Below are 113,135 nucleotides of genomic sequence, written 5' to 3' on the forward strand. Positions count from 1 at the left end.
ACGGACGTGACCGGTGCGATCGAGTTGCCAGAAGGCAAGGAAATGGTCATGCCAGGCGACAACGTGTCGATCACCGTCAAGCTGATCAACCCGATCGCCATGGAAGAAGGCCTGCGCTTCGCCATCCGTGAAGGCGGCAAGACCGTCGGCGCCGGCGTCGTGGCAAAGATCATTGCCTGATTTGCAAGGTTTGATGGAGGGGTATAGCTCAATTGGCAGAGCGTCGGTCTCCAAAACCGAAGGTTGTAGGTTCGATTCCTACTGCCCCTGCCACCTGATGGTTGATTCGTATCAGCGCTGAAGGTGGTTTGAAAAGTTAAAAAGCAAGCCCGCCGGGAGTCAAAACTCCAGGTGGGCTTAAGCGTCTGAAAAGGCGCCCGAAGATTGAACAGGAAATCCGCCAACCATGGCCACTTCTCAAGTTGAAACCGTCAGTACCAGCGCCGACAAGGCCAAGCTGGGCGCGGCCGTTGCTCTGGTGCTGGCTTCGTTGGCGGGGTTTTACCTGCTGGCCAAACAAGGTCAGGTGGTTCAGTGGGGCGCTCTGGTCCTCGGGCTGGCGGCGGCCGTGGCGGTGTTCCTGCTGTCCGAGCCGGGCAAACAATTCGTGGCTTTCGGCCGCGATTCCTGGCGTGAGGTCAGGAAGGTCGTCTGGCCTGCCCGCAGGGAAGCCATTCAAATGACAGCGTATGTGTTCGGTTTTGTGGTGATCATGGCGCTCTTTTTGTGGTTTACGGACAAGACGCTCGAGTGGGTGTTTTACGACCTGATCCTGGGATGGAAACGATAATGAGCGATCTGAACGGCACGGTAGTCAGCGAAGTGGCGGCGGGTACGTCCCTCACGCCGACGCCAGGCATGCAGTGGTATGTCGTCCATGCCTACTCCGGCATGGAAAAAGCGGTCGAGCGCAATATCGTCGAACGCATCAACCGCGCGGGCATGCAGTCCAAGTTCGGCCGTTTCCTGGTGCCCACCGAAGAAGTGGTTGAAATCAAGAACGGCCAGAAAAAGACGACGGAACGCCGCTTTTTCCCGGGCTACGTCCTGGTCGAAATGGTCATGGACGATGAAACCTGGCACCTGGTGAAACACACCAACAAGGTGACCGGTTTTGTCGGCGGCGCCAAGAACCGCCCGGCGCCCATCTCTGAAGAAGACGTCCAGAAGATCGTCAGCCAGATGCAGGTCGGCACCGAGAAGCCTCGCCACAAAGTGGAGTTCGAGGCAGGCGAATACGTGCGCGTCAAGGACGGCCCGTTCACCGACTTCAACGGTACGGTGGAAGAGGTCAACTACGACAAGAACAAGGTGCGTGTATCGGTCACGATTTTCGGCCGCGCCACGCCCGTGGAACTGGAATTCAGCCAGATCGAAAAAACGTAATTTCGGTCGGGCAAGTCATTTCGCGCCTTGCAACTCGGCGCGAAACGGTCCCCAGGGACTGTTTTTGAGTTGTGTAACCCCCGGGGAGCCCGGGCCTGCCTTGATGGCGGCGCCCAGGCGTTATGACCCGCAAGGAGAAAAGTATGGCGAAAAAAATCGTCGGCTTCATCAAGCTGCAAGTGCCAGCTGGTAAGGCCAACCCGTCCCCCCCGATCGGCCCCGCGCTCGGTCAGCGCGGCCTGAACATCATGGAATTCTGCAAGGCATTCAATGCGCAGACCCAAGGTGTCGAGCCAGGTCTGCCACTGCCTGTGGTGATCACGGCATTTGCCGACAAGAGCTTCACCTTCGTGATCAAGACGCCTCCTGCAGGCGTTCTGATCAAAAAGGCCATCAAGCTCGACAAGGGTTCGTCCACGCCGCACACGGTGAAGGTTGGCAAGATTTCCCGCGCACAGCTTGAAGAAATCGCCAAGACCAAAATGAAAGACATGACGGCTGCAGACCTCGACGCTGCAGTTCGCACGATTGCCGGTACGGCCCGTTCCATGGGCGTGTCGGTGGAGGGTGTTGTATGAGCAAGCTGACCAAACGCCAAAAAACCATAGGCGACAAGATCGACAGCAACAAGCTGTACGCGCTGCCCGAGGCCCTGGGCCTTGTGAAAGAGTTCGCCGTCGCCAAGTTCGATGAGTCCATCGACGTGGCTGTGCAGCTCGGCATCGACGCCAAGAAGTCCGACCAGGTCGTTCGCGGTGCGGTTGTTCTGCCTAACGGTACCGGCAAGACCAAGCGTGTGGCCGTGTTCGCACAAGGCGCCAAGGCTGAAGAGGCCAAGGCAGCCGGCGCGGACATCGTCGGCATGGACGATCTGGCTGCCGAAATCAAGGCCGGCAAGATGGACTTCGACGTGGTGATCGCTTCCCCCGATGCCATGCGCATCGTGGGTACCCTGGGCCAGGTGCTCGGCCCCCGCGGCCTGATGCCCAACCCCAAGGTTGGCACCGTGACGCCTGACGTCGCCACCGCCGTCAAGAACGCGAAAGCCGGCCAGGTCCAGTTCCGCGTCGACAAGGCCGGTATTGTGCACGGCACCATCGGCCGCCGCTCGTTCGACACGGCCAAGCTGCAGGGCAACCTGGCCGCGCTGATCGACGCGCTGCAAAAAGCCAAGCCGGCTTCGAGCAAGGGTGTGTATTTGAAGAAGGTTGCGGTTTCGTCGACGATGGGTGTGGGCGTTCGCGTCGACACGCAAACCATCGCAGCGTAATCGCGAAAATTTGGGCGGCCCCGCAAGGGTTGCCCGATGTGGTGGGCTGCCGGGGTTCGTTCCGGCAGGTCATCCAAGACCGTTGGCGCGGCAGGCTTTTGGGCTCGCCGCTTAATCGAAAGACAGCCAACGCAGATGGCGGTCCCGCTGCTTGAATGGTTTTGCAAAGAATCTGAAAACAGTTGGTCGCTGAACATGAGCGTGTTGAAGGGCTGAAGGCCGGCGCAAGCCGACCGGAACCCGACGGCACATTTTTAAGGAGTAGACCTTGAGTCTCAACCGCAGTGAGAAACAAGCCGTCATTGATGAAGTGACCGGCCTCGCCGCTAAAGCTCAAACGCTCGTGATGGCGGAATACCGTGGTATCACGGTCGCCGACATGACCCGTCTGCGCAGCCAAGCCCGCGACAAAGGCGTGACCCTGAGTGTTCTGAAGAACACCCTGGCTCGCCGTGCCGTGGCCGGTAGCGCATTCGAAGTCGTGTCCGACCAGATGACCGGTCCGCTGATCTACGGCTTTTCCACAGATGCAGTAGCTGCCGCGAAAGTGGTATCTGACTTCGCCAAGACCAACGACAAGCTGGTCATTCGCGGTGGTGCATTCGGTGGCAAATCCCTGGACGTGAACGGCGTGAAGCAACTGGCCAACATTCCTTCCAAGGAAGTGTTGCTGGCCCAGTTGTGTGGCTTGCTGATGTCGCCTATGTCGCGTACGGCCGTTGTGCTGGGCGCCCTGGCGGCCAAAAAGGGCGGCGGCGCAGCCGATGCCCCCGCAGCAGCTGAAGCTGTAGCAGCGTAATTACCCAACTTTTTTAGGAAATCAAAATGGCATTCGATAAAGACGCATTTCTGACCTCGCTGGATAGCATGACGGTCCTCGAACTCAACGACCTGGTGAAAGCCATCGAAGAGAAATTTGGTGTGAGCGCAGCCGCCATGGCTGCTCCCGCCGCTGGCGGCGGCGGTGGCGGCGGTGCCGCTGCTGCTGAAGAGAAGACCGACTTCAATGTCGTGCTGCTCGAAGCTGGTGCGAACAAGGTGTCGGTCATCAAGGCCGTGCGCGAAATCACCGGTCTGGGCCTGAAAGAAGCCAAGGACCTGGTGGACGGCGCTCCGAAGAACGTCAAGGAAGGCGCTCCCAAGGCCGACGCAGAAGCTGCGAAGAAGAAGCTCGAAGAAGCCGGCGCGAAAGTCGAACTCAAGTAATTCTTGGTGTTCGAGAAGGCTGGAAGACCGTAGTCGGGCTTCCAGCCTTTCGTGCTTCAAGGAGCACACTGAAAAGCAGGCTTCAACCGTCTTTTTTTCAGTGTTCTTCGAACCCTGACAGGCCTGCGGCCTGTCCCAGTGTTCTCCGAACCCTGGCGGGCCTGCAGCCCGCCCAGTGTTTTGTAGAAACACTGGAAAGCAGACTTAAACCGTCTGCTTTCCAGTGTTTTCTGACCCCGACTGCAGAAAACGCCTTGGTTCGGGTGACGTGCAATGCGTCACCGTCCGCCATGGTTGGTAGTGGCCAACCACCAAGCTGCCTGAATACGTGGTGTATTCGGGCACGAGAGTCGCCAGAGCCCATCAACGCGGAGAACTCATGGCCTATTCCTACACCGAACGTAAACGCATCCGCAAAAGCTTCGGCAACCGCGAAAGCGTGTTGACTGTTCCCTATTTGCTGCAAATGCAGAAAGACGCCTACACAGCGTTCCTGCAAGCCGACCGCGCCCCCCAGAAGCGCACCATCGAGGGCCTGCAGGCAGCGTTTGACAACGCATTCCCCATCGTCTCGCACAATGGTTTTGTCGAGATGAAGTTCATCGAGTACAACCTGGCCAAGCCCGCTTTCGACGTGCGCGAGTGCCAGACCCGTGGACTGACCTTCGCCTCCGCCGTGCGCGCCAAGGTGCAGCTGATCATTTATGACCGCGAATCATCCACGTCGCAGTCCAAGGTGGTCAAGGAAGTGAAAGAGCAGGAGGTCTACATGGGCGAAGTGCCCCTGATGACCGACAAAGGCTCCTTCGTGATCAACGGGACCGAACGCGTGATCGTGTCCCAGCTGCACCGCTCGCCCGGCGTGTTCTTCGAGCATGACAAGGGTAAAACCCACAGCTCGGGCAAGCTGCTGTTCTCGGCGCGCATCATCCCTTACCGCGGCTCCTGGCTCGACTTCGAGTTCGACCCGAAAGACGTGCTGTATTTCCGCGTCGACCGCCGCCGCAAGATGCCGGTCACCATCCTGCTCAAGGCCATCGGCCTGAACCCGGAATCCATCCTCGCGAACTTCTTCGTGTTCGACAACTTCCGCCTGATGGACAGCGGTGCGCAGATGGAATTCGTCGCCGAGCGCATGCGCGGTGAAGTCGCGCGCTTTGACATCACCGACAAGAACGGCAAGGTCGTGGTCGCGAAAGACAAGCGCATCACGGTTCGCCACACGCGTGAACTCGAGCAAAGCAACACCACCACCATCAGCGTGCCGGAAGACTTCCTGGTCGGCCGCGTGGTCGCCAAGAACATCGTTGACGCCGAGACCGGTGAAATCATCGCCAAGGCCAATGACGAACTGACCGAAGTGCTGCTCAAGAAGCTGCGCGCGGCCGGCGTGCAGGACCTGCAGGTGCTGTACACCAACGAACTCGACCAGGGCGCGTACATTTCGCAAACCCTGCGTGCCGATGAAACGGCCGACGAGTTCGCCGCACGCGTTGCCATCTACCGCATGATGCGCCCCGGCGAGCCGCCGACGGAAGACGCGGTGCAGGCCCTGTTCCAGCGCCTGTTCTACAACCCGGACACCTACGACCTCTCGCGCGTGGGCCGGATGAAGTTCAACGCCCGCGTCGGCCGCGACTCTTCCACCGGCCCGATGGTCATGACCAACGAGGACATCCTCGCCGTGGTCAAGATCCTGGTCGACCTGCGCAACGGCAACGGCGAAGTCGATGACATCGACCACCTCGGCAACCGCCGCGTGCGCTGCGTCGGCGAACTTGCCGAGAACCAGTACCGCACCGGCCTGGCACGTATCGAAAAAGCCGTGAAGGAGCGTCTGGGCCAGGCTGAGCAAGAGCCGCTGATGCCGCACGACCTGATCAACAGCAAGCCGATCTCCGCCGCCCTGAAGGAATTCTTCGGCGCATCGCAGCTGTCGCAGTTCATGGACCAGACCAACCCCCTGTCCGAGATCACCCACAAGCGCCGTGTTTCGGCCCTTGGCCCGGGCGGTTTGACCCGCGAACGCGCAGGTTTCGAAGTGCGCGACGTGCACGTGACCCATTACGGCCGCGTCTGCCCGATTGAAACGCCCGAAGGCCCGAACATCGGCCTGATCAACTCGCTGGCCCTGTACGCCCGCCTCAACGAGTACGGTTTCATCGAAACCCCGTACCGCCGTGTGGTGGACAGCAAGATCACCGACCAGATCGACTACCTGTCGGCCATCGAAGAAGGCAAGTACGTGATCGCCCAGGCGAATGCGGCGCTGGACGAATCCGGCAAGCTGACCGGCGACCTGGTGTCCGCCCGTGAAAACGGCGAATCCGTGCTGGTCGGCGCCGAGCGCATCCAGTACATGGACGTGTCGCCCGCGCAGATCGTCTCGGTCGCCGCTTCGCTGGTGCCGTTCCTCGAGCACGATGACGCCAACCGCGCGCTGATGGGCGCCAACATGCAGCGTCAGGCCGTGCCCGTTCTGCGCCCCGAAAAGGCCTTTGTCGGCACCGGTATCGAGCGCGTTTCCGCGGTCGACTCCGGCACCGTGGTGACGGCCAATCGCGGCGGCGTGGTCGACTATGTCGACGCGACCCGCATCGTGGTGCGCGTCAATGATGCGGAAGCCCTGGCCGGCGAAGTCGGCGTGGACATCTACAACCTGATCAAGTACCAGCGTTCCAACCAGAACACCAACATCCACCAGCGCCCCATCGTCAAGATGGGCGACAAGCTGGCCAAGGGTGATGTGATCGCCGACGGCGCATCGACCGACATCGGCGAACTGGCCCTGGGCCAGAACATGCTGGTGGCCTTTATGCCCTGGAACGGCTACAACTTCGAGGATTCGATCCTGATTTCCGAGCGCGTGGTGGCCGAAGACCGCTACACCTCGATTCACATCGAAGAACTCGTCGTGATGGCCCGTGACACCAAGCTGGGTTCCGAAGAAATCACGCGCGACATTCCGAACCTGTCCGAACAGCAACTCAACCGCCTTGACGAGTCCGGCATTATTTATGTCGGCGCCGAAGTCCAGCCGGGCGACACGCTGGTCGGCAAGGTCACGCCCAAGGGCGAGACCACGCTGACGCCGGAAGAAAAACTGCTGCGCGCCATCTTCGGCGAAAAAGCCAGCGACGTGAAAGACACCTCGCTGCGCGTGAGCCAGGGCTCGCAGGGCACCGTGATCGACGTGCAGGTCTTCACCCGTGAAGGCATTGTTCGCGACAAGCGCGCCCAGCAGATCATCGACGACGAACTCAAGCGCTTCCGCCTGGACCTGAACGACCAGTTGCGCATCGTCGAGGCCGACGCGTTCGACCGTATCGAAAAGCTGCTCGTCGGCAAGGTCGCCAACGGCGGCCCCAAGAAGCTCGCCAAGGGCAGCAAGATCGACAAGGCCTACCTGGCCGACGTCGAGAAGTACCACTGGTTCGATATCCGCCCCGCGGAAGACGAAGTGGCTTCGCAGCTGGAAAGCGTGAAGAACGCCATGGAGCAGACGCGCCACAGCTTCGACCTGGCTTTTGAAGAAAAGCGCAAGAAGCTCACGCAGGGCGACGAACTGCCGGCCGGCGTGCTCAAGATGGTCAAGGTCTACCTGGCCGTCAAGCGCCGCCTGCAACCCGGCGACAAGATGGCCGGCCGCCACGGCAACAAGGGTGTGGTGTCCAAGATCGTTCCGGTCGAAGACATGCCCTACATGGCCGACGGCACGCCGTGCGACATCGTGCTGAACCCGCTGGGCGTGCCTTCGCGCATGAACGTGGGCCAGGTGCTGGAAGTCCACCTGGGCTGGGCCGCCAAGGGCCTGGGCCAGCGTATCGGCGACATGCTGCAAGCCGAGGCCAAAGTGGCCGAGCTGCGCAAGTTCATGGAAACGCTGTACAACAAGTCGGGCCGTGGTGAAGACCTGGCCAAGCTGTCGGATACCGACGTGCTCGAGATGGCCGGCAACCTGGCCAGTGGCGTGCCCTTCGCAACGCCGGTGTTCGACGGCGCTTCTGAAGAAGACATCATGACCATGCTCAAGCTGGCCTACCCGGACGACATCGCCAAGGCCAAGGGCCTGACGGCGACGCGCACCCAGGCTCAGCTGTACGACGGCCGCACGGGCGACCAGTTCGAGCGCACCACGACGGTCGGCTATATGCACGTCCTGAAGCTGCACCACCTGGTGGACGACAAGATGCACGCCCGCTCGACCGGCCCCTACAGCCTGGTCACGCAGCAGCCCCTGGGCGGCAAGGCGCAGTTCGGTGGACAGCGTTTCGGCGAGATGGAGGTCTGGGCGCTGGAAGCCTATGGCGCCTCCTACACGCTGCAGGAAATGCTCACCGTCAAGTCCGACGACGTGCAGGGCCGTACCAAGGTCTACGAAAGCATCGTCAAGGGCGAGCACGCGATCACGGCGGGCATGCCCGAGTCGTTCAACGTGCTGGTCAAGGAAATTCGTTCGCTCGGTATCGACATCGAGCTGGAACGCAGCTAATTAACAGGAAAGAAAAGGATTTAACTCATGAAATCGTTACTCGACCTGTTCAAGCAATTCACGCCGGATGAGCATTTCGATGCCATCAAGATCGGCATGGCCTCGCCCGAGAAGATCCGTTCGTGGTCTTTCGGCGAAGTCAAGAAGCCTGAAACCATCAACTACCGCACCTTCAAGCCAGAGCGCGACGGTCTTTTTTGCGCCAAGATTTTTGGCCCCATCAAGGACTACGAATGCCTGTGCGGCAAGTACAAGCGCCTCAAGCACCGCGGTGTCATCTGCGAGAAGTGCGGCGTTGAAGTCACGCAGACCAAGGTCCGCCGCGAGCGCATGGGTCACATCGACCTGGCCGCTCCCTGCGCGCACATCTGGTTCCTGAAGTCGCTGCCGTCGCGTCTGGGCCTGGTGCTCGACATGACGCTGCGCGACATCGAACGCGTGCTCTACTTTGAAGCATACGTGGTGACCGATCCCGGCATGACCCCGCTGAAGAAATTCAGCATCATGTCGGAAGACGACTACGACGCCAAGCGCAAGGAATACGGCGACGAGTACACCGCCAAGATGGGCGCCGAAGGCATCAAGGACCTGCTCGAAGGGCTGGACCTGGACGTCGAAATCGACAAGCTGCGCAACGACCTGACCGGTTCCGAAATCAAGATCAAGAAAAACGCCAAGCGTTTGAAATTGATGGAAGCGTTCAAGAAGTCCGGCATCAAGCCGGGCTGGATGGTGCTCGACGTGCTGCCCGTGCTGCCGCCGGACCTGCGTCCGCTGGTGCCGCTGGACGGCGGCCGCTTTGCGACCTCCGACCTGAACGACCTGTACCGCCGCGTCATCAACCGCAACAGCCGGCTGCGCCGCCTGCTCGAACTGAAAGCCCCTGAAATCATCGCGCGCAACGAAAAGCGCATGCTGCAGGAAGCCGTTGATTCGCTGCTGGACAACGGCCGCCGCGGCAAGGCCATGACGGGCGCCAACAAGCGCGCGCTGAAGTCTCTCGCCGACATGATCAAGGGCAAGTCCGGCCGTTTCCGCCAGAATTTGCTGGGCAAACGCGTCGACTATTCCGGCCGTTCCGTGATCACCGTGGGCCCGACGCTCAAGCTGCACCAGTGCGGCCTGCCCAAGCTGATGGCGCTGGAGCTGTTCAAGCCTTTCATCTTCGCGCAGCTCGAGTCGCGCGGCATCGCCACGACCATCAAGGCGGCGAAAAAGGAAGTCGAATCCGGCACGCCGGTGGTGTGGGACATCCTGGAAGAGGTCATCAAGGAACACCCCGTGATGCTGAACCGTGCGCCCACGCTGCACCGCCTCGGCATCCAGGCCTTTGAGCCCATCCTGATCGAAGGCAAGGCTATCCAGTTGCACCCGCTGGTCTGCTCGGCCTTCAATGCCGACTTCGACGGCGACCAGATGGCCGTCCACGTACCGCTGTCGGTGGAAGCGCAGATGGAAGCCCGCACCCTGATGCTGGCTTCGAACAACATCCTGTTCCCCGCCAACGGCGAGCCCTCCATCGTTCCTTCGCAGGACGTCGTGCTGGGCCTGTACTACACGACCCGCGACCGTACCAACGGCAAGGGCGAAGGCCTGGTGTTCTCGGACACCGGCGAAGTCCGCCGCGCGTTCGACGCGGGTGAGCTCGACCTGAACGCCCGCATCAGCGTGCGCCTGACCGAGTACACCAAGGACAAGGCCACCGGCGAGTTCGTGCCCTCGACCAAGCTGTGGGAAACCACCGGCGGCCGCGCGCTGCTCTCCGAGATCCTGCCCAAGGGCCTGCCTTTCTCCAACATCAACAAGGCGTTGAAGAAGAAGGAAATCTCCAAGCTGATCAACGTGTCCTTCCGCAAGTGCGGCCTGAAAGAGACCGTGGTGTTCGCGGACAAGTTGCTGCAGTCGGGCTTCCGCCTGGCGACCAAGGCCGGCATCTCGATCTGCATTGACGACATGCTGATCCCCAAGGAAAAGCCCGCCATCATTGCGCGCGCCCAGAAGGAAGTCAAAGAGATCGAGCAGCAGTATGTCTCGGGCCTGGTGACCTCCGGCGAGCGTTACAACAAGGTGGTGGACATCTGGGGCAAGTCCGGCGACGAAGTGTCCAAGGTGATGATGTCCCAGCTCTCGAAAGAGAAGGTCATCGACCGCAACGGCAAGGAAGTCGAGCAGGAATCCTTCAATTCCATCTACATGATGGCCGACTCCGGCGCCCGCGGTTCCGCCGCGCAGATTCGCCAGGTGGCAGGTATGCGCGGCCTGATGGCCAAGCCTGACGGCTCCATCATCGAAACGCCGATCACCGCCAACTTCCGCGAAGGCCTGAACGTGCTGGAGTACTTCATCTCCACCCACGGCGCCCGTAAGGGCCTGGCCGACACTGCGCTGAAAACCGCGAACTCCGGCTACCTCACGCGCCGCCTGTGCGACGTGGTGCAGGATCTGGTCGTGACCGAAGAGGACTGCGGCACCCAGGAAGGCTCGCTCATGCGCGCCATCGTCGAGGGCGGTGAAGTCATCGAATCGCTGCGCGACCGTATCCTCGGCCGCACCTCGGTCGAAGACGTGCTGCACCCCGAGAACCGCTCGGTTCTGGTCAAGGCCGGCGTCATGCTGGACGAAGACCTGATCGAAGAACTCGAAGCAGCCGGCGTGGATGAAGTCAAGGTGCGCACCGCGCTGACTTGCGAAACCCGCTTCGGCCTGTGCGCCAAGTGCTACGGACGCGACTTGGGCCGCGGCGGCCTGATCAACATCGGCGAAGCGGTCGGTATCATCGCCGCCCAGTCGATCGGCGAGCCCGGCACCCAGCTGACAATGCGGACCTTCCACATCGGCGGCGCCGCATCGCGCGCAGCCATCGCTTCCAGCGTCGAGGCCAAGTCCAACGGTGTGATCGGTTTCAACGCACCGATGCGCTATGTGACCAACAGCAAGGGCGAGCTGGTCGTGATCGCCCGCTCCGGCGAAATCGTCATCCATGACGAGCACGGCCGCGAGCGCGAGCGCCACAAGGTGCCGTACGGTGCCACGTTGACCGTCAAGGCCGACCAGACCATCAAGGCCGGCGCCATCCTGGCCAACTGGGATCCGCTGACGCGCCCCATCATTACCGAGTTCGCCGGCAAGGTGGCCTTCGAGAATGTGGAAGAAGGCGTGACGGTGGCCAAGCAGGTCGACGATGTGACGGGCCTGTCCACCCTGGTGGTGATCGATCCGAAACGCCGCGGCGCCACCAAGGTGATCCGTCCGCAGGTCAAGCTGATCGACGCCTCCGGCCACGAAGTGAAGATCCCCGGCACCGACCACTCGGTGACCATCGGCTTCCAGGTGGGCGCGCTGGTCCAGGTGCGCGACGGCCAGGACGTGGGTCCCGGCGAAGTGCTGGCCCGTATCCCGATCGAAGGCCAGAAGACCCGCGACATTACCGGCGGTCTGCCGCGTGTGGCCGAGTTGTTCGAAGCCCGTACGCCGAAAGACAAGGGTACGCTGGCCGAGATGACCGGCACCGTGTCCTTCGGCAAGGAAACCAAGGGCAAGGTTCGCCTGCAGATCACCGATCCGGACGGCAAGGTCTGGGAAGACCTGGTGCCCAAGGAAAAGAACATCCTGGTGCACGAAGGCCAGGTGGTCAACAAGGGCGAATCGATTGTGGACGGCCCGGCCGACCCGCAAGACATCCTGCGCCTGCTGGGCATGGAAGAGCTGGCCCGCTACATCGTCGACGAGGTGCAGGACGTTTACCGCCTGCAGGGCGTGAAGATCAACGACAAGCACATCGAAGTGATTGTTCGCCAGATGCTGCGCCGCGTGGTCGTTGAAAACGTCGGCGATTCCAGCTACATCGCCGGCGAACAGGTCGAGCGCTCCGCCATGCTGGACACCAACGACGCCCTGCGCGCCGAAGGCAAGGTCCCGGCCACCTACAGCAACCTGCTGCTCGGTATCACCAAGGCTTCGCTGTCGACCGATTCGTTCATCTCTGCGGCTTCCTTCCAGGAAACCACCCGCGTGCTCACCGAGGCTGCCATCATGGGCAAGCGCGACGAGCTGCGCGGCCTGAAAGAGAACGTGATCGTCGGCCGCCTGATCCCTGCCGGTACCGGCATGGCCTACCACGAGGCACGCAAGGCCAAGGACCAGATGGACGACGCCGAGCGCCGCGCCATCGCCGAAGCCGAAGCCGCTGAGCTGGAGGCGATGCCCGCCGCAGCTGAAACCGCCGGCGACAGCCCCGCTGCTTCCGAGTAAGCCGGCTGGCAAGCTCGCGGCGCCCTGAAAAGCGCCCGGCCCCGCACCCTGCAAAGGGCGCGGGGCTTTTTTTTGGGCGCTTGCTGCATGGCCGCCACAGCGGGCTGGAGTCGCTTGCCGATCCGCCCCAAAAGCAGGTAACCTCGCGGCAACCGGCGGCGCAGCGCCCTCTGGGCTTGATCGGCCAGCCCATCCATTCGGCCGTCCGGCCCGCCGGTCCTTTTGCCGCTCGCAGCATTCATCGCATCAAGGAGTCCCATGTCCCTCAGTACGCTCGTTGCCATCGTCGTGTTTGCCCTGCTGGTCTTCTGGGCGGTGGGCGCCTACAACCGCTTGGTGCGCCACAAAAACATCATTGCCAACGCTTTCGGCCAGATCGACGTGCAGCTCAAGCGCCGCTACGACCTGATCCCCAACCTGGTGGAGGCCGCCAAGAAATACCTTCAACACGAGCAAAGCACGCTGGAGGCCGTGACACTGGCGCGCAACCAGGCGCGCAGCGCCAGCGACGCGGTGCGCAGCCGGCCGGCCAATGCCGCCGCGGTCACCGCATTGGCCGCCGCCGAACAGTCACTCGAAGGCAGCCTGGGCCGCCTCTTCGCCGTGGCCGAGGCCTACCCCGAGCTCAAGGCCGACCAGACGATTCGCGAACTCAGCGAAGAACTCACGAGCACCGAAAACAAGATCGGCTTCGCGCGCCAGGCCTATAACGACGCGGTGCTCGATTACAACAATGCGCAGGGGCAGTTCCCAGCCGTGCTGATTGCCCGCACCTTTGGCTTCGCACCCTCGGCCATGCTGCGGTCGACGGAGAACGCCGCCGAGCGCCAAGCCGTCCGAATCCAAATGTGAATGTAGCCCCCACGCTCCCCCACTGCGTGTGGGTCGCTGCCCCCCGAGGGGGCCGCAGCGCCTGCGGCCCGGCAAAGCCGGTTCCGCGGCCCCCGGCTGGCTCGGACCCTTCGGGGATTCTTTTAATGACATTGAGATATTAAAGTGAGGGGTCTCCTTGAGAAATACGAATGCGATTCTTTGAACGCCAGGAAACTGCCCGCGCGCAGACCCTGCGCCTGCTGCTCCTCTTCGGCCTGACGCTTGTTGCCTTGCTGCTGGCCGTGAATGGGGCGCTGGCACTGGCATGGCGGCTTGTTACGCCGGGCTTTAGCGGTTACCCGGGCTATTTCTTTAGCGTCAATACCTCGGTGACGCTGCTGTTCGTGCTGGGTGGCTGGTGGCTGGAGACTTCCGCCTTGAGCGGCGGCGGCGAGGTGCTGGCGCGCCGTGTCGGCGCGCGTGAGGCCTGGCCCGCCAGCCGGGAAGTTGAGCACAAGCTTTGCAACATCGTCGATGAACTGGCAATCGCCGCCAGCATGAAGCCGCCCATGGCGATGGTATTGCCGCGCGTTGATGTGATCAACGCCTTCGCCGCGGGCTGGGGTGAGGACGACGCGGTCGTCGCCGTCACGCAGGGCGCGCTCGACAAGCTCACGCGTGACGAACTCCAGGGCCTGGTGGCCCACGAACTGAGCCACCTGCGCGAGGGCGACACGCGCCTGAACATGCGGCTGGCGGGTATGGTGTTCGGGCTGGAGATGATATTCAACCTGGGCCGCAGCATGTGCAGCGCGGGCGAGAACGGCCAACGTTCTTTTCTTGCGCTTCCGGGCTTTCCCATTTTGATCACCGGTTCTCTCGGCTGGCTGGCAGGGCGCGCGCTCAAGGCGGCTATCTCGCGCCAGCGCGAGTTCCTGGCAGATGCGCGCGCAGTGCAGTTCACGCGCAGCCGCGAAGGCCTGGGCGGCGTGCTGCGCAAAGTGGCCGGCGAGGAAGAGCAGGGCATGGCACCCGCACGCAGCCTGCACCCGGCGGTGCAGCACATGCTGCTGGTCGATGGCAGCGACAGGGGGCGCTGGTTCGCCAGCCACCCACCGCTTGCGGAGCGCATCGTCCAGATTTACGGCAAACCCATGGCCGCACTTTCCACACAGGACCAACTGGCCACGCGGCCCGATGCGATTTTTTGACGTGGGCATCAACGCCACCCACAAGCTGGTGTTAAGCACATGCGCAATGATTCGAACACGCCGCATGGCGCCACGCACTGAATTACTGGATACTCCCAATAGGGTACCGGGGGCATCGCGTTAAATTGTCAACTCAGGATGCAACCGCAGTCGAACCCGCAGGAGAAAACTTCATGAGAATCCCACGACTCGCCGGGCTCACACTGCCCTTGCTCTGCCTGGCGCTCAGCCCGCTGGCCCAAGCGCAGACCCAAGAAGCGCTCTACACCAAAAGCCTGGCCGCCACCTGCGCCAACTGCCACGGCACCAACGGCAAGGTGGTGGAAGGCTCCCAGGTCACCTCGCTGGCCGGCCTGGACAAGGCCTACATCATTGCGCAGATGAACGCCTTCAAGACCGGCACGCGGCCTGCCACCGTGATGCACCAGATCAGCAAAGGCTTTAACGACGCGCAGATCGAATCGCTGGCCGGCTATTTTTCGGCTCAACAAAAGTGAGGGCACCGAGATGAATCGTCGTGAAACCATAAAAGGATCCGCTACTCTCGCCGCCCTTGCGGCAATAGCCGGAGTTGGGTGGCTGTTGCGTGATAAGCAAGTCATTCCTTCCAAAGCCAAGGTCGTGGTGATAGGCGGCGGCTACGGCGGCGCCACTGCCGCCAAATACGTGCGGCTGCTGTCAGACAACAAGATTGATGTGGTGCTGATCGAGCCTCAGGACGTGTTTATCTCCTGCCCCATTTCCAACCTCGTGCTCAGCGGCGGAAAACAGATCGGCGACCTCACCACGTCGTATTCAGGTTTGTCGCGCAACCACGGCATCACCGTGGTGAAGGACTACGCGAGCGCCATCGACACCGCGAAGAAAACCGTCACGCTGGCCCGCGGCGCCACCATCGCCTACGACAAATTGGTGGTCTCGCCCGGCGTGGAGCTGATGTTCGGCAGCATCGAAGGCCTCAAGGAGGCCAATGCCTCCGGCCAGGTGCTGCAGGCCTGGAAGGCCGGCGCCGAAACCCTGGCGTTGCGCCGCCAGCTTGAAGCCATGCCTGACGGCGGCGTCTATGCCATCACGATTCCCGAAGCGCCTTATCGCTGCCCGCCCGGCCCTTACGAGCGCGCCTCGGTGATCGCCGGTTACTTCAAGGCCGCCAAGCCGCGCAGCAAGGTGCTGATCCTCGATGCCAATCCCGATGTCACTTCCAAAGGCCCGCTGTTCAAAAAGGTCTGGGCCGAGCAGTACAAGGGCATCGTCGAGTACCGCGGCCAGCACAAGGCCACGGCGGTTGACGCCAAGGCCGGCATCATCAAATTCGACGTGCAGGACGACGTCAAGGCCCATGTGCTGAACGTGCTGCCATCGATGCGCGCCGGCACCATCGCCGTGCAGGCGGGCCTCAACAACCAGGCCAACAACCGCTGGTGCGGCGTCAACTACCTCACCTTTGAGTCCACCGCCGCCAAAGACGTGCATGTGCTGGGCGATTCCATCCAGGTGGCGCCGGCCATGCCCAAGAGCGGTCACATGGCCAACAACCACGGCAAGGTGGCCGCTGCCGCCATCGTGGCGCAACTCTCGGGCTGGGACGTCAACCCGGCGCCCATGCTGACCAACACCTGCTACAGCTTTGTCGACAACAAAAACGTCATCCACGTGGCCAGCGTGCATGAATACGTGGCCGCCGAAAAAACCTTCAAGGCCGTCGCCGGCTCGGGCGGCGTCAGCACTGGGCCGAGCGAGCTTGAGGGGGTTTACGCACTGAACTGGGCCAGCAATATCTGGGCGGATAGTCTCAGTTAGCCCCCACGCTCCCCCACTTCGTGTGGGTCGCTGCCCCCCGAGGGGGCCGCCCGCCTGCGGCCTGGCAAAGCCAGTTCCGCGGCTCATGCTGGCTTGAAGAGTTCGGTGGGCACAACGAGCGGTGATCTCCCTGCTGGTCTAATACGGGCTGGCCGTCCGTTCCGGGCGGTATCCGCGAGACAAATGCAAGACAACCCGACCCAAGTCCCCCTGTGGCGCCAGCTGCAAGGAGCCGCCTCCCTGCTGATGGCCGTGCGCGACGGCCGGTCCATGACCGCCGCACTTGAAGACGTTGATGCGGCATTGCGGCCGGGTGTCCAGGCCCTGGGTTTTCACACGCTGCGCTGGCTGGGCCGCGCCGAGGCCCTGCGCCAGCAGCTGGCCCACCGCCCGCCGCCGCCTGAGGCGGACGCCTTGCTGTGCGTGGCCCTGGCCTTGGCCTGGACGGAGGAGGGTGCGCCTTACACCTCCCACACCCTGGTCGACCAGGCTGTTGAAGCGGCCAAGCGCGGCGAGGCCACCCGGCACCAGGCCAGTTTTCTCAACGGCTGCCTGCGCCGCTTCCTGCGCGAACGCGACGAGCTGGTGGCGCGAACCGAAAAAAGCCCCCAAGCCGTGTGGAACCACCCGCAGTGGTGGATAGACCGGCTGCGCAAAGACCATCCCGGGCAGTGGCAGGCCATCCTGCAGGCCAACAACAGCCGCGCGCCGCTGGTCCTGCGCGTCAATGAACGCAAAACAACGCAGGCCGATTACCTGCTGGCGCTGGCAGCGGCCGGGATAGACGCTTCCCCTGTGGGCCGGCATGGCGTCGTTCTGGCCGTGGCGCGCCCGGTGCCTAGCCTGCCCGGTTTTGTCGAAGGGCATTTTGCGGTTCAGGATGCCGCCGCGCAGCTGGCGGCGCCCTTGCTGCTGCAGGAACTCGCGAAACCCGGTGAGGGCGGCACCCGGCTCCATATCCTCGACGCCTGCGCCGCCCCGGGCGGCAAAACCGCCCACCTGCTGGAACTGGCCGATTGCGAGGTGATGGCGCTGGAGATCGACGCCCGGCGTTGCGAGCGCATCGCGCAGAACCTGCTGCGCCTGGGCCTGCAGGCCGAAATCCGCGTGGGCGACGCCGGTAAACCCGACGGCTGGTGGGACGGCCGGCCGTATGACGGCATTCTTCTGGACGCGCCTTGCACTGCCTCCGGCATCGTGCGGCGCCACCCCGACGTGCGCTGGCTGCGGCGGCCGACTGACATTGCCCAGCTCGCTGCCATCCAGGCGAAGCTGCTCCAGGCGCTCTGGCCCCTGCTCAAACCCGGAGGGCGCCTGTTGTACTGCACTTGCTCGGTTTTCCGCGCGGAAGGGGATCAGCAGATGCAAACGTTTCTTGCGCACCACACCGACGCCCTATTAAAGCCCTCGCCAGGCCATTTACTCCCGCAAAGTGGCGTGGAAGCGACGGTCTTCCCGGACAATTTGATGCGTGAGCACGACGGTTTCTATTACGCACTCCTTGAAAAAAGCGGCCGCTGACTGCCGGCGGCCGGGGCATGCCGTCGTGCGCTGGCTGCTGGGCGCCTGCCTGTGCGTACTGCTGGCCTGGGCGTGCGCGCCGGCCTCGGCTACCGAGATCACGCAATTGCGCGTGGAGCGCGGCGAAGACGGGGTGCACCTGTCGGCCCTGGTCCGCTTTGACCTTCCGCCGGTGGTCGAAGACGCCCTGCTCAAGGGCATCCCGCTGTTTTTTGTGGCCGAGGCCGACATCTACCGCGACCGCTGGTACTGGACGGACCCGCGCGTTGCCAGCGCCACCCGCACCATACGCCTGGCCTACCAGCCCTTGACCCGCCGCTGGCGCGTCAATATTGCTTCGGGCCTCATTGCCAGCTCTTCCGGCCTGCGCGCCACCCTGAACCAGAACTACGAAACCCTGCCCGAGGCCCTGTCGGCCATCCAGCGCGTGGCCCGCTGGAAGATCGCGGACGCCGCCGATGTGGATCCTGACGCTTCCTACAAACTGGATTTCAGCTTCAGGCTGGACCTGTCCCAGTTGCCGCGCCCCTTCCAGATCGGCGTGGCCGGCCAGCGGGACTGGAATATCTCGGCGCAGGTCAAGGACCGGCTCCGCATGGAGCCCGCCGCGCCCCAGGCCGCCCCTGCGGCCCCCGGTACCGAGGCCACCAAGTGAACCTGCAGGTCAGCGGCGGCTCGCTCAAGAGCAGCAAGGCATTTCGCTGGACGGTCGGCGTCGGCATAGGCACCATCGTGGCGCTGGGCCTGGTGCTGATGTTTTTGTTGACGCAGGCCACCGGCAACCGCGAGCTGTACGAACGCAACTACGCGCTCCTGCTGGTGCTCAACATCGCCGTCGCCGGCTTGCTGCTGCTGGTGATCGGCTGGATCGTCGTGCGCCTGCTGCTGCGGTTGCGCCGCGGCCGTTTCGGCAGCCGGCTGCTGGTCAAGCTCGCGGCCATCTTCGCGTTGGTCGGCCTGGTGCCCGGCCTCATGATTTATGTGGTGTCCTACCAGTTCGTCTCGCGTTCCATCGAAAGCTGGTTCGACGTGGAGGTCGAGGGGGCCCTCGCCGCAGGCCTGAACCTGGGCCGCGCCACGCTGGACACGCTGGCCGCCGACCTCGGCAACAAGACACGGCAGGCCGCCACGCAAATCGCCGAAACGCCCGACGCCATGGCCGGCCTGGCCCTTGAGCGCCTGCGCGACCAGCTGCAGGCCAGCGACGTGGTGCTCTGGAGTTCCTCGGGCCAGGTGATCGCCAGCGCCGGTGACTCGCGCTTCCTGCTCAAACCCGAGCGCCCCTCGGTGCAGCAGCTGCGCAACGCGCGCACGCAGCGGGTCGTCACGCAGATCGAGGGCCTGGACGAGGTGGTGTCCGCCGGCAACGGTGAGTTGACGGCCGGCGCCGGCGGCCCTTCGTTCAACGCCGGCAACGCGCCGCGCGTCAAGGCCATCGCGGTGGTCAACAGCCCCAATGTGAACGTGCTCGGCGATGCGCGCTTTTTACAGGTCACCCAACTCCTGCCTGAAGGCCTGGTCGCCAATGCCGTTGCCGTCCAGGAAGCCAACCGTGAATACCAGGAGCGCGCGCTGGCGCGCGGCGGCCTGCGCAAGATGTACATCGGCACACTCACGCTCAGCCTGTTCCTTGCCGTCTTCGGCGCGGTGCTGCTGGCGGTGCTGCTGGGCAACCAGCTGGCCAAGCCGCTGCTGGTGCTGGCCGAGGGCGTGCGCCAGGTGGCCCAGGGCGACCTCACACCCAAGGCCGCGCTGCAAGGCAAGGACGAACTCGGCGGACTCACGCGCTCCTTTGCCGACATGACACAGCAGCTGTCGGACGCCCGCACGGCGGTGCAGCACAGCATGAGCCAGGTCGATGCCGCACGCGCCAACCTGCAGACCATCCTGGACAACCTCACGGCCGGCGTCATCGTGCTGGACGTGCGCGGCCGCATCCAGTCCAGCAACCCGGGCGCCACGCGCATCCTGCGCGCGCCGCTGGCGGCCTACCACGGCCAGTCGCTGGGGGAAGTGCCTGGGCTGGGCGAGTTCGCCAAGGATGTGCTGGCCCAGTTCGCCGATTACCTCAGCGATGCCGCGCCGCACGGATTGGAGCACTGGCAGCAGTCGTTTGAACTTAATGCGGCCATGCCCGGCGCGCCCGACAACGCCATCACGCTGATAGCTCGCGGCGCCGAGATGCCCGGCACCGAGGAGTTCCTTCTGGTCTTCGACGATATCTCTGAAATGGTCTCGGCCCAGCGCGCCCAGGCCTGGGGCGAGGTGGCGCGCAGGCTGGCGCACGAGATCAAGAACCCGCTCACGCCCATCCAGCTGTCGGCCGAGCGCCTGGAAATGAAGCTCACCGGCAAGGTCGGCGAGGCCGAGCAGTTGCTGCTCACCAAGTCCGTCAAGACCATCGTCGACCAGGTCGACGCGATGAAGCGGCTGGTCAACGAGTTCCGCGATTACGCCCGGCTGCCCGCCGCAGAACTCAAGCCGGTGGACCTCAATGCCCTGGTCGCCGACGTGATGCAGCTCTACCTGCACGACAGCCACAGCGACGGCCACGGCGGCCGGCGCAGCGATGCCGCCGCCGCGGTGCCCGTCGTGACCGACCTCGATCCCAAAGCCCCGCTGATCCAGGGCGATGCCCAGCAGTTGCGGCAAGTCATTCATAACCTGCTGCAAAATGCGCAGGACGCCCAGGAGGGCAAAGAGGGGGCGCGCGTCACCCTCAAGACCGAATACTCCGACGCTTCAAAGCGGGTGCGTTTCAGCGTGCGCGACAACGGCACCGGCTTTCCCGACCACATCCTCAAACGCGCCTTCGAGCCCTACGTCACCACCAAGATCAAGGGCACCGGATTGGGCCTGGCGGTGGTCAAAAAAATCGCCGACGAGCACGGCGCGCGCATCGATATTTCCAACCGCGTTGTGGACGGCGCGGTGCAAGGGGCGCAAGTGTCGTTATCATTTGCAGTTGTGGCTTAACAACACATTCAGTAACACTTCGATTTCAAGATCGCACGCATCGCAACAACAGGCAGGCAGCAATTCAATCATGGCAAATATTCTGGTGGTCGACGACGAGCTGGGCATACGCGACCTTCTCTCAGAAATTCTCAATGACGAAGGGCATCAGGTCGAGCTCGCCGAAAATGCGGCGCAGGCCCGCGCCGCGCGCGGCCGCTCCAGGCCCGACCTGGTGCTGCTGGACATCTGGATGCCCGACACCGACGGCGTGACCCTGCTCAAGGAGTGGTCCTCCAGCGGCCTGCTCAGCATGCCCGTCATCATGATGAGCGGCCACGCCACCATAGATACCGCCGTCGAGGCCACCAAGATCGGCGCCATGGCCTTTCTTGAAAAACCCATCACGCTGCAAAAGCTGCTCAAGGCCGTCGAACAGGGCCTGAGCAAAATCTCTCCGCGCAAGCCCGCCGCTTCCAGCAGCAACTCCTCGCTGCCCATGGCCGACCTCACGGTGGAAGCGGTGATGACCGGCGGCACCTTGCCGGCGCCCGTCGACCTCGGCCCCCAGGCCACCCAAAGCTTCCTGCTTGAGAAGCCCCTGCGCGATGCGCGCGACGAATTCGAGAAAGCGTATTTCGAATTCCACCTCGCCAAGGAAGGCGGCTCCATGACCCGCGTCGCGGAAAAAACCGGCCTGGAGCGCACCCACCTCTACCGCAAACTGAAGCAGCTGGGCGTCGACCTGACCCGTGGAAAACGCGGCATCTGACTTTCGGCCGCCCCCCAGCGGGGAGCCCTCTCAGGTGATATATAATCTAAGGCTCAGGCCCGGTAGCTCAGTCGGTAGAGCAGAGGATTGAAAATCCTTGTGTCGGTGGTTCGATTCCGCCCCAGGCCACCAAATTCCCATCTCAAGCGATTCCTGCAGCCCACAGCCCTTGCAAATCAAGGGCTTAGCCTAAAAGGCGGCTCAGACGGTCTCGCCAAATCCCACCAAATCAGCCAGTCCCGTATTTGCGGCTATGCACGTCTGTACCCCAGACTGTGCTTCAACAACAGCCATTTTCTGGGCGTCCCAATGGGAAGTCTCGACGACCTGACGATCCAAGCGCGCGAAGCCGCACGAGTTGGAACACGATCAAGGTCGCGCGAATTCACTTCTTTTTTCATGTCTGCAGATGCGCAGGGGGGCTACGGCAGGGCAGCTCTCGCAGCTGTGCGTCCTTCACTTCTGAAATCGACATCAGGCCGAGCAGGCCCAGGTCCCGCTGGACTTCGTCCGCGAGGATGCGAATCGCATGGCGCACGCCCTCTTCGCCGGCGACGGCCGCCGCATAGTTGAAGGGGCGCCCGACAAACACGAACCTGGCGCCCAGTGCGAGTGCCTTCAGGACATCCGTGCCGCGCCGGATGCCGCTGTCCATCATGACGGGGAAGTCGCCGCCCACGGCCCGGACGATTTCCGGAAGCACGCGCAGCGGTGAAACGGTCCCGTCAAGCTGGCGGCCGCCGTGGTTCGACACGATGAGGCCGTCGGCGCCCATGTCGCGCACTTTTCGTGCGTCCTCGAGGTTCATGATGCCCTTGATCACCAAGGTGCGCTTCCACTTGCGGCGGATCAGCGCCAGATGCTCCCAATCCAGGTGGTCCTTCGCCCCGAAGTCGCGCGCCACCCGCGACGAGAGGATGGGGGCGCCCCGGGTTGCGTACGAGTTCTCGAAGTGCGGCATCCCGTGGGTAACGAGCGTGCGCAGAAAGGTCGCTATCGTCCAGCGCGGGTGGGTGACTCCCTCCCACGCCAGGCGCAAGCCCGGCCGCAGCGGCGTGGAGAAACCTGCGCGGATGTTGTTTTCGCGGTTGGCGAGCACGGCGGTGTCCACCGTCAGCACCAGTGTCTTGACCCCGGCGCGGTCGACGCGATCGACCAGGGCTTCGATCTTCGCGGTTTCGCCGGGCAGGTAAGCCTGGAACCACGTCTCGGGGGCCGCGGCGATCACCTCTTCCAGCGGGATGAGTGAGGAGCCGCTCATGATCATCGGCACGCCTTCGGCCGCCGCGGCGCGGGCCTGCACCAGGTCGCCGCGGTACGCGCTGAGCGCGCTGATGCCCATGGGCGCGATGCCGAACGGTGATGCGTAGCGCCTCCCGAAAAGCTCGACTGCCTGGTTGCGGCCGGACACGTTGCGCAGCACCCGCGTGACGAAACCGAACTCCCGGAATGCCGCGCGGTTATCGTGCAGCGAGGCCGAGTCTTCCGCGCCGCCGGCGATGTATTCGAAGAGGGGGCGCGGCAGGTGGCGCCGGGCGGCTGTCTCAAAATCCCGCAAGGACAGGAATTTCCGCGAGCCCGGCGGCGCGGCGAAACGTGCGCCCGGCGACAGGCGCGTCACCGTCGGTGCAGTCCCGGAAGAGGCGAGTTGCGGCATGGGGAGACCAGCTGGCCTTATCCCGGAGCGCGCTGCCCCAGCACGGCCAGCACATTCTGCGCGGCGCCCACACCCATGTTGACGTACGCATCACCCGTCACGCCGCCGATGTGCGGGCTGAGGACGATGTTGGGCTGGCCATGGAAGGGGTGGGGCGCCGCCATGGGCTCCACTGCGAAGCTGTCCAGGCCGGCGGCCGCGACCTGGCCTGAACGCATGGCGTCCAGCAGCGCGGCTTCGTCGACCAGACCGCCGCGCGCGGTGTTCACCAGCAGCACGCCGCGTTTGCAGGCCTGCAGCGCGCGCGCGCTCACCATACCGCGGTTCTCGGGTGTCAGGGGGCAGTGCAACGAGATCGCGTCGGATTCTCGCCAGATCGTATCCAGATCCACCGCGCGTACGCAGGGCGGCAGGTTTTGCGCGAAGGGGTCGAAGCCGATCACCTTCATGCCCATGGCGTCGCAGATGCGCGCGAAGCGTTGGCCGATCGCACCCAGGCCTATCAGGCCGATGGTGCGGCCGTGCAGCTCGATGCTTTTGTGGGTGGCCTTGTCCCAATGTCCCGCGTGCATGCGTTCATTGAGTTGCACCACGGATTTGGCGCATGCCAGCAGCAAGGCGAGGGCCTGTTCGGCCACGGCCGCTGCGTTGGCTCCGGCGGCCGCCCGCACCTCGATGCCGCGCGCCTTGGCCGCATGTTGGTCGATGGTGTCGGTGCCGCTGCCGTGTTTGGAGATCACCCGCAGCGATGGCGCGGCGTCCATCACCGCCGCACCGACCTGGCCATAGCGCACGATGATCGCCACCGGGTCATGCACGCTGCACAGCGCGACGAGGTCCGCCTCCTGCGGTGTCTTGCCCGCATAGATGATCTCGAAATCCTGCAGCAACTCAAGCGCTTGCGGCGCCAGGTCCGCACCGGTGACGACAATGACGCGCCGGCTCACAGGACTACCCTCCGTCCTGCGGAGTGCGGGGCTATGAGCCCAGGGGCGGCCCGGCGGCTCACAGGCTTTCCCCTTCCTTCAGCACGCCGGCGGCGCGCAGCGCGCCCGCCAGCCAGGCCGCCGTGGTGTTCCCCGCCCTGACCGCCGCAATGCGGGCCGACTCGTCCGCGACCTTCTTGCGGGCCAGCGGCAACAGGGCTTCGACGCGCTCGCGCTGGATCACGACCACGCCGTCGGCATCCGCGACCACCAGGTCGCCGGACCGCACGGCCACATTGCCGATGGAGATGGGGTGGCCGATGCGGCCGGGCACGTTCTTGGTGGGGCCGTTGGGGTTGGTGCCGCGCGAGAACACCGGGTAGTCCATCTCGTCGATCTCGAGGCTGTCACGCACCGCGCCGTCGATCACCACGCCGGCGATACCACGCTGCCTGCATGCGGCCATCATGATCGTGCCCATGAGTGCCGCGGTCTGGTCACCCTTGCCGTCGATGACCAGCACGTCGCCGGGTTTCGCGAGGGCGATCGCCGCGTGGATCATCAGGTTGTCGCCGGGGCGCACGTCCACGGTCAGTGCCGGGCCGGCCAGCTTCATGCGCGGGCGCAGCGCCGCGATGCGGCCGTGCAGCGCCCCGCGGCGGCCGTTCACGTCGGCCAGGATCGCCGCCTGGTATTCGGATGCCTGTCGCACCAGCTCGGGAGCAACGCGCTCAAAGTCACGGATGATGTCTTGTGTCATGAATGTGTCCTGCAGAAAAAATAATTGAGCGGTATTCAGTGAGTGCGATGTGAAAGAGTTGCGCGCAGGGCCCGGCAGCCGCAATGGCCTCAGTCCGCCTTGGCGCCCGATTCCTTGACGAGCTTTCCCCAGCGGACGATGTCGTCACGGATCAGCCTGCCGAACTGCTCGGCCGAGCTGCCTTCGACATTGGCTCCCTGGTCGCGCAGCTTCTTCGCCAGCACGGGGTCCTTCAGCGCCTTGTTGATGTCGGCACTCAGTTTGGCGGCGACGTCCCTGGGCATGTTGGCGGGGCCGAGGATGCCGAACCAGGTCACGGCCTGGAAGTCCTTGTAGCCTGATTCGGACACCGTCGGTACTTGCGCCTGTTCGTCGGCGCGTTTGAGCGAGGTGACGGCGATCGCGCGCATCTTCCCGTTCCTGATGTGGCCGAGCAGCGTCGGAATCGACGAGACATGCAACTGCACCTGTCCGCTGATCACGTCGGTCGCGGCCTGCGACGCGCCTTTGTACGGTACATGCGTCAGCTTGATGCCCGCGGCCTTCTGAAAGGACTCGATCGCCAGGTGGGCCACCGTGCCGTTGCCGGAGGTGGCGTAGTTGAGCGAGCCGGGATTCTCCTTCGCGGCCTTCACCACGTCGGCGAGCGTGCGGTAGGGGGAATCCGCCCCCGTGGCGATCAGGAGAGGCGAGCTTGCCACCAGGCTGAGCGGGGTCAGGTCCTTGACGGGGTCGTACGGGAGCTTTGCATACAGCGTCGGGTTGATGGCCAGGTTGCTGGTCTGGCCCAGCACCAGCGTGTAGCCGTCCGCGGGCGCCTTGGCCGCCGCGTCGACGCCGAGGTTGCCGCCGGAGCCGGGCTTGTTGTCGATCACGAAGTTGTAGCCCGACCCCGCCATTTTGTTCGCCACTTCGCGGGCGATCAGGTCGGTGCCGCCGCCCGGCGTGAAGGGCACGATCAAACGGATGGGCTTGGTGGGCCAGGCCTGCGCATGAGCGGCGGGCGCGAGCAAAACGGTGGCAGCGAGGACGGCCGCGGCACGGCGGGAAAACTGCATGTCTTTGTCTCCTGGATCGTTGTGTTGGCCGCACGGGGCAGAACGTGCAGCTTTTGGCGAATTCTGGATTGACGTTGCACTCAATACAATGGCGTTTCGTACAGTGAACCATGGTGCAACATGCGCAACGCGATGACCAAGCCGCAGACTGAAGAAAAAGCCGAAGGCGTGATCGCCGTGCGGCGCGCCCTCTCGCTGATGGAGGCCTTCGAGGTGGGAGAGTCCACGCTCTCGCTGGCGGAAGTCAGCCGGCGCGCCGGCATGCACAAAACCACCGCCCTGCGGCTGGCCCGCACCCTGGCCCTGTCGCACTACATGGTGCAGACCGAAGACGGGCAGTGGCGACTGGGCCCGGCCGCCGGATGGCTGGGCGCGCGCTACCAGGCCGGCTTCGATGTGAACAACGTCGTCGAGCCGGCGCTGCACCAGCTGGTGAAGGACACCGGCGAAAGCGCCTCGTTCTACGTGCGCGAGGGCGGCATCCGCTCCTGCGTGGCGCGCGTGGAGGGGCCGCAATCGGTTCGGCACAACGTGCGCATCGGAGAGCGGCTTCCGCTCGACAAGGGCGCGCCCGGACGGGTGATCCTGGCTTTCAGCGGTGCGGCCGGTGAGCCCTACGAATCCATCCGCAAATGCGGCTACCACCTTTCCCTGGGCGAGCGCGAGGCCGAGGTGGCCAGTGTGGCTGCGCCCGTGTTCGGGCTCAACTGGCGGCTGCTGGGTTCGATGTGCATCTCGGGCCCGAGTTCGCGCCTCACCCGTGCAAAGCTTGAGAAGCACGCAAAGCTCGTGATCCAGGCGGCCAACCAGCTCTCTTACGCGCTGGCGGGGAGCCGGTCAGCGGCAACACCGGCCGCAGTCTCCCGCTGGCATCCTTGAAGCGGTTGAGGGAAGTTGCGCAGCTCAACGCGCTTCAGTTTCCCGCCTGGCCTCTCGCCATACCGCCGGTGTTGAACCCACTTCGCGCCGGAACACGGCGTTCAAATACTGCACCGAGCGAAAGCCCGAGGCCAGCGCGATCTCCGCGATGCCGGTGTCCGTGTGCGCCAGAAGCTCGAAGCAGTGTTCCAGCTTGCACTGCAGGATCAGGTCGTGCACGGAGCGCTTGAGGTCGCGGCGGAAGTACATCTCCAGCGATGAGCGCGACATGCCCATCATCTCGGCCACCTGCTCGGTCTTGATGCCCTGGCAGGCGTACTGGCGTATGTAATAGAGCGCCCGCATCACCGGCGCGCTGTGCTGTACATCGCGCGCGGTCGACGCCCGGCTGTGCACGTCCGCCGGCGGCACCACCACGCGCGCGCCGCGCACCGGCGAGCCGCTCAGCGCCTGGTGCAGCAGCTGCGCCGCGCGGCGGCCCATCTCGGCCGTGCCCTGGCTCACGGAGCTGAGCTCGATGCGCGTGAGGTGCTGCCCCAGCGTGTCGTTGTCGATGCCGATGATGGCCACTTCGTCGGGCACGGCGATGTTGGCGACGATGCAGGCCTGCAGCAGCTGGCGCGCGCGCGCGTCGGTGACGGAGACGATGCCTATCGGCTTGGGCAGGCTGTCCAGCCAGGCGATCAGCTTCTTGGTGGCGCTCCCCCAGGTGGGTGCGCTGGTGGCCAGGCCCCGGTGGATCTCGCCCGAAGCGCCGTTGCGCAGCAGCCAGTTTGAAAACGCCCTCTCGCGTTCCTGCGCCCAGCGGTTGAGCGGGGATTCCGGAAGGCTGTAGCAGGCGAACCGCGTCATGCCGGCCTCCACCAGGTGCTCGAGCGCGCGCGCCACCAGCAGCTGGTTGTCGGTGGCCACATAGGGGACCTGGCCCGGGTAGCTCGCGGGGTCCTCGTACGAGCCGCCGATGGCGACGACCGGCACATGGGCGCCCGTGAGCGCCCGCGCGACGGCGGGGTCGTCGTAGTCCGCGATGATGCCGTCGCCCTCCCACTCATGGATACCGTCCAGGCGAAAGCGGAAGTCTTCCTCCAGGAACAGGTCCCAGGCCACGCGCGTCTGCTTCACGTAGTCACCGATGCCGATGAGAATTTCGCGGTCGTAAACCTTGCTGGCGTGGAACAGCAGGGCCACACGCAGGACTGCGGGGCCGCTGGTCCCGTCGGGCCGGCGCATGGTCGGGCTTTTGCTCATGGAAGGCCGATCTTGGCACATCGCGCCAATTGCTGCGATGCAGAAAGAAATTTCATAAGCCGCGCTCGGCAATTTCGCAAGCTGGCGCGGCGACGCGGCCGCTAGCATCGCCACTCTGGTGATCGCGGTGCCAAGGGCGGCGCGCGAAGGCGTTCGGCGCTTCTTATTGGCGAAAAACGGAAACGGCCGCCAGGGCCATTCACGCGGAATCAACGCGCAAACGACGCGCAATCAACGAGGAACTCGATGACTGAGCAAACCCGCTACCCGAGTCTTAAAGGCAAGAGCGTGCTCATTTCCGGCGGCGCCACGGGGATAGGCGCGTCCCTGGTGGAGCACTTCGCCGGGCAGGGCGCCCTGGTGGGCTTTCTGGATATCGACACGGAAGGCGCCCGTGCTTTGCAGGCAAGGCTGGATCACGCGGGGCTGCGCAATATCCATTTCGAGGAATGCGACGTCACCGACATTCCCCGGCTGCGCACCGCCATCGGCGCGCTTCGCCAGCGCATCGGCCCCATCCAGGTGCTGGTGAACAACGCGGCCAACGACCAGCGCCACCTGATTGAAGAGACCACGCCGGAGTCATGGGATGCCGGCGTCGCAGTAAATCTGAAGCACTACTTTTTCGCTGCGCAAGAGGTTTTCAAAGACATGAAAACCCTGGGCGGCGGCTCCATCATCAACTTCGGTTCGGTCAGCTGGATGGTCAAGACGGGCGGCATGCCGGTGTACACCACCTGCAAGTCCGCAACCCAGGGACTCACCCGGAGCCTGGCGCGCGACTTCGGCCCCCATCGCATCCGCGTCAACACGGTGGTGCCTGGATGGGTCATGACCGAAAAGCAGATCCGGCTGTGGGTGACGCCGCAGGCGAAGATTGAGCTGGCCAAAGCGCAGTGCCTGCCGGGTGAACTCGCGCCTTCGGACCTCGCGCGCGCCGTGCTCTTTCTCGCCTCCGACGACAGCAGCATGATGACCGCGCAGGACCTGGTGGTCGACGGTGGCTGGACATGAGCACCCCGGGCGCGCGCGATCTCATCCTGGTGACGGGCGCGACCGGCAAGGTCGGGCGGGCTTTCGTCGACCGTCTGCTCGGCGATGCGCGCTACGGCAGGTTTGATGTTCGTGCGCTGTGCCACAAGCGGACCCTGCCGCCGCATCCCCGGCTTGAGTCGGTACACGGCTCCATCCAGCATCGCGCTGATGTGCGACGGGCGCTGGAAGGCGCCACGCATGTGCTTCACCTGGCGACCAGCAAGGAGACGCCGGACGACGTGATGGACGTGGCGGTCAAGGGCATGTTCTGGCTGCTTGAAGAGTGCCGCGCCAGCGAGGCTTTCCGGCAGTTCCTGCTGGTGGGGGGAGATGCCAGCGTTGGGCACTTTTACTACCCGCACGATGTTCCCGTCGTCGAGAGCCAGCCGCACAGCGCCTACCCGGGGTGTTATGCGCTGTCCAAGGTGCTGGAGGAAGTGATGCTGGAGCAGTACCAGATCCAGTACGGGCTCAATGGCTGCTGCCTGCGCGCGTCCTGGATCATGGAGAAAGACGATTTCCGCTATTCGCTGTCTTTTGGCGACGACGTTTTCGGCGGTCCGCGCTGGCACGAACTGGTGGGTGAATCCAGGGCCCGCGACTACGCGGCCACGCAGGCCGTTCCGGTCATGCTGGATCCAGAGGGCAAGCCGGTGAAACGCAACTTTGTGCATGTGGACGACCTGGTGGACGCGCTGTTGCTGGCGATCGATGCGCCGCAGGCCAGGCACCAGCGCATGAACGTTTGCATGGACGAACCCGTCGATTACGGCGCGCTGGGCGACTATCTGGCGCGCACGCGCGGAGTGCCGCTGGTTCCCGTACCCACGCCCTTTTACTCGACATGGCTGGACAACAGCAAGGCGAAGTTCCTCCTGGGCTGGCGACCCCGCTATGACATGGCGCGGCTGGTGGAGGCCGCATGGGCCTACCTGCGCCCGGCCGATGAGCCGCGCGTCGTCTGGTACCCCGGGTAAAGAGCACGGGCGCTCCACCGCCGCCGCACCGGGGGAGGCCAAGCAGGCAGGGAAAGCAGAGAGAGAAAGAGGGAAAGCAGAAGCATCGAGTGCCGGCGCTTCGACGACATCAACATCAGGAGACACCACATGAGAACTCTTCAGCGACGCATATTCACGGCCACTTTGGCCTGCGCCGGGCTCACGCTGGCATGGAGCCCATTTGCCCATGCCCAGGCCGGCAAAAAGCTGGTCATCGGCTTTGCCCAGACGGGCGCGGAAAGCGAGTGGCGAACCGCCAATACCGATTCGGTCAAGGCCGCCGCCAAGGCGGCCGGGCACGAACTGAAGTTCTCCGACGCGCAGCAAAAGCAGGAGAACCAGATCAAGGCCATCCGTTCCTTCATCACCCAGAAAGTGGATGTCATCATCCTTGCGCCGCTGGTCACCACCGGCTGGGACACGGTGCTCAAGGAGGCCAAGGCGGCGAAGATCCCGGTGATCCTGGAAAGCCGCAACGTGGTCGTGAAGGACCCATCCACCTGGACCACCTTCATAGGCTCCGACTTCGTCGAGGAAGGCCGCCGTGCGGCGCAGTGGCTCCTCGACAACACGAAGAACGGCACGGGGACAGTGAACATCGTCGAGCTGCAGGGAACGGTCGGCTCGGACCCGGCCATAGACCGCAAGAAGGGATTCGACGAAGTCCTCAAGGGGAATGCGCGCTACAAGGTCATCCGTTCCCAGACCGGCGACTTCACGCGCGCCAAAGGCAAGGAAGTGATGGAAGCCTTCCTGAAGGCCGAGGGCAAAAAAATCAACGTCCTCTACGCGCACAACGACGACATGGCCATAGGCGCCATCCAGGCGATCGAGGAGGCGGGCCTCAAGCCCGGCAAGGACATTCTTGTCATCGGCGTCGACGCCGTGAAGGGCGCCTTCGAAGCCATGATCGCCGGCAAGATGAACGTGAGCGTGGAATGCAACCCGCTCCTGGGCCCGCAGCTGATGGAGGCTGCGTCCAAGGCCGCCGCCGGCCAGACCCTGCCGCGCTGGATCAAGACGATAGAGGGTGTGTTTCCCGCCGAAGTCGCGGCCAAGGAATTCCCCAATCGCAAGTACTGACAAGCCCCAGCAAGCCCCAGCAAGCACTGGAGAAACGGTTTTGCCATTCGTAGGGTGACACAAGCGATTGGCCTGGGAGTCGCCGCTTACTACGACCAAGCCGCGCGGTTTAGCGATCGCGCCCATGCCGCCGCCAGGCCGGCAAATAACGATTCAGGAGACAACCATGCATACGAGACGAGACATTCTTGCCGCCGGCGCCGGTGCAGCACTGGCGGGTGTCGCGGGAACGGCGGCGGCGCAGACCTATGAGCCCGCCTGCTTCAAGCCTTTTTCCGCCAGCACCAAGACCATCCAGTACCCCGCCAAGAAAGGGCCTTACCGCATCGCACTGGCCAACGGTTACGCGGGAAACAGCTGGCGCATCCAGATGATCAAATCGCTCAAGGCCTACGCGGCGACGCCCGAAATGCAGCCCCACATCAAGGAGCTGAAGGTGGTCTCCACCGGCACCGACGTCGCCGCGCAGCTGGGCGCCGTCGACAACTTCATCAACGCGGGCTTCGACGCCATCCTCACCATCGCGGTGTCACCCACCTCCTTCAAGCCGGTGATCAAGCGCGCCAAGGATGCGGGCGTGGTCCTGATCCCTTTCGACAATGTGCTGGACACCGACGAGGTCATCCAGGTCAATGAGGACCAGTTCGAGATGGGCCGCCTCATGGGGCGGTGGCTGGAGAAGAACGGCGTCACCAGCGGCAAGGTGCTCGAGATACGCGGCCTGCCGGGAAATTCGGTCGACCGCGACCGGCACCTGGGCTTTCGCGAGATCATGGAAAAGCACAAGGGCGTGCAGATCGTCGAAGTGGTCGGCAACTGGGACGACGGCACCTCGCAGAAGGTGGCGGCCGACGCCATCGCCGTGCACGGGCGCTTCAACGGCATCTACACCCAGGCCGGCTCCAACGGCACCGTCCGCGCGCTGATCGAAGCCAAGCACCCTTTTGTGCCGATAGGCGCCGAGGGCGAGAACGGTTTTCGCAAGATGGTGTACGCGCACCACAAGGACGGGCTCAAGGGCGCATCGGCCGCGCAGTCACCCGGCCTGGTGGCCGTGGCGCTGAAGGCGGCCGTTGCCGCGCTGCAAGGGCAGAAGCTGCCGCAGTACATTTCGGTGCCCATCCCCTATGTGGAGTTCCAGCAAATGGCGCCGGGGAAAAACTTCTATCCCGAGCTGCCCGACACCTTCTATGTGGCCAATGAGTTTCCGCCGTGCAACATCAACATCACGGCGCCGGACATCATGAAGCAGAGCGACGGCAACACCTGAGGAAAGCGCCATGCCCGAGGCCTTGCTGCAACTCCAGGGAATCTCCAAGCGCTATGCGGGCGTGCGCGCGCTGGAGGGGGCGGATCTCACCTCCCATGCCGGTGAGATCCATGCCGTGCTCGGGGAAAACGGCGCGGGCAAGTCCACCCTGATCAAGGCCATCGCCGGGGTGGTGCAGCCCGATGCCGGCCGCATCCTCATGGAGGGGGTTGAGGTGAGCCTGGCTTCGCCCAACGCGGCGCGCGACCACGGCATCGCCTGCGTGTTCCAGGAGTTGTCGCTGGTGCCCGATCTTTCGGTGGCCGAGAACATCTTCCTGTCGCGGCCGCCGCGCAGGCACGGGCTGATCGACGCAAAGGCCCAGCAGGAACAGGCCCTTGCGCTGCTGGAGATGCTGGGATGCGGCGACATCCATCCCAAGGCGCGCGTGCGGGACCTGCCGCTGTCGCGCCGCCAGCTGATAGAGATCGCCAAGGCGCTGAGCCTGCAGCCGCGCCTGCTGATCCTGGACGAGGCGACCTCCGCGCTGAGCAGCGACGACGTGGGGCGGCTCTACACGCTGTTGTTCCAGCTGCGCGCGCGCGGCGTGGGTTGCCTGTTCATCTCGCACCGCATGCATGAAGTCAAGGCGCTGGCCGATACCTGCTCGGTGTTTCGCAGCGGCCGGCGTGTGGATACTTTTCCCAGCGGCAGCCGCTCCGATGCGGAGGTGGTGCAACTGATGATAGGGCGCGACGTCGCCAAGACCTATCCGCCCAAAACCGGCCCCGCGCCCTGGGCCCAACCCGCCATCAGCGTGCAAGGCCTGAGCTGGCCTCCCGCGCTGCAGGACATCTCGCTGGAGATCAAGGCGGGCGAGATTGTCGGGCTGGGCGGCCTGGATGGGCAGGGGCAAAGAGAACTGCTCCTCGCCCTGTTCGGCGTGCTCAAGGGCGTGCAGGGCAGGGTGGAGGTGTTCGGCGAGCCGCGCAAGCTGGCGCCGCACGCGTGCCGGGATGCGCTGGGCATTGCCTTGATCCCTGAGGACCGCAAGACCGAGGGGCTGATCCTGCCCATGAGCATCCGCGAGAACATGAGTCTGGCCAGCCTGCCGGCGCTGGGGCACCTGGGCGTCCTCAGCGCGGCGGCGGAGCGAACCGCCGTGGCGCGCATGGTCGAACAGCTGCGCATCAAGATCGGGTCCGCCGAAGACCCGGTGCAGGCTTTATCGGGCGGCAACCAGCAGAAGGTGGTGATCGCCAAGTGGCTCATGGTCCAGCCGCGCGTGCTGCTGCTCAACGACCCGACCCGCGGCATCGACGTCGCCACCAAGCAGGAGCTGTACGCGCTGCTGCGCCGGCTCGCGGCTGAAGGCGTTGCCGTGCTGCTGTATTCCACCGACTATGAGGAACTCATAGGCCTGGCCGACCGCGTGCTCATCATGTATGAGGGCCGTATCGCCCGCACGCTGGCGGGCGAGGACATCAGCGAGCACGAGATCGTGGCCTCTTCGCTCAACGTCTCGCTGGACGGTTCAGGCGGCGTTTCATCCAGTGTCTCGAACAGCGGCCGGGAGGCCGCCACCGCATGAGCCGGCGCGGTGAATGGGGCATGGCCTTGCGGCGCAACGGCGGGCCGCTCGCCGCGCTGGCGGTGTTCGCATTGATGTTCACGCTGTTCCTGGCGGAGCACCCGCGCTCGATCTCGGTGGCCATCGTGACCACCGCATCCAACAAGGCGGTGCTGCTGGCCATCGTGGCGATGGCGCAGACGCTGCCCGTTATCACCCGGGGGCTGGACCTTTCCGTCGGCATGGTGATGGTGCTGACCGGCTGCCTCGCCTCGACGGTGGTCAACGGGGCGCCCTGGCAGGTGGCGCTGGGCATTGTGCTGGTGCTCGCCTGCGGCGCGGCGGCAGGCGCCCTCAACGGCGCCATCGTGGTGTTCGGGCGGCTGCAGCCCATCATCGTCACGCTCGCAACCGGCGCGGTGTATTTCGGCGTTGCGCTGTTGCTGCGGCCCGCGCCGGGCGGCGAGGTCAGCGAAGGCCTGTCGGACGCATTGACCGGCCGGCTGTTCGGCGTGGTCCCCGCCACGCTGGTGTTGCTGATCGCGCTCGTGGTGCTGGGCTGGATGCCATTCAAGCGCACGGTGACGGGCCGCGCATGCTATGCGGTCGGCTCGTCGGAGCAGGCCGCCTACCTCTCCGGCGTTCCTTCCGGGCGCGCCAAGTTCCTGGCCTACACCATCGCCGGGCTGCTGTCGGGGGTGGCCGGGCTGCTGCTGTCTTTGATCGCACTGTCGGGCGAGGCCAGCGGCCCGCAGGCCGGGCTCTACACGCTGAACTCCATCGCGGCGGTCGTGATAGGCGGCACCTCGCTGTATGGCGGCACCGGCGGAATGGTCGGCTCCATCCTCGGCGCTTTCGTGCTGCGCACCATAGGCGACCTGCTGTTTGTCTTCAATGCGCCTGCGCTCTGGCAGCCCCTCTTCGAGGGCTTGATCCTGCTGGCCGCCGTGTGCATGGGCGCGGCGCGTGTGCTGCGCGTCAGAAACCGGCTGGAGCTGTTTTGATGAGCGCCGGTGAAGTGATCGCCGCGCAACCTCCCTCCAGGCCCATGAAGCACCCGTTGCAACGCCTGTTGCTGAACCCACCGGCCGTGGTGGGGCTGTGCTGCCTGTTGTTGCTGCTGGCCGGCAGTGTGGTGAACCGCAATTTCCTGATGCCCGCCTACCTGTTGCAGCAGTTGCAGATCGCCGCCTTCCTGGGGCTTGCCGCGGCGGGGCTGATGGCCGTCATCCTGCTGGGCCACATTGACCTGTCGGTGCCGTGGACCATCACCACGGGCGCCATGATGGCCGCCGCGGCAGGGGCGGCCTTTGGGGCCGGGTGGGCCATTCCGGCCGGGCTGCTTTGCGGCGCACTGGTCGGGTTGGTGAACGGCCTGGGCGTGGCCTTCCTGCGGATCCCGTCGATGATCTTCACGCTGGGCGCCAATGCCGTGCTGCAGGGCCTGATGGTGCTGTACACGGGCGGCCACGCGCCCCAGGACGCAGCCACCCCGCTGATGCGCGACCTGGCCGTGGGCAGGACCATCGGCCTGCCCAACGCGGTGCTGGCCTGGGCTGCTGTTTCGCTGGCCGTGTACCTGCTGCTGACGCGCACGGCGGCGGGCCGCTATGTTTATGTGATCGGCAACAGCGAGCGCGCCGCCTACCTCAGCGGTGTGCGCACCGCGCGCATGACGGTCGCGTGTTTCGTCGCCTGCGGCATGCTGGCCGCGCTTTCGGGGGTGATGCTGGCCGGGTATTCAGGCAATGCCTACCAGGCCATGGGCGACCCTTATCTGCTGCCGGCCATAGCGGCCGTGGTACTGGGCGGCACCAACATCCTGGGCGGGCGCGGCAGCTACCTGGGCACGGTCGCCGGGGTGGTGTTCATCGTGCTGCTGCAAAGCATGCTGGCGGTTTTGCAGATGCCCGAGGCGGGCCGCCAGATCATTTATGGTGCACTGATACTGGCCATGCTGTTACTGTATGGGCGATCGGCCAAGGTGAGATGAACGCGATTGAGCGAGACCAGCAAGGTGAATCGAGATGAGCATGGGTGAACACTACGGGATTCGCGGCGACTTCCGCCTGCACGACGCGCGCTTTCGCGGCCTGGCGCCCCCGAATGCCTTTGTCGAGAAGCTCTATACCGGCGCGCGCTGGGCCGAAGGGCCGGTGTATTTTCCCGGCGGCGATTTCCTGCTGTTCAGCGACATCCCCAACAACCGCATGCTCAGGTGGGTGCCCGACGGCGCCGGGCCCGGATGCGTGCTGGAATTTCGCAAGCCCTCCAATTTCACCAATGGCAACACCCGCGACGGCCAGGGCCGCCTGCTCAGCTGCGAGCATGGCACGCGTTGCGTCAGCCGCACCGGGCACGACGGCCGGCGCACGGTGCTCGCGTCCTCGTTCGAGGGCAAGAAGCTCAACTCGCCCAACGACCTGGTGGCCGGGCCCGATGGAGCGGTGTGGTTTTCCGACCCGACCTACGGCATTCTTTCCGACTATGAGGGTTACACGGCCGAGCCCGAGTACGGAGGCCGCTACGTGTTCCGCATTGATCCCGCCAGCGGACGCGTCGAGGCGGTCGTCACCGATTTCGTGCAACCGAACGGGCTGGCTTTTTCGCCCGACGGAAAGCGGCTGTACATCGCGGACTCCGGCGCTTCGCACGATGCCCAAGGCCCGCGCCACATCCGTTCCTTCCAGGTGAGCGACGGCCGGTTGCAGGGCGGCGAGGTGTTCGCGACGGTGGACGCCGGCATCCCGGACGGGCTGCGCGTGGATGTGCTCGGCAATGTGTGGACCAGCGCCGGCGACGGCGTTCATTGCTTCACGCCGCAGGGCGAGCTGCTTGGCAAGATCCTCATCCCGGAGCCGGTGGCCAACCTCGAGTTCGGCGGCCCCCGAGGTAACAGGTTGTTCATTACGGCGACGACTTCACTCTATTCATGCTACCTTGCAGTGTCCGGCGCGGGCTTTCACGCGCTGCTGCCCGGCTGACGGCCTTTGCGCATCGCTGCCTGCAGGCATTGGCGCCAATTGCTGCGATGCAGAAAGAAATATCGCAAGCAGCGCTCGCCAAATTCGCAAACTTTCGCAGCGTCGCAAGGACTAGCATCGCCTCTTTGCTTCATCCGGGCAGACATGACTTCCTTCGAATCCCTTCCCCAGGTCCGCTACGAGGGCCCGCAGTCCACGAGTGCGCTGGCCTACCGCCACTACGACGCCAAGGCGCGTGTGCTCGGCAAGACCATGGAGCAACACCTGCGGCTGGCCGTCTGCTACTGGCATACTTTTGTGTGGCCGGGCAACGACGTGTTCGGCCAGGCGACCTTCGCCAGGCCCTGGCATGTGCCCGGCGATGAGCTGACACTGGCGCGCCGCAAAGCCGACGCCGCCTTCGGCCTGATCTCGCGGCTGGGCGTGCCCTTCTACACTTTTCACGACACCGATGTGGCGCCCGAGGGCGCGAGCCTGGCGGACTACCGCGGCAACCTCTCGGCCATGGTGGACGTGCTGGCGCAGAAGCAGCAGGAGACGGGCATCCAGCTGCTGTGGGGCACGGCCAACCTCTTCAGCCATCCGCGCTACGCCGCCGGGGCCGCGAGCAACCCGGACCCCGAAGTGTTCGCCTACGCCGCCACGCAGGTCTTCAGCGCGCTCAATGCCACCCACCGCCTGGGCGGCGCCAACTATGTGATGTGGGGCGGGCGTGAAGGCTACGACACGCTGCTCAACACCGACCTGCGGCGCGAACGGCGCCAGCTCGGCCGCTTCATGCAGATGGTGGTTGAGCACAAGCACAAGATAGGCTTCACAGGCCAGCTGCTGATCGAGCCCAAACCGCTGGAGCCCACCAAGCACCAGTACGACTACGACAGCGCCACGGTCTACGGTTTCCTCAAGGACTTCGGCCTGGAGCACGAGATCAAGCTCAACATCGAGGCCAACCACGCCACGCTGGCCGGCCACAGCTTCCAGCATGAAATCGCCACCGCCGCCGCGCTCGGCATCTTCGGCAGCATAGACGCCAACCGCGGCGACCCGCAAAACGGCTGGGACACCGACCAGTTCCCCAACAGCGTCGAAGACCTCACGCTGGCGATGTACGAGATCCTGCGCGCGGGCGGCGTGGGCAGCGGCGGCTTCAACTTCGACGCCAAGGTGCGCCGCCAGAGCATGGACCCTGTCGACATCCTTCACGGGCACGCGGGCGCCATCGACGCGCTCGCGCTGGCGCTCAAGAGCGCCGCGCGGCTCATCGAGGCCGGCGAGCTCGACCGCTTTCGCACCGAGCGTTATGCGCGGTGGGAGGGTGACCTGGGCCGCGGCATCCTGGGCGGCGACATGAAGCTCAGCGAGGTGGCGGAATACGCGTTTGTGCAGGACCTTCGGCCCCGGCCCGTGAGCGGCCGGCAGGAGTGGCTGGAAAATCGCGTGAACGCCGCGATCTTCGACCCCGTTTAGACATTGAACAGGCTCAGGAGCGCGAACCATGAACCCGGCCGTCGGCTTCCAGCAGGTGAGCAAGCGCTTCGGCCCGGTCCAGGTGCTGCACGGCGTGAGCTTTGCTTTCGAGCCCGGCCGCGTCTACGGTGTGCTGGGCGAGAACGGCGCAGGCAAATCCACCTTGATGAAAATCCTGGCCGGCTATGAAGCGGCCAGCGAGGGTTCGGTGGAGATAGGCGGGCAGGCCGTAAGCTTTCGCGGGCCGCGCGATGCCGAGGCCGAAGGCATCGTGATGATCCACCAGGAGTTCAACCTGGCCGACGACCTGACCATTGCGCAGAACATCTTCCTGGGGCATGAGCTGACACGCCGCGGTTTTCTGGATGAGCGGGAAATGGCCCGCCGCGCCGAGGCGGCCATGCGCTCGGTGGGGCTCACCTGCAGCTCCGGCCGGCGTGTGCGCGACCTGATCGTGGCCGAGAAGCAGCTGGTGGAGATCGCCAAGGCGCTGAGCCGCAACGCCCGTGTGCTGGTGATGGACGAACCCACGGCCACGCTCACGCCGTCGGAGACAGACAGACTCTTCGGCCTGATCGCGCAGCTGCGCGAGCAGGGCGCCACGGTGCTGTACATCTCGCACAAGCTGGATGAAGTCGAGCGCGTCACCGACGAAATACTGGTCATGCGCGACGGACGCCTGGTGGCGCAGCGACTCACCGGCAGCGTGACACGGCACCAGATGGCCAGCCTCATGGTGGGCCGTGAGCTGAGCGACCTGTTTCCGCCGCGGCAGCCCGTGCCCGAGGGCGCGCAGGTGTTGCTCAAGGTCCAGGGCCTGCAGGTGCCCGGCTGGGCGCAGGACGTGGGCTTTGAGGTTCACGCCGGCGAGATACTGGGTTTTGCCGGGCTGGTCGGCGCGGGGCGCACCGAGCTGTTTGAAGGCTTGCTCGGCTTGCGCCCGTCAAGCTGCGCGGCGGTGGAGGTCCAGGGCCGCCCGTGGACGCGGCGCAGCCCGCGCTCGGCCGCGCGCATGGGGCTGACCTACCTGAGTGAAGACCGCAAGAGCCGCGGCCTGCACCTGCGTATGGGCCTGGCGGAGAACCTCACGCTGATGGCGCTGGAGCAATACGCCCGTCCCTGGCTGGACCCGGCGGCCGAGCGCGCGGCCTTGAAGCAGGCCAGCGACGCCTTCGGCATCCGCGCGGCGGCGGGTGTGCCGGCCTCGGCGCTGTCGGGCGGCAACCAGCAAAAGCTGGCGCTGGCCCGCGTGCTGCAACCGCAGCCGCAGGTCGTGGTGCTCGACGAGCCTACGCGCGGCGTCGATGTGGGCGCCAAGCGCGACATCTATTTTTTGATCCGGCGGCTGGCCGACGAAGGCCGCGCCATTGTGGTTGTCTCGTCCGAACTGCTCGAGCTCATAGGCCTGTGCCACCGCGTCATCGTGATGCGCCAGGGCCGGATGGCGGCCGAGCTGCCGCAGGACCAACTCACCGAAGAACTGCTGATCGCCCATGCAACTGGAACCCACTGAATCCATGGCCGGCGTGCCGAAGGCGCCGTCACTCGCGCGCCGCTGGGCCGGCCTGCGCGGGGGCGGCCCGCTGGCCGGCCTCGTGCTGGTGTGCCTGCTCGGCGCCATGCTGAACGAGAACTTCGCCAGCCTGGACAACGCCATGAACGTGCTCACGCGCACGGCCTTCATCGGCATCATCGCCGTCGGCATGTGCTTTGTGATCATCTCAGGCGGCATCGACCTGTCGGTGGGCTCCATGGCGGCGCTGATCGCGGGCACCATGATCCTGCTGATGAACGCCGCCGCGGGCGCCGGCTGGCCGCCGCTGGCCGCCATCCTGGCCGGCATGGCCTGTGCCATCGGGCTGGGCGCGCTGTTCGGCCTGGCCCATGGCTTGCTGATCACCAAGGGGCGCATCGAACCCTTTATCGTGACCCTGGGCACGCTGGGCATCTTCCGCGCCTACCTCACATATTTCTCCAACGGCGGCGCCATCACGCTCGACGGCTCGCTGGCAAGCGTCTACGGCCCGGTGTACTACGGCAGCTGGCTGGGCGTGCCGGTGCCGGTGTGGGTCTTTATCGTGGTTGCCTTGCTGGGCGGTCTGATCCTCAACCGCACGGCTTACGGCCGTTATGTGCAGGCCATAGGCTCCAACGAGCAGGTGGCCCGCTATGCGGCCGTGGAAGTGGACCGCGTCAAAGTGCTCACCTACATGCTGCTGGGCATCTGCGTGGGCATTGCCACCGTGCTCTACGTGCCAAGGCTGGGATCGGCCTCGCCGGCCACGGGCCTGCTCTGGGAGCTCGAGGCGATCGCTGCGGTGATTGTCGGCGGCACGGCGCTCAAGGGGGGCGCCGGCAGCGTCACCGGCACCGTGATCGGCGCGGTGCTGCTTTCGGTGATCAGCAACATCCTGAATCTCACCAGCATCATCAGCGTGTACCTGAACGCCGCGGTGCAGGGCTTTGTGATCATCGCGGTCGCCTTCTTCCAGCGCGGGCGTAAGTGATGCGGATTTCCACCGGCGGCATTGCCGTCTTTTCAGCAAAACCAAAAGGAGACAAATCATGAAACCGTTTACCCAACTGCTTGCGATAGGCGCGGCGGCCCTGGCATTGTTTGGCACCGCGCCGGCGGCGCTGGCGCAAAACAAACCGCACATCGGCGTGTCCATTCCCGCAGCCACCCACGGCTGGACGGGCGGCGTCGTGTACTGGGCCAACCGCACCAAGACCGAGCTGGAAAAGCAGTACCCGGGCCTCAAGGTGACCGTGAAGACGGCCGGCTCGGCCGCTGAGCAGGCCAACCAGGTGCAGGATCTGCAGACGGCCAACAAGATCGACACGCTGGTGATTCTTCCTTTCGAGTCCGCGCCGCTCACGCAACCTGTCGCACAGGTCAAGGGCAAGGGCGTGTACGTCACGGTGGTGGACCGGGGCCTCACCGATACGACCGCGCAGGACGCTTATGTTGCGGGCGACAACCCCGGCTTCGGCAAGGTGTCGGGCGAATACATGGCCAAGGCGCTGGGCGGCAAGGGCAATGTTGTCGTCCTGCGCGGTATCCCGACCGTGATCGACAACCAGCGTGTAGACGCTTTCATGGCGGTGATGAAGAACAACCCCGACATCAAGGTGCTGGATGCCAAGCACGGCAACTGGAACCGCGACGACGCCTTCAAGGTCATGCAGGATTTCCTGACACGCTTCAAGCAGATCGACGCCGTATGGGCCTCGGACGACGACATGGCCGTCGGTGTGCAGAAGGCGATTGAGCAGGCCAAGCGCAGCGACGTCAAGATGGTGCTGGGCGGCGCCGGCTCCAAGGACTACATCAAGAAGGTGATGGACGGCGACAAGATGGTCACGGCCGACGTGACCTACTCGCCCAGCATGATCGCCGACGCGATGAAGCTCACCGCGGCCGCGCGTGTCAAGGGCGAGAAACTGCCGGCCTCCACCATCATCCCCTCGGTGCTGGTGACCAAGGACAACGCCAAGCAGTATTACTTCCCCGACTCTCCTTTCTAAGGCAGCCATGGCCAGACCCGTCACACTTTTTACCGGACAGTGGGCCGACCTGCCGCTGGCCGAACTTGCACCCCTGGCGCGCGGCATGGGCTACGACGGGCTCGAGCTGGCCTGCTGGGGCGACCACTTCAACGTACAGGAAGCGCTGGCGAGCGAGCGCTATGTGCAGGACAAGCGCGACCTGCTGGAAAAGCACGGCCTGCGCTGCTTCGCCATCGGAAGCCACCTGGTGGGCCAGGCCGTGTGCGACCTCATCGACGAGCGCCACAAGGCGATACTGCCCGAGCACGTATGGGGCGACGGCCAGGCCGAGGGCGTGCGCCAGCGCGCCGCGCGCGAAATGCAGGACACCGCCCGCGCCGCCGCCAAAATGGGCCTGAAGGTGGTCACCGGTTTTACCGGCTCGTCGGTGTGGCATTCGCTGTACGCCTTTCCGCCGACGACGCAGGAATACTGGAACCAGGGTTTCGTCGACTTCGCAAACCGATGGAAACCCATCCTCGACACCTTCGAATCGGTGGGCGTGAACTTCGCCCTGGAGGTTCACCCCACCGAGATCGCCTTCGACACCGCTTCGGCGCAACGCGCCGTCGAGGCGGTGGCGGGCCACAAACGCTTCGGCTTTAACTTCGACCCCAGCCACCTGGGCTACCAGGGCGTGGACTATGTGAAGTTCCTGCGCACCTTCGGTGAGCGCATCTACCACGTGCACATGAAGGACGTGTGGTGGGGCAAGGGCGACGGTACCGCGGGTGTCTTCGGCGGGCACACCAGCTTCGGTGATGCGCGCCGCTATTGGGACTTCCGCAGCGTCGGCCGCGGGATGATCGACTTCGAATCCATCATCGTTGCGCTGAATGACATTGGCTACGCCGGCCCGCTGAGCGTGGAGTGGGAGGACAGCCGCATGGACCGCGTCCATGGCGCGACCGAAAGCGCCGCCTATTCAAAGCGCCTGGACTTCAAACCGGCGGCGGGCGCCTTCGATGCTGTCTTCGACAAGGCCAAACAAGGCGGGATGGCCGGGTCATGATGGGCAAGCTGCGTTACGCCATGGTGGGCGGCGGGCAGGGCGCTTTCATCGGCGCGGTGCACCGCAAGGCGATGGCGCTGGACGGCCAGATGGAACTCGTTGCCGGCGCGCTGTCATCCGACCCGCAGCGCGCGCGCGCTTCCGGCGCAGAGCTGGGGATTGCCGACGCGCGCAACCATGGGCGCTGGCAGGACCTGCTGGCCGATGAACTCAAGCGGCCGGCGCATGAGCGCGTCGACTTCGTGTCCATCGTCACGCCCAACCACGTGCACTTCCCGGTGGCGCATGCCTTCGCCGAGGCCGGCATCCATGTCGTGTGTGACAAGCCGCTGGTGCACAGCAGCGAAGAAGCGCAAGCGCTGGAAAAGGCCGCGCAGCGCAGCGGCTGCGTTTTCGGTGTCACCTACAACTACACCGGCTACCCCATGGTGCGCGAAGCCCGTGAACTGGTGGCCAAGGGGCTGATCGGTGAGCTGCGCAAAGTCATCGTCGAATACAACCAGGGCTGGCTCGCCACCAACCTGGAAGCCACGGGCCAGAAGCAGGCCGGCTGGCGCACCGACCCCGCGCGCAGCGGCCTGGCCGGTGCGATGGGCGACATCGGCTCGCACGCCGAGAACCTGGTGGCGACAGTCACCGGGCTGGAACTGGACAGCATCTGCGCCGACCTGACCACCTTCGTGCCCGGCCGCCGCCTGGACGACGACGGCAATGTGCTGCTGCGCTTTACCAACGGCGCGAAAGGTGTGCTTATCGCCTCGCAGATCGAGGTGGGTTGCGAGAACGATTTGCGCCTGAGGGTGTTCGGCACGCAGGGCACGCTGACCTGGCACCAGGAAGAGCCCAACCGCCTGGTGCACCAGCCCATCGACGGCCCCGCGCGCATGCTGACCCGTGGCTCGCCCTGGCTGGGCGAGGCCGCGCGCCGCGCCACGCGTTTGCCCACCGGGCATCCCGAGGCTTTCCTGGAAGCCTTCGCCAATGTCTACCTCGGCGTCGCAGCGCACATCCGCGCGGTGCAGGCAGGCAAGGCGCCCGACCCGCTGGATGCCGATTACCCGCGCCTGGCCGACGGCGCGCGCGGCGTGCGCTTCATCGAAAAAGTGGTGGAGTCCGCCGGCAGCCAGGCCAAGTGGACGTCGATGCGCTGACGCATGTTCCTCGGCATCGATCTCGGAACCTCCAGCGTCAAGGCCGTGGTGCTGGACCGCGGGCACCAGGTGGTGGCCGGCGGCACGGTGCCGCTGGCGGTTGACCAGCCGCAAGCCTTGTGGCGCGAGCAGGACCCGCAGGCCTGGTGGCGCGCCTGCGATGACGCCGTCCGGCAGGCGCTGGCCGGGCTGGCGGCGGCGGGGCGCAACCCGGCCGACGTGGCGTGCATAGGCCTGACCGGGCAGATGCACGGCGCGACCTTGCTCGATGCGCAAGGCCAGGCCCTGCGGCCGGCCATCCTGTGGAACGACGGACGCAGCGCGGAAGAGTGCGTGTTGCTTGAGCACAAGGTGCCACGCTCGCGCGAGATCGCCGGCAACATGATGATGCCCGGCTTCACCGCGCCCAAACTGCTGTGGGTGGCACGCCACGAGCCCCAGGTGTTCGAGCGTGTGCGGCAGGTATTGCTGCCCAAGGACTGGCTGCGCTGGCGCATGACCGGCGAGTTCGCCACCGACATGTCGGATGCCGCGGGCACGCTGTGGCTGGACGTCGCCAGGCGCGACTGGAGCGGCGAACTGCTTGCCGCTTGCGGCCTGTCGCGCAAGCACATGCCCATGTTGCACGAGGGCCCCGAGACCACGGGCACATTGCGCACGGAACTCGCGCAGCATTGGGGTTTGCGGCCCATACCGGTCGTGGCCGGCGCCAGCGACAACGCCGCCGGCGCGCTGGGCGCCGGCGTCTTCCGCGCAGGGGACGCGATGCTGTCGCTGGGCACCTCGGGCGTGGTGTTTGTCGCCACGCGCGAATACGTCGCCAATCCCGCGCAGGCCGTGCACAGCTTCTGCCATGCGTTGCCGCAAACCTGGCACCTGATGTCGGTCATGCTGTCGGCGGCCTCCTGCCTGGACTTCACCGCCTCGCTGCTCGGCGAGCCTGACGTTGAGCGCCTGCTGGCCGAGGCTGAGGCGCGCGGGCTGCGCGCATCCACGCCGCTGTTCCTGCCCTACCTCAATGGTGAACGCACACCGCACAACAACCCGCATGCGCAAGCCGTGTTTTTCGGCATGGATGCGGGCACCGGGCGCGCCGACCTGGTCAACGCCACGCTGGAAGGTATATGCCACGGCCTGGCCCAGGGCATCGCGGCGCTGCAGGCCACCGGTGTTGGGCTTGAGCAGGTGAGCTTGATAGGCGGTGGCTCGCGCAGCGGCTACTGGGCCCAGATGCTGGCCGACGCCACAGGGCTGGAAGTGATCCGCCGCGAGGATGCCGCCGTGGGCCCCGCCCTGGGCGCGGCACGGCTGGCGTGGATGTGCGTGGACAAGGCGGACCCGCACGACATCATGAAAGCGCCCGCGCCATTGGACAGCTATGCGCCCCGGACCGCCGAGCGGGAACGGTGGAAGGAGCGCGGCGCGCGTTTTGCCATGCTGTATGCACGTGTTGCCTCTTTGTACGGCGAAGGTGGGGTTCGTTAACGCGATTGCAATTGGCTTGGCGCTAAGGGGATTGGCCGGCGCAGTGGGCGCCTGATGCGAAGGCTGTCTAGCGACACTCGGTTTTTGGGGGCACACGCGGCAAAGCATCCCGCTGCGCCAGGGCGCACCGGGATGCCCTGTGCTTTTTGCTTGAAGCAGCAGCCGCTCTCGCGGCCGCCGCCGGCGTTCAGCAGCGCATCATGCGCCGCTCCGCTTGCTTATTGAACGACGGGGTAATCGCGCTCAAGTGCGGAAACCGATACGCCGCTGCCGGCTTCGGCCTTCACTTCTGCGCGGGTCCTGGTGCTGGCGGGTGCACTGGCCTCAGGCGCCTGGTAGTTGCGGGGCACGTTCACGGAGTAGCCTTCGCGCTGGGCTTGCAGCAGTTCGGCGCGCACGTCAGCGCGGGTCTTGGTGCTCGCGGTGTTGGCCTGCTCTTGCGGGAAAGGATCGCGGCCTTCGGCGAAGCTGCTGGCGGAGCCGAAGAAGGCCAGTGCGGAGACGGCAAGAACGGAGGCGGAGACGAGATTCGATTTCATGATGAATTTCCTTTAGAACAGTTTTTTGAAAAATCCGGTCGGACGGGCTGTCTGCCCGAGGGGCCTTCCTCGCTGAGTCGCGTTATGAATGTGGCTCACCGATGCATCCAACCTTGTTCCGCAAGAGCCATAGACAAGTGCGTGTTTGCAGAACATTCCATTGCCGAAATCGGAACAATGAAGGCGTGAAGTCGTGGAACTTTTTGGGATGAAAGTTCTTTGAAAGCTTTGCGTCAAGAAGCGCAAAAATATCTTTCGTGTTCCGGTGTTGCTCCTTCCCCCGCTGGGGGAAGGTAGGGATGGGGGCCTGAGGCGCGTGATGTGTCGGCGCGAGTTTGAAGGCTGCAGGCCCTCACCCTTACCCTAACCCTCTCCCTCGGGGAGAGGGGACAAGAATCCTTCACTCCTGCCGCGTGTCCATTCTCTTGATCACCCTGCGCGTGTAATCGGTCATGAACTCAAGGAACACGCTGGTGCGCACCGGGATGAACTTGCGGCTGGGCAGCGCCGCGTACAAGGTGTTGGTGCCGGTGATCCAGGGGGAGAGGATGCGCTGCAGCGCGCCGCTGTTGAGGTGGTTGGCTACGAGGTCGATGGACTGGCTCATGATGCCGGCCCCGTCCACGCAGGCGCGTATCAGCGTGTCGCTGTGGTTGACCAGCATGCTGGGCTCTATCTGCACTTCGACGACGCGTTTGCCCTCGTCGGGATTGGTCAGGCGCCAGACGCGGTGTCGGTTGGCGCTGGCCTTGACGCGCAGGTTGTGGTGCTGCGGCAGGTCTTCGGGCCGCGCCGGCGTGCCGTTGCGGCGCAGGTAGTCGGGCGAGGCGCACAGGACACCATCTGATGAGGCAATGGGCCGCGCGATGATGTTGGCATCAAAGGTGTCGCCGGCGCCCAGCAGCGTGAGGTCGTAGTCTTCGACCGGCGGCACCAGCGGCGAGTCCACGTGGATGTCGAGCACCACCTTGGGATAGCGCCGGCCGAACTCGGCCACCAGCGGCGCCAACACGTGCACGGCGAACACCGGCGGCGTCATGATGCGTATGGTGCCGGACATCTCCTGCGCATGGGCCTGGGCGGCGGCGTGGGCTTCGTCAATATCGCTCAGGATGTGCCGCACGCGCGCCAGGTAGGTTTCACCGGCGTCCGTCAGCGCCAAGCGGCGCGTGGTGCGCTGCAGCAGGCGCACACCCAGGTGGTCTTCCAGGTCGCCGACCAGGCGGGTCACGACGGCGGCCGACATGTCGAATTTGCGCGCCGCAGCGGCAAAACTGCCGTCGTCCACGACCTGCTGGAACACCCGCATGGATTGGAGTCTGTCCATGGTTAACCCTTATATAACACCTTTATTGTTGCTAATTTAACAGCAATGTATTGTTGGGATTGGTATTTTTTGTTCGATTTAACAGGAATACAGTTCATACATCGATGAGCCGAAGCCACTTACAAGGCGACTCACCGAGGCTGGACAGACGGGGAGATGAGCCCGCCATGCCCGGAACGTCACTTAACTTTTGAGAGGATATTCATCATGAAATCGAACTTTGTTGCCGCCGCTGTTGTTGCTGTTGCCGCCCTGACCTCCGTGGCCGCTTCCGCCCAACCCCTGAATGCCTTCCTGCTGGACCAGATGCAAGCGCCTTCCAGCAAAACCCGCGCTGAAGTCAAAAGCGAAGTGGTGCAGGCCCAGAATGCCAACGCAAGCTCCAGCTTCAATGGCGCAACCGCCCAGCAAAACCTGGCCGCTCCCCGTGCCGAAAAAGCCGGTGCAGCTCCCCAGGCGGCTGCCGAGCTCGTGAAGACCAGCGCCCAGTAAGCTTGCACAAGCCGGCCTTTGCCGGTTCTGACGCAATCGCCCCGGTAGTCCGAAAGGATTGCCGGGGCGATTGCATTGGTGCCTGACGAACGCAGCGAACTCGGCGCTGCAGCAGGGCGCGGCCGGCGGTCACGCGCATCGTGGTCCGGCTGGACCGCATCCACGGTATCTCAGCCGGGCTCTAGAATCACCGGCATCTTGAGAACCTCCAGTACACCCTACGCCTTTGCCTTTGTCGCCGCACATTTGTTGGCCCTGCCGGGCCTGGCTATGGTGCTTCACCTGTACATCGTTGGCAAAGTGGCGAGCAGCGGTGGCTGGCTGTTGGAGGCGTTGGAGCTGTTGTTTTCAGGCGTGGTGGTACTGCCCGCGGCGCTGCTGTGCACGGTGCTCTTGCTGATTGCAGGCTTGTTCTCCCGGGTGCGGCCATGGGCTAGCCTCGTGCTGTTACTGGTCAATGCGACCGTGCTGGCTGTTGGCTGGACGATCAGTCCATCCACCGAAGCCGCGGAACTGCTGGTCTGGGTTGCCACGGCACTGTCGGCCACAGCTGCGGCCGCGCTGGCGTGGCAGACGTTTTCGCCGGTGACGAGGCCTGAGCGGAACATGCTGTGGGGTCAGCTCCTTCTGGCTATTGGGCTTGGGATCGGATTGGGGCTGGCAGGCGGCGGCAGTGTCCCTGTTCCGCCTCCTGCCGAGCCCGATCCCATGGCGGCGATACCGCCAGAGCGCGTCTTCAAGGGATTGTTGGGCGGCAAGCCGATGCACCTCGCGGTGCATGACTGCAAGGTCTATCGCGCCATACCCAAGGAGTCCAAGGAGTCCAGGGAGTCCAGGGACGGCTGGCAGATGGTGCTCGAACCCGATCTCTATCCATTCTTCACGTATTGCGAGCGGCAGTCGCTGCAGGTAGACAACGGTGTCGTCACTGTCACCCTCGGGCGCATCGCCTTCGGTGCGGGAGGCTGCTGCGCCACGGGTGGCACTTACCGTTCCAGGGATGGCGAGCTGTGGAAGAAGCTGTGAAGTGCGCCGGATGAGGGCGAACTCTAGCCCGCCATCGGCGCCCAGTGGTTGTCCAGCCGCACATTCTTGAGCACCGGCGAAGCCGTGCGGCCCGCGCCATCGCGCATCAGCGCGCCGAGCCGCCCGCCGGCCCAGAGTGTGGTGTCTGCTTCGTCCGCCGTAGAAGCTGAGGCGACGGCGCAGGCTTCTTGCAGCGGGAAAAAATCTGTCCAGCGTCCATCGGCCTGCCACACTGCCACGCCATTGGCGCGCGGGCAGCCTACGGCAAAAGCGCCCGCCGCCCAGGCGATGTCGCCGCCGTAGCCGGCCAGCGCATGGCCGGCACCGGCGTCGCAGGTCCACAGCGTCCGGCCGTCAAAAAGCGCCAGTACGGGCGCGCCGGTTTTGGCCGCGGTGTCGTCATGCTCGGCCTGCAGCGCGATGCCCAATACACGCGGGCCGCCCGCCGCCGGTGCGCGGCCCCAGGCCATGTGCCGCAGGCTCAGGCGCTTGTCGGCCAGGCGCCATTGGCCCAGCAGCGCGCCGCTGCGCGTGTCCAGCCGCACCAGCGAGGCATCCATACGCTCCATGTGGAGCTTCAGCCGGCCGGTTTCAGGCAAGGCGGGAATGCCGCCGTTCGCCACGACCAGACTGCCGTCGTCGTCCAGCAGCAGCTCGTGCGGGTCCATGCCGTGGGTAGGCCATTCGCCGGTTTTTTCCAGTGTGGCGGCATTGCGCACGCCGATCAGGCCCTGGCCGGATTCGAGATTCGTTTCAGTGGTGTAGAGCGTTTTGCCGTCGGGGCTGGCGATCACGTGGCCGTTGAAGGCGCGGTCCGGTTCGGCCCAGGCCCAGGTGATGGCCTCGCCTTGGCTTTCACCCTCGTTTGCGGGCCGCCAGCGCAGCAGCCAGTCGCCCGGGCGGCGTGCCACCGCCAGCAGCGTGCCGCCACGCTCGACCCACACGCCGTGGGCACGTGTCGGTACGTCGAGCGCGGCGCTGACCTGCAACGCGGTGCCGCGGTACGCCAGCACGCCAACCTGGTAGCCGTGCGCTGCCTCCCAGGCGGCCACCAGCTGTTGTGGCGAGGCGGTTGCAGTGGAAGCTGCCAGGGCTGGCTTGAGCCAGGCACTCGCGCCGGCCGCTGCCAGCGCCAGCCATTGCCGGCGCTGCAGTTTCGTCAGGGCATCAGCCTTCCTCATGGCTGCTTCCTAGTCGCCGTCGGCGTCTGAAAACCCGATGCTGACTTCCAGCGCGGGCGCGATCTCGGCTTCGGCGAGTTTTTTCAGCTCGGCCAGTGAGCGCCCGGCGGCCGTCATGCCGGCCTTGTTCGCGGGCGAAATGTTTTGCAGCGCCTTGTCGGCCTTGCCCACGCTTTGCGCCAGCAGGTCGGCCGGCTCGTTGCGGCCCAGGCCGCGCAAATAGGTTTCAATCGGCGCTAGTCCCATGCCGGGACGCGGCGCTTCAGGGGCCTGTGAGGCGCCCAGCGTGCGCAGCGCTTGCCATTGCGCGGCCCAGCGCGCGGCGGTCTGGCCGCTGGCGCTGCGCGCATAGGCCACGGCATTGCGGCCGCCTTGCGTGCCGCCGGCCAGGCGGGGCTTTTCCATTTCGGCCCAGCGCAGCCGCTCGAGCGCACCCGTCCATTGGTTGATGAGTTCGCTCATCGCGGGGCCCTGGCTTTCTTCGTCTTTGCCTGGCGGGCGCGCGGCCAGTTCGTCAAAGGCTTTGGCAAGCGTGTCGGCCTCGCGCTGGATATCGGCTGCCACCTGCAGCGCATAGCGGCAGGCCGGCGTGGCTGGCGCGATGGGCTGGCTCCACAGCAGCCACTCGAGCGCGGGCAGGCCCTTGGCCGGCGTGCCTATGCTTTCCATGGCCGTGGCGTCCTGCGGTGCGGTTTGGATCGCGCGCTTGATCAATTCGGGCCGCGTGGGCGTGAAGTCGATCTGCCGCGACGAGCGCCGCTGCACCAGCGGGCCAATCTGCACGCCGCTCAGGCGATCCCAGGCGAGGGCGCTGGCTTTCCAGCGTTCGCGCGCCTGCTCCAATTTCGCCGTGGCCGCGCCGGCGTCCGCGTCGCAGACCGCGGAGATGGCCGCGGGAAGGCCGCCGGCCTGTTCGGCAAACGCGGCGGCTTGCGGCGCGTACCAGAAGCGGTAGACGCCGCGCATGAAATCGCCGGCGGTGTAGAAAGGCACGGCGACATTCGGTGCGACGTTTTGCGCGCAGGCGGCGCCGCAAGCCAGCAAGGCGATGCCGGCAAGGGCCTTCCAGGGAGTGCGCGAAGTTTTCATGGCGCTCACAGCGATTCGAGGAATTTGACCAGCGCGGCGCGCTCCTGCGCCGTCATCTGCAAAACCTTGTCCTTGCTGGCCCTGGCCTCGCCGTCATGCCAGAGCACGGCCTCCAGCGCGCCGCGCGCGCGGCCGTCGTGCAGCAAACGGTTGTGGCCGTTCACGTCGGGCACCAGGCCCAGGCCCCACAGCGGCGGCGTGCGCCACTGGCGGCCGTTGGCGAGAAAGTCGGGCCGGCCGTCGGCCAGGCCTTCCCCCATGTCGTGCAGCAGCAGGTCGGTGTAGGGGTAGATGGTCTGGCCCTGCGCGGCCTTGCTGCCCAGGCGCGGGAAGGGAGTCTCGCCGGTCACATAGCTGGGGCGATGGCAGGCGGCGCATTGCGCTTGGGCAAAGAGCTTCTGCCCCTGCACCACCTGGGCGTCCTTGGGGTTGCGCCGCGCGGCCGGCGCCAGTGTGCTTTCGTAGAACACCACGTCGTTAAATGTTTTCTCGTCGATCTCGGGCGCCTTGCCCTGCGCGCCGCGCGGCGCGGCCAGGCAGTCTTTTTGCGCGGCGGTGCAGGTTTCTTTCGGGAACAGCGGCGAGGTGATGCCCATGTCACCCAGGAAGGCGCCGCCGGTCTGGTGCGCCAGCGTGGCGACGTTGGCCTTCCAGCCGAAGCGTCCCACACGCAGTTGCTGCGAGGGCGCGTCCCACACCTGGTTGACGACGCCGCGCACCGCGCCGCCCAGGGCCGCCTGGTCGGTCGCATTGCGCAGGATCTCCGCCTCGGGAATCGCTTCAAGCAGGCCCACGCCGGCCATCTGCGGCGCGATGCGCGGGCTCAGCATCACATCTTTGGCCATGGGACCGTAGTTGAGCTTGCTGAAACCGTAGCGCGGCTTTTGCAGCTGGTAAGGCGTGCCGTCGGCGAACTTGCCGCGCACGGTCTCGTAGCGCAGCGAGATCTGCCCTTCGGGCATCACGCCCTGCACCGCGAAATTGGAAAACTGGTCGCCGTACACCGGGTCGGGCATGGGGCCGCCGTGCACGTCCTTGCCCGGAATCGACAGGCGCAGCAACAGGCCGACTGGCTGGTCGGAAAGGCCGCGCGTGAAATCGGGCGGCGCGCCACGGCCGTCCTGCACATGGCAGCCGCCGCAGGAGCGCGCGATAAAGTGCGGGCCCAGGCCGTCGCGCGCGGTGGTCGACGAGGGCGCCTGCACCCAGTTGCGCTTGAAGAAGGAGTTGCCGATGACGAAGCGCGTGCGTTCCTCGTCGGGCAGGTTGGCCAGCGGAAACGAAAAAGCGTTCTGGCCGGTAGCGAACACGGTGGTGTCGCCGCCGGTTTTCTCGTCGTCGGGGACGCTGTCTTGCGCGGCACCCGCAGTCGCCCACAATGCCGCGCCCGCGAGGCCGGCTACGGTCAGCCAGGCGAGCCCCGCGCGCAGGCGGCGCGCGGCCATGCGGGATGAAGCGCTGCGCAACACTTACGGTTTGACCAAAGTCAGCTTGGTGATGCCGGCCGCGTTGGCCGCTTCGACCAGGTCCTTGCTTTGCTGCACCAGGCTGTCGATGGTTTTCTGCACGCGCAGGCGGCCGGGCGCATCCTTGGCGCCGACGATCTCGCGGTCGAATGGCGCTTGTATGCCTTCGGCGGCGGCGACTGAAGCTGCAATCTGTTTCGTAGTGCGTTCGGCCAGCGCCGGGTTTTTGGCCGCCACCAGGTCGCGCAGCGAAGCACCGCTGAGCGTGCTGCCGTCGGCGCGTTTGTATTCGCCCAGCCACACGTTCTGGATGCCCTTGGCGTTGGCCACCACGTCACGGTGCGTGTTGTCGGAAAAGCACGAGTGCTCATCTTCCTGGTCCTGGCTGGCCAGCGCCACTTCGAGGCGCTCGCCGGCGAGTTCACCGCGCGAGAGCGAGCCCAGGCCGACAAACATCTTGCGTACCGACTCCATGCCGCCACGCTCGAACTTCGCGCGGTAGGACGTCGCCGTGGGCGCCCAGGCCTTGGTGAGGCTGCGCAGGTCGTCGACCAGCAGTTCGGTCACCACCTGCAGGTACTGGCGGCGGCGGTCGGCATTGGGCTTCTTGCCGTCCACGAAGTCTTCAAACGAACGGTTGCCTGGGCCGGTGGTGCTCAGGTCCTGGCCCCAGAGCAAAAACTCGATGGCATGCCAGCCGGTGGCGATGTTTTCTTCGCCGTTGCGCTCGTTGAGGCTGGCCAGCTGCTTTTTGCTGATGGCGGTCTTGCGGTTGTTGATGATGCCGGCGTTGGGCGCGTCCTTCACGTAGTCGACATAGGACTCGTCCATGGGCCAGGCGTTGATGCGGCCTTCGGGGCCGTTTTTGTCGTCGATGGGGCCGCCGTAAAAGCGGAAAGCCTCGGTCTGGCTGTAGAACTCGCGCGCGTCCAGCCAGGCCTTGCGCGCGGCCTTGATGCCTTCGTCGGAAGGCGCGGCGGTGAAGGACTGCACGGCTTTTTGCAGCGTGAGCGTAGCGGCCAGGGTGTCCTCATAGCTGGCCAGCACCAGTTGTGCGTAGTGTTTGGCCACGGCGGGGGCCGTCGCTGCCTGCGCGGCCGTTGCCGCCACCACGGTGCCGTTTGCGGCGGCTGCGGGCTGGGCCATGGCGGGCGCCGCCAGCAGGGCGAGCAGGGTGGCAAGAACGGCGGGTTTCAGCACGGGTGTCATGGCGGCTCCTGGGTTTTCGTGAATGGGAAAACCAGGATTATACAAATGAGAATGGTTATCAATATCATCGGCACACGGAATGACGGGTCTTTTCTCCGCGGCTCGACGCAGTGGCGTGTGGGCAGCTCTTAGCGCCGCCGGCCGGCTTTGCGCGCTTCGTAGCGCTTCATCAGCGGCGTGACCGAAACGCCGTGCGCGACCACCGAGGCCACGATGACGGCCAGCGTGATGGACAGCAGCTGCTGGGCCAGCGCGCGTTCAATGTGGTGGTTGATGGCGTAGAGCAGGTAATACAGCGACCCTATGCCGCGTATGCCGAACCAGCCCATGAGCCGGCGCTGCGCGCCCTTGACCGGCGTACCCAGCAGGCCGATGTAAACCGCCGCGGGCCGCACCACCAGGAACAGCAGTGGAATGAACCACAACACTTCGGCGCGAAAGCGCGTCGTCGCCACCAGCACGCCGACCGCCAGCACGATGGCGACTTCGGCAAAGCTTTCAAGCTGGCTGTTGAAGCGCTCCACCGCGCGCATCATGTGGGCCGGCGCCTCGGCGCCCGAGGCTTCCTGTTCCGAGGGGCTCAGGGCCTCGCCGGGATCGGCCGCCTGCACCCGCGGGCGCGCATGGGGCTCGTCGATGCGGCGCAGCGCCAGCCCGGCCGCGAACACCGCGAGGAATCCGTAGGTGTGGCTCAGCAGCGCCAGGCCGTAGGTCAGCCCTATCAGCCCCAGCGCGATGAACTCGTCCGAGCCCAGCGCCTCGCGGTGTCGCATGCGCAGGTAAAGAATGAGGCGGCCCACCAGCGTGCCCAGCAGCCAGCCCAGCGCCAGGCCGCCGGCCACCGCCCACAGCACGTCGACGGCCCACCAGCGCCAGCCGCCTTCGCCGAGCTCGTGCAGGCCCAGCAGGCCCAGGCCGAGCATGACCAAGGGAAAGGCAGTGCCGTCGTTGAGCCCGCCTTCGCCCGTCAGGCCGAAGCGCAGGCGGTCGCGGTCTCCGGGGTTGGCGACCTGCACGTCGGAGGCCAGCACCGGGTCCGTCGGCGCGAGGATGGCGCCCAGCAGCACGGCCGCGCCCAGCGGCAGGTCCAGGGCATAGACGCCCAGCGCGGTGACGGCCGCCACCGTGAGCAGCATGGAGACCGTTGCCAGCTGCACCGGTACGCGCCAGCGGCGGTCCTTGAAGCGGAACTCCAGCTTCATGCCGCAGGTGAACAGCGAGACCAGCACGGCCACTTCCGTCAGGCGCTCCAGCAGCACGGTGTTCTTCATCGCGTCGAGTTTGAGCAGCCCCAGCCCCACCGGGCTGACGGCCACGCCCACGCCGAGGTAGAGCATGGCGGCGCTCAGCGGCAGGCGCGCGATGAAGGAGCCGCCCAGCGTCATCGCGATCAGCAGCGCGCCGGCCACGATGCATGCCAGGGTAAAGGTGGTGGGCTCGGTCATGGGCCCAGCTTGGGGCCGGCCCGTGCTTTTGTGTATCAGCCGGCACGCCGTCCGCGTGCTGGCAAAAGCGCCACTAACGTGCCACCGAAGCGCCGAAAAAAAGCGCCGCGGCTACCAGTCGACCAGGCTCAGGCCCACGCTTAGCACCGTGCGCTTGCGGTTGTAGTCGACCAGGCTGTCGCCGTAGCCGCTGAAAAGCTGCACGTGGTAGCGCAGGCCGGTGTAGTTGGGCGAAGAGGCGGGCGCCATCATCCAGTCAAGGCGCGCGGAACCGCGGGCTTCCTTGCGCAGCGAATGCCGCAGCGTGATGCCCAGGGTGTTGGCCTTGTTGACCTGCCAGCTGCCCGTGACTTCGGCGCGGCCTATGTAGTTCTCGATGCCGGGGTTGTCGTCGTTGCCCGACGACTCCTTGAGCCGGTCCCAGATGCGCCCCTGCAAGGTCAGGCCCGAATCCTGGCCCAGCGTCTTTTCGGCCGCGCCCATCAGGTAGACGCGATTCCAGCTGCGCGACAGCGGCAGCGACTGGCCGTTGGACTGATGCACCAGCCCCAGGCCCGAGAGCCTGTAGGTCCAGCCGCCGGCCAGCGGGATCTGGTGCGGGTAGATGTAGATGACCTCGGGTTCGTGGTCGGTGGTGCGGAAAGGCCGCGAGATCGCGCCGTTGAACAGCTGCCAGTAACTTTGCTGGGTGTAGCCGAACCACACCGAATCGTGGTCGTCGTCGTCCTCGGGGCCGCTCTTGAACAAGCCCTTGGCGATCTTGGTGCGTACCGAAAGCTGGATCTTGTTCTCGGTCCGCATGTAGGGCTGCGACGTCAGCGCGGTATGGCCCGCCGAGGGCGACGAGGGCTGCATGTTCACGCTGTCGGAGGTGGAGACGGCCAGCGTGATGGGCCGGTAGCCGCGCAGCGAGAAGGTGTCGCAATCGGTGCCGCGCTGCAGCTCCCAGAAGCGCGAGAGCTCCGAGTACTTGGTGTTCTTGCAGCCAATGGGCTTGCCGTCGGGCGCCTCGGTGTTCAGCGAAGGCAGCAGCAGCACCGGCGTGGCCGGCTGGCCGGTTGCCGGATTGGCCGGTGCCGTGGTGAGGCTGGGCGCGGGCATGTTGGCAGGCGTCTGGGCGTCCGCCCACTGCTGGAAGCAGGCCAGTTGCGCGGCGGGGTCGGCTTTCAGGGCCTGGCATGCCTGCCAGCCCAGCGGAGACCGCGTGGCGGGTGGTGTTTGCGCCTGCGCGGCGCTGGTGCTCAAAAGCGCCGGGAGGCCGGCCCAAAGCAGGGACGCGGCGAATGCGGAGAGTTTCAGTCGCATGGGTGGCTGGGTGGTGTTCTAAGAGATTCTCGGGCGAGCCGGGCTCAGGGCAGCCGGGTCAACGTGAAGGGCACGTCGGGCGCGTTGTCGGGCGCGCTGCTGCTGGTGTCTTTCCAGCTGCCTTTGAAGGCCTTGCCGCAGGAGCCCTCGACCATCTCGCCGTTCCAGGTGCCGGTGATGCTGATGTTGTCGGAGGACTCGTCGAGCAGCAGCATGCCGGCCTCAAGGTCGCCGGCCAGTGCGGCCTTGGCGGCATGGCCGGCAATGGCCTTGGTGCCGGCGGCCGCGCCCAGGTCGCGGCTCACGATGCCGGCCAGGCTTTCGGCGAATTCTGCGTGCCGCTCCAGCAGCATGGTGGCGCGGTCCGGCAGGCCGGCGGGCGGGTTGGTAAAGCGCACGGCCCAGAGGCCATAAAGCTGCGCAGCCTTCATGTCCGCCGCCGCGGGGCATCCGGAATCAGGTTTTATCTGGGCGGTAGCCCCAGTGGATATTGCGCAGGTTGCTATCAAAAAAAGAGCAAATCGGAAGATGGTCAAAGTCATGGGCAGGTGAACGCCGGCTCGGGGCCGTTCAGAACGAGGCTGCAGAAACACTGCACAGGCTCAGTCCGGGCGGCCAGGACTGCGGCGCAGCGGTGGAAGGAAAACCCAGGGCAGCTCGGTGCGGGGTTTACGCAACGCACAAGCCCTGAGGCTTGCGCACTATCTCACGAATACATCTTCTATGACGCGCAACGCAGGTTAACCCGTGAGTTGAAACACTTTGTAACTGCGACACTGGTATTGCTTTCCCATTATCCAAGAGGTGTCCACCATGAAAATTCGTCAATATGTGAGTATGTTAGTGCTGGTTTTGCTGGCCGGCCAAGCCTGGGCCCAGGGCGCCCCACTGGTGTTCGCCGTGAACGAAGGCGTGACTTACGGGGTCAACCCGGGCGCGACCGTCGAGCGTTTTCGCGAACTTTCCGATGACCTGGGCAAGCTGCTCAAACGGCCGGTCAAGATACAGCCCGTAACAGACTACAAAGAACTCGCGGCCGGCCTGGCCGAGCAGCGCTACGACATTGCCTATGTGCATCCCGCGCACCATTCCATCCGTGCGCTGTCCAAAAACGGCTACCAACTCATTGCGGTGACCAAGGGCTTTACGGAATACAGCGCGTCCTTCATGGTGCGCAGCGATTCCCCGCTCAAGACCATCGGCGATCTGAAGGGGCGTAAGGTCGGCGCACCGAGCGAAGACTCCATCACTTCGGTGATCATGCGCGCCACCCTGCGTGATGCGCTGGGCCCCCAGCCGCTGGAAACCGTTTACGTGAAACTGCAGGACGCGGTGCCCTTCATGGTGGAAAACGGCATGGTGGCCTCGGGCGTCACCGCATCGCGCGCCGTGGTCAAAGACTGGCAAGCCAAAGGCGGCAAAGTGCTGGCCACCAGCAAGCCCGTGCCCATCAAGCACCTGATCGCCAGCGGCAAGCTGACCGATGCGGAGCGCGCCCAGCTCACCGCCTACTTTGTGGGACTGGATCAATCCGCCGACGGCAAAAAGCGGCTGGAGGCGCTGACAGTGCAGGGCTTTGCCCCGTATGACCAGGCCAAGCTGCTCGAACTGGGCAAATGGCTGGGGCTATAACCCCGCCGCTAGCGCGCCTCTGAAGCCGCCGCCGCGGCAATCCCCTCGGCGGACTTCTTCGCGAACTCCGCGCGCAGGGCCTTGAGCTTTTCGCGCGGATCTTCTTTGACGGTGGCTTTGTCCAGCGCCATCTCGGCGATGAAACGGCTGGGTGCGCCGGGGATCATGTCGCGGCCCTTTTTGCGCTTGCGCAGCCAGTTCACGGCCAGGGTGCGCTGCGCACGGGTGATGCCCACGTACATCAGGCGGCGCTCTTCCTGCAGGCGCAGCGCGATGTTGTCGGTGTTGCTGCCATCGTCGTCCTCGAGCTTGAAGGGCAGCAGGCCTTCGTTCACGCCGGCCAGCACCACGTGCGGCCATTCCAGCCCCTTGGCGGCATGCAGGGTGGACAGCGTCACCACGTTCTGGTCGCCTTCGCGTTCGCTGATGGTTGAGAGCAACGCAATCGTCTGCACCACCTCCAGCATGGTCTTGGTCTCGGCGGCGACCACTGCGCCCGAGGCATCGTCAATCTGCCCACCGCAGCGCTGGGCCACCCAGTCGCAGAAGTCCATCACATTGGTCCAGCGCGCGGCCGCGAGTTTTTCGCTGTCTTCGCCGTCGTAGAGGTGCTTCTCGTAATCGATTTCCTTGAGCCAGTCGTTCAGGAAGGCGCGTGCGTCCTCCGCGCCCACGGTGCGTTTAGCGCGGTACTCGAGGTCGTTGAGGTAGCGGCCGAACTCATGCAGCGAGCCTACGGCCTTGGCCGGCAGCACCGAGCCCAGCGAGTTGCTGAACAGCGCCTCGAACAGGCTTTGCTTGGTCTGGCTGGCGAAAGTGCCCAAGGCGCCCAGCGTCGTGTGGCCTATGCCGCGCTTGGGCGTGGTCACCGCGCGCATGAATGCTGGGTCATCGTTGTTGTTGACCAGCAGCCGCATCCAGCAGCACAGGTCCTTGATTTCCGCCCGGTCGAAAAAGCTCTGGCCGCCCGAGACCTTGTAAGGGATGTTGGCGCGGCGAAAAGCTTTCTCGAAAGGTTTGGCCAGGTGGTTGGCGCGGTAAAGCACACAGAAGTCTTTCCACTCCTTGAACTGCCCGCCTTCGGCCTGCAGGCTGCCTTCGGCGCGCAGACTCTGGATGCGCGCCACCACGCGCTCGGCCTCGTGCTCCTCGCTGTCGCAATCGACCACACGCACCGGCTCGCCCTCACCGAGTTCGCTGAACAGCGTCTTGGGAAACAACTTGGGATTGGGGCCGATCACATTGTTGGCCGCGCGCAGGATGGCGCTGGTCGAGCGGTAGTTCTGCTCGAGCTTGACCACCTTGAGGTTGGGATAGTCCTGCGGCAGCTTGCGCAGGTTGTCCAGCGTGGCGCCGCGCCAGCCGTAAATCGACTGGTCGTCATCGCCCACGGCCGTGAAGCGGCCGCGCGCGCCCACCAGCAGCTTGAGCATTTCGTACTGCGTGGCGTTGGTGTCCTGGTATTCATCGACCAACACATGGCCCAGCGACTGCTGCCATTTGCTGCGCACGCTGTCGTGCTCGCGCAGCAGCTTGAGCGGCAGGCCCACCAGGTCGTCGAAGTCCACGCTTTGGTAGGCGGTCAGGCGCTCCTCATAGTGCGCCATCACGCGCGCGATGGCGCGCTCCTCGTCGCCATTGGCCTGGGCCATGGCCTCGGCCGCGTTCAGGCCCATGTTCTTCCAAAGGCTGATGGCCCACTGCCATTGCCGCGCGGTGGCCGCGTCGGTGCTGCCGCCGGCGTCTTTCAGGATGCTGGTCACGTCGTCGCTGTCGAGGATGGAGAACTGGGGCTTCAGGCCCAGCGCCGCGCCGTCCTGGCGCAGCATGCGCACGCCCAGCGCGTGGAAGGTGCAGATCAGCACGCCCTTGGCGCTTTTGCCGATCAGCGCCTTGGCCCGCTCGCGCATCTCGGCGGCGGCCTTGTTGGTGAAGGTGATCGCCGCGACCTGCTCGGGCTTGAGCCCCGACTGGATCAACTGGCCTATCTTGTGCGTGATCACCCGCGTCTTGCCCGAGCCGGCGCCGGCCAGAACCAGGCAGGGCCCATGCAGGTAGTTCACGGCTTCAAGTTGGGCGGGGTTCAGGCCGTGGCTCATGAAAAATGAATCGATTCCAAAGGGGGAGAAATGCCTAAATGGGCGAGGCGGTCCTGCGGGGAAGGCCGGGTGAACGGCAGATCATAGCGGCTGCCTTTTGCGCGCCTGCAACACGGCTTGCTCCGCAGCGCGGATGCGGGTAATTTGCTATTGAATCAGTAGCGCAAGATGCGCCACGGCCTGGGAACCGTCCTCAAGGTCCAGCGCGGCCACGTTGAGGCCGTGGACCGGTTCAGGGATGCCGGATCGCCGGCGCAAAGCCGCCTTGCGCCAGCGACAGGGCCTGGGCCGCTTGCTGCAGCAGCAGGCGCACGGTTTTCTGGTCGGGGCCGACGTGGCGGTCTATGCGCCGCACATAGGGACAGGTCAGCGCGGCCAGCGCGCTGTTGTCGGGCCCGAAGATGGGGCAGGAAATATCGGCCACGCCGAAAGACTGCAGGCTGTCCCGCTCGAAATAGCCTTGCTCGCGGATGGTGCGCAGCGTGGTGTTCAAGGCCTCGGACTCGATCGGCACCTCGCCTTCGAGCGCGATGTGCTGGTTCAGCATCTGCTGGGCCCGGCTGGCATCCGAGAACGCCAGCAACACCTGGCCCGAAGCGGTATCGACGAGCCCGACGTGCACGCCCACGCGGACCGTCATGCTCCAGGTGCCCGGGCCGTTGACCTGCGCGGTGACCAGCACATTGCCCTGGTCGTAGATGCCCATGTGGCAGGCCTGCTCCGCTTTGCGCGCAAACGCTTCCATGACGGGGATGGCCTGGGTCACCAGCCGGTTCAGCGGCGGGTGGATGTGCGCCAGCGCGAAGAGCTTCAGGCTCAGCGAATAGCGGTCGCCCGAGAGTGAACGCATCACATATTGCCGCGCCACCAATCGCTCCAGCATGCGGTAGATCTCACTCGCGTTGCGATCCATTTCCTTGACGATCTCCGCGCGCGTCAGCCCCTGTGGCTGGCGGGCCAGCAACTCAAGGATGTCCAGGCCCTTGTCCAGCGCCGGCGCCCGATAGCGGTCATCCGCCAGAGGCGCGGACGCGATGGCATCGCCTTCATTCGGGCTCTGGTCGGCAGGCGGAGGGGAAGCAGTTTTTGTTTTCATAGCAGCAGGGTAAATGAAGCTGGAGCTATTGCAATTTTGATATGTAAAACAGCGCTATTGATATGTCTGGCAGCTCAGGTAGCGATTTTCGCTGTTTCTTGGCTTTGCTTGTTTACTTTTGGATCAACTGTTCATCAATAAATCGAATCGTGGACTAGGGAAAGTACGGGGCTTCAAAAGGGGAGGCGATTTCTATCATTCAATCCATAAGTGAATAGTTTGTTCATCAATGAACTATTTGTAACAACAGGTTTCTGAGTTGTTGGGACGGTTCGCACCTTTTTCGAGGACGCGAGCCGGTTTGAAAAGGGTTTTTGTTATGTATTCTGGCAAATTGCGTAAAAAAACGGTATGGATCAAAACCGCGCCCCGCCAGGGGGATTGCGGAGGTGCGCCGGGCGGCCACAGGCCGGGGTACGGACCAAAAACGACTTCGTCGCGCGCCGGCTGACGGGCCATCCATGACCCCTCTTGTGTCCATCGCCAGGCTCTGCAAATCCTTCCCGGGAGTGCGGGCGCTGCACAACGCCCAGCTTGAGGTTGCGGCCGGCGAGGTGCATGCCCTGATGGGCGAAAACGGCGCCGGCAAATCGACGCTGATGAAGATACTCGCCGGGGTCTACCAGAAGGATTCGGGCGACATCTGCATTGAGGGGCAGGCGGTCGAGATCGACAGCCCGCGCGCCGCGCAGGCGCTGGGCATAGGCATCATCCACCAGGAGCTCAACCTCATGAGCCACCTGAGCGTGGCGCAGAACATCTTCATCGGACGCGAGCCCCGTGGACGGCTGGGCCTGTTCATCGACACCGAAAAGATGGCCCGCGACACACAGGCGATCTTTGACCGACTGAACCTGAACCTGGACCCTCATACGCTGGTTTGCGACCTGACGGTGGCGCGTCAGCAAATGGTCGAGATCGCGAAGGCGCTGTCCTTCGACTCGCGCGTGCTGATCCTGGACGAGCCCACCGCCGCGCTGAACAATGCCGAGGTCGAGGACTTGTTCCGCATCATCGGCGAGCTCAAACGCCAGGGCGTGGGCATGGTGTACATCTCACACAAGATGGATGAGCTCAAGCGCATCTCGGACCGTGTGACCGTGATGCGCGACGGCCAGTACATCGGCACCGTGCCGACCGCCACCACCAGCGTGGACACCATCATCGGCATGATGGTCGGCCGCGCGCTGCTGGAGGGCGAGCCCCCGACGCCGGCCGACCAGCCGCAGGAGACCCTGCTGGAGGTGCGCGGACTCCATCGCGGCCGCGCGATCAAGGACGTCAGCTTCACCGTGCGCAAGGGCGAGATACTGGGCTTTGCCGGCCTGATGGGCGCCGGCCGGACCGAAGTCGCGCGGGCGGTGTTCGGCGCCGACAAAAAGGATTCGGGAGAGATCTGGGTCAGGGGCCGCAAGGTTACGGTGCGCAGCCCGGCCGATGCGGTGCGGCACGGCATCGGCTACCTGTCGGAAGACCGCAAGCACTTCGGCCTGGCCACCGGCATGGACGTGCAGACCAACATCGTGCTGGCGAACCTGCGGCGGTTTTTGAGCCTGGGGTTCTTCCTCAAGCCCGCCGCCATCCAGGAAGCCGCCGCCGGGCTGATCAGGCAACTGGGCATCAGGACGCCGGGTGCGCAGCAAAAAGTGGCGCTGCTGTCCGGCGGCAACCAGCAAAAAATCGTGATCGCCAAATGGCTGGTGCGCGACTGCGAAATCCTCTTCTTTGATGAACCCACACGCGGCATTGACGTGGGCGCCAAGAGCGAAATCTACAAGCTGCTCAACGCACTGGCAGCCCAGGGCCGCGCCGTCGTGATGATCTCTTCCGAGCTGCCCGAAGTGCTGCGCCTGAGCCACCGCATCGTGGTGATGTGCGAAGGCCGCATCACCGGCGAGCTGTCGGCACGGGATGCGACGCAGGAAAAGATCATGCAGCTCGCCACCCGGCGCGAAGCCTCGCATTCACCCGGCGTTGTCGGCGGCCTCGCCGCTGCCGCCATCGTTTGACAAAGCACGCCAAGACAATGGACCTAGCGCTCATGACCGTCTCCAAGTCGCTGCAGGGTTTCAAGACTGCGGCTTTCAGCAGCAACACCCGTCAAAAGCTGCTGGCGTTTGCCAGCCTGCTGGGGTTGCTGATTTTCTTCAGTATGGCCTCGCCCAGTTTCATGCAGACCGACAACATGGTCGGCATCCTGCAGGCGACGGCGGTCAACGGTGTGCTTGCCATCGCGTGCACTTTTGTCATCATCACCTCGGGCATAGACCTTTCCGTGGGCACCTTGATGACCTTCTGCGCTGTCATGGCCGGCGTGGTGCTGACCTACTGGGGCCTGCCGTTCTACCTGGGCGTGCTCGCGGCCATTCTCGTGGGCGCGCTCTCGGGCTTCATCTCGGGCGTGCTGATCGCCAAGCTGAAGATCCCGCCCTTCATCGCCACGCTGGGCATGATGCTCATGCTCAAAGGCCTGTCGCTGGTCATCACGCATTCCAAGCCGATCTACTTCAACGACACGCCGGAGTTCCCGCTCATCGCGCAGGAGTCGCTGATCGGCTACTTCCTGCCCGAGCTGCCCATCCCCAACGCGGTGCTCATCCTGTTCGTGCTGGCGGTGGTGTCCAGCCTGATTTTGAACAAGACGGTGCTGGGCACCTACACCTTTGCGCTGGGCAGCAACGAAGAAGCGGTGCGCCTGTCGGGCGTGAATGTGGACCGCTGGAAGATTGTTGTCTACACGCTCAGCGGCGCGATCTGCGGCATTGCCGGGCTGCTCATCGCCTCGCGCCTGAACTCCGCGCAGCCTTCCCTGGGCCAAGGCTATGAACTGGACGCGATCGCCGCCGTCGTCATCGGCGGCACCTCGCTCAGCGGCGGGGCCGGCACGATTCTCGGAACCATCATCGGCGCTTTCATCATGAGCGTGCTGACCAACGGGCTGCGCATCATGTCCGTGGCCCAGGAGTGGCAGACCGTGGTGACCGGCCTGATCATCATCGCGGCGGTGTACGCCGACATCCTGAGAAAGCGCAAATAAATGCAGGCAAGCGAGCTTCCATCGAGTGCGCCGGCTTGCAGTCCTTGCAAGGAGATGCCTCATCCCGACCCTGACCTGACCTGACCTGACCTGACCTGATTCCCAGCTGCGCCAACGTTTGATGCTTGATTTTCATTCCAACAACCCATAACGATCCGGAGACAACATGATTTTGAAACGAACACTTTTGAGCCTCGCGCTGGGCCTCGGCCTGGCCGCCACACTCAGCACGACGGCGCTCGCCGCCGACGAGATTTACATCCCGATGGTGTCCAAGGGCTTTCAGCACCAGTTCTGGCAGGCCGTCAAGGCGGGCGCCGAACAGGCCGGCAAGGACTACAAGGTCAAGGTGACCTTCGAAGGCCCCGAGAGCGAGAGCATGGTCGACAAGCAGATCGACATGTTCGCCGCGGCGCTGGCCAAAAAGCCCTCGGCCATCGGCTTCGCCGCGCTGGACAGCAAGGCGTCCATCCCGCTGCTGAAAAAAGCCCAGGCCGCCAAGATCCCGGTCATCGCCTTTGACTCCGGCGTGGACAGCGATATTCCGGTGACGACGACCACCACCAACAACGTGGCCGCCGCCGCACTGGCCGCCGACAAGATGGCCGAGCTGATCGGCAAGAGCGGCGACGTCGCATTGGTGGTGCACGACCAGACCAGCCGCACCGGCATCGACCGCACCGACGGATTCGTCAACCGCATCAAGTCGACCTACCCCAACATCAAGATCGTCAGCGTGCAGTACGGCGGCGGCGACCAGCTCAAGTCGACCGAAATCACCAAGTCCATCCTGCAGGCCAACCCCAACCTGAAGGGCATCTTCGGCGCCAACGAAGGCTCGGCCATAGGCGCGCTGAACGGCGCCAGGGAGATGAAGCGCAAGGTGGTGATCATCGGCTACGACTCCGGCAAGCAGCAAAAAGCCGCCATCCTGGATGGCTCCATGGCCGGCGCCATCACGCAGAACCCGGTGGGCATTGGCTACAAGACCGTGGAGGCCGCGGTCAAGTCCCTCAAGGGCGAGAAGCTGCCCAAGGTCATAGACACCGGCTTTTATTACTACGACAAGACCACCATCAACGATCCCAAGATCGCGGCGGTGCTTTACGACTGATGTTTTCGGCGGAACAGGCGCAAGCCTGCCGCCAATGCGTTCCCGCCCGAACCGGGTTCGCTCCGGGCAGCCATGCCGGCGAATGGGCATATCCGGACTTCATCAACCGACTCAATCCAACCATAGAAAAGAGACAAACCATGAAAGCTGTTCTTCGTAGTGTTTACCTGGGCGTTGCCTGCGCGGCCGTGATGGCCCCGCAGATGGCCTCGGCCCAATCCTCCGTCACCCTGTACGGGCGTGTCGTGTCAGGCCTGGCCTATATCGACCATGTGTTTGACCCGGTGGCCAATGCCAGCTTCTCCAAAACCATGGTGGCCAGCAACCAGTGGGGCACCAGCATGTGGGGCATGAAGGGCAAAGAAGACATGGGCGGCGGCCTGGCGGCCAACTTCGTCCTCGAAAGCGGGTTTGAGCTTAAAAACGGGGGAGCCGGAACCAACCTGTTCAACCGCCGCGCCTATGTTGGCCTGTCCAACGCCAGCTGGGGCAGCTTCCGCATTGGCAAGAACCTGTTCATCAGCAACGACGTGTGGGACCTGGACCCGACCGGCCAGCAGTGGGTGGGCAGCGCCACCCTGGTCAGGGGCCGCAGCTGGCCCGGTGCCAACAATGTGATCGAGTATTCGACGCCGGATATGGGCGGCTTTAGCGCCACGGGGCAGATCTCGCTCGGCGAACAGGCGGGCAACAGCAAGGCCAACCGCGGCGAAGGCTTTTCTCTGACCTATGCAAACCAGGACCTGATGCTGCGCGCCATCTATTCCCAGCGCCGTAATGCTGCCGGCACCTTCACGGATGTTTTCAACACCTCCAAGGAAACCATCATAGGCGGCACTTACAAGTTCGGCCCGGCCAAGCTGTATGCGGCCTACGACCACATCACCGCACCCGACGCGGCCCTCACCGCCGCGACCAAGCTCAAGCACGCCTGGGTCGGCGTTCGCTACGACGTGACGCCGGCGATGACACTGATCGGTTCGGTCTTCCGTGTCACATCCGACCGCGTGGCCGGCAAGGCCACCCTGGGCATGGTGGGCGTGGACTACAGCATGTCCAAGCGCACGCTGCTGTACGCGGCATTCGGCAACGTCAGCAACTCCAGCGGCGCCAACTTCGGGGTGGATGGGGTCTCGGGTAATCCGGCGGTCAATCAGTCGCAAAGAACCATCTATGCGGGCATTGCGCATAGTTTCTAAAGCGACCTGCGGCTGACTGGCTGGCGGTTGCCCGCCGTCCAGCCGTCTTGCTCAATTCAATATCCATAGCGGCTTGTGCAGGTGCCACCTGCACAAGCCGCTATTTTTTGCCCTTTTTTCTCCAGGCTGCGCGAGCGATTCGGCCGCCGGGCGGGTCGCGCTGTCCGCATCCGGCGCAGCCCTGGGCGACAATCAGCGCCGTGCTCAGCATACTTTTTGTCACCTTCCCCTTTTTCGCCCTGGTGCTGTGCGGCTATCTTGCCGCGCGCCGCGGCCTGCTTCCGCAGCTGGCCATTCCCGGCCTCAACACCTTTGTGCTGTATTTCGCGCTGCCCTGCATGCTTTACCGCTTCGGCGCCGGCACGCCGATTGCGCAGTTGCTCGATGCCAGCCTGGTAGCCGTTTACCTGGTGTGTGCGCTGCTAATGGTGGGCTTGACCGTGATGCTCACGCGCAAGGGCCGCATCGCCTGGAACGACGCCTCCTTCGGCGCGCTGGTCGCGGCCTTTCCCAACACCGGCTTTATGGGCGTGCCGCTGCTGGTGGCACTGCTGGGCGCGCAGGCCGCCGGCCCGGCCATCGTCACCATCCTGGTTGACCTGCTGGTCACGAGCTCGCTGTGCATCGCGCTGTCGCGGCTGGACTCGGCCGACATCCACGGCGCCGAGGTTGCCGCGCAGAACGCGCTCAAGGGCGTGGCCCTCAATCCCATGCCCTGGGCCATCGTGCTGGGGGCGCTGTCCTCCGGCCTGGGCCTGGCGCTGCCCGGGCCGGTGATGCAGACCGTGGGGCTGCTGGCCGATGCCGCCTCGCCGGTCGCGCTGTTCACCATAGGCGCTGTGCTGGCCCGCTCGCAGATGAACAGCGTCGCGGCCACGCCGCTCAAGGACTATGTGCCGGTGGCGCTGATCAAGCTGGTGGTCCATCCGGTGCTGGTGGGCCTGGTGGGGCTGGGCGCCATCGCCCTGGGCGTGCCGCTGCAGCGCTTTGCCCTTACCGTGATCGTGCTGGTCGCGGCCCTGCCCAGTGCCAGCAATGTCGCGCTGCTAGCCGAGCGCTTCGGCGCCGACAACGGCCGCATCGCGCGCATCATCCTGCTGTCCACCGTGCTGGCCTTCTTCAGCTTTTCGGCGGCCGTGGCCTTGCTGACCTGAGAGCCGTTCAAAAAACCCTCCTGGCGTTGTTGCGCCGCCTTGCCGTGCCAGGGCTCACAGGCCCTAAGCACTGTCTGCGGCGACGCGCCTAGCCAGGACCGCTTCGCTGGGTTTTGTGAACGGCTCTAATTAAAAAGAACAAGGCCGGGGCCTGTTTTCCGGCGCTGTTACAAAAAAGCCGAAAAAAGACGGCGCCATGTTGTCGATTTGCCCGCCGGCCGTTCGTCATACCGGTAAGAGCAGGATGTTTCTGCCCGGGTTGTCCGGGCTCTCCGCTCCCAACCCAAGCTCAAGGAGTCCGAAATGAAATTCATGGTCCTCGTCAAAGCCGACAAACACAGCGAAGCCGGCGAAATGCCCAGCGAACAACTGCTGGCCGATATGGGCAAGTTCAACGAATCGCTGGTCAAGGCCGGTGTCATGCTTGCGGGTGAGGGCCTGCACCCCAGCTCCAAGGGCTCGCGCGTCAAATTTTCCGGCGGCAAGCGCACGGTGGTCGACGGGCCTTTCCCCGAAACCAAGGAGCTGGTGGCCGGTTTCTGGATACTGCAGGTCTCGTCGAAAGAAGAAGCGATTGAATGGGTCAAGCGCGCGCCCTTTCCGCCTGAGAGCGACGCTGAAATCGAGATCCGCCAGGTGTTCTCGGCCGAAGACTTCGGCGCCGAGTTCACGCCTGAGCTGCGCGAGGCCGAGGAGCGCCTGCGCAGGCAGGTCGAGGCGCAGCGCTGAAACGCGGCGACCCCGCGTTTGAGGTAAAAACCGGGGATCGCGGCGTCAGCCGCTACTCCGGGGAGATACCACGCATGCAATTCATGATCCTGCGCAAAGCCGATGCCGCGACCGAAGCCGGCGAAATGCCCAGCCCCGCATTGCTGGCCGCCATGGGCGCCTACAACGAAGAACTGGCCAAGGCCGGCATGCTGCTGGGCGGTGAGGGCCTGCAGCCCAGCTCAAAAGGCGCGCGCATCCGCTTTTCCGGCGGCAAGCCCACGGTGACCGACGGCCCCTTCACCGAAGCCAAGGAACTGATCGCCGGCTTCACCATGGTCGAAGCGGCCTCGCGCGAGGAAGTCATCGAATGGCTCAAACGCTGGCCGCAGGAGGACGCCGACGGCAACACTTCGCTGGAAATCCGCGAAGGCGGCTGCCCCGGCGGGTTGCGCGGGGTGCCCGGGGAAGGCGCACCGGCCTTGCCCGAAGGCTTTCGCCGCTTCATGATTTTGCTCAAGGCCAATGACAGGGCTGAGACCGGCGCCGTGCCCGACAGCCAGTGGCTGGGGCGCATGGCCCAGCACAACGACGATGCCGTCAAGGCCGGCGTGCTGCTGATGGGCGAAGGCCTCAAACCCAGCGCGAGCGCCTCCCGCATGAAGTTCACCCGGGGCAAACCCAGCATCATGGACGGGCCTTTTGCCGAAGCCAAGGAATTGCTGGCCGGCTTCTGGATCATCCAGGCGCGTTCGCTGCAGGCTGCGGTGGATTGGGCCCTGGGCTACCCGTTTCCGTTTAGCGACACCGAAGAGGTTGAGGTCGAAATCCGGCTGCTCTATGAAGCCGCCGACTTCGGCATGGCCTGAGCCTCAGGGCCGCGGCCAAAAAATTCTTGAAATTTTTTCGCCAGGCATGTCGATTTCGCGTTTTCCGTTCGTCGTAGCGGTAGAGCAGACGCTTTCTGAAGGGCCGTACAGCGTGCAGGCCCGATGAATCCGGCGCTCGCCCCGTCCTCAAAAAGTAAGCGAACACCAACTCAGGAGATTGATATGTTCAAGACCGTCGCCCTCATTGCCGCCGTCGCCATTGTGCTTTTCATCGTGACCGTGCTGGTGCTGGCCTCCAGCAAGCCCGACACCTTCCGCGTCCAGCGCCAGGCCAGCATCCAGGCGCCTCCCGAAAAAATCGTCCCCCTGATCACCGACTACAAAAACTGGGGCGCCTGGTCGCCCTGGGAGAAAAAAGACCCGGCCATGAAGCGCAGCTTCAGCGGCCCGGCGGCCGGCAAGGGCTCGGCCTACGCCTGGGACAGCAAGGAGGTCGGCGTGGGCGACATGCTGATCACTGAATCGGTGCCGTCTTCCCTGCTCAAGATAGACCTCAATTTCAGCAAGCCCTTTGAAGCCCATAACAAAGTGGTTTTCAGCATTCAGCCGCAGGCCGGCGGCAGCCTTGTGAGCTGGGAAATGGCCGGTCCCGCGCCGCTGCTGTCCAAGGTCATGCAAGTGTTTTTCAGCATGGACAAGATGGTGGGCAAGGACTTTGAAGCCGGCCTGGCGGACCTCAAGGCTGCCGCTGAAAAATAAGCCAAGCCGAAACAGTTTTTTTGAGGAATCTCGCAGATTTCCTGTCGATTTCTCCCAAACCATTCGTCATACAGGTAGAGCCAGGCAACTCACGGCGAATGCGCCAGGTCCGGCTCACCCACTATCCAAGGAGTATTCAAATGCGATTCATGATGCTGATGATCCCCAAAGGCTACGAGAGCGCCGAAGCCGGCACCCTGCCCAGCGCCGACGCCGTGGCCGCCATGATGAAGTACAACGAAGAGCTGCAAAAAGCCGGCGTGCTGCTCTCGCTCGAAGGCCTGCACCCGCCCGCCATGGGCGCGCGCGTGAGTTTTCCCGGCGGCAAGGCGAAAGTGACCGACGGCCCCTTTGCCGAAGCGCGCGAGGTGCTGGGCGGCTTCTGGATGATCAATGTGGCCTCTCGTGAGGAAGCCATACGCTGGGCCTCGCGCTGCCCCGCCGCCGAGAACGAAACCATCGAAGTGCGCCAGGTGATGGAGATGTCGGACTTCCCGGCCGACGTGCAGCAGGCGGCGGAGGGTTTCACCGAAATGCAGCAGGCCCCGAGCGGAAAGAACGCAGCAGGCAAGGGCAAGGGCGGCTGAGGCCCCATGGCGTCCCATGAAACCCACCGCGCCATCGACGCCGTCTGGCGCATCGAGTCGGCCAAGGTCATCGCCAAGGTCGCGCGCATGGTGCAGGAGGTGGGCCTGGCCGAAGAGATCGCGCAGGACGCCCTGGTCACGGCGCTTGAGCGCTGGCCCCAGACGGGCGTGCCGGATAACCCGGGCGCCTGGCTCATGGCCGTCGCCAAGCACCGCGCCATCGACTACCTGCGGCGGCGCAAGCTGCTCGCGCTCAAGCACGAAGAGCTGGGCCGCGAACTCGAGATGGAGCAGGACATGGCTTTTGCCGATGTAAACGAGCCCGGCTCCGGCGACGACGGTGCCGACGACTACGGCGACGACCTGCTGCGCCTGATCTTCACCGCCTGCCACCCGGTGCTGTCGACGGAGGCGCGCATCGCGCTCACGCTGCGGCTGCTGGGCGGCCTCACCACCGACGAGATCGCGCGCGCCTTCCTGGTGCCCGAACCCACGGTGGCCCAGCGCATCGTGCGCGCCAAGCGCACCCTGGCCGAGGCGCGTGTGCCCTTCGAAGTGCCCGGCCCCGAAGAGCGCAACGCGCGGCTGGCCTCGGTGCTGGAGGTCATCTACCTGATCTTCAACGAAGGCTATTCGGCCACCTCGGGCGGCGACTGGATGCGGCCCGCGCTCTGCGACGAGGCCTTGCGGTTGGGCCGTGTGCTGGCCGAGCTTGCCACGCAGGAGCCTGAAGTCCACGGCCTGGTCGCCCTCATGGAAATCCAGGCCTCGCGTTCCAAGGCGCGCACCGGGCCTTCGGGCGAACCGGTTCTTTTGCTGGACCAGAACCGCGCGCGCTGGGACCACATCCTGATACGCCGCGGCCTGGCCGCGCTGGCGCGCGCCGAGGCCCTGGGCGGCGCGTTGGGGCCGTATGCGTTGCAAGCCGCGATCGCCGCCTGCCATGCGCGCGCGCCCACCGGCGCCGACACCGACTGGCAACGCATCGCCGCGCTCTACGATGCGCTGGCGCAGCTCGCGCCCTCGCCGGTGGTGGAGCTCAATCGCGCCGTGGCGCTGGCCATGGCTTTCGGACCGGCCACCGGGCTGGAGGTGGCCGATGCACTGCTGGCCGAGCCCCTGATGAAAAACTACCACCTGCTGCCCAGCGTGCGCGGCGACTTTTTGTTCAAGCTGGGCCGCTTTGACGAAGCCCATGCCGAGTTTGAACGCGCCGCCTCGCTCACGCGCAACCTGCGTGAACGCGAACTGCTGCTGGCGCGCGCCGCGGCCTGCGAGCCCGGCCTTACGCGAGCTTCCTCGCCGCGCCTTTCCTGAAACGCTTCAGCCCGCGGATTTGCGCCCGCCCAGCATGCAGGCAATCGCCGCCAGCTGCAGCAGCACCGTCGCGCCGAAATAAAGGCCGGTGCCCGCGCCCAGGTGGACCGGGCTCCCGTTGGCCGTCACCAGCAGCAAGGCAAACGTCGCCGGCGCCAGCGCCCACAGGCCTTGCGACATGGCGACGATCAGCGCCACCACGCGCGGAACGTCTTCCTTGACGAATTCCACCTGCGCCACCAGCGGCGGCAGCGAGGTCGCATTGCCTATGCCGACGCCGAACAGCACCACGCCTGCCAGGATCAGCACCGTCTGCTGCTCCGCCGCGCAAGCCAGCAACAGCGAGCCGACGATCTGCACCGCGTAGCTCACGCTGGCCACCCGCCGGCGGTCGGCATCCGGCGGCATGCATTTGCCGACTACGGTGCGCCCGCCTATGGCGCAGGCGGTGGCCAGCGCCATCGCCAGGCCCGCACCCCGGGTCCCCAGCGCGAAGACCAGCAGCGAATACAGATGCGTGATCAGGCCGGCTTGCGCGAACAAGCTGAGCGCCATGGCGGCGGCCAGCGTGCGAAAGCCGCGGTCGCGCCACAGCAGCCGGCCCGGCAGTGGTTTGGCATGCGCAGAGGTGAGGCTGCGCGAGGGCGCACCCGGCGCATCGCCGTCGGCCCGCTGGCCCAGGCGCTCGGGCGTCTTCGCCACCACAAAAAAACTGAGGCCCAGCACCACGGCCAGCATGGTGGCGCCCACCAGCACGCTGGCGGCGGTAAAACCCATCGCTGCGATCAGCGCACCCCACAGCGGCGAAAAAATCATGCCGCCCAGGCTGGCGCCGTTATACGCTTTCGCCAGCGCCATGGGCCGACCACGCGCAAACCACGGCGAGATGATGGCGTTGATGCCCGCCGCACCCATGGTGACCCAGCCGCCGCCGGTCAGCAGTGCGGCCGCAAACAATTGCCAGGGCTGCGCGGCCAGCGCCCAGCCCATCAGGCCCAGCGCCAGCGCGGCGGCGCCCGCGGCCGTGGTGGCGGCCACACCGAGGCGCTTGTGTATGCGCGGCAGGCAGGCCACCACGCCCGCGCCGAACAAAAAGTGAAAAGTCACCGCGCTGGATACCAGCGGCAAGGCCCAGCCGGTGCGCGCCAACACCGCATGCAAAAAAATCGCCGGGCTGTAAAAACCCAGGCCCCAGCCGAAGATGGCAATAACAAAGGCGGCGCGCACCACGGTGGCGCCAAAAAAGGGGCGCGGCGCTGGCGGCTGCAAGGTGGGGGTGAGGGGCAATTCCATGGGTTTCTCCTGGTAGGGCATGGCTTCCATGGTGCGGTGAAGAGGGGTTGCAATGCTTCGCCCTGGAGCGAAGCATGGGCTCCCTGATGCTGCTAAGGTTGCAGCATGAACACCAACCAGATCGCCCATATCGCCTCCCTGGTCGGCGAACCGGCCCGCACTGCCATGCTGATGGAGCTTCTGGACGGCCGTTCGCTCACCGCCCATGAACTGGCCGGCGCCGGCAATGTCTCGCCGCAAACCGCCAGCCGCCACCTCGCGCTGCTGGTCGAAGGCGGCCTGCTGTGCGTGGAGCAGCACGGCCGGCACCGCTACCACCGGCTGGCTTCGCCCGAGGTGGCCCGCGTGCTCGAAGGCATCACGCAACTCGCGGCGCAGAACACGCCAGCCGTGCGCCGCGCCGTGGTGCCCGGCCCCAAGGATGCCGCCATGCGCATGGCGCGCAGCTGCTACGACCACATCGCCGGCCGGCTGGGCGTGGCCATTGCCCAGCACCTGGTGGAAGACGGTGCGGTTGTGTTTGACGGCGAGGCCGGCCATGCGACCGACAAGGCCGGCGCCGTGCTGGCGCGCCTGGGCATTGAGCTCTCAGCTTCTCCGGTCGGCACTAATACCAGGCGGCCTTATTGCCGGCCCTGCCTTGACTGGAGTGAACGGCGTTTTCATGTCGCCGGGCAGCTCGGCACGCTGATCTGCGTGCATTGCCTGGACAGCGGCTGGCTGATGCGCCGCCAGGGCATGCGCGCGCTGGAGATCACGCCCAGGGGTGTGATGGCGCTGCGTGGCTGGATGGGGCAGGAAAGCTGGCGGCAGGTGACGGGAGGGGCTTGCCTCGCACGGCAAGGGCTTGCGGCCGCCTGAACCTGGTGCCCGCATCGTGGCTTGCTGGCTGACTGTTTCGGCCCTGACACTGGATGCGCATTCTGCGCACCCAGTGTTGAATTCCGCTGAAGTCTGACTCGGCCATTCTCACATCAGGCGTTTATTTCTTATCGGATCACTGTCGTCGATCGTCCCCGCAACCAAAGGAGCTTCTCAATGGATCATCTCTCTATCTATTTGCCCGGAATTATCCTTGCCCACACCGCCGTGATGCTCGCTCTCATGAGCCCCGGTCCGAACATTCTCGCAGTTATCGGTACATCAATGGGCGTCGGGCGCCGGGAGGGTATCGCGCTGGCTCTCGGCGTCGGGTGTGGAACTTTTTTGTGGGTCTCGCTCGCCGTCGTTGGATTCACCGCGGTCATTGCAACCTACGCCACGGTCATGAAAGTCCTCAAGATCCTGGGTGGTCTATACCTTTTGTGGCTCGGGTACAAAGCGTTCCGTTCGGCCGCGTCCACGAGGGACATTCATGCAACGATCGTTTCACTCGACGGAAGGTGGACCTCATATTTCTTGCGTGGTCTCACGGTGCAGATGACCAACCCTAAAGCTGCACTGGCAATGATCGCCATCGTTTCGCTGGGGGTTCACACCGGTGCCCCCATGTGGGTGGGCGCATCCATCGTCATTGGCACGACCACGCTGTCGCTGTGCGCACACTTGCTCTATGCAATCACATTCTCAACAAAGCCCATGGTTGCTCTGTATGCGAAAGCCAGACGGGCAATACAAGCCACGCTGGGAGCCTTCTTCTGCGCAGCTGGCATTCGTCTGCTTGCGGAACGCAACTAAACCTTCGCTCCATGGGCAATCCGTGCTATTGCCGCGCCTCACCCATGTCACGGCCGTGACGCCTAACAGAGCTGATTTTGAGCAGGTCGCCACCATCACGGCTACTGCCGGAAAGTCTTGTTTCGTGGAGTTCACGGGAAGGCTTGGCATCTACGCATGCACACAATCCGGCTGCACAGGCTTCATTGATGCAGTCGCTCAATCGCCGAGCTCGAGTAAAGCAAGCATCTAAACCATGCCTCAGCTACATTAGCTTAGCCTCACAATCCGTGACTATGCACACACCTTCTGCACTCGCCTTTGCTGCCAGCAGCTTGCTCTGGTCGTCGCAAGTCTTCGCTGAAGACCTGACGATTCGGCTCACTGACCCCAATTTCAAAGTTGTCGTGCCTGGCGCGCCGCAAGTTCAGTTTCACCCCCATCCCTCGGCTTCACAAAACCCGGCCGCGCTGCTACTAGGCTCAACAGCGGATGGATTGAATGTCTCTGCACTCTCGGAGAAGGCTGAAGGTGCATCAGCTCAGCAGTGTGCAAGTTGGCTTGTTGGGAGCACTATGTCAAGGTACAGGCCGGATCTTGCAACAGTGCAAATCAATCCCGCGGGCGCCAATGCCTGGGTGCTTTTGTATGCGTTCAAGATTGGGCCCATCGAGCAGTTGAAGGCTCACGTGTTTTCCGGCAATGACAAAGGCCGATGTCTGGAAATTCACATGTCACGTCTTGGCGCCACTCCGGAGCAACGCGAAGCGTGGTTCCGTAGCTTCCGCGGTATCACGGTCAGTGCTGAGACTGAGTAGTGGCGTTGGCAATCGCGAATTCCCTTGCGAGACTATTCAGATGAGAAAGCTTCAATGCCAGCTTTTGTAGGTGAAGTCACCAGGTTACGCCTCAGAATTTTGCGGCATGGATTACGTTAGAAATCATATGGGACCACATGCGCCGATCGTCGGGTGTTGGGAGCTTCGTCAGAGTGAGCCGCAGGTTGATTTTGGAGAACGGGTTCAGATGCAGTTCGGCCCGGATGGTGACTTTGCCTACGGAGCCCTTGACGAGGGCAAGTGGCAGGTTATGTTGATGTCTTATCGCACCGAGGGTGCGACACTCATTACGGACCAGCCGTCGGCTCCTCGCGAAGAATTGACCCCCTTCGAAGTTCTTTCGGACGGTACGCTCAAACTTGAGTTCAGTGGCAGCGTTTGCTGTTTTGAGCGCATCCCCGAGCTTTCATTTGAAATCAATAAGCACTAGGCCGTCGCAGTCATGGCTTCTAACATTTCAATGAAGCGCTCGCCACCCAATCAAATCGCAATCGGATCCACATCAATCGCCCAGCGAATCAGGCTTTTAAATTCAGCCTGCTGGCGCGTCTCAAACAGTACCGGTTGCCAGGCCGCCAGAAAGCGCTGCAGCGCCGCGCGCGAAGGGCTTTCGACCAGCATTTGCGCGCGCTCGATATTTGCCACACGCTGGATCGTCATGGGCACGGCCGGGTAGGCGGTGACCTGGCCGTTGCCGGTGAGCTGCAGCGCCTCGGCCTGGGCGGCGGCTGCGTTGAGGAAGCCTTGCGCCACTTCCTGCGTGCGCGCCTCGGCGCGCACCAGCGCTGAAAAGCCGAAGGGCGACATGCCGGCGGCTTCGCGTTCGGCCAGCTGTTGCGTGGCAAAACCCGCGTAGTCATGCTGCTTGAGCGCCGCGAACAAGGGGTGCTCGGGGTGGAAGGTTTGTACCCACATCTCGCTGGCGCCGCTGTGGCGCGCGTCTCGGCCGGCGCGGCCGCCGGCCTGCATGAGCAGGCTGAACAGGCGCTCGGGCGCGCGGAAGTCGCTGGAAAACAGCGCGCCGTCGGGGTTGATGGCGGCCACCAGCGTGATGTGGCGGAAGTCATGGCCCTTGGCAATCATCTGTGTGCCGACCAGCACGTCGACCTCGCCGGCATGCACGCTGGCCAGCTGCGATTCGAGCGCGCCCTTGAGGCGTGTGCTGTCGGCGTCGATGCGGGCGATGCGCACCGGCTCGCCGTCGGGCCGTTTCACGCCGGCCAGCAGTTCGGCCAGGTGCTCTTCCAGCCGTTCGGTGCCGCGGCCCACGGGCGCGATGTCGATGTTGCCGCAGCTGGGGCAGGCGCGCGGCACGCGCTCGGTGAAACCGCAGTGGTGGCAGCGCAGGGTGCGGTCTATCTTGTGGAAGACGCGAAACGCGCTGCAATGCGGGCACTCGCTTTTCCAGCCGCAGTCGTGGCAGGCCAGCACGGGGGCATAGCCGCGCCGGTTCAAAAAAATCAGCGACTGCTCGCCGCGCGCCACGCGCTGGGCGATGGCGTCCAACAGCGGCGGCGCGATGATGCAGTGCTTGGGTTGGTGGTTCATGTCCACGCGGCGCACCGTGGGCAGGCTGCCTGCGTCACCTGGTTCGCCAGCCTTGGGCGGGGTAGAGGGCGCCGGTTGCCGCCCGGCGGAATAGGGCGCGGCTTCTTCGCCGGTTGCAAAAACCGTGGCCGAGCCAATGCGCTGGTCCATCATCAGGCGCTGGTAGCGGCCCGCAAGGGTGGCCTGCCAGCTTTCCAGCGAGGGCGTGGCCGAGCCCAGCAGCACGCGGCAGGGGCCGTGCGCATGCGTGGCGTCTTCGGTCTCGATCTTGGCGCGGTAAATCGCGAGGTCGCGCGCCGAATAGCGCGCGCCTTCCTGCTGTTTGTAGCTGGGATCGTGTTCCTCATCGACCACGATCAGGCGCAAATTGGGCATGGAGGCAAACACCGCCATGCGTGTGCCCAGCACCAGGCGGGCATGGCCGGCGTGGGCCGCCAGCCAGCTTTTCAGGCGCTGGGCCGGCGTCAGGCCGCTGTGCAGGGCGACCACGCGTTCCTTGCCCAGGTGGGCAAAACGCGCTTCAAAGCGCGACTGCAGCTGCGGCGTGAGGTTGATCTCGGGCACCATCACCAGCACCTGGGCGGCCGGGTCCTGTTCCAGCACGCGGGCTGCGGCGCGCAGGTAGACCTCGGTCTTGCCGCTGCCGGTGGCGCCGAACAGCAGCGCGGGCCGGCTGTCGGCATGGAATTCGGCCAACACGGCGGCCTGCTGCGGGCTGAGCGTCGGCAGGGCCTGGCCGTCGGGTACGCCGCTGGTGTCGGCCACCGGGCGCTTGAGCCGTCGCGCCAGCTGCACATTGCTGAGGTCGCGCAACTGGGGCGGCAGCGCCGCCAGCGCGACTTCGCCCAGCGAGCGCTGGTAATAAGCCGCGGTGAACTGCACCAGCTTGCGCCAGGTGGCGGACAGGGGCGGCAGGCCTTCCAGCGCGCCGGCCACGTGGCGCGTCTGCATTTCCAGCAGCGCGCCGCTGTCGGCCAGCAGCTCCCAGACCACGCCCAGCACCTCGCGCCGGCCCAGCGGCACGCGCACGAGCGAGCCCACGGCGAGTGGCAACTCACTCTGGTAAGTCAGCGGCCCGGCGATGGAACTGTGTGCGGGCGCCGCGACGACGACTTGCAGCCAATAGCTCATTCAGAGTAACTAAATGTGTTTAATTCTTGAGAAATACATCCAGACAATGCGCTAAGTCGTTGATTTGGCGCCACTTTACAGATTTCCAGATTTTCTGTGGATAACTTTGTTGACAGCTTGTCGGCGAAGCGCGCGAAGCCTTGTAAATCAAGGCTTTTCTTAAATTGCCCGTAAAAAAAGCAATTTGAAGTTTCTATATAAATCAAGGACTTAGCTACGCTATTGCTTTGATAGCGCGAAGTAAAGTCCGCCCTTGCCATTGCGGCGGCGCAACAAGATTTTTGTGCATAAGTCCAGCTGTCAAGGGCCTGTTTTGTGCTAGCCATGGTGCAAATACCCCCCTGGCGCGCCGAAATAAGGGGTACGCGAAAGGTTTCAGCTACGGGCGGTGCGCATGCTGCGAGAGTGAGCGTGCACTGCGCGCACCAGCACTTCAACACTCTCGGGCGGCGTGTGCTGGCTGATGCCGTGGCCCAGGTTGAAAATATGCGCCGGTCCGGGCCGGCTGGCATCGGTATGGGGTGCGCCGAAGCTGTCCAGCACGGCGGCCGCCTCCGCCTCAATCTGGGCCGGGTTGGCGAAGAGCACGTTCGGGTCCAGGTTACCCTGCAGCGCCTTGGCCTGGGGGCCGTTTTCGCCGACCAGTGCGCGTGCCCGGGCCAGGTTGACCGTCCAGTCCAGCCCCAGCACCTCGCAATCGAGCTGCGCCATGGCCTCCAGCCACTGGCCGCCGCCCTTGGTGAACACCAGGCGCGGGATTTTCACGCCTTCGTGTTCGCGTTTGAGCTGGGCCAGCACGCGGGCCGTGTAGGCCAGGCTGAAAGTCTTGAAGGCCGCGTCGGCCAGCACGCCGCCCCAGCTGTCGAAAATCATCACCGCCTGGGCGCCGGCCTCGATCTGGGCGTTCAGGTAGGCGGCCACCGCGTCGGCGTTCACGGCCAGCATCTTGTGCATCAGGTCGGGGCGCTGGTAGAGCATGGTCTTGACCAGGCGGTAGTCGTCGGAGCCCGCGCCTTCGACCATGTAGCAGGCCAGGGTCCACGGGCTGCCCGAAAAGCCGATCAGCGGCACGCGGCCGTTCAGGGCCTTGCGGATCGAGGTGACGGCGTCAAAAACATAGCGCAGCTTGGCCATGTCCGGCACCTGCAGCTTGGCCACGGCGGCCTCGTCGCGCACCGGCGTGGCAAAGCGCGGGCCCTCGCCCAGCGCGAAAGACAGGCCCAGGCCCATGGCGTCCGGCACGGTCAGGATGTCGCTGAACAGGATGGCGGCGTCCAGCGGGTAGCGCTCCAGCGGTTGCAGCGTGACCTCGGTGGCGTAGTCGGTGTTGGTGGCCAGGCCCATGAAACTGCCGGCCTGGGCCCGCGTGGCGCGGTATTCGGGCAAATAGCGCCCGGCCTGGCGCATCAGCCAGACGGGGGTGTGGGGAGTGGCCTGGCGCAGGCAGGCGCGCAAAAAGGTGTCGTTTTGAAGGGGTGCGAACATGCACCGATTGTCTCAGGTTGGCTTTGTGTCCATTGACACTGGTGCCGGGGACGTGCCGGGGACGTGCCGATAGCGTGCCGGCACTTCGGCAGGTGCCGCAACTGGCACGGACGCGGGTTCGGATTTACCATGGCTGCACGGGCTCGCCGGTGCCCGGAACGAGGTTGGAAGGAGTGTTTCCATGCGCATGAACGACCAGGAGTATTTCCGCAGTTGCATCGCCAAGGAACGGCACCTGGCGCAGCTGCTGGGCCACACCCACATCGAGGAATGCTATGAAAGCGCGGGCACGCTCTGGGACAGCGCCCAGGCCCTGCCGCAGTGGACACGCGACTGGCGCGCCTGCGGGGCGCTGATGACGACTTACGGCATCAGCGTGAGCTATGACGCCGAGGGCGCGACCCTGGGCTCCACGCATGTTCATTTTTCCGACCACCCGAATCGCGATCGCGCCGTGATGTACGGCATCGTCAAGGAAGTCATCTTCCGGCTGGAACACCGGCATCATCAGAAGGTAGCAGCCGGGCAGCCTGCCTAGCCCTCAAGGCCTTCAAAACCGTCAGACGCCCAGTGTCGTGATGAAAGCCTCAAGCTCGTCAATCGGCAAGGGCTTGCAGAACAGATAACCCTGGTAGCAATCGCAGCCGTGGCGCGACAGAAAGTCGCGCTGCGCCTCGGTTTCCACGCCCTCGGCCACCACACCCAGCCCCAGGCTTTGCGCCAGGCCGATGATGGTGCGCGCGATGGCCGCGTCGTTGGGGTCGCGCAGTATGTCTTCGACAAAAGACTTGTCGATCTTGAGCTGGTCCAGCGGCAGGCGCTTGAGGCAGGACAGCGATGAATAACCCATGCCGAAATCGTCAAGCGACAGGGTCACGCCCATCTTCTTGAGCCTGGCCATCTTGGTGATGGTGATTTCCATGTCCTCGGCCAGCAGGCTTTCGGTCAGCTCCAGCTTGAGCTTGTGCGGGCTGACCTGGGTCTCCTTGAGCGCGGCCATCACCAGGTCCACGAACTCGGGGTGGCGGAACTGCCGCACACTGACGTTGACCGCAATGCTCAGGGCCGCGGTTTCGGGGCGCTGCGCCCAGGTCGCGAGCTGGCGGCAGGCGGTCTCCAGCGCCCACTGGCCCAGCGGCAGTATCAGCCCGGCTTCTTCGGCTGCCGGGATGAACTCGGCGGGCTGCACCATTCCGCGCTCGCCATGCCGCCAGCGCAGCAAGGCTTCCACACCGGTCATGCGGCCGTCGCGGCCCACCTGCGGCTGGTAATAAAGAACGAACTGTTTTTCGCGCAGGCCGCGCCGCAGGTCCGACTGCAGCGCGGCACTGGCGGTCACGGCGGCCTGCATGGCCGGGTTGAAAAAGCAGACCGTGTTGCGCCCCGCCATCTTGGCCTGGTACATCGCCAGGTCGGCCTGCTTGAGCAGGTCGCCGATGTTGTTCAGCGTCTGGTTGAAGGCCGTCACGCCTATGCTGCAGGTGCTGTAGTGCTGGTAGCCCGCCAGGCTGTAGGGTTCGCACAGCGCGGCCAGGATCTGCCCGCTCACGGACTCGGCTTTGAGGGTCGCTTCGCGCGGGTCCTGGCCCAGGTCTTCCAGCATGACCACGAACTCATCCCCGCCCAGGCGCGCCACCGTGTCGGTCTGCCGCACGCAGGCCGCCAGGCGCTTGGCCACCTGCTGCAGCAGCAGGTCGCCCTTCTGGTGGCCCATGGTGTCGTTGAGCGTCTTGAAGTTGTCCAGGTCTATGAACATCAGCGCGCCTTCGCGCGGGTGACGGCGGTTGTGGCTCAGCGCCTCGTCCAGCCTGTCCATCAGCAGCTGGCGGTTGGGCAACTGGGTCAAGGGGTCGTAGAAGGCCAGGTGCTTGATCTCGCTTTCCGCGACCTTGCGCCGCGTGATGTCGCGGCCCACCGCCACCCAGTGCGTGAAGAAGACGCCGGCATCGTCGGCCACCGGCACGATGTCGACTTCCATCCAGAAATGCCGGCCGTTCTTTTTATAGGTGATGAGCTCGGCCTGCACCGGCTCGCCCTTCAGGAAGGCGTTGCGTATGCGCTCGAGCTCGCTGTGTTGCGTCAGCGGCCCGCACAGCAGGCGCGGCGAGTGGCCCAGCGCCTCGGCCAGGCTGTAGCCCGTATGCTGCTCGAAGGCATTGTTGGCGAAGATGATGCGCAGCCCGGGCCGGCCCGAAGGCACAGCCTCGGCAATGAGCACGATGTCGTTGAGCCGCGAGATGCTGGTCTCCAGCAGCATGAGCTGCTCGCGCGCCTTGCGCCGCTCGCTGACGTCGCGAAAGTAAATCGCCACCCCATCGGGGAAGGGGTAGGCGCGTATCTCGAACCATTTGTCCAGCGGCGCATACAAAGCCTCAAATTCCACCTGGAAGTTGCCCGCCACCGCGGCGCGCACCTTGTCGGCGAACAAGGTGTTGATGGCGCCCGGAAATTCCTTCCAGATGCTTTTGCCCAGCAGCTCCGTGGAGGGCCGGCCCAGCAGGCGTGCGCCTTCGCGGTTGAGGTAGCTGAAGCGCCACTGCGGATCCAGCGTGTAAAAGCCTTCGGTGATGCTTTCCAGCGTGATGCCCAGGCGCGTGGCCAGGCGCTGGGCGTCTTCCTGCGTCTGCCGCGCGGCCTGCTGCGGCTGGGCGTGGCGCGCGTCCAGCTGGGCGGCCGCCAGCCCGGCCAGCGTCTCCAGGTCTTCTTCCTCGTCGGGGGCGAGGCTGCGCGCCGTTTTGTCCATGACCGCCAGCACGCCCAGCAGCGTGCCGTCGTCCCGGCTCAGCGGCAGGCCCCGGTAAAAGCTGATGTCGGGCGCGCCGCGCGCCGGCAGCAGCGGTTGGCGCGGTGGCGTTTCGAGTGTGGCGGCGCACAGCGCGACCAGCCCCTCGCGCTCCTGCGGGGAGAAGCCGGCGCCGGCAACGAACTGGGCCTCGCCGTTTTCCAGCGCCGCGACGATGGCAATCGGCACGCCGCAGGCGCGGGCCGCCAGCCGGGCCAGGCGGTCGGCGCCGGAATGCGGCAGCACATGGAGTGCGAAGGCGGGCGCTAGATGGGGAGCGGAAACGGACACGGGGCAAGCACCTGCTTTTCAGTCGTTCATTGAACTTGAATGAACATGCTGACGCATGGCACGCTGATTTTTACGCTGTGATTTGCAAGTGTTGGCGCTAAAGCGTTGCAAAACGTTCCGTCACTTACCCGCGCACGGTTTTGTCCTACGCTGTGGATCGCAAGCTCCGCACGAAGGGTGGTCATATCACCCCGCATGCTGCACCACCGCCCATGCGCCAGCGGCGCGGCCCTCCGTTGTTCCCTTACTTTTTATTCCAGGCAAGGATCATGAGCCCTCTCGAACTCGACCAGTTGCAGCAATGCCCTGACATCGCCACCCTGCAAACCGTGTTGAGCACCATGTGCGCCCGTTTTGGTTCGGTCAAGCAGATCAACATCCTGCCGGCCGCGCACGCGGGCAAGCGGCAAGCGCTGTGTTTTCTGCGCATGGCGACGCAGGAAGAAGAGCAAAAGCTCATGAGCGGCCTGGGCATAGGCCGCTTCGGCGGTGAACTTGTGGTGGTGGTGGACCTGCGCGCGGAGCAGCCTTCAGCGACGGCGGATCTCTGGAGCTCCGCCGCCTGAGCCGGCTTCCTATATTGCGGCCGCCGAGGCGTGCCTGAGCAGCAGGCGTTCCAGCGCATTCAGCGTTTCATAGGATTCAGCGAAGTCGGCGAACAGCGCGGCGTTGTCGGGCGCCGCGGCCTTGCCCTGCCAGGCCGCGCGGAACTGCTCGAAGATCTCGCCGAAACTGCGGCGGCCGTCGATAAGACCCAGGATCTTCGCGCCGTACTTGCCGGGATTGACCATCACCGAAACCCCCGAGTGCTGGTGCCTGAGCATGAAGGGCTGGCCGCGGCTGTTGCCGAACACCTGCGCCGCCACCTCGCCTGTCAGCGGCTCGTGGTAGAAAAAAGGCACGTAGCTGGTATCGCCATAAGGCGCGGTGCACGCCGCGTCGCGCGTCAGGTAAAGCGAATGCGTGATGATGCTGCCGCCCATCAGCTCGGCCATTTCATACTGCTGCCGCAGCGGCAGCTTGCGCAGCGCAGCGGCCATGGCCGGCGGCTTGGCGCCCAGCACCATGTGCGGCAGGTAGGGCGAGCGGCCGCGCTGTACGTCGCTGAACGCCAGGTGCAGGCCGTGGCCCTGCTTGCCGTCCGCCGTGCCATCGCCCAGCCAGTCGAAGAGTTCGCCCACGCTGTACGAGCGGTCCTGCGAATGCAGCAGCAAATCGTAGATGCCGGCGTCGCCGGCCTTGTGGTCATGGTGCAGGTCTTCACTGCGCTTGAACCAGTTGCCCGGCGGCAGGCTGGCCAGGATGTCGCGGGTGTTGGCGATCTTGCGCTGCGCATCCGTCTCACCGCCGTTGACCATGCGCATCAGTGCCTGCATCTGGTAGACGCCGATGCGGCCCGTGGTGGCATAGACCATGAGGCCGATGGCGCCGTCCGGCTTGAGCACGCTGAGAAGGGCCTTCAGGCCCAGGTCCGGGTCGGCCAGGTGGTGCAGCACGCCGCTGCAGTTGATGTAGTCAAAGCAGCCGAGCTGCGCGGCCAGCGCCGGCAGGTTCAGCAGCGAGTCATGCACCCAGGTGATGTTGGTGAGCCCGCGAATCTGCGCGCGCTCTTTGGCCAGCGCGATGCTGGCCTGGCTCATGTCCAGGTGCACCACCTGCCCGTCGGTATGGCGCAGCTGCTCCGCCAGAAAAATCGTCGCATCGCCCGTGCCCCCGCCCGCCACCAGCGCCCGAAAGCCCTTCTGGAAAGACTGCTTCCCCGCAAAGCAGTAGTGGTTGATCATCGGCAGGTCTTCCAGCCAGGTCAGCACCAGCCGCTTGTGATCGTCCTGCGGATTGCAGGGCGGGTAAGGCAGGGCTTCGTACTGGTTTCTGACCTCGGGCAGGTAGTTATCGGGCATGGGATTTCCGGAAATAGACGGCAAACCGCTATTGTCTACGGCTGCAGAGCTATGACGCCAAACCCAGTGGCGGCGCGGAACCGGCTTTGCCGGGCCGTAGGTGTCGCCCCCTGCAAGGGGGGATCCGGCTACACGAAGTGAGCCGAGAAGGGGGTGAACCTATTTCACCGGTAAGAACTGGAGGAACGTGCCTCCAAGCAGGTTTTGTACGTAAGTGATGACCGCGCGCCGGTATTTCTCGGTCAGCACCGAGGCCAGCAAATCCAGCCGGCCTATGACCTTGCCGAACTCGCGTTCAAAACTCAGGTTGCGCTCGCGCTCGTTGATCTCGTCGGACAGCAGCAGGGGCTGGCCCGCGGCGTTGCGGCGGTTGGACAGCATCCACACGGCAATCTCGATGTTGCGCGCGGCGTTGTAGATGTGTTGCGCGTCCAGGCTGTCGGTCAGGTAGAAAGAGGTTTTTCCGCCGTGGGCGGCAACCACCATGTCGGCGCTGGCGTAGATGAATGCCGCCACGCGGTCGCCCTTGAAGTCCGGCCCCAGGGCCAGCGACAGCGCGGCGATGTCGCGCTTGCCCTGCAGTTCGGGCCAGGGCGTGCGCGTGTCGACTGCCACGCGCAATTGGGCCAGGGCCGCGTCGCGGCTGACGGCGCTGGTCTTGCGCCACTCGGCCGGGTTGCGGCGGTACAGCTTGTCGGCCAGGCGCAGCAGGCTCTCCATATTGTCTCGCATGCCCAGCGTGGCCATGCGGTTCACGTCCGACTGGCCCACCTCGCCGGCGGCCATAGGCGCGGCCTGGGCCTCACCCCTGTGTGTGGGCGCCGGGCCGGCGCAACCGGCCAGGGCCAGCATCAGGGGGAAAAGGAAGAAGAGGGCGGAAGACAGAACGGCAGGTGCGGAGGAAGGGATGGGTGCCGTGCGCAGGGACATGGCGCATTTTCAGCGGCGATGCGCGGCCGCGCAAGCCTGGCTTTCCCGGGCTCAGGCCGACGCGCCCGTGCGGGCCGCCGTGTCCAGCAGGCCGCGCGACTGCAGCACCCGGTGGTCTATCTTGATGCAGTGGTCCTGCACCACCAGCAGGCCGGCGGCTTCGGCCTTGGCCGCCGCGGCCGGGTTGCTGATGCCCAGCTGCATCCACACCGCCTTGGCGCCTATGGCGATGGCCTCGTCGACCACGGGCGGGATGTCCGCGCTGTTGCGAAAGCAGTTCACCAGCTCGATTTTTTCGTGGCGGGCCGCCTCGCTCAGCGAGGGATAGGCTTTCTCGCCCAGCACCTCGGTGGCGTTGGGGTTCACCGGGATGATGCGGTAGCCGTTGGCCTGCATGTAGCGCGCGACGTCAAAGCTGGCGCGGTGCGGCTGCGGCGACAAGCCCACCACCGCGATGGTGCGGTAGTGGTTCAGGATGTGCGGCATGCGCTCGGCGGGGGGCAGGGAGGTCATGGCAGGCTTTCCGGATGGGGGTTTATGCGTCTTTGTATTTGACCGAGCAGCCATAGGCGCGGCTGCTTGCCACGCTCAGCGGCTTGCCGCCCAGCGCTTCCGTCAGGCCCTGGCGCACGTAGTTGGTGGCGGTCTTGATGTCGTCAACGCGTGCCGAGGGAATGCTGTCGATGCCACCGGCGTAAATCAGTTGCCCCTGCGGGCTGATGATGTACATGTGGGGCGTGGTCTTGGCGCCGTAGAGCTGCCCAATCTGTCCCGACTCGTCCATCAGCGTGGCGCTGGGCTGGCCCTGCTTCTCGGCCATCCAGCCGGCGAGTTTGGCCGGCGCCAGGTAGTCGCCGCTGCCGGCTTCGGTGGAGTTGACGGCCAGCCAGACCACGCCCTTGCCGGTGAATTCTTTCTGCAGGCTTTGCATATTGCCGCTGTAGTGCTTGCGCACAAAAGGGCAGCCCGGGTTGGTCCATTCGAGCACCACGAGTTTGCCCTTGTAGTCGGCCAGGCGGTGGGTCTTGCCGGACGTGTCCACGGCGGAAAAGTCGGGCGCCGCCTGGCCCACGGCGGCCGCCGCGGCGTGCGCGGAAAGCGGGGAAAGTGCGACTGAAGCCAGCCAGGGGGCGGCGACCAGGGCGCCGGAAAAATGGCGGCGCGTCAGCGGCGACGCGGCGGGAGTGCGGTTTGACATGGCATGACCTCCTTTAAAAAGAATCAGCGACAGGTTCACAGCTTGGCCAGCTCGGCCCTCACCTCATCCACCGACAGGATTTCCGACAGCACGACGGGTGCGCGTCCGGGCTTGTAGATCACATACACCGGCACACCGTTGCGGCCCAGCTGGGCCAGCGCCGCCGTCACGGCCGGGTCGCGCCGCGTCCAGTCGGCGCGCAGCAGCGCCACGTTTTTTGCCTGCATGTCGGCCAGCACCCCGGCATGGGCCAGTGTGGTCTTCTTGTTGTACTGGCAGGTCACGCACCAGGCGGCGGTGAAGTCCACGAACACACTTTGCCCTTGCGCCGCGAGCTGGTCAACCCGGCCCGGCTCCCAGGCCTGCCAGCCGCCGGCGGCCGGCGCGGCCGTGGCGATGGCCGCAGGCCGCGTGATGTTGGGGCCTATGGACCACAAGCCCAGCGCGCACAGCGCGATGGAAAAAGCCGCCAGCAGCGTGCGTGCCGTGCCGCGCAGGGTGAGGGACCAGATCGCCAGCGTCAGCAACACCAGCAGTGCCAGCAGCGCGCCCGCGCCGTCCACACCGCTTTGCTGGCCCAGCACCCAGACCAGCCAGGCCACGGTAGCGAACATCGGGAAGGCCATCAATTGCTTGAAAGTCACCATCCACGGCCCGGGACGCGGCAGGGCGCGCGCGACGGCCGGGATGGCGCTGGCGGCCAGGTAGGGCAGGGCCATGCCCACGCCGATGGCCGCGAACACCGAGAGCGCCTGCAGGGCGGGCAGGCTGACGGCATAACCCAGCGATGCGCCCATGAAAGGGGCGGTGCAGGGCGAGGCAATCGCCGTGGCCAGCACGCCCGAGAGGAAGGCATTGACCGTGGGATTTTTTGCCTGCCAGCCCGCGAGCCGTCCCGGCAGCACATTGCCGAATTCAAACAGGCCCGCGAGGTTCAAGCCCAGCACCGTGAACAGCGCCGCCAGCAGCGCGACCACGGCCGGGTTCTGCAACTGGAAGCCCCAGCCCAGCTGTTCGCCGGCGGCACGCAGGCCCAGCAGCAGCGCACCCAGCGCAAGGAAGGACAGCACCACGCCCACGGTGTAAGCCAGGCCTGTCGTCAGGCGGGTTGCCTGGTCTTTCACCTGCACAAAGCCCACGACTTTGATGGCCAGCACCGGGAACACGCAGGGCATGAGGTTGAGCACCAGCCCGCCCAACAAGGCGCCCAGCAGCGCGGCGATCAGGCCCACGGGTGCGGAGCCGCTCTGGACAGGTGCGGCGCCGGTAGCCGCATTGGCGCGCAGCGCCGCTTCCAGCGCCGGCGGCACCACGGCGGCAGCCGCCGGGGCGGGCCATGTGCCCTTGACCGGCGCGTCGATGCGATAGGCCGCGTTCTCCAACGCGACCACCAGCGGCATGCTGGCCGGGCTTTCGCTGCGCTGGCTGGACAAAGGCACCTCGGCCGTCCACACCGCGCCCTGCCAGGCCTGCTGCCAGGCGGCGGCAGGTTCGATCACGCTGCCGGTTTCAGGGTAGAGCGCGAGCGTCTGGCCCCGCAGCGCTGCGGGCAGGCCTGCCAGCGAAATCTTGATGGTCTTGCCGCCGCCGACTTCCACCTGGCTGGCACCGGCCGCCAGGGCCTTGGGCGTCGCAGCAAAGGTGTCTTTGAAGAGCTGGCTGCTGGCAGCGGTCGAGCTGCGCACCGGGATACTGAGCCCAAACTCGCCTTCCTGCGGAATGCATTCCTTGCGGCACACCAGCCAGGCCGCCTTGAGTTTGACGTCCAGCTGGTTGCCGGCAAAGCTGGACGCCACCGTCAGCGGCACCGGCAGCAGCACGGTTTTTTCGTAGCCGTAATTGGCCAGCGTGTCGATGGGAATTTTCTTCGGTGTCGGCCAGGCGATCTCTCCGGCATCGATGCCGGCGGGCAACTGCCAGTCGAGCTGCGTCGGCAGGCCGGAGTCCCCCGAATTTTTCCAGTAGGTATGCCACTCGGGCTGGTGCGTGAGCGCCAGGCCCACCCAGACCGGCTTGCCGGGCTCCACACCCTCGGGTGCCCAGGCCAGCAGTTCGGCCCGCACCTGGTCGGTGGTGACCACGCTGGCGGCTGCGGCGCGGCTGCCTTTGCCGGGCAGGCTGATAGGCGATCCCTGGGCGTTTGCCACCGTGGCTATTGCGCCAAAAGCTATCAAAATCGTAGCGGAGAGGGCGGCGAACAGGGGGCGCTTGAAATCCATGGTGCGGGTGTGAGCGGGCCTTGGGGGCATTAGTTCCTGGGGGCTGGCCGGCGCCAGCCACCTGATTACAGTCGTTTTCGGAGCCAACTCCGATAATAGGGTCATGCCCCGTATTGTCCTCGCCACCCTGAATGCGAAGTACATCCACGCTTCGCTGGGCCTGCGCTATCTGCTGGCGAATATGGACAGGCATGGCGGACCCGGCCTGCGCGAAGCCACGCAGCTGCGCGAATTCGTGATCCAGCAGCGGCCCACGCAAATCGTCGAAGAGCTGCTGGCGCTGGAACCCGAGGTGATTGGCCTGGGCATCTATATCTGGAATGTGGTCGAGACCACGCAGGTCGTGCGCCTGCTCAAGGCCTTGCGGCCCGATATCAAGATCGTTCTGGGCGGGCCCGAGGTCAGTTACGAGACAGACCAGCAGGAAATCTGCCGCCTGGCCGACCATGTGGTCACCGGCTGGGGCGATGTGAGTTTTCCGAAACTGTGCCGCGCGTTGCTCCACGGCCCGCAGCCGCTCATGAAAGTGATAGCCGGCGAACAGCCGCCGCTGGAAACGCTGGCCCTGCCCTACAACGAGTACACCCCTGAAGACCTGGCCAAGCGCCTGCTGTATGTCGAAGCCTCGCGCGGCTGCCCTTTCAAGTGCGAGTTCTGCCTGAGCTCGCTCGACAAAACCGCGTGGGCTTTTGACCTGGACGTGTTCATGGCGGAAATGGACGCGCTGCACCTCCGCGGCGCGCGCAACTTCAAGTTTGTGGATCGCACCTTTAACCTCAAGGTCGAGAACTCGGTGCGCATTTTGCAGTTCTTCCTCGACAGGATGGCGCCCGACTTGTTTGTGCATTTTGAAGTCGTGCCCGACAGCCTGCCCGAGCGGCTCAAGGCCTTGATCGCGCAGTTCCCCGCGGGCTCGCTGCAGTTTGAAGTCGGCATCCAGAGCTTCAACCCCGAGGTGCAGCAGCGCATCTCGCGCAAGCAGGACAACGTCAAAACCGCCGACAACCTGCGCTGGCTGGTGACTGAAAGCCGGGCGCATGTGCACGCCGACCTGATCTTCGGCCTGCCCGGTGAAACCCTGGAAAGTTTTGCCGACGGTTTTGACCGCCTGCATGAACTCGCACCGCACGAAATCCAGTTCGGCATCCTGAAGCGCCTTCGCGGCACGCCCATCACCCGGCACACGGCGGAATTCGCCATGGCCTACGACCCGCAGACGCCGTACACCATCCTGCAAAACTCGACGATCGACTTTGCCACCATGCAGCGCATCAACCGCTTTGCGCGCTATTGGGAGATGGTCGCGAATTCGGGCCGCTTCGCGCGTGGGCTTGAACTGCTGCTGGCGCCGGGGTCGGCTTTCGGCAACTTCTTGCGCTTCAGCGACTGGCTGTGGCTGACCACCGGCAAGACGCATGAATTCGCATTTGAGAAGCTGGTGGACTTGCTGTTTGAGCACCTCACGGTGGCGCGCTGTCTGAAAGCTGAAGACGTGCGCGGCGCCTTGCTGGCCGACTACCTGGCCAGCGGTGCGCGCGGACGGCCGCAATGCCTGGCCGAGGCACTGGGTGCCGTGCGCATGACGTCTCCTTTGCGGGCTGGCCGGCAAGGCGCCGAGCGGCAAGGACGGCATTTGAATCAGCTGGCGGGGCTGGCGGGGCATAAGGAAGAGATTCAGAAGGCTGCCGCGGCGGCTTGAACCTGCGTAAATGGCTCAAAATACCTCATGACCACCCTATCCCCCAATCCTCATCGCTTCTGGTCCGACCTCCAAAGCCCCGACTTCGCAGGCCTGAACCTCGCCCGCTGCATTGCGGTGCTGCCGGTAGCCGCCACGGAGCAGCATGGCCCACACCTGCCGCTCAATGTCGATGCGACGCTGGTGGACGGCGTGGTCGCAGCCGCCTTGCCGCATCTGCCGGCCGCGCAGCCGGTCCTGTTTCTGCCCACGCAGGCCGTGGGCTTCAGTCCCGAGCACACGCGCTTTCCCGGAACACTCACGCTGAAATCCGAAACCGTGATACGCCTGTGGACCGAGCTGGCCGAATCGGTCGCGCAGACCGGCGTCAAAAAACTGGTGCTGCTCAATTCCCATGGCGGCCAGGTCGGGCTGCTGGATGTGGTGGCGCGTGACCTGCGGGCGCGGCTGGGCATGCTGGTCTACAGCGTGAACTGGTTCAACCTGCCGCTCACGGGTGAAGATGGGAAATCGGTGAACGATTTGTTCAGCGCCGAGGAGCACCGCTTCGGCATCCATGCCGGCGAGATCGAGACTTCCATGATGCTGGCGCTCAAGCCCGAGCAGGTCGACATGGCGAAAGCACAAAACTTCCGTTCCACGTCTCAAGACCGCGCTGAACAATTCAGCATCCTGGGCGACGGCCGCAGCGCCAAGCTGGCCTGGCAGATGCAGGACTACAACCCCCACGGCGCAGCGGGCGATGCCGCCGCCGCCACCGCCGAAAAAGGCCGCGCCTTGCTGGGCGCCGCGGGCCGCAGCCTGGCGCGGCTGCTGGTGGAAATCGACCAGCTGCCGGCCGATACGTTGAGCGACAAGACCGCGTTCTAAAGGAGCCGGTTTAGCGCAGGATCACCGTCTGTCGTTTCCACGCGGCATCCTGCCAGCGGAAGGCCGCCAGCGTGCCTGGGTCCCCGGCCTGCTTCTCGGCCGTCAAGGTATCCAGGCGGGCCACTTCAAAATTGCGGCGCAGGCGCCCGGCGATCCGGGTCTCGCGGGCCAGCAGCATTTGCGGCGCGCCGCGCACCCAGCCGGCGAATTCCACGTAACCCAATTCAGGGCCGTTGCTGGCGGGCGGCAGCACTTCAATCGTCCACTGGCCTGCGCTTTTGCGAAACACCCATAGCTCGCGCCAGGCGTCCAGCGGTTGCACTGCGAGCGCCAGGGCTTGGCCGTCGGGGTGGGCGCTGGCGGAGGCGGCCCAGACGATACCGAAAGTGCAGCGTTTGGCCACGGCGTCCTTGCCGGGTTTGCCGTCCGCCTTGTTTTCATACAGCGCCACGCAGGTTTCGCCGGCTTGTCCGGCTTCGGTGGCCAGGGTCAGTTTGGCGAAACGGGGCAAAGCGGTTTCGGCGGCCCAGCGCGAGGCGCCTACACGGATCGCCGCGTCGTTGTAGTCCTGTTTGTCGTTGTCAGTCAATTCAAGCTTGTTCACTGCGGCGAGTTCCGCCAGCGCGCGCTGGGCGGCTGCCGCGGGCGCGTCGCCCCGGCGTGCCTGCGCAAAAGCCAGGCTGGCGTGCACGCCGGCGCGGCGCAGGCGCAAGCGGTTTTTACTGACTTCGGGCAGTGCGGCGAACTGCGCGGCGCTGAGCTTGTCCAGCACCTCGGCGCGCCATTGGTCTTGCTGCAGGCGCTCCTGCGGATGCAGGTCGGGGCTCATGCAGTCGGGTCGGGTCAGGGCCAGGGCGGCGCGGGCGCGCTGCTCGGCGTCGGATGGCAAGGCCAGCACGCGGCGAAAGGCCTCGCCGTTGTAGCAAAGCTGCATGCTGCCGCCCTGCTCATAGCCATTGAAGCCCACGCCGTAAAAAGAGGCCACTTCCACGTGCGCGGAGATCACGTCGCTGGTCGCCTTGCCGTGCTTCAGGGAGGCGCGGCGCGCCAGGCGCTCGGCCATGGTGCCCAGCGCGTCGAAGGCTTCTGCGCCTATGGCCTCGGCCGGCGCAGCCTTGAGGTAGGCGGCGGTGTAGGCAATGCCCAGGGCCTCGGCGCCCGGGCTTTCGCGCAGGAAGCGCACCACCGACAGCAGCTGCGGCGCTTCCTCGGGCTGCAGCGAGACGGTGCGCACCTGGCTCACATGGATAAAACCCGCGCGTTCGCGCCTGTGGTCGTAGACCTGCAGGTAGTCCATGCGCTGGCCGCGGATTTCGAGCGCGTCGCCCTGCCACAGGGCGGCCTGCTGCGCGGCCGAGTCGCGGGGCGCCGCGCGCAGGCTGGCCTGGTCCTGCGTCACGATGGCCAGTGTGAGGAGTGCGGTGGTGATCATCATTCGGCCTCTTTGTCTTCTTGCGTTTCAGCGTCGCGGGGTGCCTGTGCTGCGGCGCGACCGGCTTTGGGCGCGCCGCCCAGCAGGCCCGCGCCCACAAAACCGCCGCTGGTGGAGGGCGGGGCGATGATGACGGTGATCTTGTCGCTGAGCTTGTCGGCCATGGTTTTCTGGATCAGCAGCGGGTGGCGTGTGACCAGCACGCCTTCGCGCGCCATCTGCTCGCTGTTGATCTTGCCCACGCGGTCCAGCCGGTAGGCTTCGGCGTCGGCCAGCTTCTGCCGCGAATCGGCCTCGCCCGCGGCCTCGATGCGCCGTGCCTGGGCGCTGCCTTCGGCCGTGCGTATGCGCGACTGTTTCTCGGCCTCGGCTTCGAGCTGGCGCTGCTCAATCTGCTTTTGCTTGAAGGGCAGCACATGCTTCATGGCTTCCTCCTGCGCCCGGGCCGCGATCACCTGCTCGTTGGCAGCGGCCTGCGCGTTGGTTTCGCGGCGCACTTTTTCGGCCATCGCGTCCAGCTCGGTTTCCTTGACGCGCTTTTCCTTCAGGGCCAGCGTGTAACGCATCTTTTCCGTGGCAAGTTCTTCAGCCAGCAGATTGTCCATCCCGTGGCGGTAGTCCGCAGGCAGGTCCACCTTGCCCATCTGCACCGTGCGCAGCAGGATGCCGTCGGCCGCCAGCTTGGGTTTGAGTTCAGCTTCGATGAGCTGCTGGATTTCGGCGCGCTTGCTCGAGAAGATTTCCCGCACGGTGTAGCGCGTGAAGATTTTGTAGATCACGCCTTGCACGGCGGGCTGCACGATCTGGCCGGCGATGTCGTCGGGCAGATTTTTTGACAGCGCGTTGACCTTGGCCGGGTCCAGCGCGTAGCGCACCGTGAGGTCCACGCCGAGCGACATGCCCTCGATGGACTGGAAAGGCGCGGGGCCGTCGGCACGGCTGCTGCCTTCGGGGCGATAGACCTGGTCGCGCAGCGAGAAGGTACGCAGTTCATGCAGGCCGGGCAGCAGCAACAACGAGCCTTCGCGGAACTCGTCGACGCCGCCCGTCAGCTGGTTGGTGCGGATGGCCACATCGCCGCGCGCCACCGACTCCATGGGCGGGTGCACCCACAGCAGGTAGCCGGCGGCACCCGCGGCGGCGGTGGCGATCATCAGGCCGCGGGCGCCGGCGGTGCGGCGCACGCCATCGGCGGCGATGCGGCGGGTGCCGTGCACCCCCCTGGAAAAGATGGCGCGGATGCGCAAGGCGATGCGGGCAAGGCGTGGGTTCATGATGGGGCTCCTCCGGTTGGTTTGGCGAGAGGCACAGGCTTGTGTTCTCTCTGGCCTCCATTGTTCGAAGCGGGCCCGGAGCATTCAATGCGCCTGGGCGGTGTCTTTGCGCGGTTTGGCGGCGGCATTCATCCGCCAACGGAAGAAACACTCACACGGCCGGGTGCGGCCCGCACCCATAATCAAGCCACCCCTTTACTTCGCACGACCCATGACCAAAATTGCCGTCATCGAAGACGATTTGCCCATGAGCAAGCAGCTCAAGGGCTGGATTGAATCGGCCCGGCCGGGCATACAGGTCGACCAGTGGTTCAACCGCGACGACGCCGAAGCCGCTATCGCCCGTGAGGGCTACGACGCCGTGGTGCTGGACATCGAGCTGGGGCGCGAGCGCCATGCCGGCGTGGCCATCATCAACGCCATCAACAAGCAGCGGCAGGGCACGCCGGTGCTGGTGGTGTCGGCCATGCCGGCCGCCATCTACCGCAGCATCATGAAAGCGCTGGACGCCTGGGACTACCTGCAAAAAACCACGTTTGAGGAAGCCGATTTCATCGAGACCTTCCTGGACATCCTGCGCAGCGCCAAGGCCAGGCCTGCGGGGAAGGCGCCGGCGGCGGATGGGCAGGAACTGCAGCTGGACCCGCTGCGCCAGAACACGGCCATCTGGCGCGGCCAGCGCGTGAATCTGCCGCTGACGGCGCAGCGCATCCTGGCGGCGCTGCATGCGCGGCGCGGCGAGGTGGTCAGCTATGAGGACCTTTACCAGGTCGTCAAAAGCGGCCGCAACCGCGACAACATCCGCAAGCACGTGAGCACCATACGCGACGCCTTCAAGGAAATCGATGCGTCGTTCGAGGGCATTGAGAACGTGCCCATGCGCGGCTTTCGCTGGGCCGAGGCGGCCGAGGGCAAGGCGTGAAGCTGCCGGCCGGGCTGGACGTCGAGCGCCTGCTGCCGGCGCGCGTGCCCTTCGGCCTGCGGGTTTTCTTTCGCGGTGCTTTTTTGCTGCTGGGGCTGGCCACCGTCGCGCTGGCCGTTGCCGTGCTGCAGGACGAAAAAGAGCGCAGCTACCGCAACTACCAGGACGGCTTTCGCAAGAACCAGGCGCAGATCGCCGCCAAGCTGCGCCATCCCACGGGCCAGCTGGTGCTGCTCAACCCCACGGCCTACGAGCATGAGGTGACGCCGCTGCGCCCGCTGGTGCTGCCGTTTTCGGCCCTTGATTTTGACGACCGCAACAAGGCCCAGCAGGCCGTGGAGATGGCCGGCTGCCTGGTGCAATACCGCGATGCGGCCTCGATGTGCGTGGCCGTGGGCAACAACCCCTTTGCCGGCGGCTTTATCTATGCCGTCGGCAGCTTCAACAGCGGGCCGCTAGTGTCGCACACCTCGGGCACGCTGGATCTGAGCCTGGCGCACCGCGCGCGCATCACGGTCGACATGCGCGGCCAGCGCTACCGCTGGATCGCGCCTTTCCAGGCCATGCAGGCCGTGGATGAGGGCCGCAACGCCTCGCCCTTTGCCAACACCCGGGGGCGGCTCGTGGGGTTTGCCGACGACGGCCCCCTCACGCCGGCCAGCCGGCCGGTGCGCGATTTTCGCGGCTGGCTCTGGCAGGACGGCCGCTGCGTCGATGGCGCGCCAGCGGCGGATCCGGACTGCGCGCGGCGCGCCTTTGTCAGCGTGCGCCTGCCGGTGGAGCTGTTTCGCGAGGCGCTGTTTGCCAAAGGGCCGGCCGGCATCGTCTGGCCCCCGGCCGACCTGGACCAGATCAAAGTGCAGGTGGAAATGCTGGCCCCTGGCGAGGGCAAGCCTCTGTTCGACAGCAATACGGCAGGCGCCACCGCGCCTTTTTCGTGGGCCGAATTGACGCCTTTGCTGTTGCCCGGGGAAAAGCTGCGCATACGCAAACTGGGCGCGGGTGGCGTCGGCAAGGACATCGTGGCGTTGTCCGGCGCCGAGGCCGCCGAGCGCTCCTCGCCGCTGATCGCCTGGCTGATACGCCGGCTGCAGGTCGAGGGCTATGACGCGCCCGTCACCAGCACCGATGTCATCAGCACGCCGCTGGGGCGCTATGAGCTTACGTTGACCGGCGACATCCGCAGCGTCAACAAGGCCCTGACGGCGGTCGCCACCCGCGTGTCCTGGTTTGTCGGCGGCATGCTGCTGGCCATTTTTGCGACCTGGCTGGCGATTGAACTGCGCATCATCCGCCGCATCACCGTGCTGACCCGCCGCGCCGCCACCGTGTCCAAGGGCGTGCGGGCCAGCGACAGCCTGGCGGCGGTGGACCTGGCCGACCTGCGCGGCGGCGACGAGCTGGGCGTGCTGGCCGGCGGCCTGCAGGACTTGCTGCAGCGCGTGAACGAAGACGTGCGGCGTGAGCAGATCCGCGTGGCGCAGGAGAAAGACACCTGGCATGCGGTCGGCCATGAAATCATGTCGCCGCTGCAGTCGCTGATGGTGCTGCACGGCAGCCCGGATGACCCGGCGCACCGCTACATCAGCCGCATGCAGCAAGCCGTGCGCGTGCTTTACGGCAGCGCTTCACCCAGCGAGGCCTTTGAGTCCACCGCCCTCAATGTGCAAACCCTGGACGCCAACGAATTCCTGTGCCATGTCGCACGCAACGCCGCGGCGGCCGGCATCCCCGGCGTGGCCTTTGAGCCCTTGGCCCAGCCGGTGACGGTGCGGGCCGATGAGTATTCGCTGGAGGACGTGGTCTCGCACGTGCTGCGCAATGCTGAACGCTACCGCCTGCCCGGCAGCCTGATCCGCATCACGCTGTCGCTGCAAGCGCAGGAGGGCGCCACTGCGCCCGAGGCGCTGATCGCCATCAGCAACCTGGGCCCGCGGATAGACGCCGGCATGCTGGACAAGATTTTTGAATACGGGGTGTCCGACCTGCCCGACACCGATGCCGGCGCACCGGGGCAACGCGGCCAGGGCCTGTTTGTCGCCAAGACCTATATGGCCAAGATGGGCGGCACCATCACCGTGCGCAACCTGGACGATGGGGTTTGTTTTGAATTGCGGCTGCAGTGCGCGGCTGCCTGAAAAAAAAGCCCCCAGCGAGCGGTAACTTGCTGGGAGCTTTGCCTTGCCAGACGGACCGGTAAGCCCGCTGCCATGGAAGAAAGTATCGCCCGGGTGCGGCCGAATAATTTGCTTGATTTGCTGCCGGATTTGCTGAATACAGATAAAAAATCTGCAAATTTCAAAAAATCAGATAAATTAGTTGCATGGACACTTTGGACCGGAAAATTCTTCAGGTTTTGCAGGCCGATGCACGCACCAGCCTGCAGGATATCGGCCAGGCCGTGGGCCTGAGCCCCTCGCCTTGTTGGGGCCGCATCAAAAAGATGGAGGAGGCCGGCGTGATCGAGGGCTACACGGTGCGCCTCAATGCGCAGGCCCTGGGCCTGGGCGACACGGTGCTGGTGCAGGTCACCCTGGACAGCCATTCCGACAACACGCTCGAAAAATTCGGCGAAACCCTGGCCGCGATTCCCGAGGTGATTGAGGCTTGGCTGGTGTCCGGCGAATATGACTATTTGCTGCGCATCGCGGTGCAGGACACCAAGGACTATGAGCGCCTGCTGCGCGAGCGGCTCTACAAGATCAAGGGCATACGCCACAGCAAGTCCAGCTTTGTGCTGCGCACGCTGAAGAAGGCCGACCTGCCGCTGTTGCCGGGGTAAGAACGATTTCCCCTCCCGTTCGCCCTGAGCTTGGCCTGTCCTGAGCCTGTCGAAGGGTCGAAGGGCTTCGACAGGCTCAGCCCGAACGGGGAGATGTGCAGGCTTGCGGGGTGGGCGCTGACAGCGCAGGAGGCGGGCGGCTGACAGCGTCCTTGGCGCGGCGGGCGCACACTGGTCGGGCGGCGCATTTGGTGCGGCGCGGCACCAGGGAGAATTTTTATGCGCGCCCCCGGCTTTTCCATCAAAACCTGGCCTGCGGCTGCGGCATGCGTGGCCATCGTGGGCGGCCTCGTAGCTTGCGGCGACACTGCCCTGCTGCCGCCCGAAGCCGGCATGGGTTCCAACCCCACGTTGCCGCAGCCCACAAAGAGCCTGATCCCCACCGTGCACATCGCACCGGCCGAGGGCTGGCCCGAGGGGCGCATGCCCACGCCCATGGCCGGCCTTGCGGTGACGCCCCTGGCGAGCGGGCTGGACCATCCGCGCTGGGTCTATGTGCTGCCCAATGGCGACGTGCTGGTGGCCGAGACCAACGCCCCGCCCAAGCCCGAGGACGGCAAGGGCCTGCGGGGCTGGTTCATGAAAAAAGTGATGGGCCGCGCCGGCGCCGGCACGCCCACGGCCAACCGCATCACCTTGCTCCGCGATGCAGACGGCGATGGCAAGGCCGAGAGCCGCAGTGTGTTCCTGGAAAACCTCAACTCGCCCTTTGGCATGGTGCTCGTGGGCAATGATTTTTATGTCGCCAACACCGACGCCGTTGTGCGTTTCCCTTACCAGCCGGGCCAGACCACCATCACGGCGGCGCCCGTCAAGGTGGTGGACTTGCCGGCCGGCCCCATCAACCATCACTGGACCAAGAACATCATCGCCAGCCCCGACGGCGGCAAGCTGTATGTGACCGTAGGCTCCAACAGCAACGTCGGTGAGCGCGGCATGGAGGCGGAAACCGGCCGCGCCGCCATCTGGGAGGTGGACGCCAAGACCGGCAGCCACCGCGTGTTTGCCTCCGGCCTGCGCAACCCCAACGGCATGGGCTGGGCGCCCGGCACAGGCGCGCTCTGGACGGTGGTCAATGAACGCGACGAGATCGGCAGCGACCTGGTGCCCGACTACCTGACTTCGGTGCGCGACGGCGTGTTCTACGGCTGGCCCTATAGCTATTACGGCAAGAACGTGGATGAACGCGTACGGCCGCCGCGGCCCGATCTGGTCGCCAAGGCCGTACCGCCCGACTACGCACTGGGCTCACACGTGGCGCCGCTGGGCATGGCTTTTTCGGAGGGCAAGGCGCTGCCGCCCTCGCTGGCCTCCGGCGTGTTCGTCGGCGAGCACGGATCCTGGAACCGCAGGCCGCACAGCGGTTACAAGGTGGTGTTTGTGCCCTTCGAGAATGGCTTGCCTTCGGGCTTGCCGGTCGACGTGCTGGGCGGCTTCCTGAGCCCCGAGGGCCATGCTTACGGCAGGCCTGTGGGTGTGGCCATGGACAAGCGCGGTGCGCTGCTGGTGGCCGACGATGTGGGCAATGCGGTCTGGCGCGTCAGCGCCTCCAAATAAGCCGAATCTTCAAACGGGCGGCAGCACCATGTCAGCCGTGCCGGGCCGCATCCAGCGCGGGTACTCGCGCGAGGTGTCTATGCAGCCGCCCGACTGGTAGACGCCTTTGGGCTCGCGCATGCGCAGCATCAGCTCCAGGATGCGCGCGGTCTCGGCAGGGTCAGCGACTGAGGCCTTGACGCCGGCTTCGACGATGCTTTCGTTGATGCGCAGCTCACCGGCGTCATCGGTGTACGTCGCATGCCGCCAGTGAAACAGCTCCAGGCATTTGGCCGTCAGCGTGTAGGGCTGCTCGCGCTTCCAGAAATTGGTGAACAGGCCGTTGCCGATGTAGAACACCCAGGAGCCTTCGTAACCCGAAACGTCGGACGAATGTTCGTCGGGGTTGCGGAACCAGAGACGATCACCGGGGACATAGTATTTCGGTGGCAGCGGTTGCTCCATGGAGCCGTACTCGCGCAGGAACACATCATGGAACTTGCCCGACATGATGGCGCGCCGCTCCCAGCGCTGCTGCAGGCCGGCCAGCAGGGCCGGGTTGCAGGCTTCGAGTTCCTGCGCGATGGCCAGCAGGATCACATACTCGGTCGCGCGGTAGCAGGAAAAGGAATACAGCTTGCCGGAGGCCTCAGGCTGGGTGGCTTTTTGCAGGGCCGGAATCAGCGCATGGCCGGGCCGCACGGTGAAGCCGTCGTCCTCTGAATAGGTCCAACAATCCTCGGGCCGGTTGACTTCGGTGGTGTGGAATTCCAGCGCCGTCTTGCGCGCGGCCAGCACGATGTTGCGGCGCACGCGCACCGCCGAGGCCAGCTCTTCATGGCTGGGAAACTCGAAGGCGATGGGACTGAGCATCATGGCCAGCAGGATTTCGCGCTCCAGGTCGTCGCTGCTGTTAACCGTGTCGAGTTGCAGTTTTTCGGCCAGGGACAGCGTGTCCAGGCCGGGCGCCCATTTTTCCGCCAGCCCGGCTTTGAGGCGAAACCGCCGCCCGCTGACGACGCCCTCGCTCGCGGGGAGTTCCGCGGTTTCCACCGCGTCCTGCAGGCCCAGCTGCTCGAGTTGCACCAGGAAGCTGTAGCTGGACGCGGCCAGTGCATCGGCACTGCCGGCGTGAAGATGTATGCCCGCGACGGCGAGGCTGGGCTCGATGCTGTGGATGGGGCTGGGGACGGCGCTCATGTGCCAAAGAGTATCTGTGCTTGCCCTTATCCCGGCAATGGTAAAAACACCACGTGGCCTCTTGCAGCTTGCGAGATTCTTACGCCGGAAGCGTTTCAGGCGTAGGTGATCCAGCTCGCGTGCTCGGGCGCGTCCAGGTGCGGCAGCGTGTTGTAGGTCACCAGCATGTGGCGCTTGGGCGTGAAGGCGAACTCGGTGAGTGAGCAGTTGCGTATGCGCAGGTTGAGTTCTATGGTGGTTTCCGGGCTGGTGCCCAGCACATGGCCGACCGCGGTCGAGATCGGCCCGCCGCTGGAGACCAGCAGCACATTGCCGCTGTGGGTGCTGCGGATGTGGTCCAGCACATCCGTGATGCCGGCGACGAATTCCGTGTAGCTTGGCATGCCCCTGGGGCTGACGACACCGGCCATCCACTGTGCCAGGCCGTCGCGCAGCAGCCGGAAATGACCGCGGTATTGCTCGGGCGTGGTGGGTTTTTCAAGCTTGTGCGGGTGTATCGCGCCTATGACGGCATGGCTGTCGTATTCATTGAGCCCGGGCCGTTGCTCGGCCTGCATGTCAATCCCCATGCCCTCGCAGATGCCGGCAAAGGTGTTGACCTGGCGCTGCAGCGTGCCGGTGTAGGCCGCGTCAAAAGCGATGCCCTTGTATTTGAAGTATTCCCCCAGGCGCACGCTTTGCTGGCGCCCCATGGGGCTGAGCACGTCGTAGTCGTCTTCGCCAAACGAGGCCTGGCCGTGGCGCACGAGATAGAGGGTTCCCATGCGCAAATTGTGACGAATCACCGGGCGCCCGCCAGTCGCCCGTGCGACCGGCCGGGCCGCACCGCGGCGCTCATGGTTTTGTCATGCCAGTGCCATACGCGGGCCCCATGCTTGGGGTCATTGCCGATGAATTCAAACATTCCGGACATCTCCCCCGGCTTGCTCGCGCCGGTCAACGAGCACCAGGCCCCTTACGCCGTGAGGCCGAATGCGCTGCATCCCTGCGTCATCCGTGGCGCGGCTGCGCAGTGGCCGGCGACGCAGCGCTGGACATTCGACCATCTCGCGACTCTGGGCAGAGACCGCCCTGTGACACTGGTGATCGGCAATCGCGAACTGGGAGAAACGGGTTTCGTTACCTCGACCTTCGACGCCTGCGTCGGCAGCCTCGCGTCCAAGGGGGCCATCTGGGGAGAGGGCGCCAGGACCGCGCACCTCAAGGAGTTTGACCTGCTTCGCGAATTTCCCGCGCTGCGAAACGACGTGGATATGCAAGCCCTGTTTCCCCCGCGCCACCATGTCGCCAGCAGCGCATGGATAGGACCGCGAGGCGCCCACACCGGCCTGCACTACGACCTGCTGGACAACCTGGCCGTGCTGCTGCGCGGGGCCAAGCGCTTTTACCTGGCGCGGCCCGGTGTCGTGCAAGCCCAAGGCGCCCTGTCTTCCAAGTACGACCGCTGGGCGCGGCTGGCCGACATTGGAATCCAGGAGCTCGCAACGCGCCGTCTGCCCGAGGCGTCGCTGTTTGTTGCCGACCTCCAACCCGGTGACGCCATCCATGTTCCCAAGGGCTGGTGGCATGAAGTCGTCAACCTGGAGAGCAGCATTTTTCTCAGCGGGTTTTTCGGGCCCATGCCGCATGTCGCCGGCCTTTGGCTTTCGACAGGAATACGCCAGCTCGTCCACGACGCCATGCCCTCTGCCGGCAGGCGGTGCACCTGCCATGCAGCCCGTTGAGCGAGCGCACCTGCCACCACTTTTTGACCTCAGGAAAGGAATCCGCTTTGGCGAAAACTCCAGCACCCCGGCCACGCCGGTTTACCACGCGATTTCTGCGGACGGACGACATACCCGCACTGCTGGCCCTCGAACGCAGGCAGTGGACGCCTGAACAGGCGGCGGGCCCTGCAGAATTCCGCGAGAGGATGCAGGCCCATCCCGATCTCTGTGGTGGCGCTTTCTGCGCCCATACCGGTGAACTGCTGGGCTCGGTCTTTGCGAAGCCCACCCATGATGCCGAATGGACCGACCCCGGCAGCTGGGCACAAAGTGCGAGCCTGGACGCCCAGCCCGCGGGGAAGCTGCCGCAACCAAAGGGAGCCCGCTGCATGTTCGGCATCAGCCTGACCAGCGTAGACCCCGGCGCGGCTATACAGCTTTTGGCCTTTTACTACCTCTACCTGCTCAAGCGCGGGTACCGCGAAATATTCCTGGGCTCACCCATGCCCGGGCTCAAGCGCCACCTGGAGCGCAACCCCGGCGCATGCGTGGAGGCCTATGCGCGGGCGACCCGCGCAGGACTGCCCGTGGACCCGCAACTGCGCTACTACCACGGCAAAGGCTGGAGGGAAATCGTCGCGGTTCGCGAAAATTATTTCCCGCATGAGGCCTCTTGCGATTACGGCGCCATCCTCAAGGCAAAAGTGCCCTTGCGGCACCTGGCCTTGCTGTTCAGGCTGGTTCCGGTGTCCGCGCTGCGAATGATCTCCGCCCTGGCGCCGCGTCTGGCAATCCCCGCGGGCCGTTGACCGGCGCGGGTGCACGCCGCGGCAACTCAGGCTTGAGGCCCGGCCAGTACATCCGCGAACACGGTCCGGTCCACATTGCCGCCGCACAAGGTGATGCCGACGACCTGTTCCTTGAGCTGCCCGCGTTCCTTCATGGCGGCGGCAAAACTCGCTGCGCCGGCACCCTCGGCCACATTGTGGGTGTCCGTGTAGAGGTCGCGCATGGCCTGCGCAACCTCGGTGTCGCTCACCTTCACGATGTGGTCCAGGTGCGGCAGCAGGATGCCGAGCGCGGCGGCGTCGGCAACGCGGCAGGCCATCCCGTCGGCCAGCTGCGTGGTGACCGGCGCCTCCACCACGCGGCCGGCAGCCATTGAATCGGCGTAGGTGGTGGCATGCGAACTTACCACGCCGACGATGCGCAGCTTGCGTTTCAAGGCCAGCTTCGCGGCAATCGCGGAGCACGCGCCCGAGCCCTGACCGATCGGCACATAGACCACGTCGAGCTGCGGCACGGCCAGCATGAGTTCCCACCAGTAGGTGCTGACGCCGCGCAGCAGGTCGGCATGGAAGCTGGGCACCATGTGGGCGCCGCGCTCGGCCGCCAGCGCCATGGCGAATTCGCGGCTTTCCTGGAAGTCCTGGCCGTGCTCGATCAAGCTCACGCCCAGCGCGCGCATGGCGGCGTTTTTCTCGACCGAGTTGCCGTGCGGGACCACGATGGTGCAAGCCACGCCGTGGGCGCGGGCGGCCCAGCCTATGCTCTGGCCGTGATTGCCGCGCGTGGCGCTGATGACTTCATTCGGCATCTCGTCACGCTGCTTGAGTGCCTCGAAATACGTGAGGCCGCCGCGCAGCTTGAAGGCGCCGACCGGTGTGTGGTTTTCGTGCTTGATCCAGCAGTCGGTGCCCAGGCGCTGGCTTGAGAGGCCCCAGCGGTATTGCGGCGTGGCCTGGAATTCGCGGTAGACGACGCGGGCCGCGTCTTCGATCTCGCGCAGCGAGGGCAGCAGGCTGTTCTCCAGCGCCGGCGCCTGGTCGAGGACGGCGCTCATTGGCTAGCCTCCGCTCTGCGAGCTGCGGTATTCGCCTTGGGAACGGCCCGGCGGCTCATGCGGCCGCCCGTTTTTCGGTCAGCAGGCGCAGCGCCAGCAGGCCCAGCACCGTGCCCATCACATACCGCTGCACGCGCATCCAGCTGATGTTGCGGTTCAGGAAGCCGGCAATCGCCGCGGCAAAGCAGATCAGTACCGTATTCACGCTGGTGCTGACGCTGATCTGCACCGCGCCCAGGGTCAGGCTTTGCAGCAGCAGGTCGCCGCGCTCGGGGTGCAGGAACTGCGGGAAGAAGGAGAGGTAAAACATCGCGACCTTGGGGTTGAGCAAGTTGGTCATAAAGCCCATGAGGAACAGCGTGCGGGGCGGGTCTTGCGGCAGCTCGCGTGTTTCAAAGGGTGCGAGGCCGCCCGGCTTGACGGCCTGCCAGGCCAGCCACAGCAAATAGGCCGCGCCCGCCACCTTGATCGCATCAAAGGCCAGCGGCACGGCCAGCAGCAGCGCCGTCAAACCAAAGGAAGCCGCCAATAGATGCACCACAAAGCCCAGCGCCACGCCGCTCAGCGACACCAGGCCGGCGCCGCGGCCTTGGCACAGCGTGCGCGAAATGCAGTAAATCATGTTGGGCCCGGGCGTGATCACCAGCACAAAGGCGGCGAGGGCAAACCAGGCGAGTTCGGTCGTGGTAAACATGGCATTCATAAGCTCTATATCCCCTTCGATTCAAGCGTGACAAGGCCGCGCGGCGTCTGCAGCGTGGCGATGAGGTTGGGCGGGCCCTGCGACAGGCCCACGCCAGCCAGGCTTATGGCCTCGTAGCCGGCGCGTAGCGCATCGGGCCGCGGGTGGCTGGCATGCAGCGACTGCAGGGTGACGCCCGAGGGCGCCATGTTTTGGGTGGGATGGGTCTCGCCCCATTGGATCAGTGTGGGCAGTGCGCCATAGAACAGGCGCTGGCCGTCTTCGCGCACGGTGATCTTCCAGGACAGCAAGCCTTGCGGCGTCATGCGCGAAGCCTCCAGCACTTCGCCGCGGTCCAGTCCCAGGCGGGCCAGCGCGCGCACCCCACCCTGTGCGCGGGTGGTGGAGGCCGCGAAGTGCACCAGCTGCGGGCCCCCCTTGCCCAGTTGCAGCTGCAGCTCCAGGTCGTCCAGGTCAAACCAGCGCCTGGCCGGCGCGGGGCGCGTGCAGGGTTTGCCGGGCTGGACGGCGATGATTTCAAAGTAGGCCGTGGGAAACGCCGGCGAGGCGATGCTGAAAAGCCGGTTGTGCGTGCCCATCAGCACATGCTCGCCGCCCGGCCCGGGCGTGATGCCCAGCACGCGTTCGCACCACTGCACACCCTGCTCCAGGCTGGCCGCAGCCACCACGAGGTGGTCGACCTGCGAGGCAAGCGGCGGGGATGCGGTGGTGGTTTCCGGGACCATGGTTCAGACCGTCACTTTTCCATCAACGCAAGTGACCGACTCGCCCCCAACCCAGACCTGTCCTGAGACTGTCGAAGCGGCCTGGCCGGCGGTATCACGCTCGAGATGCACCTGGCCCGCGCGGCCCAGGCACACACCCTGCGAAGCGGTGTAGCGCTCGGGCGCATGGCCCTCGGCGATCAGCCATTGCGCCAGGCTGGCGTTGAGGCTTCCGGTGACAGGGTCTTCGTCGACGCCTACGGGCGAGACAAAGGCGCGCACTTCAAAGTCCGGCGCAAAGGAAGGCGTGGACCTTGCAAAAGCCTTGGCCTCCCGGTTGGCCCGTCCTATCAGCGGCGCCGCTTCCTCATGGGGGTAACGGGCGACGACGCCTACCTTGGTTCCCAGCTTGGCCAGCGCCCTGTGGTCGGGTGAGAGGCTCAGCACGGTCTCGGGGCTGTCCAGCAGCAGCCCCAGCCAGAGCGGGCCGTTGTCCAGGCATTGCGCGGCCAGCACCTGGCTTGCCTTGAGCCCCAGCGCGGTGGCCACCTGGGCCAGCGTTGTGGGGCTGGGCGCGGTGCGCTTGAGGGCCGGCGCGGCAAAGGCCAGGCGCCTGGTGCCCGGCTCGCGGCGTATCTTGACCAGGCCCACTTTGCATTCCTGCACGATGAAGTCTTTGGAACGCGGCTGCCCGCCGGCCTCCAGCCAGCTATGGCAGCTGCCCAGCGTGGGGTGGCCGGCGAAAGGCAGCTCGCCGCCCGGCGTGAAAATGCGCACGCCGTAGTCGGCCGTTGGGTCCGTGGGCGGCAGCAGGAAGGTGGTTTCCGACAGGTTGGTCCATTTGGCAAAGCGCTGCATCGCGGCATCGTCCAGGCCGCTGCCGTCCAGTACCACGGCAAGCGGGTTGCCGTAGTACGGGGTGGGGGTGAACACGTCGACTTGCTTGAATGCACGCTGCTTCATGGGGGCTTTCAGGTTCCGGGGAGGGTTGAAGGTTTCAGGAGAGGGGAAGGTCGAGCACGCCGCGTGCGGCGGGCCGGGCCAGCAGGTTTTGGTACCAGCGGTCCAGGTGGGGCCGCGCGGCACGGGGCTGCGGAAGGCCGAACCAGCGGTGCATTTCGCAGCCCAGCGGGATGTCGGCCATGCCGAAGCGCTCGCCGCCTATGTAGGCATGGTCGGCCAGGTGCGCATCGAGCAAGTCCAGCAGCGGTTCGGTGGCGGCCACGGATTGCGCGATGAGGCCGGCATTGCGCTGCTCTGCGGGCGTACGTATCCATTGCACGAAGGCCGCGCGGCCGGCCGGGTTGAAGGTGGTTTGCTGCCAGTCCATCCACTGCTCGGCGGCAAAGCGCTGCGGCAGCGCCGTCGGGTAGAAATTGTCCGGTGCGTGCTTGGCGCACAGGTAGCGCACGATGACGTTGGACTCCCAGACCAGGACTTCACCGTCTTCCATCAGCGGCACCAGGGCATTCGGGTTCTTGCGGCGGTACCCGGCCTCCCTGACGATGCCGAACTGCCCGCCGGCGTCGGTGCGCTGCATCGTCAGCCCGAGTTCCTGCGCAGCCCAGACGACCTTGCGCACATTGATGGAGCTGATGCGTCCCCAGAGATGAAGCATGTCAGGTTCCTTTCGCGATCGTCATGCTGCCGCGCGCAGTGCAGGCGCACCGGCCGGCATCTGCTCGCGTATCGCCGCGGCCAGCGCGGCGATCCCGATGTTGATCTGCTCGACGCTGGAGGTCACGAAGGACAGGCGCAGGGTGCGGGCGTCGGCGTGGTCGGCATAGAAGGCCCAGCCGGGCACGAAAGCCACGTTGCGCTCCACGGCCTTGGGCAGCAGGTCGATGGCGTTCATGCCTTCGGGCAGGCGCGCCCACAAAAACATGCCGCCGGCCGGCGTGTTCCAGCTCACGCCTTCGGGCATGTCGCGCTGCATGGCGGCCAGCATGGCGTCGCGCTGCGATTTGTAGAGCGCGCGTATGGTCGGCACGTGGCGCTCCAGGAAGTTGTTCTTCATGGTCTCGACCACCATGCGTTGGTTGAAGCCGGGCGTGTGCAGGTCGGCCGCCTGCTTGGCCTGCAGCAGCTTGGGGTACAGCGACTTGGGCGCGACCATAAAGCCCAGGCGCAGGCCGGGCGCCAGGATCTTGGAGAAGGAGCCCATGTAGACGCAGCCTTCAGGGTTGCGCGCCGTCAGCGGCAGCGGCGGCGGGGTGTCGAACCACAGGTCGCCGTAGGGGTTGTCCTCGACGATGGGCAGGCCCAGGCGCGCAGCCTCGGCGCTCAGCGCGGCGCGGCGCGCTTCGCTCATGGTGCGGCCGGTCGGGTTCTGGAAGTTGGGCAGCACGTAAAAGAAACGCGCGCCCGCGGCTTTGGAAGCGAGGTCCTTGATGTCCACACCTTCCTCGTCGCTGGCCACGCCCACGACCTCGGGTTCCATGGGCGTGAAGGCCTGCAGTGCGCCCAGGTAGGTGGGTGTTTCCACCAGCACGCGGCTGCCGGCGTCTATCAGGATTTTGGCGATCAGGTCCAGGCCTTGCTGGGATCCGGTGGTGATCAGCACCTGCGCCGGGTCGACATCCCAGGGCAGCATGGCAGCCACCATCTCGCGCAGCGGTGCGTAGCCTTCGCTGGCGGCGTACTGCAGCGCGGCATGGCCGTCTTCGCGCAGCACCTTGTCACAGGCTTCACGGAAGGCGGCAACCGGAAAAGTCTTGGGCGAGGGCAGGCCGCCGGCAAAACTGATGATGCCGGGCTTCTCGGTGACCTTGAGGATCTCGCGGATCACCGAGGGGTTCATCTTGTGGGCGCGCTGCGCCTGGGTCCATGTCATGTCGCTCATCTCACTCTCCTCCTTGGGGGCCGCATCGGGCGGCCCGGCTCACACAATGGTTGAAAAAATACATGATCGCAGCCTGGTGGTTTTGCGCAAGAGACCGCTCATGCGATACGGCTGCTCAATCCACCACAAACAGGGTCGCGCCCAGCGGCGACGTCGAGCGGTGCGCCTCGGCCTGGTCGGCCACCTGGTAGCTCATGCCGGGCTCCAGCGTGAAGCGGCGGCCGTCTTCGAGCTCGGTGTGCAGCTGCCCCTGCAGGCACAGCAGGATGTGGCCTTTTTTGCACCAGTGGTCGGACACATAGCCCGGCGTGTACTCGACCATGCGCACGCGCACGTCGCCGAACCTCTGCGTGCGCCAGAAGGCCTTGCCTTCCAGGGCTGAATGTTCGGTGCGGGCTACGGCGGACCAGTCCGTCGTGCCGAAAGGGATGTTGCTGATGTTCATGCTGCCTGGGCCGGTTTGCGAGCGCGTTCGTTGGGGGTGATGTGCGCGATGGTGCCGTCGCCGTAAGAGCGCAGTACCTGCGAGATGACGATGTGAAAGCCCTTGTACCACTGGGTGTACTGGCGTTTGGCTTCCAGGTGCTTGGGGTGGGCCGAGAAGGCGCGCAGCGCCTCCTGGTTGTCCCAGAAATAGGTCGCGTTGCTGCGCGCGCCGTCGGGCGAACGCCAGGTTTCCGCGCCCAGGTAGCCGGGCGTGGCGTGGGCGGCTTCCTCGATCAGCGCGTCCAGTGCGTGGAAGCGCTCGTCATAGGTGCCGGGCTCAAAAATAAACGAAGCGCAGTACATCAGGTCTTCCTCGGGTTCAACAGAGAAGCGTGCATGGCGGCCGGCTGGTGCACCGGCATTTTTTTGCCGATGAACACGGTGGCGATCACGGCCAGGCCGAAGCCTACGGTCACAGCGTCCAGGCGCTCGCCCAGCAGCGGCACCGCGAACAGCATGGACAAAAACGGCTGCAGCAATTGCACCTGGCTCACGCGCACCGTGCCGCCCAGCGCCAGGCCGCGGTACCAGGCGAAAAAGCCCAGCCACATCGAGAACACCGCGACGTAGCCGAAGCCCCACCAGGCGGATGGCCGGATCGCTTGCGTCGGCCAGCTCCAGGCGCCAAGGGGCAAGGTCAGCGGCAGGGACAGCACCAGCGCCCAGCAGATCACATGTTCGGCCCGCATGCGCTGCGAGAGCCTGGCGCCGTAGCCATAACCGACAGCGGCGCACAGCACCGCTGCCAGCAGCAGGAGGTCGGCCGGGCTGATGGCCAGGCTGGCGCTGTTGCCCGAACGCAGCATGGCAAAGGCCACCACCAGCGCACTGCCCAGGGCCGCGCACAGCCAGAAGCCGGTAGACGGCCGCTGGCGGTGCAGCAAAGCGCCCACGGCGGCGGTGGCCAGCGGCAGGGCGCCGATGATCACGGCGGCATGCACGGCTTCCACGTGGCGCATGGCGATGGAGGTGAAAAGCGGAAAGCCGAACACCACGCCGCCCGCCGTCGCGGCCAGCGGCCACCAGTCTTCGCGCCGGGGAAAAGGCGCTCGCGTGGCCAGCAGGAACACCGCCGACAGGCCCGCGGCCACCACGGCGCGGCCCAGCGCGATGAAGAGGCCGGACATCTGCGGCGCATCGGGCGTGCCCACGGCCAGCCGCGTCATCGGCAGCGTGACCGAGAAGATCACGATGCCCAGCAAGCCCAGCCACAGCCCTTTGGTGATTTGCGCTTGGGAGTTCATATAAAGAGCATCCAGACCGCGGTGGCCACCAGCACGGCCGCCATGACGTAGTTGAACCAGCGCAGGCGCAGGCCGCTGCCGTCGGGACCGCAAAGCCAGTCGCGCAGCAGCGAGCCGGCGAGGGCATACACCAGGTTGCTCACGAAGGCGTAGGCCAGCATCACGGGCAGCACGATGGCCAGGCGCATGCCCGGCGCCTCGCGGCCGGCGATCCAGCCGCTCACAATGGCCAGCGCCAGCATCCAGGCCTTGATGTTGACGAACTGCAGCGCGGCGCCCTGCCAGAAAGTGACGTTCAGCCGGGCCGCGTCGGCCTCGCTGAGCTGGCGCGAGCGCGCGACCTTGAAAGCCAGCCACAGCAGGTAAGCCACGCCGACGACCTTGACGGCCCAGCTCAGCAGCGGAACCGCCAGCACCAGCGCACCCAGGCCCAGCGCGCACACCAGCAGCAGCGCACCCCAGCCGACCGGCACGGCGCAGACAAAAGGCAGCGCGCGGCGCAAGCCGTGGTTGGCGCCCAGCGCGGTGGACAGCGTGGTGTTGGGGCCGGGCGAGAAACTCATCGCCGTGGCCAGCACCAGTAAAGCCGTAAATTCTTGCCAGTTCATGCTTCTCACTTTATAGTTGAAAGCAGTACACCACCAATACAGTTATCGGTACAAATTCCAAAACTGTACTGGTCAAATAGTCAGCACACGCCCTTGTAGAGAGCGACCAAAGGCCCTGCCATGTTGATGAAAGCCGCCTCCCAGTCTTTGACCGAACAGCTCTCGGCGCGTTTTGCCGAGCGCATCCGCAGCCGCTTGCTGGCGCCGGGCGCGCGCCTGCCTTCGGTGCGGCTGTGCGCCGAGCAGCAGGGCGTGAGCGTGTCCACCGTGGTGGCCGCGTATGACCAGCTGCTGGCGCAGGGCCTGGTCGTGGCGCGCAAGAACCGCGGCTTTTTTGTGCGCGATGCGTCCTTGAATGCGGCATTGGCTCCCGCGCTCGGGGCGGCGGCCGGGAGCGCAGCGGGAAAGCACACGGCAAAGCAGGCCGGCGACCAGGCCGCGGTTGACCTGGCGCCGTTGGGCGCCTGGAGCACCGCCAGCTGGATGGCCGCGCGCCAGGCGCCGGTCGACGCCACGGCCTTGATACGCGGCATGTTCCACAAGGTCAGCAACAAACCGCAGCCCGGCATGGGCGTGTTTCCGCCGGAGTGGCTGGAGACCACCTTCATGCCGGCGGCCGTGCGCAAGGTGACCAGCGTCAGCGCGCTTCGGGATTTTTCGCTGCAGTACGGCGAACCCATGGGTGACAGCGGCCTGCGCCGCGCACTGTCGCAAAAACTGAGCGCGCTCAATGTGCATGCGGTGCCCGAGCAGATCATCACCACCGTGGGCGCCACCCATGCGCTGGACATCGTGAGCCGCACCTTGCTGCGCGCCGGCGACTGCGTGATGGTGGAGGAGCCCGGCTGGGCCGTGGAATTTGCCCGGCTCGATGCTTTGGGCATGCGCATCCTGCCGGTGCCGCGCCGCGCCGACGGGCCCGACCTCGAGGTCATGGCCCAGTATTGCGAGATCCACCAGCCCAAGCTGTTTGTCAGTGTCAGCGTGTTCCACAACCCCACCGGCTATTGCCTCACGCCGGGCAGCGCCCACCGCGTGCTGCAGCTGGCGATGCAGCACAACTTCCACATTGTTGAAGACGACACCTACAGCCACCTGGCGCCCGAACACGCGACCCGGCTGTGCTCGCTGGACGGCCTGCAGCGCACGATTTACGTCAGTGGTTTCGCCAAAATCCTCGCGCCGGGCTGGCGCGTCGGCTTCATGGCCGCGCCGCCCGACCTGGTTGAACGCCTTCTGGACACCAAGCTGCTGGCGACGCTGACCACGCCGGCCCTGCTCGAAAAAGCGCTGGCCTGGTGCATAGACCAGGGCCAGCTGCGCCGCCACGCCGAGCGCATACGCACCCGGCTCGATGCCGCGCGCGCCCGCAGCGTCAAGCTGGCCATCGCCCACGGCTGCAGCTTCGCGACCGAGCCGGCAGGGCTGTTCGGCTGGGTGGACACCGGTGTCGACACCGATGCGCTGGCGCAGCGCATGCTCGACGAAGGCTACCTCATTGCTCCGGGCGCCCTGTTCCACGCGGTGCGGGCGCCGAGCACGCTGATGCGGATCAATTTCGCCACCACGCAAGAGGCGGCGTTCTGGAAAGTGTTTGCCAGGCTTCGGGACG

Annotated in this window: 101 protein-coding genes, 2 tRNA genes and 1 pseudogene (1 of these 104 running past the window's edge); 64 read left to right on the plus strand and 40 right to left on the minus strand. The window is 65.1% G+C overall.

The features are described 5' to 3' along the window. The 19 genes from AC1DXS_RS04120 to AC1DXS_RS04210 all read left to right on the plus strand — a co-directional run. Window positions 1-180, plus strand: a 180-nt coding sequence (locus AC1DXS_RS04120; protein WP_477736310.1) for an EF-Tu C-terminal domain-related protein, incomplete at its 5' end; no start/stop codon positions are given. A 17-nt stretch (window positions 181-197) separates the two neighbouring features. Next, window positions 198-273, plus strand: a tRNA-Trp gene (locus tag AC1DXS_RS04125). A 133-nt stretch (window positions 274-406) separates the two neighbouring features. Further along, the gene (gene secE, locus AC1DXS_RS04130; RefSeq protein WP_477716079.1) at window positions 407-790 is read left to right on the plus strand and encodes a preprotein translocase subunit SecE; all 384 of its coding nucleotides are present in this window, start codon (window positions 407-409) and stop codon (window positions 788-790) included. Between the two features lie 68 nt (window positions 791-858). Beyond that, window positions 859-1,386, plus strand: coding sequence for a transcription termination/antitermination protein NusG (gene nusG / locus AC1DXS_RS04135; RefSeq protein ID WP_369751959.1), 528 nt, complete (start codon window positions 859-861; stop codon window positions 1,384-1,386). A gap of 143 nt (window positions 1,387-1,529) precedes the next feature. Beyond that, entirely contained in the window at window positions 1,530-1,964 is a 435-nt protein-coding gene (gene rplK / locus AC1DXS_RS04140) for a 50S ribosomal protein L11 (protein ID WP_007871338.1), read from the plus strand. Then, the gene (rplA, locus tag AC1DXS_RS04145; protein ID WP_074580068.1) at window positions 1,961-2,656 is read left to right on the plus strand and encodes a 50S ribosomal protein L1; all 696 of its coding nucleotides are present in this window, start codon (window positions 1,961-1,963) and stop codon (window positions 2,654-2,656) included. Before rplK ends, rplA begins: the two co-directional genes overlap by 4 nt. A gap of 268 nt (window positions 2,657-2,924) precedes the next feature. Continuing rightward, a complete protein-coding gene (gene rplJ, locus AC1DXS_RS04150) occupies window positions 2,925-3,455 on the plus strand; it encodes a 50S ribosomal protein L10 (RefSeq protein WP_477736311.1) in 531 nt (176 codons plus the stop codon). A gap of 26 nt (window positions 3,456-3,481) precedes the next feature. Next, the gene (rplL, locus tag AC1DXS_RS04155) at window positions 3,482-3,862 is read left to right on the plus strand and encodes a 50S ribosomal protein L7/L12 (protein ID WP_477736312.1); all 381 of its coding nucleotides are present in this window, start codon (window positions 3,482-3,484) and stop codon (window positions 3,860-3,862) included. A gap of 379 nt (window positions 3,863-4,241) precedes the next feature. Beyond that, complete coding sequence (gene rpoB / locus AC1DXS_RS04160; protein ID WP_477736313.1) at window positions 4,242-8,354, plus strand: DNA-directed RNA polymerase subunit beta; 4,113 nt, start codon at window positions 4,242-4,244, stop codon at window positions 8,352-8,354. A 27-nt stretch (window positions 8,355-8,381) separates the two neighbouring features. After that, window positions 8,382-12,605, plus strand: coding sequence for a DNA-directed RNA polymerase subunit beta' (gene rpoC, locus AC1DXS_RS04165; protein WP_477736314.1), 4,224 nt, complete (start codon window positions 8,382-8,384; stop codon window positions 12,603-12,605). A gap of 258 nt (window positions 12,606-12,863) precedes the next feature. After that, window positions 12,864-13,457, plus strand: coding sequence for a LemA family protein (locus AC1DXS_RS04170; RefSeq protein ID WP_477736315.1), 594 nt, complete (start codon window positions 12,864-12,866; stop codon window positions 13,455-13,457). 170 nt (window positions 13,458-13,627) lie between these two features. After that, window positions 13,628-14,629, plus strand: a complete 1,002-nt coding sequence (locus AC1DXS_RS04175; protein ID WP_477736316.1) for a M48 family metalloprotease — start codon at window positions 13,628-13,630, stop codon at window positions 14,627-14,629. Between the two features lie 173 nt (window positions 14,630-14,802). Then, window positions 14,803-15,126: a c-type cytochrome gene (locus AC1DXS_RS04180; RefSeq protein ID WP_477736317.1), complete on the plus strand. Its 324-nt coding sequence runs from the start codon at window positions 14,803-14,805 to the stop codon at window positions 15,124-15,126. Between the two features lie 10 nt (window positions 15,127-15,136). Further along, a complete protein-coding gene (locus AC1DXS_RS04185; RefSeq protein ID WP_477736318.1) occupies window positions 15,137-16,429 on the plus strand; it encodes an FCSD flavin-binding domain-containing protein in 1,293 nt (430 codons plus the stop codon). Window positions 16,430-16,612: 183 nt separating this feature from the next. Next, entirely contained in the window at window positions 16,613-17,950 is a 1,338-nt protein-coding gene (gene rsmB / locus AC1DXS_RS04190; RefSeq protein ID WP_477736319.1) for a 16S rRNA (cytosine(967)-C(5))-methyltransferase RsmB, read from the plus strand. After that, entirely contained in the window at window positions 17,931-18,605 is a 675-nt protein-coding gene (locus tag AC1DXS_RS04195) for a DUF4390 domain-containing protein (RefSeq protein ID WP_477736320.1), read from the plus strand. Before rsmB ends, AC1DXS_RS04195 begins: the two co-directional genes overlap by 20 nt. Further along, window positions 18,602-20,926 (plus strand): sensor histidine kinase, encoded by a 2,325-nt coding sequence (locus AC1DXS_RS04200; protein WP_477736321.1) that lies wholly within the window; start codon window positions 18,602-18,604, stop codon window positions 20,924-20,926. The genes AC1DXS_RS04195 and AC1DXS_RS04200 overlap by 4 nt, the downstream gene beginning before the upstream one ends. A 70-nt stretch (window positions 20,927-20,996) precedes the next feature. Beyond that, window positions 20,997-21,677: a response regulator gene (locus AC1DXS_RS04205; protein ID WP_477736322.1), complete on the plus strand. Its 681-nt coding sequence runs from the start codon at window positions 20,997-20,999 to the stop codon at window positions 21,675-21,677. A gap of 56 nt (window positions 21,678-21,733) precedes the next feature. Continuing rightward, a tRNA-Phe gene (locus tag AC1DXS_RS04210) sits at window positions 21,734-21,809 on the plus strand. A 265-nt stretch (window positions 21,810-22,074) separates the two neighbouring features. On the opposite strand, the gene AC1DXS_RS04215 is transcribed toward AC1DXS_RS04210, so the two are convergent. The 4 genes from AC1DXS_RS04215 to AC1DXS_RS04230 all read right to left on the minus strand — a co-directional run bounded on the left by AC1DXS_RS04215 (window position 22,075) and on the right by AC1DXS_RS04230 (window position 26,078). Continuing rightward, window positions 22,075-23,334: an alpha-hydroxy acid oxidase gene (locus AC1DXS_RS04215; RefSeq protein WP_477736323.1), complete on the minus strand. Its 1,260-nt coding sequence runs from the start codon at window positions 23,332-23,334 to the stop codon at window positions 22,075-22,077. 17 nt (window positions 23,335-23,351) lie between these two features. Continuing rightward, window positions 23,352-24,281, minus strand: coding sequence for a hydroxyacid dehydrogenase (locus AC1DXS_RS04220; protein ID WP_477736324.1), 930 nt, complete (start codon window positions 24,279-24,281; stop codon window positions 23,352-23,354). 58 nt (window positions 24,282-24,339) lie between these two features. Next, window positions 24,340-25,020 carry an RraA family protein gene (locus tag AC1DXS_RS04225; RefSeq protein WP_477736325.1) on the minus strand — a complete coding sequence of 227 codons (681 nt, stop codon included), beginning with the start codon at window positions 25,018-25,020 and terminating at the stop codon, window positions 24,340-24,342. Between the two features lie 89 nt (window positions 25,021-25,109). Further along, window positions 25,110-26,078, minus strand: coding sequence for a Bug family tripartite tricarboxylate transporter substrate binding protein (locus tag AC1DXS_RS04230; protein ID WP_477736326.1), 969 nt, complete (start codon window positions 26,076-26,078; stop codon window positions 25,110-25,112). Between the two features lie 132 nt (window positions 26,079-26,210). On the opposite strand from AC1DXS_RS04230, the gene AC1DXS_RS04235 reads away from it, so the two are divergent. Next, window positions 26,211-26,957 (plus strand): IclR family transcriptional regulator, encoded by a 747-nt coding sequence (locus AC1DXS_RS04235; protein ID WP_477736433.1) that lies wholly within the window; start codon window positions 26,211-26,213, stop codon window positions 26,955-26,957. A gap of 24 nt (window positions 26,958-26,981) precedes the next feature. Here the strand turns inward: AC1DXS_RS04235 and AC1DXS_RS04240 are convergent, their stop codons facing one another. Next, window positions 26,982-28,205, minus strand: a complete 1,224-nt coding sequence (locus AC1DXS_RS04240) for a XylR family transcriptional regulator (RefSeq protein ID WP_477736327.1) — start codon at window positions 28,203-28,205, stop codon at window positions 26,982-26,984. 246 nt (window positions 28,206-28,451) lie between these two features. Here AC1DXS_RS04240 and AC1DXS_RS04245 point away from each other — a divergent pair, with 246 nt between their 5' ends. From AC1DXS_RS04245 to xylB, 15 genes are all read left to right on the plus strand, one after another. Continuing rightward, window positions 28,452-29,219 (plus strand): SDR family NAD(P)-dependent oxidoreductase, encoded by a 768-nt coding sequence (locus AC1DXS_RS04245; protein WP_477736328.1) that lies wholly within the window; start codon window positions 28,452-28,454, stop codon window positions 29,217-29,219. Continuing rightward, window positions 29,216-30,217 (plus strand): NAD-dependent epimerase/dehydratase family protein, encoded by a 1,002-nt coding sequence (locus tag AC1DXS_RS04250; RefSeq protein ID WP_477736329.1) that lies wholly within the window; start codon window positions 29,216-29,218, stop codon window positions 30,215-30,217. The genes AC1DXS_RS04245 and AC1DXS_RS04250 overlap by 4 nt, the downstream gene beginning before the upstream one ends. A gap of 129 nt (window positions 30,218-30,346) precedes the next feature. Beyond that, on the plus strand, window positions 30,347-31,321 hold the full coding sequence (locus tag AC1DXS_RS04255; RefSeq protein ID WP_477736330.1) for an ABC transporter substrate-binding protein: 975 nt from the start codon (window positions 30,347-30,349) through the stop codon (window positions 31,319-31,321). 166 nt (window positions 31,322-31,487) lie between these two features. Next, complete coding sequence (locus AC1DXS_RS04260) at window positions 31,488-32,591, plus strand: sugar ABC transporter substrate-binding protein (protein ID WP_477736331.1); 1,104 nt, start codon at window positions 31,488-31,490, stop codon at window positions 32,589-32,591. A gap of 10 nt (window positions 32,592-32,601) precedes the next feature. Continuing rightward, on the plus strand, window positions 32,602-34,161 hold the full coding sequence (locus AC1DXS_RS04265) for a sugar ABC transporter ATP-binding protein (protein WP_477736332.1): 1,560 nt from the start codon (window positions 32,602-32,604) through the stop codon (window positions 34,159-34,161). Further along, window positions 34,158-35,144 carry an ABC transporter permease gene (locus AC1DXS_RS04270; protein ID WP_477736333.1) on the plus strand — a complete coding sequence of 329 codons (987 nt, stop codon included), beginning with the start codon at window positions 34,158-34,160 and terminating at the stop codon, window positions 35,142-35,144. Before AC1DXS_RS04265 ends, AC1DXS_RS04270 begins: the two co-directional genes overlap by 4 nt. Beyond that, the gene (locus AC1DXS_RS04275) at window positions 35,144-36,133 is read left to right on the plus strand and encodes an ABC transporter permease (RefSeq protein WP_477736334.1); all 990 of its coding nucleotides are present in this window, start codon (window positions 35,144-35,146) and stop codon (window positions 36,131-36,133) included. Before AC1DXS_RS04270 ends, AC1DXS_RS04275 begins: the two co-directional genes overlap by 1 nt. Before the next feature lie 34 nt (window positions 36,134-36,167). Then, entirely contained in the window at window positions 36,168-37,124 is a 957-nt protein-coding gene (locus AC1DXS_RS04280) for an SMP-30/gluconolactonase/LRE family protein (RefSeq protein WP_477736335.1), read from the plus strand. A 144-nt stretch (window positions 37,125-37,268) separates the two neighbouring features. Beyond that, window positions 37,269-38,591 (plus strand): xylose isomerase, encoded by a 1,323-nt coding sequence (xylA, locus tag AC1DXS_RS04285; protein WP_477736336.1) that lies wholly within the window; start codon window positions 37,269-37,271, stop codon window positions 38,589-38,591. A 28-nt stretch (window positions 38,592-38,619) separates the two neighbouring features. Then, window positions 38,620-40,104, plus strand: coding sequence for a sugar ABC transporter ATP-binding protein (locus tag AC1DXS_RS04290; RefSeq protein ID WP_477736337.1), 1,485 nt, complete (start codon window positions 38,620-38,622; stop codon window positions 40,102-40,104). Further along, complete coding sequence (locus AC1DXS_RS04295) at window positions 40,085-41,098, plus strand: ABC transporter permease (RefSeq protein WP_477736338.1); 1,014 nt, start codon at window positions 40,085-40,087, stop codon at window positions 41,096-41,098. Before AC1DXS_RS04290 ends, AC1DXS_RS04295 begins: the two co-directional genes overlap by 20 nt. Window positions 41,099-41,156: 58 nt before the next feature. Further along, window positions 41,157-42,119: an ABC transporter substrate-binding protein gene (locus AC1DXS_RS04300; protein WP_477736339.1), complete on the plus strand. Its 963-nt coding sequence runs from the start codon at window positions 41,157-41,159 to the stop codon at window positions 42,117-42,119. 7 nt (window positions 42,120-42,126) lie between these two features. Further along, window positions 42,127-43,152, plus strand: coding sequence for a sugar phosphate isomerase/epimerase family protein (locus AC1DXS_RS04305; protein WP_477736340.1), 1,026 nt, complete (start codon window positions 42,127-42,129; stop codon window positions 43,150-43,152). Next, a complete protein-coding gene (locus AC1DXS_RS04310) occupies window positions 43,149-44,303 on the plus strand; it encodes a Gfo/Idh/MocA family protein (protein WP_477736341.1) in 1,155 nt (384 codons plus the stop codon). The genes AC1DXS_RS04305 and AC1DXS_RS04310 overlap by 4 nt, the downstream gene beginning before the upstream one ends. Before the next feature lie 3 nt (window positions 44,304-44,306). Then, window positions 44,307-45,788, plus strand: coding sequence for a xylulokinase (xylB, locus tag AC1DXS_RS04315; RefSeq protein WP_477736342.1), 1,482 nt, complete (start codon window positions 44,307-44,309; stop codon window positions 45,786-45,788). 218 nt (window positions 45,789-46,006) lie between these two features. Here xylB and AC1DXS_RS04320 read toward each other — a convergent pair whose 3' ends face one another. Next, window positions 46,007-46,327, minus strand: coding sequence for a DUF4148 domain-containing protein (locus AC1DXS_RS04320; protein WP_477736343.1), 321 nt, complete (start codon window positions 46,325-46,327; stop codon window positions 46,007-46,009). A gap of 400 nt (window positions 46,328-46,727) precedes the next feature. Beyond that, entirely contained in the window at window positions 46,728-47,654 is a 927-nt protein-coding gene (locus AC1DXS_RS04325) for a LysR family transcriptional regulator (RefSeq protein ID WP_477736344.1), read from the minus strand. Between the two features lie 207 nt (window positions 47,655-47,861). On the opposite strand from AC1DXS_RS04325, the gene AC1DXS_RS04330 reads away from it, so the two are divergent. Next, entirely contained in the window at window positions 47,862-48,146 is a 285-nt protein-coding gene (locus tag AC1DXS_RS04330) for a DUF4148 domain-containing protein (protein ID WP_477736345.1), read from the plus strand. 198 nt (window positions 48,147-48,344) lie between these two features. Further along, entirely contained in the window at window positions 48,345-49,172 is an 828-nt protein-coding gene (locus tag AC1DXS_RS04335) for a hypothetical protein (protein ID WP_477736346.1), read from the plus strand. 23 nt (window positions 49,173-49,195) lie between these two features. Here AC1DXS_RS04335 and AC1DXS_RS04340 read toward each other — a convergent pair whose 3' ends face one another. From AC1DXS_RS04340 to AC1DXS_RS04370, 7 genes are all read right to left on the minus strand, one after another. Next, entirely contained in the window at window positions 49,196-50,353 is a 1,158-nt protein-coding gene (locus tag AC1DXS_RS04340) for a DUF1513 domain-containing protein (protein WP_477736347.1), read from the minus strand. A 9-nt stretch (window positions 50,354-50,362) separates the two neighbouring features. Beyond that, window positions 50,363-51,442 (minus strand): imelysin family protein, encoded by a 1,080-nt coding sequence (locus tag AC1DXS_RS04345; RefSeq protein ID WP_477736348.1) that lies wholly within the window; start codon window positions 51,440-51,442, stop codon window positions 50,363-50,365. A gap of 5 nt (window positions 51,443-51,447) precedes the next feature. Then, the gene (locus tag AC1DXS_RS04350; protein ID WP_477736349.1) at window positions 51,448-52,887 is read right to left on the minus strand and encodes a di-heme oxidoreductase family protein; all 1,440 of its coding nucleotides are present in this window, start codon (window positions 52,885-52,887) and stop codon (window positions 51,448-51,450) included. A 24-nt stretch (window positions 52,888-52,911) separates the two neighbouring features. Further along, a complete protein-coding gene (locus tag AC1DXS_RS04355; protein ID WP_477736350.1) occupies window positions 52,912-54,117 on the minus strand; it encodes an imelysin family protein in 1,206 nt (401 codons plus the stop codon). 128 nt (window positions 54,118-54,245) lie between these two features. After that, window positions 54,246-55,562 carry a cation:proton antiporter gene (locus tag AC1DXS_RS04360; RefSeq protein ID WP_477736351.1) on the minus strand — a complete coding sequence of 439 codons (1,317 nt, stop codon included), beginning with the start codon at window positions 55,560-55,562 and terminating at the stop codon, window positions 54,246-54,248. Between the two features lie 111 nt (window positions 55,563-55,673). Beyond that, window positions 55,674-56,867 (minus strand): phospholipase A, encoded by a 1,194-nt coding sequence (locus tag AC1DXS_RS04365; RefSeq protein ID WP_477736352.1) that lies wholly within the window; start codon window positions 56,865-56,867, stop codon window positions 55,674-55,676. A 44-nt stretch (window positions 56,868-56,911) separates the two neighbouring features. Beyond that, window positions 56,912-57,298: a hypothetical protein gene (locus tag AC1DXS_RS04370; RefSeq protein WP_477736353.1), complete on the minus strand. Its 387-nt coding sequence runs from the start codon at window positions 57,296-57,298 to the stop codon at window positions 56,912-56,914. A gap of 382 nt (window positions 57,299-57,680) precedes the next feature. Between AC1DXS_RS04370 and AC1DXS_RS04375 the strand changes: the two genes are divergently transcribed. After that, the gene (locus AC1DXS_RS04375) at window positions 57,681-58,499 is read left to right on the plus strand and encodes a phosphate/phosphite/phosphonate ABC transporter substrate-binding protein (RefSeq protein ID WP_477736354.1); all 819 of its coding nucleotides are present in this window, start codon (window positions 57,681-57,683) and stop codon (window positions 58,497-58,499) included. 8 nt (window positions 58,500-58,507) lie between these two features. Here the strand turns inward: AC1DXS_RS04375 and AC1DXS_RS04380 are convergent, their stop codons facing one another. After that, on the minus strand, window positions 58,508-60,598 hold the full coding sequence (locus tag AC1DXS_RS04380) for an ATP-dependent helicase (RefSeq protein ID WP_477736355.1): 2,091 nt from the start codon (window positions 60,596-60,598) through the stop codon (window positions 58,508-58,510). A 232-nt stretch (window positions 60,599-60,830) separates the two neighbouring features. After that, window positions 60,831-61,694 (minus strand): IclR family transcriptional regulator, encoded by an 864-nt coding sequence (locus AC1DXS_RS04385; RefSeq protein WP_477736356.1) that lies wholly within the window; start codon window positions 61,692-61,694, stop codon window positions 60,831-60,833. 461 nt (window positions 61,695-62,155) lie between these two features. Here AC1DXS_RS04385 and AC1DXS_RS04390 point away from each other — a divergent pair, with 461 nt between their 5' ends. The 11 genes and pseudogenes from AC1DXS_RS04390 (at window position 62,156) to AC1DXS_RS04440 (ending at window position 72,399) form a co-directional block, all read left to right on the plus strand. After that, on the plus strand, window positions 62,156-63,703 hold the full coding sequence (locus tag AC1DXS_RS04390; RefSeq protein ID WP_477736357.1) for a sugar ABC transporter ATP-binding protein: 1,548 nt from the start codon (window positions 62,156-62,158) through the stop codon (window positions 63,701-63,703). Window positions 63,704-63,735: 32 nt separating this feature from the next. Then, on the plus strand, window positions 63,736-64,731 hold the full coding sequence (locus tag AC1DXS_RS04395) for an ABC transporter permease (RefSeq protein ID WP_477736358.1): 996 nt from the start codon (window positions 63,736-63,738) through the stop codon (window positions 64,729-64,731). A gap of 169 nt (window positions 64,732-64,900) precedes the next feature. Next, window positions 64,901-65,845, plus strand: a complete 945-nt coding sequence (locus tag AC1DXS_RS04400; RefSeq protein ID WP_477736434.1) for a substrate-binding domain-containing protein — start codon at window positions 64,901-64,903, stop codon at window positions 65,843-65,845. A gap of 140 nt (window positions 65,846-65,985) precedes the next feature. Beyond that, window positions 65,986-67,044, plus strand: a complete 1,059-nt coding sequence (locus AC1DXS_RS04405) for a porin (RefSeq protein WP_477736359.1) — start codon at window positions 65,986-65,988, stop codon at window positions 67,042-67,044. 200 nt (window positions 67,045-67,244) lie between these two features. Continuing rightward, window positions 67,245-68,198, plus strand: coding sequence for an AEC family transporter (locus AC1DXS_RS04410; protein ID WP_477736360.1), 954 nt, complete (start codon window positions 67,245-67,247; stop codon window positions 68,196-68,198). A 303-nt stretch (window positions 68,199-68,501) separates the two neighbouring features. Beyond that, complete coding sequence (locus tag AC1DXS_RS04415) at window positions 68,502-68,927, plus strand: YciI family protein (protein WP_477716034.1); 426 nt, start codon at window positions 68,502-68,504, stop codon at window positions 68,925-68,927. A 74-nt stretch (window positions 68,928-69,001) separates the two neighbouring features. After that, window positions 69,002-69,337, plus strand: a pseudogene (locus tag AC1DXS_RS04420) (YciI family protein); the annotation flags it as partial. Between the two features lie 75 nt (window positions 69,338-69,412). Continuing rightward, entirely contained in the window at window positions 69,413-69,775 is a 363-nt protein-coding gene (locus AC1DXS_RS04425) for a YciI family protein (RefSeq protein ID WP_477736435.1), read from the plus strand. Window positions 69,776-69,958: 183 nt separating this feature from the next. Next, window positions 69,959-70,495: an SRPBCC family protein gene (locus AC1DXS_RS04430; protein WP_477736361.1), complete on the plus strand. Its 537-nt coding sequence runs from the start codon at window positions 69,959-69,961 to the stop codon at window positions 70,493-70,495. A gap of 140 nt (window positions 70,496-70,635) precedes the next feature. Continuing rightward, window positions 70,636-71,082: a YciI family protein gene (locus AC1DXS_RS04435; protein WP_477736362.1), complete on the plus strand. Its 447-nt coding sequence runs from the start codon at window positions 70,636-70,638 to the stop codon at window positions 71,080-71,082. A 6-nt stretch (window positions 71,083-71,088) separates the two neighbouring features. After that, complete coding sequence (locus tag AC1DXS_RS04440; protein ID WP_477736363.1) at window positions 71,089-72,399, plus strand: RNA polymerase sigma factor; 1,311 nt, start codon at window positions 71,089-71,091, stop codon at window positions 72,397-72,399. Window positions 72,400-72,405: 6 nt separating this feature from the next. Here AC1DXS_RS04440 and AC1DXS_RS04445 read toward each other — a convergent pair whose 3' ends face one another. Continuing rightward, window positions 72,406-73,692: an MFS transporter gene (locus tag AC1DXS_RS04445; RefSeq protein WP_477736364.1), complete on the minus strand. Its 1,287-nt coding sequence runs from the start codon at window positions 73,690-73,692 to the stop codon at window positions 72,406-72,408. Between the two features lie 105 nt (window positions 73,693-73,797). Between AC1DXS_RS04445 and AC1DXS_RS04450 the strand changes: the two genes are divergently transcribed. The 4 genes from AC1DXS_RS04450 to AC1DXS_RS04465 all read left to right on the plus strand — a co-directional run bounded on the left by AC1DXS_RS04450 (window position 73,798) and on the right by AC1DXS_RS04465 (window position 76,617). Beyond that, a complete protein-coding gene (locus AC1DXS_RS04450; RefSeq protein ID WP_477736365.1) occupies window positions 73,798-74,553 on the plus strand; it encodes an ArsR/SmtB family transcription factor in 756 nt (251 codons plus the stop codon). A gap of 177 nt (window positions 74,554-74,730) precedes the next feature. After that, on the plus strand, window positions 74,731-75,369 hold the full coding sequence (locus AC1DXS_RS04455; protein ID WP_477736366.1) for a LysE family translocator: 639 nt from the start codon (window positions 74,731-74,733) through the stop codon (window positions 75,367-75,369). A gap of 275 nt (window positions 75,370-75,644) precedes the next feature. Continuing rightward, window positions 75,645-76,166, plus strand: coding sequence for a hypothetical protein (locus AC1DXS_RS04460; RefSeq protein WP_477736367.1), 522 nt, complete (start codon window positions 75,645-75,647; stop codon window positions 76,164-76,166). A gap of 106 nt (window positions 76,167-76,272) precedes the next feature. Continuing rightward, complete coding sequence (locus AC1DXS_RS04465) at window positions 76,273-76,617, plus strand: hypothetical protein (protein ID WP_477736368.1); 345 nt, start codon at window positions 76,273-76,275, stop codon at window positions 76,615-76,617. A 50-nt stretch (window positions 76,618-76,667) separates the two neighbouring features. Here the strand turns inward: AC1DXS_RS04465 and priA are convergent, their stop codons facing one another. Genes priA through hemE form a run of 3 tightly spaced genes read right to left on the minus strand, consistent with a single transcriptional unit; the run spans window position 76,668 to window position 80,351 of the window. Continuing rightward, a complete protein-coding gene (priA, locus tag AC1DXS_RS04470) occupies window positions 76,668-78,866 on the minus strand; it encodes a replication restart helicase PriA (protein ID WP_477736369.1) in 2,199 nt (732 codons plus the stop codon). Then, window positions 78,863-79,192, minus strand: coding sequence for a hypothetical protein (locus AC1DXS_RS04475; RefSeq protein ID WP_477736370.1), 330 nt, complete (start codon window positions 79,190-79,192; stop codon window positions 78,863-78,865). Before AC1DXS_RS04475 ends, priA begins: the two co-directional genes overlap by 4 nt. A gap of 49 nt (window positions 79,193-79,241) precedes the next feature. Then, window positions 79,242-80,351, minus strand: coding sequence for a uroporphyrinogen decarboxylase (gene hemE / locus AC1DXS_RS04480; RefSeq protein ID WP_477736371.1), 1,110 nt, complete (start codon window positions 80,349-80,351; stop codon window positions 79,242-79,244). 181 nt (window positions 80,352-80,532) lie between these two features. On the opposite strand from hemE, the gene AC1DXS_RS04485 reads away from it, so the two are divergent. After that, window positions 80,533-80,889, plus strand: a complete 357-nt coding sequence (locus AC1DXS_RS04485; protein WP_477736372.1) for an aminoacyl-tRNA synthetase — start codon at window positions 80,533-80,535, stop codon at window positions 80,887-80,889. Between the two features lie 21 nt (window positions 80,890-80,910). On the opposite strand, the gene AC1DXS_RS04490 is transcribed toward AC1DXS_RS04485, so the two are convergent. Next, window positions 80,911-83,424: an EAL domain-containing protein gene (locus AC1DXS_RS04490; RefSeq protein ID WP_477736373.1), complete on the minus strand. Its 2,514-nt coding sequence runs from the start codon at window positions 83,422-83,424 to the stop codon at window positions 80,911-80,913. 269 nt (window positions 83,425-83,693) lie between these two features. On the opposite strand from AC1DXS_RS04490, the gene AC1DXS_RS04495 reads away from it, so the two are divergent. Beyond that, on the plus strand, window positions 83,694-83,990 hold the full coding sequence (locus AC1DXS_RS04495; RefSeq protein WP_477736374.1) for a hypothetical protein: 297 nt from the start codon (window positions 83,694-83,696) through the stop codon (window positions 83,988-83,990). A 9-nt stretch (window positions 83,991-83,999) separates the two neighbouring features. Here the strand turns inward: AC1DXS_RS04495 and AC1DXS_RS04500 are convergent, their stop codons facing one another. From AC1DXS_RS04500 to AC1DXS_RS04520, 5 genes are all read right to left on the minus strand, one after another. Further along, window positions 84,000-85,325 (minus strand): class I SAM-dependent methyltransferase, encoded by a 1,326-nt coding sequence (locus tag AC1DXS_RS04500; protein WP_477736375.1) that lies wholly within the window; start codon window positions 85,323-85,325, stop codon window positions 84,000-84,002. Window positions 85,326-85,484: 159 nt separating this feature from the next. Beyond that, window positions 85,485-86,255 (minus strand): hypothetical protein, encoded by a 771-nt coding sequence (locus AC1DXS_RS04505; RefSeq protein WP_477736376.1) that lies wholly within the window; start codon window positions 86,253-86,255, stop codon window positions 85,485-85,487. Window positions 86,256-86,306: 51 nt separating this feature from the next. Next, a complete protein-coding gene (locus tag AC1DXS_RS04510) occupies window positions 86,307-86,768 on the minus strand; it encodes a CoA-binding protein (RefSeq protein ID WP_477736377.1) in 462 nt (153 codons plus the stop codon). 22 nt (window positions 86,769-86,790) lie between these two features. Then, complete coding sequence (locus AC1DXS_RS04515; RefSeq protein WP_477736378.1) at window positions 86,791-87,453, minus strand: thioredoxin family protein; 663 nt, start codon at window positions 87,451-87,453, stop codon at window positions 86,791-86,793. Between the two features lie 35 nt (window positions 87,454-87,488). Beyond that, entirely contained in the window at window positions 87,489-89,672 is a 2,184-nt protein-coding gene (locus AC1DXS_RS04520; protein WP_477736379.1) for a protein-disulfide reductase DsbD family protein, read from the minus strand. 103 nt (window positions 89,673-89,775) lie between these two features. Between AC1DXS_RS04520 and AC1DXS_RS04525 the strand changes: the two genes are divergently transcribed. Both AC1DXS_RS04525 and AC1DXS_RS04530 read left to right on the plus strand, forming a co-directional pair. Further along, window positions 89,776-91,371, plus strand: coding sequence for a B12-binding domain-containing radical SAM protein (locus tag AC1DXS_RS04525; protein WP_477736380.1), 1,596 nt, complete (start codon window positions 89,776-89,778; stop codon window positions 91,369-91,371). A 27-nt stretch (window positions 91,372-91,398) separates the two neighbouring features. Next, window positions 91,399-92,241, plus strand: a complete 843-nt coding sequence (locus AC1DXS_RS04530; RefSeq protein ID WP_477736381.1) for a creatininase family protein — start codon at window positions 91,399-91,401, stop codon at window positions 92,239-92,241. Between the two features lie 10 nt (window positions 92,242-92,251). Here AC1DXS_RS04530 and AC1DXS_RS04535 read toward each other — a convergent pair whose 3' ends face one another. Both AC1DXS_RS04535 and AC1DXS_RS04540 read right to left on the minus strand, forming a co-directional pair. Then, complete coding sequence (locus AC1DXS_RS04535; protein ID WP_477736436.1) at window positions 92,252-93,673, minus strand: hypothetical protein; 1,422 nt, start codon at window positions 93,671-93,673, stop codon at window positions 92,252-92,254. Next, the gene (locus AC1DXS_RS04540; protein ID WP_477736382.1) at window positions 93,673-94,947 is read right to left on the minus strand and encodes an SPFH domain-containing protein; all 1,275 of its coding nucleotides are present in this window, start codon (window positions 94,945-94,947) and stop codon (window positions 93,673-93,675) included. Before AC1DXS_RS04540 ends, AC1DXS_RS04535 begins: the two co-directional genes overlap by 1 nt. Window positions 94,948-95,158: 211 nt before the next feature. Here AC1DXS_RS04540 and AC1DXS_RS04545 point away from each other — a divergent pair, with 211 nt between their 5' ends. From AC1DXS_RS04545 to AC1DXS_RS04560, 4 genes are all read left to right on the plus strand, one after another. Continuing rightward, on the plus strand, window positions 95,159-95,869 hold the full coding sequence (locus AC1DXS_RS04545; RefSeq protein ID WP_477736383.1) for a response regulator transcription factor: 711 nt from the start codon (window positions 95,159-95,161) through the stop codon (window positions 95,867-95,869). After that, complete coding sequence (locus AC1DXS_RS04550) at window positions 95,866-98,007, plus strand: sensor histidine kinase (protein ID WP_477736384.1); 2,142 nt, start codon at window positions 95,866-95,868, stop codon at window positions 98,005-98,007. Before AC1DXS_RS04545 ends, AC1DXS_RS04550 begins: the two co-directional genes overlap by 4 nt. A gap of 185 nt (window positions 98,008-98,192) precedes the next feature. Beyond that, complete coding sequence (locus AC1DXS_RS04555; protein WP_477736385.1) at window positions 98,193-98,651, plus strand: Lrp/AsnC family transcriptional regulator; 459 nt, start codon at window positions 98,193-98,195, stop codon at window positions 98,649-98,651. A gap of 219 nt (window positions 98,652-98,870) precedes the next feature. After that, window positions 98,871-100,208, plus strand: coding sequence for a PQQ-dependent sugar dehydrogenase (locus AC1DXS_RS04560; RefSeq protein ID WP_477736386.1), 1,338 nt, complete (start codon window positions 98,871-98,873; stop codon window positions 100,206-100,208). Window positions 100,209-100,217: 9 nt separating this feature from the next. Here the strand turns inward: AC1DXS_RS04560 and AC1DXS_RS04565 are convergent, their stop codons facing one another. Then, window positions 100,218-101,387, minus strand: coding sequence for a hypothetical protein (locus tag AC1DXS_RS04565; RefSeq protein ID WP_477736387.1), 1,170 nt, complete (start codon window positions 101,385-101,387; stop codon window positions 100,218-100,220). Window positions 101,388-101,482: 95 nt separating this feature from the next. Further along, window positions 101,483-102,151, minus strand: a complete 669-nt coding sequence (locus AC1DXS_RS04570; RefSeq protein ID WP_477736388.1) for a histidine phosphatase family protein — start codon at window positions 102,149-102,151, stop codon at window positions 101,483-101,485. Window positions 102,152-102,277: 126 nt separating this feature from the next. Between AC1DXS_RS04570 and AC1DXS_RS04575 the strand changes: the two genes are divergently transcribed. Both AC1DXS_RS04575 and AC1DXS_RS04580 read left to right on the plus strand, forming a co-directional pair. Beyond that, window positions 102,278-103,111, plus strand: coding sequence for a cupin-like domain-containing protein (locus AC1DXS_RS04575; RefSeq protein ID WP_477736389.1), 834 nt, complete (start codon window positions 102,278-102,280; stop codon window positions 103,109-103,111). A 188-nt stretch (window positions 103,112-103,299) separates the two neighbouring features. Next, window positions 103,300-103,902, plus strand: coding sequence for a hypothetical protein (locus tag AC1DXS_RS04580; protein ID WP_477736390.1), 603 nt, complete (start codon window positions 103,300-103,302; stop codon window positions 103,900-103,902). Window positions 103,903-103,928: 26 nt separating this feature from the next. Here the strand turns inward: AC1DXS_RS04580 and AC1DXS_RS04585 are convergent, their stop codons facing one another. The 10 genes from AC1DXS_RS04585 to AC1DXS_RS04630 all read right to left on the minus strand — a co-directional run bounded on the left by AC1DXS_RS04585 (window position 103,929) and on the right by AC1DXS_RS04630 (window position 111,523). Continuing rightward, complete coding sequence (locus tag AC1DXS_RS04585) at window positions 103,929-104,936, minus strand: threonine dehydratase (RefSeq protein ID WP_477736391.1); 1,008 nt, start codon at window positions 104,934-104,936, stop codon at window positions 103,929-103,931. A gap of 55 nt (window positions 104,937-104,991) precedes the next feature. Next, window positions 104,992-105,630, minus strand: coding sequence for a LysE family translocator (locus AC1DXS_RS04590; RefSeq protein ID WP_477736437.1), 639 nt, complete (start codon window positions 105,628-105,630; stop codon window positions 104,992-104,994). Window positions 105,631-105,644: 14 nt separating this feature from the next. Then, a complete protein-coding gene (locus AC1DXS_RS04595) occupies window positions 105,645-106,364 on the minus strand; it encodes a VOC family protein (protein WP_477736392.1) in 720 nt (239 codons plus the stop codon). A 3-nt stretch (window positions 106,365-106,367) separates the two neighbouring features. Beyond that, window positions 106,368-107,306, minus strand: coding sequence for a PhzF family phenazine biosynthesis protein (locus AC1DXS_RS04600; protein ID WP_477736393.1), 939 nt, complete (start codon window positions 107,304-107,306; stop codon window positions 106,368-106,370). A gap of 34 nt (window positions 107,307-107,340) precedes the next feature. Further along, on the minus strand, window positions 107,341-107,961 hold the full coding sequence (locus AC1DXS_RS04605) for a glutathione S-transferase (RefSeq protein ID WP_477736394.1): 621 nt from the start codon (window positions 107,959-107,961) through the stop codon (window positions 107,341-107,343). Between the two features lie 21 nt (window positions 107,962-107,982). Beyond that, on the minus strand, window positions 107,983-109,176 hold the full coding sequence (locus tag AC1DXS_RS04610) for an aminotransferase-like domain-containing protein (protein WP_477736438.1): 1,194 nt from the start codon (window positions 109,174-109,176) through the stop codon (window positions 107,983-107,985). A 124-nt stretch (window positions 109,177-109,300) separates the two neighbouring features. Beyond that, entirely contained in the window at window positions 109,301-109,630 is a 330-nt protein-coding gene (locus tag AC1DXS_RS04615; protein WP_477736395.1) for a DHCW motif cupin fold protein, read from the minus strand. Continuing rightward, window positions 109,627-109,974, minus strand: a complete 348-nt coding sequence (locus AC1DXS_RS04620; protein WP_477736396.1) for an antibiotic biosynthesis monooxygenase family protein — start codon at window positions 109,972-109,974, stop codon at window positions 109,627-109,629. The genes AC1DXS_RS04615 and AC1DXS_RS04620 overlap by 4 nt, the downstream gene beginning before the upstream one ends. Then, window positions 109,974-110,915: a DMT family transporter gene (locus tag AC1DXS_RS04625; RefSeq protein WP_477736397.1), complete on the minus strand. Its 942-nt coding sequence runs from the start codon at window positions 110,913-110,915 to the stop codon at window positions 109,974-109,976. The genes AC1DXS_RS04620 and AC1DXS_RS04625 overlap by 1 nt, the downstream gene beginning before the upstream one ends. Then, on the minus strand, window positions 110,912-111,523 hold the full coding sequence (locus tag AC1DXS_RS04630) for a LysE family translocator (protein WP_477736398.1): 612 nt from the start codon (window positions 111,521-111,523) through the stop codon (window positions 110,912-110,914). The genes AC1DXS_RS04625 and AC1DXS_RS04630 overlap by 4 nt, the downstream gene beginning before the upstream one ends. Window positions 111,524-111,643: 120 nt before the next feature. Here AC1DXS_RS04630 and AC1DXS_RS04635 point away from each other — a divergent pair, with 120 nt between their 5' ends. Then, window positions 111,644-113,135 carry the 5' portion of an aminotransferase-like domain-containing protein gene (locus tag AC1DXS_RS04635; protein WP_477736399.1) on the plus strand. 11 nt of this gene lie beyond the right edge of the window, so 1,492 of the gene's 1,503 nt are visible here — the first part of the coding sequence; it begins with the start codon at window positions 111,644-111,646; its stop codon lies off the right edge, out of view.

The organism is Polaromonas sp. P3_B1 (assembly GCF_056402935.1).

What these genes read in the sequence shown, in the direction of transcription:
- AC1DXS_RS04545 (WP_477736383.1), top strand. Translation starts at nt 95,159, where the DNA reads ATGACCAAAATTGCCGTCATCGAAGACGATTTGCCCATGAGCAAGCAG.
- AC1DXS_RS04560 (WP_477736386.1), top strand. Translation starts at nt 98,871, where the DNA reads ATGCGCGCCCCCGGCTTTTCCATCAAAACCTGGCCTGCGGCTGCGGCA.
- AC1DXS_RS04590 (WP_477736437.1), bottom strand. Translation starts at nt 105,630, where the DNA reads ATGTTTACCACGACCGAACTCGCCTGGTTTGCCCTCGCCGCCTTTGTG.
- AC1DXS_RS04180 (WP_477736317.1), top strand. Translation starts at nt 14,803, where the DNA reads ATGAGAATCCCACGACTCGCCGGGCTCACACTGCCCTTGCTCTGCCTG.
- AC1DXS_RS04215 (WP_477736323.1), bottom strand. Translation starts at nt 23,334, where the DNA reads ATGCCGCAACTCGCCTCTTCCGGGACTGCACCGACGGTGACGCGCCTG.
- AC1DXS_RS04325 (WP_477736344.1), bottom strand. Translation starts at nt 47,654, where the DNA reads ATGGACAGACTCCAATCCATGCGGGTGTTCCAGCAGGTCGTGGACGAC.
- AC1DXS_RS04465 (WP_477736368.1), top strand. Translation starts at nt 76,273, where the DNA reads ATGGATTACGTTAGAAATCATATGGGACCACATGCGCCGATCGTCGGG.
- AC1DXS_RS04390 (WP_477736357.1), top strand. Translation starts at nt 62,156, where the DNA reads ATGACCCCTCTTGTGTCCATCGCCAGGCTCTGCAAATCCTTCCCGGGA.
- AC1DXS_RS04460 (WP_477736367.1), top strand. Translation starts at nt 75,645, where the DNA reads ATGCACACACCTTCTGCACTCGCCTTTGCTGCCAGCAGCTTGCTCTGG.
- AC1DXS_RS04340 (WP_477736347.1), bottom strand. Translation starts at nt 50,353, where the DNA reads ATGAGGAAGGCTGATGCCCTGACGAAACTGCAGCGCCGGCAATGGCTG.
- AC1DXS_RS04230 (WP_477736326.1), bottom strand. Translation starts at nt 26,078, where the DNA reads ATGCAGTTTTCCCGCCGTGCCGCGGCCGTCCTCGCTGCCACCGTTTTG.
- nusG (WP_369751959.1), top strand. Translation starts at nt 859, where the DNA reads ATGCAGTGGTATGTCGTCCATGCCTACTCCGGCATGGAAAAAGCGGTC.
- hemE (WP_477736371.1), bottom strand. Translation starts at nt 80,351, where the DNA reads ATGTTCGCACCCCTTCAAAACGACACCTTTTTGCGCGCCTGCCTGCGC.
- AC1DXS_RS04585 (WP_477736391.1), bottom strand. Translation starts at nt 104,936, where the DNA reads ATGAGCGCCGTCCTCGACCAGGCGCCGGCGCTGGAGAACAGCCTGCTG.
- AC1DXS_RS04515 (WP_477736378.1), bottom strand. Translation starts at nt 87,453, where the DNA reads ATGTCAAACCGCACTCCCGCCGCGTCGCCGCTGACGCGCCGCCATTTT.
- rplA (WP_074580068.1), top strand. Translation starts at nt 1,961, where the DNA reads ATGAGCAAGCTGACCAAACGCCAAAAAACCATAGGCGACAAGATCGAC.
- AC1DXS_RS04405 (WP_477736359.1), top strand. Translation starts at nt 65,986, where the DNA reads ATGAAAGCTGTTCTTCGTAGTGTTTACCTGGGCGTTGCCTGCGCGGCC.
- AC1DXS_RS04330 (WP_477736345.1), top strand. Translation starts at nt 47,862, where the DNA reads ATGAAATCGAACTTTGTTGCCGCCGCTGTTGTTGCTGTTGCCGCCCTG.
- AC1DXS_RS04310 (WP_477736341.1), top strand. Translation starts at nt 43,149, where the DNA reads ATGATGGGCAAGCTGCGTTACGCCATGGTGGGCGGCGGGCAGGGCGCT.
- AC1DXS_RS04260 (WP_477736331.1), top strand. Translation starts at nt 31,488, where the DNA reads ATGCATACGAGACGAGACATTCTTGCCGCCGGCGCCGGTGCAGCACTG.
- AC1DXS_RS04455 (WP_477736366.1), top strand. Translation starts at nt 74,731, where the DNA reads ATGGATCATCTCTCTATCTATTTGCCCGGAATTATCCTTGCCCACACC.
- AC1DXS_RS04580 (WP_477736390.1), top strand. Translation starts at nt 103,300, where the DNA reads ATGCAGGCCCATCCCGATCTCTGTGGTGGCGCTTTCTGCGCCCATACC.
- AC1DXS_RS04495 (WP_477736374.1), top strand. Translation starts at nt 83,694, where the DNA reads ATGAGCCCTCTCGAACTCGACCAGTTGCAGCAATGCCCTGACATCGCC.
- xylA (WP_477736336.1), top strand. Translation starts at nt 37,269, where the DNA reads ATGACTTCCTTCGAATCCCTTCCCCAGGTCCGCTACGAGGGCCCGCAG.
- xylB (WP_477736342.1), top strand. Translation starts at nt 44,307, where the DNA reads ATGTTCCTCGGCATCGATCTCGGAACCTCCAGCGTCAAGGCCGTGGTG.
- AC1DXS_RS04345 (WP_477736348.1), bottom strand. Translation starts at nt 51,442, where the DNA reads ATGAAAACTTCGCGCACTCCCTGGAAGGCCCTTGCCGGCATCGCCTTG.
- AC1DXS_RS04555 (WP_477736385.1), top strand. Translation starts at nt 98,193, where the DNA reads ATGGACACTTTGGACCGGAAAATTCTTCAGGTTTTGCAGGCCGATGCA.
- AC1DXS_RS04610 (WP_477736438.1), bottom strand. Translation starts at nt 109,176, where the DNA reads ATGACATGGACCCAGGCGCAGCGCGCCCACAAGATGAACCCCTCGGTG.
- AC1DXS_RS04355 (WP_477736350.1), bottom strand. Translation starts at nt 54,117, where the DNA reads ATGACACCCGTGCTGAAACCCGCCGTTCTTGCCACCCTGCTCGCCCTG.
- AC1DXS_RS04625 (WP_477736397.1), bottom strand. Translation starts at nt 110,915, where the DNA reads ATGAACTCCCAAGCGCAAATCACCAAAGGGCTGTGGCTGGGCTTGCTG.
- AC1DXS_RS04435 (WP_477736362.1), top strand. Translation starts at nt 70,636, where the DNA reads ATGCGATTCATGATGCTGATGATCCCCAAAGGCTACGAGAGCGCCGAA.
- AC1DXS_RS04440 (WP_477736363.1), top strand. Translation starts at nt 71,089, where the DNA reads ATGGCGTCCCATGAAACCCACCGCGCCATCGACGCCGTCTGGCGCATC.
- AC1DXS_RS04425 (WP_477736435.1), top strand. Translation starts at nt 69,413, where the DNA reads ATGATTTTGCTCAAGGCCAATGACAGGGCTGAGACCGGCGCCGTGCCC.
- AC1DXS_RS04365 (WP_477736352.1), bottom strand. Translation starts at nt 56,867, where the DNA reads ATGCGACTGAAACTCTCCGCATTCGCCGCGTCCCTGCTTTGGGCCGGC.
- AC1DXS_RS04510 (WP_477736377.1), bottom strand. Translation starts at nt 86,768, where the DNA reads ATGACCTCCCTGCCCCCCGCCGAGCGCATGCCGCACATCCTGAACCAC.
- AC1DXS_RS04620 (WP_477736396.1), bottom strand. Translation starts at nt 109,974, where the DNA reads ATGTACTGCGCTTCGTTTATTTTTGAGCCCGGCACCTATGACGAGCGC.
- rplL (WP_477736312.1), top strand. Translation starts at nt 3,482, where the DNA reads ATGGCATTCGATAAAGACGCATTTCTGACCTCGCTGGATAGCATGACG.
- AC1DXS_RS04300 (WP_477736339.1), top strand. Translation starts at nt 41,157, where the DNA reads ATGAAACCGTTTACCCAACTGCTTGCGATAGGCGCGGCGGCCCTGGCA.
- rpoB (WP_477736313.1), top strand. Translation starts at nt 4,242, where the DNA reads ATGGCCTATTCCTACACCGAACGTAAACGCATCCGCAAAAGCTTCGGC.
- priA (WP_477736369.1), bottom strand. Translation starts at nt 78,866, where the DNA reads ATGAGCTATTGGCTGCAAGTCGTCGTCGCGGCGCCCGCACACAGTTCC.
- AC1DXS_RS04415 (WP_477716034.1), top strand. Translation starts at nt 68,502, where the DNA reads ATGAAATTCATGGTCCTCGTCAAAGCCGACAAACACAGCGAAGCCGGC.
- AC1DXS_RS04575 (WP_477736389.1), top strand. Translation starts at nt 102,278, where the DNA reads ATGAATTCAAACATTCCGGACATCTCCCCCGGCTTGCTCGCGCCGGTC.
- AC1DXS_RS04570 (WP_477736388.1), bottom strand. Translation starts at nt 102,151, where the DNA reads ATGGGAACCCTCTATCTCGTGCGCCACGGCCAGGCCTCGTTTGGCGAA.
- AC1DXS_RS04290 (WP_477736337.1), top strand. Translation starts at nt 38,620, where the DNA reads ATGAACCCGGCCGTCGGCTTCCAGCAGGTGAGCAAGCGCTTCGGCCCG.
- AC1DXS_RS04445 (WP_477736364.1), bottom strand. Translation starts at nt 73,692, where the DNA reads ATGGAATTGCCCCTCACCCCCACCTTGCAGCCGCCAGCGCCGCGCCCC.
- AC1DXS_RS04245 (WP_477736328.1), top strand. Translation starts at nt 28,452, where the DNA reads ATGACTGAGCAAACCCGCTACCCGAGTCTTAAAGGCAAGAGCGTGCTC.
- AC1DXS_RS04225 (WP_477736325.1), bottom strand. Translation starts at nt 25,020, where the DNA reads ATGACACAAGACATCATCCGTGACTTTGAGCGCGTTGCTCCCGAGCTG.
- AC1DXS_RS04375 (WP_477736354.1), top strand. Translation starts at nt 57,681, where the DNA reads ATGAAAATTCGTCAATATGTGAGTATGTTAGTGCTGGTTTTGCTGGCC.
- AC1DXS_RS04535 (WP_477736436.1), bottom strand. Translation starts at nt 93,673, where the DNA reads ATGATCACCACCGCACTCCTCACACTGGCCATCGTGACGCAGGACCAG.
- AC1DXS_RS04275 (WP_477736334.1), top strand. Translation starts at nt 35,144, where the DNA reads ATGAGCGCCGGTGAAGTGATCGCCGCGCAACCTCCCTCCAGGCCCATG.
- AC1DXS_RS04320 (WP_477736343.1), bottom strand. Translation starts at nt 46,327, where the DNA reads ATGAAATCGAATCTCGTCTCCGCCTCCGTTCTTGCCGTCTCCGCACTG.
- rpoC (WP_477736314.1), top strand. Translation starts at nt 8,382, where the DNA reads ATGAAATCGTTACTCGACCTGTTCAAGCAATTCACGCCGGATGAGCAT.
- AC1DXS_RS04235 (WP_477736433.1), top strand. Translation starts at nt 26,211, where the DNA reads ATGACCAAGCCGCAGACTGAAGAAAAAGCCGAAGGCGTGATCGCCGTG.
- AC1DXS_RS04240 (WP_477736327.1), bottom strand. Translation starts at nt 28,205, where the DNA reads ATGAGCAAAAGCCCGACCATGCGCCGGCCCGACGGGACCAGCGGCCCC.
- AC1DXS_RS04370 (WP_477736353.1), bottom strand. Translation starts at nt 57,298, where the DNA reads ATGAAGGCTGCGCAGCTTTATGGCCTCTGGGCCGTGCGCTTTACCAAC.
- rsmB (WP_477736319.1), top strand. Translation starts at nt 16,613, where the DNA reads ATGCAAGACAACCCGACCCAAGTCCCCCTGTGGCGCCAGCTGCAAGGA.
- AC1DXS_RS04615 (WP_477736395.1), bottom strand. Translation starts at nt 109,630, where the DNA reads ATGAACATCAGCAACATCCCTTTCGGCACGACGGACTGGTCCGCCGTA.
- AC1DXS_RS04385 (WP_477736356.1), bottom strand. Translation starts at nt 61,694, where the DNA reads ATGAAAACAAAAACTGCTTCCCCTCCGCCTGCCGACCAGAGCCCGAAT.
- AC1DXS_RS04630 (WP_477736398.1), bottom strand. Translation starts at nt 111,523, where the DNA reads ATGAACTGGCAAGAATTTACGGCTTTACTGGTGCTGGCCACGGCGATG.
- AC1DXS_RS04520 (WP_477736379.1), bottom strand. Translation starts at nt 89,672, where the DNA reads ATGGATTTCAAGCGCCCCCTGTTCGCCGCCCTCTCCGCTACGATTTTG.
- AC1DXS_RS04395 (WP_477736358.1), top strand. Translation starts at nt 63,736, where the DNA reads ATGACCGTCTCCAAGTCGCTGCAGGGTTTCAAGACTGCGGCTTTCAGC.
- AC1DXS_RS04540 (WP_477736382.1), bottom strand. Translation starts at nt 94,947, where the DNA reads ATGAACCCACGCCTTGCCCGCATCGCCTTGCGCATCCGCGCCATCTTT.
- AC1DXS_RS04450 (WP_477736365.1), top strand. Translation starts at nt 73,798, where the DNA reads ATGAACACCAACCAGATCGCCCATATCGCCTCCCTGGTCGGCGAACCG.
- AC1DXS_RS04595 (WP_477736392.1), bottom strand. Translation starts at nt 106,364, where the DNA reads ATGGTCCCGGAAACCACCACCGCATCCCCGCCGCTTGCCTCGCAGGTC.
- rplK (WP_007871338.1), top strand. Translation starts at nt 1,530, where the DNA reads ATGGCGAAAAAAATCGTCGGCTTCATCAAGCTGCAAGTGCCAGCTGGT.
- AC1DXS_RS04305 (WP_477736340.1), top strand. Translation starts at nt 42,127, where the DNA reads ATGGCCAGACCCGTCACACTTTTTACCGGACAGTGGGCCGACCTGCCG.
- AC1DXS_RS04270 (WP_477736333.1), top strand. Translation starts at nt 34,158, where the DNA reads ATGAGCCGGCGCGGTGAATGGGGCATGGCCTTGCGGCGCAACGGCGGG.
- AC1DXS_RS04255 (WP_477736330.1), top strand. Translation starts at nt 30,347, where the DNA reads ATGAGAACTCTTCAGCGACGCATATTCACGGCCACTTTGGCCTGCGCC.
- AC1DXS_RS04505 (WP_477736376.1), bottom strand. Translation starts at nt 86,255, where the DNA reads ATGTCCCTGCGCACGGCACCCATCCCTTCCTCCGCACCTGCCGTTCTG.
- AC1DXS_RS04185 (WP_477736318.1), top strand. Translation starts at nt 15,137, where the DNA reads ATGAATCGTCGTGAAACCATAAAAGGATCCGCTACTCTCGCCGCCCTT.
- secE (WP_477716079.1), top strand. Translation starts at nt 407, where the DNA reads ATGGCCACTTCTCAAGTTGAAACCGTCAGTACCAGCGCCGACAAGGCC.
- AC1DXS_RS04525 (WP_477736380.1), top strand. Translation starts at nt 89,776, where the DNA reads ATGCCCCGTATTGTCCTCGCCACCCTGAATGCGAAGTACATCCACGCT.
- AC1DXS_RS04175 (WP_477736316.1), top strand. Translation starts at nt 13,628, where the DNA reads ATGCGATTCTTTGAACGCCAGGAAACTGCCCGCGCGCAGACCCTGCGC.
- AC1DXS_RS04500 (WP_477736375.1), bottom strand. Translation starts at nt 85,325, where the DNA reads ATGCCCGATAACTACCTGCCCGAGGTCAGAAACCAGTACGAAGCCCTG.
- AC1DXS_RS04565 (WP_477736387.1), bottom strand. Translation starts at nt 101,387, where the DNA reads ATGAGCGCCGTCCCCAGCCCCATCCACAGCATCGAGCCCAGCCTCGCC.
- AC1DXS_RS04600 (WP_477736393.1), bottom strand. Translation starts at nt 107,306, where the DNA reads ATGAAGCAGCGTGCATTCAAGCAAGTCGACGTGTTCACCCCCACCCCG.
- AC1DXS_RS04430 (WP_477736361.1), top strand. Translation starts at nt 69,959, where the DNA reads ATGTTCAAGACCGTCGCCCTCATTGCCGCCGTCGCCATTGTGCTTTTC.
- AC1DXS_RS04250 (WP_477736329.1), top strand. Translation starts at nt 29,216, where the DNA reads ATGAGCACCCCGGGCGCGCGCGATCTCATCCTGGTGACGGGCGCGACC.
- AC1DXS_RS04360 (WP_477736351.1), bottom strand. Translation starts at nt 55,562, where the DNA reads ATGACCGAGCCCACCACCTTTACCCTGGCATGCATCGTGGCCGGCGCG.
- AC1DXS_RS04605 (WP_477736394.1), bottom strand. Translation starts at nt 107,961, where the DNA reads ATGCTTCATCTCTGGGGACGCATCAGCTCCATCAATGTGCGCAAGGTC.
- AC1DXS_RS04350 (WP_477736349.1), bottom strand. Translation starts at nt 52,887, where the DNA reads ATGGCCGCGCGCCGCCTGCGCGCGGGGCTCGCCTGGCTGACCGTAGCC.
- AC1DXS_RS04170 (WP_477736315.1), top strand. Translation starts at nt 12,864, where the DNA reads ATGTCCCTCAGTACGCTCGTTGCCATCGTCGTGTTTGCCCTGCTGGTC.
- AC1DXS_RS04280 (WP_477736335.1), top strand. Translation starts at nt 36,168, where the DNA reads ATGAGCATGGGTGAACACTACGGGATTCGCGGCGACTTCCGCCTGCAC.
- AC1DXS_RS04485 (WP_477736372.1), top strand. Translation starts at nt 80,533, where the DNA reads ATGCGCATGAACGACCAGGAGTATTTCCGCAGTTGCATCGCCAAGGAA.
- AC1DXS_RS04380 (WP_477736355.1), bottom strand. Translation starts at nt 60,598, where the DNA reads ATGAGCCACGGCCTGAACCCCGCCCAACTTGAAGCCGTGAACTACCTG.
- AC1DXS_RS04530 (WP_477736381.1), top strand. Translation starts at nt 91,399, where the DNA reads ATGACCACCCTATCCCCCAATCCTCATCGCTTCTGGTCCGACCTCCAA.
- AC1DXS_RS04265 (WP_477736332.1), top strand. Translation starts at nt 32,602, where the DNA reads ATGCCCGAGGCCTTGCTGCAACTCCAGGGAATCTCCAAGCGCTATGCG.
- AC1DXS_RS04475 (WP_477736370.1), bottom strand. Translation starts at nt 79,192, where the DNA reads ATGGCTAGCACAAAACAGGCCCTTGACAGCTGGACTTATGCACAAAAA.
- AC1DXS_RS04205 (WP_477736322.1), top strand. Translation starts at nt 20,997, where the DNA reads ATGGCAAATATTCTGGTGGTCGACGACGAGCTGGGCATACGCGACCTT.
- AC1DXS_RS04295 (WP_477736338.1), top strand. Translation starts at nt 40,085, where the DNA reads ATGCAACTGGAACCCACTGAATCCATGGCCGGCGTGCCGAAGGCGCCG.